Below are 115,343 nucleotides of genomic sequence, written 5' to 3' on the forward strand. Positions count from 1 at the left end.
AATAGTGAATTTATCTGTCGGGCGAAATAATGGATACCAACCCTCCAGTTCGTTATAGCTATGTTTGAATTGATCCATTTTCCCTGTGTTATAAGCATTCGTTAACATCAGGCCGGAACCATTATCAAAGTTATACCCACCGCGCAGGATAACTTCATGCAGCTCAGAGGCCGTATTATATGCTGCCCGGGTTTCAACATAAGCTCGACCGGCAAAGGCACTGGCAGAGCAAACCAACGAGGTAATCAAGATAATTGAATTATATTTATTCATGACAAATCCCTATTGATAACAATAAATGAAGGTTTATTATTTTTCTTACATCATGAAAAATGACAAATAGTTATCATGGCTATTCCTCTGCCATAAATAACCGGTAGAGGAATAACACAATCAAAATAACAACACGCCAGTTTTTAACGTCACATTACTCTATATTTAATAGCATTTCTTATTACTACTAAAAAATAGAAATCACCCCGGCGTAGCCATTTTACGTAAATTCAATTCAGCAATAATTTTAACAAAGCGCTGCTCATTGAGCTTATAAAATAGCCCCATGGTTATGGCTGCAATCATTGCCAGAGTGCAAGGGTAAATAAAAATCAATTGGCGTAACCCCTCCAATACTGACGCCGATTGGGCAACATTGGGAATATAACCAATCTGAGTGAGCATGATACCGGGCAGAAATCCAGCCAGTGCGGCAGAAATTTTTCGCGAGAAGGTATAGCCGGTATACACCGACCCTTCTGCGCGAATACCTGTTTTCCATTCACCATAATCCACCGTATCGGAGACTAATGCCCAGTTCAGGCTGTTGACAAATGCAGTACCGAAAAAGGCCATACAGGAGAATGCAACAAAGCTGACCGAACTGGTGCCCCAGATATAATTCAGTACATCCCCCATGCCCCATAACATTAAGCCACTAAGGTAGACGGTTTTCTTGCCGAAATACTTCACCGCCGTGGGGACCAGCAATACGCCAATCAAAATACAGCCCATACTGAAAAAACCCATATAGGACAGTAAATGAATATCCTGCAATACGTACTGAGTGTAATAAACCTGAATCGCCAGTTTGATATTGAATGCTGCCAACGTGCACAGATTGGCAATACATAACACTAATAGCGGCGGGTTCTTAAAGATGGCGCAGAATGATTTAAAAATACCCGGTTTATGGTGTACCGATACCGGTTCCACATAGCGTTCTTTGACACCGGAATAACACCACCACATGCAGACCAGGCCGAACGTGACAAATATTAGCGCTGCAACCAGATAACCTATCTCAGGCGAGGACGTAAACAGCAGTTGAATTGGCATAAAAGCGACCGTGCACAGTAATAGCCCTACCGTCGCCCCACCCTGTCGCCAGGCTGCCAGGTGTGCGCGCTCATTTGGGTTTTTGGTCATTGCCGGGACCATCGCACCATAAGAGCAATTCATCAGACTGTAGAATAAACCGAATAACATAAACAGCACTGTTGCCAATACCGTTTTGATATTTAGACTAAAGCCAGTATTGAGAAAGTTCGCGACAGCCAACAACGCCACAGGTAATGAGGCATACAGAATAAATGGCCGGAACTTCCCTTTCACACCAATGTGACGGCGAGAATCTAATAGCACGCCGGTAAACATATCGGTAAAGGCGGTAAAGAACTTGGCAATCAAAAAAATCACGCCACCGTAAATAGCCGGGAGCCCCAGAATATCGGTATAAAACTTCAGTAAATAAAGTGTCCCGATGCACAGCATCAGGTTAGAACCAAAATCGCCCATCCCATAAGCTATTTTTTCCCGCAGCGGTAATCGAAGTGTTACCGGGTCCTGGTAAGTTGAATTCGGCATCTGACAGGTCCTTTTTATTTTTTAACCCGCTTACCTCCGGTTAAATCTCACTCGCACCGGATCCTGCCATAAGCGGGTTGTAGGGTTTTGGTGGTGTTAATTCATCTGATTAAACAGATCAAGGCTAGATTGCCGGACTGACATCGCGTTTGCGCTCTTCCAGCTCGCTGACAATCTTGATGTAATTTTTCTCGGTCAGATGGTAGAACAACCCCATAGTCAGTGCGGTAAGTATCGCCAACCCGCATGGGTACAAGAAGATAAGCTGCGTTAGCCCCTCCAGCGTTCTTTCTCCCTGTGCCACGTTAGGCACATAGCCGATATACGCCAGCATGACACCGGGGAAGAAACCTGCTAACCCTTGGGAAATCTTACGGAAGAAGGTGAAACCGGTGTATACCGTCCCCTCTGAACGCACGCCGGTTTTCCACTCACCATATTCCACCGTGTCAGAAACCAGCGCCCAGTTCAGGCTGTTCACAAAAGCGGTGCCGAAGAAAGCCAGGCAAGAGAACAGAACAAATAAAGTCGAGGTGCTGCCCCACATGTAGTTCATGGCATCCCCCAGAATCCACAAGCTCAGTCCCCCCAGATAGACGTTTTTCTTACCAAAGCGTTTCACCACCGTCGGTACCAGCAGCACCCCCAGCAAGATGCATCCCATACTGAAGAAGCCCATGTATGACAGTAACGTGACATCGTTGAGTACGTATTGGGTGTAATAGATCTGAATCGCCAGTTTGATATTGAAACCAGCCAAGGTGCACAGATTAGCAATACAGAGTACAAACAACGGCTTATTGCCAGTAATGGCTTTGAATGATTGCAACAGACCAGGTTTGGCTGCTCCCGGCTTTGGCAGTTCGACATAACGTTCTTTGACGCCGGAATAACACCACCACATGCACAACATGCCGACAAAAGCGAAGATGGATGCAGCCACCAGATAACCGGTCTGCGCCTGCCCTTCAAATAGCGACAAAATGGGCACAAAACCGACGGTACACAATAGTAGTCCGACGGTTGCCCCCCCCTGACGCCATGCGGCAAGCTGAGCTCGCTCTTGTGGGTTTTTGGTCATGGCGGGAACCATTGCACCGTATGAGCAGTTCATCATGCTAAAAAACAGGCCAAAGCTCATAAAGATCAACGTAGCCGTGATGGTTTTACCGGTAATACTAAATGAGGTACCAATAAAGTTAGCCACCACCAGCAAGGCCACCGGCATCGATGCATAGAGGATAAAGGGGCGGAACTTACCCTTTGGCCCGATATTGCGGCGGTTATCCAGCATGACACCGGTACCAATATCGGTGAATGCAGTAAAGAAACGCGAGATTAGAAAGATTAATCCTCCCCAGGCGGCGGGGATTTCCAACACATCCGTATAAAACTTAAGCAAGTACAATGTACCCACACACAACAGTAAGTTTGAACCCACATCGCCAATCCCGTAGGAGAATTTCTCGCGCAGCGGCAGTGTCAATTTTACTGGATCTTGATGTATTTCACTCATGTCACTCTCCTGAGAGGCCCACCACCCGCGGGCCTCTGCCTGTGTTATAACGCCCGTAATGATGCAAACAATTCAGCCCATTCACTGCTCGCCCGGTAGAACACCGGCGGTTGTCCCATTGGTGCCGCGACAGTTACATCAGCCCCGCCACAGTGTGATTCACCGGTCCACAGATTGATCCAGTTGTCTGATGGCAAATAGAGTGTCCAATCGGTGCGCCCCTCTTCATATACCGGTGCAACTAACAGATCACGGCCAAACAGATACTGGTATTTCAGGCCATAGGTGTGAGCATCATTCTCGTAATGCAGGAACAGTGGGCGCATTACCGGCAAGCCAGATTGTGAGTTAAGCGCCACGGCTTGTTTGATATACGGCTTCAGCGTGGTAAAGACTTGGGTCATCCGGGCAAACTGACGGATAGTCTCGACATCGCTATCAAACTGCCAGTTATCATCCGGGCGGTTACCTTCATGAGTACGCATCAGGGGGGTAAAGGCGCAGAATTCACACCAGCGCATCAACAACTCTTTACTGCGTTTCATCTCAAATAACGTGGTGTAACCACCAATATCGCTGTGATGCAAACCATGACCGGTCATTGCCAGTGATAACGCCGCAGGTATAACAGATGCCAACCCATCATCCAGACTCCAATCTACGTTCTGGTCACCAGCCCACATCATCACCGAGTATTTTTGGCTACCGGTATAACCGGCCCGCATAAAGAACAAGATTTCGCCTAATTTGCCGGTTTCGGCCAGGGCGTCGTAGTTACATTTGGCCCACAGCGCGGGCCAGGCGTTATGCATGATTTCAGCATCGACACCATTGTCCATCACGGTGTCGGTCGGCAAGTATTCGCCAAAGTCGGCCATCCAGCCATCAAGGCCAAACGCGATCAGATTCTTTTTAATCACTTCCTTATACCAGTCGTAGGCCGCCGGTTTGGTCAGATCAACCACCCCGGCATAGAATTCACCAAACTCCACCTGGTAGTCATTGCCGCTGTAGTCTTTGGTCAAATAGCCCTTCTCTGCCGCTTCGGCATACAGCTCTTTTTCAATCGCCACATAGGGATTGATATAGCCGAGGAAGCGCACACCTTCTTTCTTCCATTGCACAATACGTTTATCCAGCTCAGGATAGAGGTCGCTGTCCCAGCGCCAGTTCCACATCAGGCGTTTACCAAAAGATGTTATGCGACGGCCCTCCCAGTCCTGCGCCCAAATACCGCTGACTTTCACCCCATGCTCACGCATCATCTCCAGCTTTTGCTGGCACACCTCGGTCCCGCCCTGAATCCCCAGAATCACGCCGTCATATACCCAATCCGGTAACTCAGGCTGGCGGCCCAATAATGCGGTCAATTGCTCCAACAGACCGATATAGCTGTCAGCACACTCAAACCGTAGCACCGCTACGTCTTGCCAAATCGCCAATTCGTGATAGTCAGGGGCTGAAAAATCGAAATTCATATAGCAACTGTTATCAACGTGACAGTAGTATTTTTGGCTGCTAACAAAAGTGGGCTGCGGGAAGAAGGTCCAGTAATAGTCACCGCCCGCGTTCTCTTTACAGTCGGCCTGCCAGGTAACATAACTTTGCTTGTTGCGCCCCACCCCCTGCTCGCTGGTCCACAGTGGGAACGGCTTGCCACGGAGATCGAAATAGGAGAACTGTTCACCACCGCCGTAGATATGGTCCTCCGGTTGCGCGGCGAGCCGTAGCCACATTCGGTTATTCTCTTTATCACCATTGCGCAGGGACATCTCCAACCGCCCGGCCGCGTCGTAGGTAATATGTAATGTGGCTTGGGCTACCTCTCCCCGGCTAAATTGAATCTCCCACCCCTGCTGTTGTGGGGTGATAACCGCATCGGTCAATGCCAGTTTTTCACTCAAGCAATCTTTGATACTGAAATTGCCACGGAACATATCAATGTCCGCTTTACCCCGACCAATCCACAGGCACGGTGTTTGTGCGCTGTGTTGCAGTAACAAACGTTGTTGGAATGAAAGAGTGAAACCGCCATCGTGCTCAACCAATACCACTCCCGGCAGGTTGCCCGCTTGATAAGTCATAATAAAAATCCCCAAAAAGTATAAATACTGTTGATTTAGTTAGGGTTCTTAACTTTCATCAGAACCCCTATTATCAGAATGGTTGCCCTATCAGGTCAGCTCAATCACCTCAAGGTTGAGTAAACGAGCCACCTTGCGCAGCAGCGGGCGATGCTCGCCATAGACCAGCGAGGTATGATGTTCCATACCGGCATCCAGTAGCCGTTGACGATAGCTATCAGCATCGATATCCAGTTTTGCCGTCCCGGCAGTGCCAGAGAACGCCAGCGGAGCTTTGATCATCTCGCCGCCTGCCAGCATCAGACGCAACTTGCCTTCACCCTGCGTAATACGGCATAGGGTGATGCGGCCCGGTTTAAGGGCAAACTCGGATAGCAGGGGTAACTTGCGGTTGGAGTGGATGGTGGCTTGCACCGGCCCGTCGCGATCAGCCATTTCAATCGGTGCCTGACCACAATGCCAGAACACCACACTGTTGCTCACCGGGTCGATATCGACCAAGTCGGTATTGAACGCGGCACTACCAGAAGCCCACTGCGCCATTAATGACGAGAGCACGCCGAACATGTCAGCCTCGCAGCCACACGGAACGAGGTCTTCATTCATCAGCGCCAATGCGCCACAGGCAGCACAACCATAATCGGTGAAGAAGTCTGGCCAGCAGCGCACCGCAATACCGGAGTAACCCTGCTGTTGCGCTTTCTCACGCAACGCTGAGTAGACTTTCAGCGTTTTACAGGTCGCACTTTGGTCCATTTCCGCCAAATTCGGGAAATCTTTAGCGCGGCGCTGATAGGGTGCATCGGCGGCACTGTCCGGTAGCGCTTTTACTTCATCGATAAATTCCAACACGGGTTGGCGATCAACGCTGACACCAAAGTGTTGTGTCAGTTGTTGTTGGTTGTAGTTACAAGCATCGAACCCCAGTGGATGTTCGCCTATTACCATCACTTTGGCGCACTTAAAACGATTGACGATCGCGGCAGCCTGCGCCAATTGTTGTAGCTCGCTGACCACATGGGCATCATCCGGCAGACCATGAACAGTCTGGACCTTGATATTTTCGCGGCTCAGTGCATGACAGGCCAAATTAACCCCGCAGAAGGAGTTGAGCCGTAAACGGCCACCGGTACGAGCCTCCGGGAAGGACCACATAGCTGTTGGGACCGGGAAGTCACGCACCACTTCACAGGTCAGCGAAGCATCGGTAAACGTCACCTGTAAAATTAGCAGTAAATCAAGGTTGGCCTGCTTCAGCGCGGGCAAGGCTTGTAACGCAGACTCGGCATCAAACTGTAATGCCGGTTCCCCAATCAACTCGATATCCATTGCTCTCAGGGTATTCCACGCCTGCGCCAGCATTTCCTGCGCATACGGCACATCAAAAGTACTACGACCCAAGGCCAACACGCCCACTTTTGCTTTTTTATTCATCATATTGCTTCCAGTGAATTTAATGACTTATCGGTTGGCGCAGCTCAAGCGACAACACTGAAACGGTGTTCGGTGTAGCTAGAATAATTTTGATTTGGTCGCAGAATGACATCGGGGAAGTGCCCCTGATGAATGCTGTCAGGGAAGGCCTGTGTCTCCAGACATATTCCTGAAAATGCCTGATAGCGATGCCCTGCTTTGCCATTCCATACCTTGTTAGAAAGCTTGAATGCGTTATAAAACTGAATACCTGGCAAGGTGGTATGAACCGCCATCACCCGACCTGAATGTGGGCAAATCAGCGTGGCCGCCGGTTGCAGAGTGGTGCGATTTTTCTGCGATAAATCGTTTTTTTTCAGCACATAGTTGATGTCAAAATCCTGCGCTGGCCGCTGTTGCATCGCATCACCCAAGCGGCGGGCATTACGAAAGTCAAATGCAGTGCCTGCAACACGGACAATCTCGCCGGTCGGTAGCATGCTGCTTTCATCCACTGGCGTGATAAAGTCAGCGTCAATTTTCAGTTGCTGGTCGTGAATTAAATGAGTGTGACCGCGCAGATTGTAATGGCTGTGATTCACCAGATTGACGATGGTTGCCTTATCGGTTTGCGCCTCGAAACTGAAGGTCATGACATTGTCATCCGTCAGGCCGATACGGTGGCGCACCTGTAAATTCCCCGGATATCCCTCTTCGCCATCGGGCGACGTGCGGCTAAAAATAAGACCATCGCCCTCTTCCTGCGCCTGCCAGACATACTTATCAAAACCGCGCAGGCCACCGTGCAAATGCTGCCCGGTCGGCAGTTCATTGGTTGCCAGCAGATACTCTTGCCCGTCAATGTTAAAGCGCCCACCCGCAATGCGATTGGCACAGCGACCGGCAATGGCACCAAAGAACGGATGACCGGCCTGATAGGAGGTCAAATCATCAAACCCCATCACCACATCCTCCAGTTGCCCGTGGCGGTCCGGCACCCAAAGTTGGGTGATGATACAACCGTAGTCGGTCACGCAGAGCCGCATACCATTGCGGTTAGTTAGTGTAAACAGCGAAACTTCCTGCCCCTGATGCTCGCCAAATTGCTGGCGTTGAATTGTCGTCATACACTCAACCTCGTATTTCGTACGGCTTTAGTCGCCAGCCCGTTCAGATGCAAAACGCCATGCCGTACGATAGATAGAAAGGATTAGCCAGCAAAAGCAGCGGCTTTCCCTTGGCTGCCAAACAAGCGGATTTTTTCAATCACTTTTTGTTTCATCACATCACGCCCGTGGCCCAGAGAAACCGCCAAGACATACTCCTCTGGTGATTGATGCAATACTTCGCTAACCCCTTGGGTAAAGGCCTGACGCAGCTCGGTATCGACATTGACCTTGGCAACCCCCAAGGTAATCGCGCGGCGAATTTGCTCATCCGGCACCCCAGAGCCGCCATGCAATACGATAGGTTTCTTGACGATTTCGCGGATTTCTTGCAGGCGCTCAAATGCCAGTTTCGGCTCTTGCTTATACATTCCGTGAGCGGTACCAATTGATACCGCCAGATAATCAATGGTGGTCAGTTCGGCGAACTGTAGCGCTTCATCGCAACCGGTGATCAGGGCATCTTTTTCGTCAACTGAGATATCATCTTCAGTACCACCGATTTTACCAATTTCACCCTCAACGCCGATATTCAAGGCATGAGCGACATCTGCCACCGCGCGGGTAATACGCACATTTTCATCGAATGGCAGGTGAGAGCCATCGAACATCACCGACTGGAAACCGGCCTGAACCGCCGCCATGGTCTGCTCAAAACTACGGCTGTGATCCAGATGGATACAGACCGGTACCCTAATGTCGTGCATAAAGGCATCAACCATCTCTTTCATGGGTTTTAACCCCATGACGCTAATCACTTTCTGCCCAATTTGCAGCATGATGGGCGCCTGCTCCTCTTCGGCAGCCAGCAAGATCGCGCGGATTGTTTCCGCATTGTGGGCACTAAAAGCGCCGATGGCATAGCCATGCTGCCATGCGTGTTGAATCAAGGTATTACCGGATACATAAGACATTTTCTCTCCCTCTGCGTGCTGATAACAGCCGCTTTAAAAACAATCAATTAATCGGAAATCATTCGGTTGTTGGCAGACCAGACTGACTGCGAACCTGTTGTAAAATGGCACTCCAATCCTGGCGCCCGCGCCCGCAGGCTCTGGCCTGACTGTAAACCTCGCGGGAAGCAGCCCCCATCGGCATGGTGACGTGCAATTGGTTAGCCACATCAAGAGCGATACCTAAATCTTTATGTGCTAAATCAATCATGAACGCTGGCGTTAAATCCCCCTTCAGCACCTTATTTGGCCACGTAGTAGTGAAATGCCCTTTACCCGCCGGAGTGCCACTCATCACTTGCAGTGCGACATCGAAAGACAGTCCCAGTGCTTCGCATAGCACGGCGGCCTCCGCCGACAACGCATTGAGCGCAATACTCATGTAGTTGTTGATAAGCTTCACGCGGATCCCCATCCCCGGCCCGCCCGCATTGATAAGTTCAGATCCCATTGCCATCAGCAATGGCGTTGCCCGCTCAACCTGCGCTTGCGTTCCCCCCGCCAGTATCAATAAGGTGCCGGCCTGTGCATGGTCAGAGGTACGCCCCACCGGCGCATCCATAAAACCATACCCTTTGGCCTGCATCTGTTGCGCCAAACGGTCAGTCTGTAATGGATGGATAGTGGACATATCAATCACCAGTGCATCTGGTGACAAGCGGCTACAAACGCCGTCGTTGCCGAACAGCACGTCATGCACCAGTTCTCCGTTAGGGAGCATGGTGATAACAAACTCTGCTCCTTTGGCGGCCTGCCCTGCGTTACCACATGGCGTGGCACCCAGCGCAGCCAACACCGCTACCGCGCCGGGGTTGGTATCGAAAACATGCAGTTGATGCCCGTGTTTAATGAGGTTACGCGCCATGGGCGATCCCATTTGCCCTAACCCGATGAATGCTACCTGTGCCATTATTCTCTCCTGTCACCTGATGTCATTTTTCGTCACTTGATTGGAATATTTTGTCTGTTTTTGATCGTATTTGTAATTTATGGTCAAAAAATTGACATTCGTCACTCTTTTAACATTTGAACGAATTAAAATGGTCACATCGTGATCAACAGCCCTTTTTTGGCTAACCAAGGAACTGAAACCATGACCCGGATTGCATGTGTAGGAATTGCGGTGCAGGACCGCCTCTATTACCTGGCAAAACTGCCCGATAGCGGCGGTAAATATGTGGCGGATGATTATCGTGAGATTGGTGGAGGGCCTGCGGCAACAGCAGCGGTAGCGGCGGCTCGACTGGGCGCGCAAGTCGATTTTATTGGCCGGGTAGGTGATGATGCCACGGGCAATACTCTGCTCGATGAGCTGGAACACTATGGGGTAAATACCGCCCTTAGCCGCCGCTACGCCAATGCCCGTTCATCGCAGTCGGCGGTCTTGGTCGACCATCATGGGGAGCGCATCATCATTAACCATCCCAGTCCTGACCTGCCAGAAGATGCCCAATGGCTGACGGGGATAGATTTCAGCCACTATGATGTCGTGTTGGCGGATGTCCGTTGGCATCAGGGGGCGCTAACCGCATTTACACTGGCCCGCCAAGCCGGTATCACCACCCTGCTTGATGCCGATGTCACGCCGCAAGATATCCGCCCGTTGGTCGCTCTTGCGGACCACGCGGTCTTCTCCGAGCCGGGTTTACAGCGAATGACGGGCAAAAATGACACTGACGCTGCGCTCTTATTAGCCGCCAGTGACACAAACGGACAGGTGTATGTCACCCGAGGTAAAAAGGGTTGTTATTGGCTGGAGAATGGCGAACAGCAACATCAGGCGGGATTTGAGGTAGTCGTGGTCGATACCACCGGTGCGGGGGATGTTTTTCATGGTGCATTGGCGGTAACGCTGGGCCGACAACACACAATTACTGCGGCAGTGCGCTATGCTAATGCCGTGGCGGCATTAAAATGTACCCGCCCCGGTGGGCGGGCCGGAATACCTGATTGTGATCAAACTGACTCTTTCCTGACGCATTTTGTATAAAATAAACAATAGTATGATGAATGAGAGAGAGCAAAGCATGAGTCTGACCGAACTAACCGGTAACCCACGCCACGATCAACTGATTCAACTGATCGCCAGTCGTGGCTATATGAATATTGATGAATTGGCACAATTGCTGGATGTTTCGACTCAAACCGTGCGTCGCGATATCCGTAAGCTTAGCGAACAAGGGCTGATTACCCGTCATCACGGGGGAGCCGGGCGAGCGTCTAGCGTCGTGAATACCGCGTTTGAACAGCGAGAGCTTTCATATACTAAAGAGAAAATGGCCATTGCTGAGGCGATTGCTGATTACATTCCCGATCGTTCAACGGTGTTTATCACTATTGGTACCACTGTTGAACATATCGCCCGCGCATTGATAAATCACAGCCACCTGCGGATTATTACTAATAGCCTGAGGGTGGCACACATTTTATATAAAAATACCGATTTTGAAGTGATGGTGCCAGGCGGTACGCTACGACCAAACAATGGTGGCATTATTGGCCCCAGTGCGGTCTCTTTCGTTGAAGGTTTCCGCGCCGACTATCTGATTACCAGCATGGGAGCAATTGATAGCGACGGCAGCCTGCTGGAGTTTGATGTTAATGAGGCGACAGTGGTGAAAGCGATGATGGCACATTCCCGCCACATCTTATTGGCAGCCGATCATACCAAGTTCCACGCCTCCGCCGCCGTCGAAATTGGTAATGTTGCCAAAGCTACAGCGCTGTTTACCAATGTTTCTCCCCCGTCACAACTGGCCGCACTGTTGCAGCAACAACAGGTGGAACTGGTGATCACACAGTTAGGTAATCAGGAACCCACTATCTAAATTTTACGCAAAAAAAAGCAGGCGACACGGCCTGCTTTTTCAGGATTTAACGCGCTAAGAACAGGTCAGTTAATGGTGCTATCACCATGACCAACCACAAGAGTAACGCACTGAACATAGCGCGCTGTAGCAATTTACGAGCGCCCTGCCAGCGAGAGTCCAGGCTGCGCCCGCTGATAGGCTTGCTACGCCATACATGTTGTAACGCCGCATCAAAATCCTCAGTTTGCGCTGAGTTGGCATACAGCAAGGCAAATAACCGCTCATCAAGCCATAAGCGCCAACAGTAATAATGGGTGATACCCGCGAGCATCAAGAGCAACGTAGCGACCGGACTATCCGCGCCCCATAAGGCAAAGACTATCGGTGGTACCGTCAGTGCGGCCAGATAACGCCAACTGGCAAGATGAATAGTCAGAACCTGACCCGCTATTGGCCGGTTGAGCATGATGTTTCCTTTTGTTGCCATACTGCCAACGCCCGTAAGTGCTGTGGCTGTAACACCACTTGCGGCCGGGCCTGTCGTAATAATTCAGCGGCCGCCAATGGCGTCGCAACCCGCCCCTGATCAAGCAACCATGCAGCAATCACCAGTGCGCTGCGAGACATGCCCAGAGCACAATGAACCAGCACCGTGCCATGTTGCTGATGCAGTTGATTAAGTAACGTAACCGCCTGCATTAATTGCCGTTGCTCGGGCACCACTAAATCCATCAATGGGCAGCATCTATAAGGTTTACCCTGGCTGTAACGACTGCGGCTAAACTCCGCCGTCACATCCAATACGCTTGCTGGCAATATGTCGGATCGCGGATAACTACCAATAAACACCCCATCAGCCACCGCAATTACCGAGGGAAGCTGGCGAGTGAACCCATACATCGACAATCTGGCCCCTAGCCGATAAGGCCATAATAGCAGCCGGGCTGAGGGTGAGATCCGGCCATCAGCGCGCTTTTGGCATACATCAGCCCCCCAGCCGCAATAGCCCACAGCCACAGCCAGCAGTGACAGCACCGGCCACCACAGTAAACTCCATCCGCCGCCCAGCCACCCTGCCAGCCCAGTTGCCAATAAGGCACCGCCACCATAGTAAAAAGCCAGTTTCAGCGATGAACGACAAGGCGGTAGCCAACGCCAGCCACCCGTTATCGGGACCAGATAACTGACAACCACACCTGCCGCCAGCCCTGTAACAAGATCAATCACATGATGCTGCCAGGTCGTGAGCACCGAGACTGCAATCAATGCAAACCAACCACTCATCAACCAACGGAATACCCCTTTGCAGTGCGGCCAGAATCGTAGCCACAGCAACCATGCCAGCATAATATGTAGCGATGGTGCCTGGTTGTAGGGTAAATCAAACATTTCCAATTGCTGGAATAGCCAACCGAACGGCCCGTCGGTTACTGGGCGAATAAAGCTGAATTTTAGTGGGAACAGCAGAAAACCCAGGCACGCCACCAGTGATGCCATTACCAACCGCAGCGCGTGACGCGTCTGCTCTTGCTGTGAAGTGCAAATAAACAGCGACAAACCATACAACAGATCAATGCTCCAATAGGGCACGATGGTCCATGGCAGAAAAGGGATCTGCTGCTCCCAATCATATACCACACTGCCAACCCCAATACGGCTGGCCGTAAAGTGGTTGGTCTGACCGTAGCTAATAAAAAATAGCGGGGCCAGCAACAGCAGCCATAATGCGCCACGCCACCACAGTGACTTGCGTGGCGAGCGAATATCAGATTCAGTCATCGGCACGGCGAACCGCCAGCGATACGGTAAAAATACCCCATTCATCAATCAGTTGATGACATTTATCAAAACCGGCCTGTTCAACCAGCGCATCCATCTCGCCCTGACTGCGCACCCGCATCACCCAAGGCTGACCACCTTGATGGCTGGTCAATGCGCGGGCAATCATGTTAAGTTGCGGATGCCACGGCTGGCCGGTATAAACCAATATACCGCCGACAGGAATTGCCGCGGCCAACCCGGCCAATGATGCCTGAATCATGTCGTTGTGCGGGAAGAGTTCGTATAAACCGGAAACGATCGCCAGCGTCGGATTTGGGGCCAGATTGGCTAACGAGTCACGATCAAACGCATCTCCTTTCTCGAAACGCGCCACCTCGGCCAGATTGCGCTCTACAATCATCTGCTGCCCTTTCTCCACGTTCAGGTCGCTGTAGTCACGCAGTAGGATTTGCTCAACATCAGGTTGGTTCGTCAGCGCATCCAACACATAACGGCCATGACCGGCCGCGATATCAACAATTCGCAGCGCCATGCCTTTATCTCGTAACTGCTGGAGTGCTTGTTGAATCGTCTGTTGTAAATGTACTTTACGCCTACGAATACCGCGCCAGCCAATACTATTGAGGTATTGCTGGTCAATGTAGCGCCCTAGCTTGTTAGTGCCTTGCGGCTGATTGCGATAGACGTAATCTAGCGTACTGCCAGAGTCAAAACCGGTTTCAAACCCTAAACGCACCCCAGTTGCACTGCGGCCCAACGTTTGCATACCGTAACGCAAAGCAGAGTAGTAGATTCCCTCCGCGGAGTACGGTTTCAGGGGCACTTGCAGTGCACGGTAGCTGTCCGCACTGGCACTCCAGCGGTCTTCGTAGCGGTAATTGTGCGTTGGCAATTGTGCGGTATACAGGCTTTCAATAAAGCACCGCATTTTATCGAATGCCAAATGCCGCTCTTTCTCGCCCAAGGTGTCGTGATAAAAACCGGGTAGGATATGTTGTTCTTTGACCGGGCTACTTAAGCGCTGATAAAACTTCAGTTGCGGTGCCCGATGAACCACAAAATCATCACCGGAAATCAGCAGTTGCGTTGGCAATGTAATGGCCGCGGCATCTTGCACAATCCGCTCAGCCGCACGGTAAAGATCTAACAGAATATTCACCGCAATAGGTCGGCTGACCAGCGGGTCGCTATCAAAACTGGTAACCCGTGATGCATCGTGGCTGAGAAACTTACCTTTGACGTAGGATTTAACATAGAACAAACCCCGTAAGCGGTGCATTAGCGCCAATCCTGGGCGGGCAAATGGCACATACAGTTTCACTTTAAACGCTGGCGATGCCAAAATCATGCCCCGTATTTTCGGTGCGTAATCATGAACCCAAGTTGAAACCAACACCGCGCCAACACTTTGTGCCACCACCACAATGTCCTGCAACGGCACACCACTATCCACGGCGGCGAAACGGACAAACTCATCAACATCTTGCACCGAACGGGCCAGACTTGGGCTATAACCACGATCACCCGGTGATTGACCATGGCCACGCGCATCCCAGGCATAAAAAGTCACATCCGGCAGCATCAATTCATCGACAATATGCTGTAGACGCCCCGAGTGTTCATGACCACGATGAAACAGCACCATCACCCGCTTGGCAACGCCGCTCTCAGCAGGCCAACAACGGTAGAATAACGGAACATTATCACTGGTGCTAAACGTCAGTTCCTGCGCGAGACGGTTTCCTTGAGTCACGGTATTTTCCTTGTGGCAAGTTGTTGCAAAATGATAAAGCGCTGCTGCAATTCTGTGCGAAACACCTGTTTATCATCATGATAATAGAAAGGTTTATCCACATAGATATCAATAAAAAATGGCACCGGAATGTGTTGCCCTTTGCCCATCGCCCGCCCCAGCCCATGCATATAAATCGGCGTTATCGGGACGCTGGGGAACTGACGGCTTAAATACCACAATCCCGATTTAAACGCTGAAAACTGCTCCGGCTCGCCACGTGTCCCTTCGGGGAACAGAATAACAATTTTGTTGTTTGATAACGCCTCGATGCAACCCGCTAAGGGATCATTGCCCTTGGTCGAACCACCGCGCACCACCGGGATAATGCCGATTACCTTGGTCGCGAACCATGCCATGGCACGATTACGGAGGAAATAGTCAGCGGCAGCCACCGGATGCACTTGCGATAGCGTTGACAGCGGAAAAAGGGTAAATAGCGTCAGGATATCCAAATGGCTATTATGATTCGCCACCACAATTGCCGGGCCGTTCAGCGGCAACTGCTTGCGCTGCCAAACGGAAACCCCCAGCCATACCAGCACCACCGGATACGCCACACAAAGTGTAAAACACCAGCGCAAAAGTCGGTTCACAGTGTAGCCTCAGTAATAAAAGTAGCGGATAAAATGGAAGAACAGCGGCGCGGTATAAATAAGCGAATCCAGCCGGTCAAGAATACCGCCGTGGCCGGGTAATAATTTGCCTGAATCTTTCACCCCAAGATCTCGCTTAACCGCAGACATCACCACATCACCGCAGAAACCAGTCAAACCAATAAGTAATCCGGCCAACAGAGAGAAATAGATATTCATCGGCGTTAGAATCGGCCCCAGAATGGCCGCCAGCAACATGGTGGTTGCCACACCCCCCAACAAACCGGCCAATGTCTTATTCGGGCTAACGCTGGGGGTGACTTTGATGCGGCCCAGTGATTTCCCCCACAGGTATTGAGCAATGTCATTCAGTTCGGTCAACGCAACCAGGAATACCACCAGCAGTGCCCCCTGCGTGCCAATAGGGCCAGGCAGTACCATCAGGAATGCCACATGGCTCAAGGCAAATACGGTGGTCATCAATCCCCAATGCATATTTGATGCTGCGTGCAGGAACCCTTTGGTGTCACCAATCAGCACCATCCTGACGGGCAGGAACAAGAATGCATAAATTGGAATGAAAATGACGAACATGCCGTACCACCCTATGCCGACCCACAGATAATGAATTGGGATAGCCAAATACATCCATAACAGTGGGATATTATCGGAGCGGCGGGTTGATATCAGTGTTAGAAACTCTTTTAGCGCCAGAAAACTGATGAAACCGAAGATAACCAGTGACAGCCATTTCGGGCTAACCATCGCTACAGTGAAAACGATAATAATCAACCACCAACTGGTGATGCGCTGACGTAACTCCAACCACTCTTTTTGCGGGTAACGCAGCATCAATATCACGATAATCACGCTGGCAAGCGCCAACAGACCAAAAATAACCATCAGACTGATAGCAAGTCTCGAGTCCATATTACGCCTCGCCCTTTAGCGCTGCCCGGCAGCGGTTGATACATGTCCACAGCAATAACAACGATGCTAAAGCGAACAGCCATGCGGAAAAGGTTAAAGCGACAGGCCACAAAGCAACTGCTAACCCATAAGCGCCGAACAACAGGGCGCGATCGCTTTTTCCCAATGGTCCCTGATAACCTCGCGGCTGCCCCAGCGTTTGCGCCATAATGCCGCAGAACTCCGTCAGAAAAGCCAGAAACAGTGCCAAGATAACCCACTCAGGACGCGCATAAGGCAGCAAAGCAAACGGCAGGTAGAGCGCAATATCCGAGATAACGTCGCCAATCTCATTGAGCAACGCGCCGAGGCGTGACTGCTGGTTAAACTCCCTCGCTAACATGCCATCAATCGCATTCAGCGCCATACGGAAAAAGAGAAACACGGGGAGTAGAATAAACATCATGCGTGATGGGAATAACGCCAATAAGCCGCCCACCAGCACTGAAGCAATCAGAGTAAATAATGTGACTTGATTCGCCGTAATCCCCCGCCGATACAACCAGGCCAAACACGGTCGCAACAGCGCCTGAAATCGCGGTTTAATATCATAAAGCGTCATAAATATACCTGTGTATTGACCCTGAAAAGTCAGCAATTAGCTATGCGGATGGTTAATGAAATTATTCCACACCAAATTATTATAGAAAGGTATCACTTGTGGCCGGAGAGACCAATAGGAAAAACAAAGCAGGAATGAATTGTATCCACTTGATTTGTAGGATTTTTCTTATAACCACGTTGTTTGCCTGTTTGCGGGCTATCGTTAGTCTCGCCACAGCAGTAAGGAGTAACAACGCGGGTTATTGTAGTGGCTGTTGACCTTCCACTGTCGAGCCAAAATCATCAATAATTGAGAAGAATACCGTCATATTCTTAGCCGGAATTTGATTACCGACTAGCCCACCATCGATGCTACTTTTCGGGGCGACCATATCGTCATTCCCCAACTTAACCGGGGTTCTCGCGGCACTTTTACTTTGCGCAATCTCCACAGTCTGGAATGTCACATTAAATGGCGTCGGATTGGTGACACGAAAGACCCCGCCACTGCCCTCTGGAACCCATCTGAAAGAGAGTTGGTTAAGCACCCCCTCTGAACTGGCAGGAATACCCGCCGGGCGATAGAACAGTTTGATGCGTGAGCGGAAGGCAATTTGTACTTCATTGCCGGCAGCCTGCGGTGAAGCGGTTTTCGGTGGCACTTCTAATACATTCAGCCAAAACATCGATTCGCGATCAGACGGCAGTTGACCGGCAGTACCGGTATAGTAAATGCGAACAGATTTATTGGTTTGAGGATCAAGGCGGAACACCGGAGTATCAACAACAAAGGGTACCTTTATCTGCTCAATGGATTTATCCATTTCAGCAATATTGTTATCAACCCACAGTTGCAGTAAAGCTGGGCGATTGCCCTTATTGAGGATCTGCACGCTGCCTGATTTATCATCTCCAGTAACCACCACTCGGGTCAGACCAATAGCAATACCCGCCTGCGCTGTGGTAGTGAGCAACAAGGAGGCAAGGGTCACCGCCGCAAACACGTGGTACCAATGCGTGAACCTGCGGATATACAGCATGAGCCAGTACGAAAACGTTTTCATTTATAGATCAACGTAAAAGTAAATGCGCCGTTGACGGAACCACTTTGCACGGTGCTTTCAGTTTGATAAAGCCCGGCGTTCATCGGCACGGTGTAGCTCTGCGTGCTCACTGAATTATAGCCGCTCAAGGTGTATTCGGTATTCAACACGATAGGTGTATTTGTCTGGCTACGCAATAATACCCCCACGCCTCTGGCGGTAGATCCGCTATTCAACGCTACCACACCATTTGCCGCATTCAGCACATTAGTTGCCGCGCCAAACGTATAATTAATACCCGCTAATCCACCGGGGCAGTTATTAAAATTGAGATTAAATGATTTTAACCCTTCAATATTGCCAATCCCAGTAAATTTATTGCTGGCGACATCCGGTAAATTGACAATCACATCCGGTGTGGTGCAGGTCTGTGTCATTAACTGGATATTCAGGGAATTTGGCGCAAAATCAAATAATCGGTAGCGGGTTGATTCAAGATAACTACTGGTGCCATTGTTATAGGTGCGATAGTTATAGGCATAAGCAGGGTCAAAAGCGGCAGCCCATCCACTGGTTAATGTCGTGGCAATCTTAACAAACTTGATTTGTAGTTCTATGTTCAAGTTAAAATTAGCCCCATTGTTGTAAGGAATAGGGCCTAACAGCGGTGAGGAATAAACTATATTTGCCGCGCTAAAGCCATTCATCGGCTTCCAGTCGCTGCTGAAACCTGCGCCGGTCACGCGAAAACGCAGTGCATAGCCTAAGCCAGCTTTACCGGTATAAGAAAATACACTGTGACTATTGCCATCAATGTTGATTGTCCGATCGATGCTGTACGGCGAGAACAGCCCTGCCCCAGCCTTAATACTGTCATTCATTGAGGTGGATAATATCTTGCACACCCAGCCCCCTGCGGGGAAGCTTATCCATGAACCAATCGGCGAACCAACCGCAGTGTTGGGCGGAACTCGCAGCGTGGTTGTCGGGCCATAAATATAGTAAGTACCGCTATAGTCACAATCCATGGCAGAGCCCAAGGCATTAGCATTATGGCTGATCGCTAAACCACTCATCACCAGTAACCACAGTAAAAGTTGTTTTAGTTGACGGCAGCCGTGCGCTATCGAATCACTGGCTGCACCACAGGACCTGTCCATGTAATATTGCGCTATATTCCGATAAGAACTCATTTGCATATCACCTCTAACTGCCGGAATTCACCCTTAACCAACGCGCCGCGGGGTAATTTATAATCAAAGCCGCAACTATCACCAACGCCCTCACCCCATATCACGCGCAGATGTCCATCTTGCTGGTTCACCCGCACCATGGCTTGCCCGCCCTGAGCGATATAGCCCACACTGGCACCAGTGGCATCTTTCACCTCGGCACCAAACGGCAGTGGTGTGTTATCCGCCCGATGTCCGGTCAATAACATCGAATAGCCACTAGATGTCTCAAACTTCACCAGTGCCACCGCACCGGCAGTAGGGGCAACCCGCTGACTGGTGGTTTTAAATTCCACATCCGACGATAAGCCTTTTGGATCCAGTTCGACATCATTTTGTCGGTAAGGGCTTAAGTAAGGCACCACCGCCCGGCCACTGCTATCGAGACGCATCCCCGAGTAGTTGGCCACACGGGCTCCGGCAGCATCCGGGGCCTCAACAATCCCTACCGTATCGCCCAGATAGGAGGCAAAAACCACACCACCACCGTAGGCGACGATGCCACCAGACATATTGACACTGGCCTGCTCGTAATCATTACTTTTCGAATAACTGCCGCCAATAGTCGTTTTAGGCGCCAGCCAACTGCCCGTCACGCCTACAGTGTTGTAGTTACCGTTCACGTCAGTACGGTTATTCGCCGCTGAAACACCATAGTTAAATTGATTATCGTCGCCAGCAGAACCTGAAACCCCGGTTTGAACTGAACTGCTGTCACGAGTGTGGGTGTAACTGGTGCTCAACCGCGGTGAACCCCGTTTGCTGCCCAACGGAATGGAGAAAGAGACGCTCAGTTGATTATCCCAATCCCTACTGGACATATTGCGCAGCCGATTAAGAGCCAGGTTATAACTCAGTGACTTATAACTATTATTATAACCGAGCTGGAAATTCATATCGCGACGCTGCCCGCCCCAATAATCCTGCGCATTCGCATTGGCATAAAACGAACCATAACCCTCTGGCAAACCTTGAGTAATACTGATTTGCGCCTGATTGCGGCGACGATACTTAAAACTGTCATCGTAGCGGGTATTACCATCTGGCAGGCTTGAATTGAAAATAGTGTTATTAACTTCGCCATGTTGCAAATAGTCACGCATGCGCATCGCTTCTGACGGCGTATAAAAACCGTCACTGGAATAGTGGTAACTGGCGATGGTCAGGCTGGTATCGGTTTGCGGTAATGAGTTCGCATAGGTAATGCCCATACTCTGACCGTTCTGATCACTCTCACCGGGTAACCTGGTTTGCGCTTGTGTCAAACTAAATGCCACCGCTCCGACGGGGGTATTAAACGCCAGCCCGGCAGAGGCCGATAGATACCCTTCGGCCGCAACTACTCCGCCGTTGCCGGTGATTAAATTGGATAAGCCATGGCGTAAGGTTCCCATCAAGAGAGCCGGTTTTTCCGCCATTGAATTATCACGATACTCACCGGCCATTAAAGAATAGCGCGTGGTTCCCGGCCGCAATAGCTCGGCAATTGATGCAAATGGCACGGTAAACGACTGCTCGCTACCATCAGCTTCAGTAATAGTGACAATCAGATTGCCGCCCTGGCCTGTAGGGTAGAGATCGTCGATGGTAAAAGGCCCCGGTGGCACCGTGGTTTCATAAATAGATTGGCCTTGTTGACGCACCACGACACGGGCGTTAGTACGGGCGATGCCGCGCACCACAGGTGCATAACCACGCTGAGAGTCAGCGAACATACGATCATCCGAGCTTAATTCAATGCCACGATAGCTGAGACTGTCGAATACCTGACCATCAGTATTGGAGTCACCAATCGTCATTTTGCTGTATAAGGATGGCACCGCACGCTCCGCGTAGGTGGCCAGATTTTGATAATCAAATCCCTGACTGTCACTTCGATTTAATGCGCTACGATAGTATAAACGCCAACTTTGCCAGTTGAATCCGCCTAGCAGCCCGAGATATTGATAAGTCTGGCTGCTGGCATCACTCTGATTACTGCGATAACCGGTGTAATCATATTTCAGCGTTGCCGCCGTCACACCATCATCCCAATATTTGGGATTAACATAGCCACGCGCCTGGCGGATTAAAGAAGCCTGTGGGATCTGAATATCCAACCGCTGGGTATTCTCATCAAAAATGGCATTCCCACCGTCCAGCAGAGTACTTAATGATGAGCAAACACGGGCAGTTTCCAGTTGTTTCAGTACATCAGGCGTGAGCTTAGTGGTATCAATTCCGAGTTCATCAAACAACTTTAAGTCAAAACACGGAAGGGCCACTTTAGATTCTGGCGACGGCAACTCAAAGCGTATCGCCTGACGCCCGATCCATTGCTCATTCAAATAGATATCAATGCTACGTTCACCTGGAGCAACGGGATTGCCCTCACTATAGCGACTGGCATCAACAGAAAAACGGAGGAAAGAATCACTGAACTCAACATGTTCAGGGTCTTCAGCACAGGCGGGTAAACTAAATAGCATGCCGCCCAAGCTAAAAATAACAAAGGAGAATGCCGACAAATATTTCGGGCGCTCGTTTTTTTGATAATACATGTAATAATTAAACATTATATCGAGGCCATTTAATAAATATGCACCTGGTGGATGCAGAGAAAGACTAATTAATTATATTTATGTTTTTATTGCGCCAACTTTTGAACACCCTGCGTTTCGCCACCCTGGTCATTGATAACAGAATAAAAAACTTGTGTAGTATTATTTATTGGACCGTTAACGCTAACCGGTAAGCTAAGCTCAGCAAAAGGTGCAATCATCTTATTATTTATTTTGCTCAAGTTCGCCACCGCTGGGCTCTCTTTTGATGCCCGTAACTCCAATTTTCTAAAGGTTATATAATACGGTGATGCATTTTTTATAACCAGTTGATTGCCCTTTTTAGAAAAGGTCAGATTCGTAATAGCCTGTTCTATCGGCATCGTTAATTCTGCCGGGCGATAGAACATTTTTATTCGGGTACGGAAAGCCAATTGCAATTTATTATCTTCCCCCGTGGCACCTTTAGTGGGTTTAGGTGGAATTTCTAGCAAATTAAACCAAAAAAGCGTTTCACGATCGGCTGCTAAGCCGCTGCCAGTACGGAACAGGCGAATAGTCTGATCCCGTTTAGGATCCAGACGCACTACTGGTGGCGTAACACTAAAAGGCACCTTGATAGTATCAGGACGCGCATTCGCATCACCGTTATCAATCCAGGCTTGAAGAAGAACCGGCATATTACCGGTATTGGAAACCTTAACCACGCCTTCACGCTGCTTCTCGTCATAAATAACACGCGTACCCGTGATCATTACTTCAGCACGGGTAACCGTTGCTGCAACCAGTAATGTGACAAAAGCAAAGGCCATAAAGTATGTTTTGCGCATAAGAGTTTCCAATTATAGAGCGAATGAAACAGGGAGCATTAAGCTCCCATTCGGCAACAGATAACATTAGCTATAACAATAACTTGCCATCAGCCACGCTATATCACACGCTTTGATTAATCGTAAACAATAGTATAGTCGACTTGTGTTACAACGGTACCAGCACCAACAGTGCCACTATTCGCATAATATTGTGCGTAGTAGCCCAATGTTGCATCACCAGTGGAAATATCTTCCACCACGCCGCCCTGGCTAGCGCCGCCTACCATGATTGCTGTGCTGCTTTTGTCTAACAAACGAACCTGAACACCCGTCGCTGTACCGCTATTGTTGTTCAACCGGCCAGTGCTGGTCTCAACAAAAGCACCTGGTTCGAAGTAAGCATAAGCGTTATTCAGTGTCGCCCCAGTACAACCAGACAACGAGATATTGAACGGAGTGGTACCCGCAACGGAGTTGACAGAACTCAGTGCGCTTGCAGAAATAGTCGGTAAGTTAACGGTCCCATCTTTAGTGCCGTTGTTGACAGAGACACCACAAGTCGTATCTGTAATTTGGCCGTTAATGGTAATAGTTCCATCAGCAGCAAATGCTGATTGTGCAATAAATACGCTTGCAATAGCAGCGATTAATGCATTGCTAGTTTTAATTTTCATGTTTATTTCCCCGTGCTTTAAAATAAGGTTTTAGGCCAATAATATTAATTAGGATTAATATCCTGAATCAGTGACATCCGATTTCTTACGGCTATTATTTCAGCATTTTAAATATTGTCAATCCAGCCCAAAACGTGAGGTTATAAATGCATTACCAAATAATAAGAATCACAGAATACAAACAAAAGAAGAATGGAAATTTACGGTAGGATATATCTCACTCCATGTAGGAAGTTACCTACAATCGATAGATAACATATAAAAATAAGTTATGCTCGATATTAAACACGCGAATAACTCATAAATAAAAAAACAATATAAAACAGGCTTGTGGGACTTTTCTTACGCTGATAGATGAGGACATCTTAAAAAAACACCATTCTTGGATATACCACATCAAAAAACGCTAAACATAAATTTAGCTAAAAATGATCTTTACAAATTATTTATAATATTTAAGTGAAAAATATCTATTTATCGAAGAATTAAATTAATATCAACAAATCTCATGACAAAAAGAAACAAAAATAGCCACTTTTATTATCTTATAAACAGAAATAATTATCACTTACTGTTATCTTTTTTGGCTCTGCCAATCATTGTAAGCCAGTACGTAATGCCATCTTATGGCGCGATAGCATCACCTCATCTCCACCTGGGTGCCTAATTTACGCGCTAACCCTTTGGCACCTTCTCGCATAACGCTATCATGATTCCAGCGAAATAATGGGGCAGCGATTGGCGCCAGACAGTTCATCCAGCGCGTATTGGTTCGAATATGCCAATCGTAACGAACAATGGTGTCGCTGCCATTGTAAAATAATGACCACTGCCCAATCCCTTCAACTTCACCACTCGCCTGCCCCTCTAACAAATGTAAAGGCATAATGGTTACTACATGAATATCAAAGGTTATCCGATAAGGAAGTACACCTTTCCAGGTATAACGATGTAATGCGCCGATACCCTGTAGATCACCTTTTTCTATCTCAATGATTTGCTCCAGGCTTTTCCACCAATGCGGCCACATATCCGGGTGGCATAAAATATCCCATACCGCCTGAAGTGGTGCCTTGACCTGCCAAATAGTGGAAAACCGATACTCAGCCATACCAGCGAACTCCGCATCAAGGGGTGAAAAAACGCTCAGGAAAATGCAAATTGATAATCATTGCCGCCATAATGACCGTTTCCAGTTGCTCTTCATCCACCCCATAGCTGATCACTTTGACAGGCAAATGGGATCGATTATCTAGCCAGATGTCACAACGATGCACCTTATCCACAGTGAAACCGGCCGGGCCAGTTATTGAGAGGTGCAATACCGGTTGTTGCGCGAAAACCTCCTCACCAAGAATTGCGGTCTTGCCACCTTGTTGCAGGCGCTGGATGTTGTCTAACAACCTTCCAATGTCTGATTGATCCACCCGGTGGCCATTTTTATCGCGTATTAAGATATTGGTGGGCAAAAGGCTCAGCACGGGTAGCGTGTTTACACCGAAGGGCCATAATCGAACTTTGCCACTGTCAGGGCTATAGACCAGCGCGGCGCCATTATGGGGTTCAGTAAAATCCATACGCACATATCCCGGCTTACGATAGCTATAACGAATCACCGTAGCCTCGCCCTGTGCTGACAGAGAATGAATTATGACCTGATAGGATTCAATCTGCTCAAAATGGTGTTGAGCGACCCGAATCGGGTCAGAGGTGAGGAGACTCGATATTGGCATGAACATCGGGCTGGCATCACCCGCCATCGCTGCATAGGCAACACTGCCCGGCAGCAGTAGCGCCGTCAGTATTACAATGAAACCGGTTAAGCCGCGAATAGCCTTCTCCTGCATTTGGGACTCATCAGTCAGAACTCTCTGATGTCATAATTAAATATAGGCCTAAATAGCAGCAAACAATCAACAACCCTGATCTATTATTTATCATCTTGCCACGCCAACTTAGTGTGATAGGGATCGCTGAATTTTTTTTCTATAAGTGCTTGAATAATGGCGGAGCAAGTGGGGGTTTTTCCCTCAGAAAGGTTATCTTCTCAGTCGTTTTCGGGGCAACCTCTTCAGCCGCTCCGGTATCTCTCCATGAAACGGTTGCGATCATGCACCTTTTTACGGCATGTTTATGGCAACACCTCCCTGCTTTAGATATTCGAATTATCACTTTGTGGGCAACCTGATGATTAAGTGGCTGTGGAAAGCAAATCAACCGCAAGCGGAGATGCTTGCGCAGTGGCAGGAAGCACTGAACATCCCACTGTTGGCTCCGCTGAATGAGCAGGAGCAGCAGCGGCTGGTTTCTGTTGCCAGTAATTTGCTGCAACAAAAGCGGCTGGTGCCATTGCAGGGGTTAGAACTAACACCGCTGATGCAAGCCCGCCTTTGTCTGCTATTCGCACTGCCAGTGATGGAACTCGGCGCCAAATGGTTAGATGGCTTTCATGAGGTCCTTATTTATCCTTCACCTTTTGTGGTTGATGACGACTGGCAAGATGATCTCGGCTTGGTGCACTCTGGCCAAACGGTACAATCGGGTCAAAGTTGGGAACAAGGGCCGATTGTCTTGAACTGGCAAGATATTCAAGATTCCTTTGATTTATCAGGCTTTAATCTGGTTATTCATGAGGCCGCGCATAAGCTGGATATGCGTAATGGTGGCAATTCTAACGGGGTGCCTCCTATTGCTATGCGTGATGTAGCTGCATGGGAATATGACCTGCATCAGGCGATGGACAGTATTCAAGATGAGATAGATATGGTGGGTGTCGAGGCTGCCAGTATGGATGCGTATGCCGCCAGTGATCCGGCCGAATGTTTTGCGGTATTATCAGAGTATTTCTTCAGTGCGCCTGAACTATTAGAAAGTCGTTTTCCTGTTGTTTATCAGCATTTCTGCGCATTCTATCGTCAGGACCCACTCGCCCGATTAAAACGTTGGGAAAATGGGTTAGCGGATAATCAAAACACCGATAATATGCAGCCACTAAGTTAATTACCTATACCTTCGTTGAAGCAGTAAAGAGTCGATAGTTAATAATAAATCGCGGACTGGCCTTATTTAGCCGCTATCTCCCCCCTCTTTGCTCAGATGCTGAGCAGTCAATCGCAATGTACTAATTTAGCGTTGACAGTATCGGGCATGCTAGATATCATGCGCCCCGTTCACACGATTCCTCTGTAGTTCAGTCGGTAGAACGGCGGACTGTTAATCCGTATGTCACTGGTTCGAGTCCAGTCAGAGGAGCCAAATTAGAAAAGCTCGCTTAGGCAACTAAGCGGGCTTTTTGCTTTTGTTTTTTGATCGTTTTTGTGTGTTACTGGCCGAAGCCTCTTTTCTAAGCTGCCTGTACGGCAGTGAACAGTTATAAAATACACATAACTTGCTGATGGTAAAAGAACAATAGACTGCGAGGGTAAAAAAGGCTTTTTTAATACTCTCGGCCAACCCTGTATAAAATCAATACGTTAGTATTGGCCGAAAAAAGAGGGTTAAAAATAGAGAATGGTGGCGATGATGCTGCAACCATAAACGCTAAACCTTCCTGTAATCAGAATTTTCTGCAACTCACCTTGCTCAACAAATAACAAGAAGTGTAGTGTACTAAACTGGCTTTTTAGTCGTAAAAAAAGCAGATTACACCACTGCTAATGGCGGTTTGGAATACGTTATTTTGCTTCGTTTTCCGTTATCCACCGGCCTATATTTGGATTGATCCTGTGCGGCTATTATCGTACCAGGCCGACATTTTGATATGTTAATTGTTAGATATCCTGGAAATTACAACGTTGTGTGCAACGGAGACATCCGTACAAAAGTGCGAGATGGGTATTAGTCGACGCGAAGGAATATGAATATGGCTGAGTTTCAGAATCCGTTTTTCACCAGCACGTCAGAAGACGTGGAAGCCGAATACGTTTGTGGTGTTGAAGCCTTACGGGCAGGCGATTGTAACGCTGCAAGCAGACACTTAGGCAATGCTGCTCGGGGAGGTCACGTTTCGGCATTATTCAATCTTTCTCTTCTTTGGGGGTCAGGCAGTGTGACGCCCTATGATTTCGATCTGGCGGCAGACTGTTGGTATAAAGCAGCGGAAGCCGGTCATCCTCGAGCCAAAGCTATTCTCTGGCAGTTGGAGGCAGCGGATCGAGGTGGATTTGGGGCAAATAATCTCGCTAAATTTGCCAAAGACGCGAATTCTGGGGATAGCCTGATATATTCGATAATGGTTTGTGCCGCCCGCTTTTATGATGTGATTTGCCGAAAATACGGCGCTACGGTGGACGTTATCGCTTATGAATTGGATGCAGCCACAATGAGCAATTTTGATTTCGTTCATTCATTCGTCAAGCGAACTGGCATAAACAAGGACTTCTACGAAGGGGGGTTGAACCGGTTAAAACCCGATTCAGCCGCGGATCAAATCGTTGATGGCCTAAATCAGTTACATGCTGCGATGAGATCGTCAGGTGTAAGCGAAAAGCTCGCTGCCATGGCCCGTTGCTCTATCGTGGGACATATCATTGCAAAATCACCCTACGGAGAGCATTCTCAGCCGCTTCGCGGTATAGATACGTTCTTTATTGAGGATGCCGGATTATTAGCTGAATCGGACGAGAGTCATGCCAACGAAATGGACTTATCTACCAGAAAGCGGGAGTCTCAGGTCGAGCAAGCTCAGAGACAAATCGCAGTTAATCTTGAGCAGATGGGGGCATCGGTCCTCCTCATAACGCAATCAGGGAAAGTCGTTATGATGGCAGACAGCTTGCAAGACCGACCACGCAATTGGTTTGGTGGGAAGGTCATGGAGGTCATGATAAGCCGCCCAGGCTTAGCCCCGTATTTCATCTATTATGAGAACGACGAGTACTACTACAACATGTCTGGGCCTGCTCAGCAGTCCTTTTCCAACGCTCAAGGCTACAACAACTATCGCAGTAACGTATCGCAAGCCCTATGCATGTATTTGGTGGTACACCTGATAGCAACACAGGGTAACGATATAAGTCATCCTGAGATGTCATTCAGTCACAACAGAATACACACTAATGTCATCGCCTACGTTGATAAGCTGAATAACTGGTACCCCATTCAACACAACTCGGCAGAATCAGACTCAGCGACAGAACGCAAGGTCGCACAGGTTAATAGGGGCGAGATCGACATTACTGATGTTATTGCCGTTCATCATACATCTCCCTCATAGATTAACCGCGGTTGCGGGGAGTAACCTTTATCGGCAATTCCCCGAACTGATCCAGACGTGCGCGGCTATCTTCCAGGATTACTGTCCGATGGGTTGATACCCTGCCACTCCGGTTTATTCGGCATGTCCGCGTCGTCTAACACTCTATAAAATGAACTTCATAAAACTATACATAAAAGGCTGATTATTATAATGAAGCCACTTTAGGCATTGGTTTTGCGTTCAAATACCTAAGACCATCCTGCGTCACTGTTATAAATTGCACTCTTTGTGTCGTGGTTTACGCAGATTGAAGTGACTATCCTTGGTGGGCAACTGGCAATTAATACACGCAGCAGCACAATGTCGCCGCGTATCGATTAATGTCGAATGGCTATTCGGTTATCCCCTCTTTTGCAGATGATTCAGGCTGCCATACAACGTCAGCAAATGTGCGTATTCAGTCGTATCATAAAAATTACAGGTACCTCGTCCATATTCTTTGGCCACTTCAACGGCGAATTTTACCACCAATGCAATATCCACTTCGTGGCTGGCCCCGGTACCACATCCCGGTACAACCGACTCGGTGCAGATTGCGACGCCGACCACCGGCGCAGTTGTGGCGGTAGAGGGCTGGAGAATACTGTTGATATGATGCACACCATTACCATACGGTGTGATGTCTTGCGTCGTGATAGGGAATGTTACTGCCGGGCGACCACTGGTCATCTCCATGATGCGTAAAAGATCTTCCGCCACCCGCAAAATATAGCCTTCCTTCACCGTCGGTGAAAGTGCGTAGCCTTTGTGATTGAGTATACGGTTGCCTTTGGTCGTGTCGATCGACAAAATGGCATCGGCTTGCGTGATCATCTCATTATTATTCATCGTCACGTCATCAATCGGCGAATCCATAAAATCAACGGGATCGTGCGAGCGAGTTGGTGCATTTGGACAAATGTGGGTGGTGACTATCACATCTCCCGGTAATACATCTCCGTTATGTTGCATCTGTGCCAGTTTCAGCGCGCTGGCAATTACCGCAATGGCACCATCACCGTCGGAAACCAGCCCGATACGTGTTGGCCGCGCACCAACCCCACCGAGGCGGCCAATAATACCCAATGTAGGTGCCTTGCCGCCCAGGGTCTTGCCTTCACTGCCCACAATTTCAATGCGCATAAAATCAGTTGCCCCCTTCTCGCCATCGACGCGATGGGTCGTGGCTTTTACCGCCGGGTATTGGGCAAACAACGCGACAATCTCTTGTCCGTTAACATATGCACTATCAATTAATTCATAGGCTTGTATTGTTTGTTTCAAACTCATTTTTATACCTCAATCATGTTGCCGGGTGAATCAATGCATCCTGCATCAGCCGCTACTGGTTATTTCCCTTTACTGGAAAAAATGGAGTTAAAGAAGTTATACAGTGCATCGCCGGCAATAAAGCCTGCCGCCATAATTTCCATCGGCGTGCGGCCTTTATCACCCCAGCGTTTAATAATTAGGATACGCAGTGCGATACCCACCACTACCGCCCACCCTGCCATCGCGTTGTTAATTAGCAATCCAGTGGCCAGCAGCACCCCAAGCTGGCGCTTCGGCCCACCAATGAATTGCACGATAGCGCCGGGAATAGCCCAGATAAGCAGATTCAATGCAATGCCCGGCTGTGCACCGGCCTCGATAGTCTTGGCATATACCCGCGCCACTGGTGGAACCAAGCCCTGTAGGAAATAACTGGTGTAAGAGAAATAAACTACCGGAATGGCAATCACAAAAGCGATAAGTGCAGCGATCAGTTGAATGCGGCGCCCCCACAACTCTTGCTGCAAGTCTTTACCATAACCTCGCAGGATAAAACCGGCTTTCAGATCAAATCCCATATCGGCAAATGCCGGCCCGGTTGCCGCAGTGAAGCCTGTCAGAATGCATAATGCTAGCGGGGGGAAACCAATTAAAATACCTATAATCAGGGTAATCAGCGCGACGGCAAAGGCAGGGAACCAACCAGAGTGCATCGCTGCGATACCCACGATCAATTCATGTACAAAGGCAGCAAAAGCTGCATAAATCACAAACAGTAACAGCATGACCAATGACATTTCACTGTATAGACCACCGGCCAAAGCCAGCAGTGCAGCAATAATGATATACCCAACCGCGCCCAGTCCCAGTGCCTTACGCACCTCGCTGTCAGGTTGCGCATGAGTGGATTTGCTCTCGCCATTCTTATTGCGAATCACCTGTACAACTTGAATCAAGGCCACCAAACCGGCCCCAACCATCACCCCGTGTGGAATAAAATGTGCATTGATATCGACTCCGGTCATTGGCTGGCCGTAAGCTCTCAGCAACAAACCGACTCCAAACATGCTCAGAGCCCAAATATTGCCAATAAAAGCGGTACCAAAGGCTGCCATCGGAACTTTTAGCATTGAACCGGCGATACCCACCAGAACACCCACCACGAGCAGCCATGCTTGCTTACCACCTCGGTCACCGGCTTTGATTGCTTCCGCAGCAGCCACACCGGGAGGCCAGGCATTAGCGGCCGGAAAGACTTTGGTATCAAATAATCGATACAATAGATAAGCATCCAGCAACATCGCTGCCGCAACACCACATAGCATCGGTAGGATCAATTGCGGTTGGCCCATGACATAGGGCACAGCAATCGGCATCAACAAACTATTAGCAGCACCGAAGGTGGCTGAAGAAATAACGGTTTGCGCCAGATTCTGGGTATGTATCGAACGATAGCGCTGAAACATCTGTAATGGAATGCGCGCAAGCAGCATGGCAATAAGCGCACCGATAATCGAGGTATTAGGCGTCACGCCCAAGGTTGTTATCAGTTGTACGCCGATAATTGCCCCCATAACGGATAACAGCACCATAACCAGCAGCGTGCTGATATCTTTCAACGGATTTATCGCTTTTTCTGGTTTCATAAGCCCCTGTCTATCTTTGGTATTTGGCAAAATAATATTTCAGGCATAGGATGCCGTCGCAGTTCCAATATTTGGAACCAACAATGAAATTTATTATTTATAGCCTGACTTAGCTTATTTAATTGCACCGTGCTTATTCACAGTGCAATTAAATAATCGGTAAGATGCCCTGGTGTTGGCATACTGATTTATTAATCAAAAACAAAACTCTATTCGCGGTGAGTTATTTGATCTGTTGCCAATATTCATCACCGAGTTTTTTCGCTAATTGCCGGGAAACCGTTATCAATGCCGCCAAAACCTGAGGTGGATAAGGCTGATCATCGGACTGAGAGGGGAAAGATAAGCATAACCCCACCGTTTCACTACGGTGTTTATTGGTTACCGCCGTCGCGAGTGAGCTGATCCCAGGCAGGGTTTCGTTACGCGCCAAAGACCACCCCTGCCCCCTGATTTGCGCCAGTTTTGGCAGCAATGTATCGAGCATTTGTCCAGAATCCGGCAGGGCACCTTGATAGCCAGCGATAAAGCGTTGCCGAACATCATCATCACTTTCTCGTGCCAATATGGCCCGGCCTACCGAGGTTTCCGCGGCGGGTGAACATCCGCCAACCGGCGTGACCACATGTAAGAAATGACGGCCAGGGAAGGTTCGCATAACCCTGATATCTCGCCCCTCCAGTACCGATATATAACCGGTACAAAAAGTCAGTTGGCCTAAATGCGCCATAGCGACTGCCGCATTGTCCACCAATGGCGTTGATAAATAGTGGCTAGCAACGGAAAGCAGTAAATGACCAATTTTATACAAGCGAGTCTGAGGATCTCGCTCCAGCAACCCTTGGTTTTCCATCGTTTGTAATAGGCGCGAAACTGTGCTTTTCGGTAAACTCAGTTGTTCAACCACATCGCTGAATGAAATACCCGGCTGACCGTGCGTTATGCATCGATGAGAAAATAACTTCAATACCGCAGTGGCATTTTCTAATGTCGTCATCTCACACCTGTTCCATTATATGGAACCAAGTTCTTAAATGGTATTTCGAAATTAGAACCCGTCAAACTTATTGTCAATAAGTTTATTTTTTTATGTGAAGTGAAATTGAAAATAATGATAATGTTATAAAAACACTCCAGCATCTAGTACAAGAGCAGTAGCTGCTTAATTTGTATTTATTCTATTTTAAAGGGAAACACTAGCATAAGATGCTAGTAAATAGCGTCATATAGGGAATATAAACAATCGTCCAGAGATCACGGATTTTTCCACTGTCCGATTTTAAAAGTGTATGAAATAAAACAATTCATTTTACATTGAGAAACAAAACAAGAAATATCTGATAAATATGCGTATCATCGGTAAACGTAATCAAGTAAAACTTAACAAACCGCTTGATGTTATTTTCTATCTAGTTGGTCTGACTATAATTATCAAAAAAAAACCATTATTTGGTCACATTCACTTTAAATAAATTAGTTTGGAGTGAAAAATCATTATTTCTTGTTATAACTTTAATTAAGATAAAAATACATTCATAATTAGTCGTATTTTTTTGGCAGCGTAAACTATAACTTTTATACTTCCAGAAAAGGATAACACTATGGTTTTTTGGCAATGCTACTTAAATGGATGGCAACGCACCTTTGATTTTAAAGGCGTTTCATCGAGGCAAGAGTTCTGGATATTTTTCTTAACCAATTCTTTACTTAAAATTCTATTAATTATAATAATTGCCACATTGTCAGTAACAAAAATAATCGATTCAGTAGACTATCTCTTGACCATAAATATATTTATTAACATTGTAGTGCCATTACCACTGCTTGCTGTTGGCATTAGAAGAATGCATGATATTGATTTATCTGGCTGGTTTTTTGGTATGCTTTACATCTTTATTTTCTTGTTTTATTTTTTGAACCGATTTATTTGGGCTTTTGAACTCGCTAGCCCACGGAATTTATATTACATAAGAATATTCTTGTTAATTACCCTTTGCTGGGTACCTATGCTGATCGTCGGCATACTATGTTGTATTAAAAATGAATAAATACCTTTCACACAAAGAGTCCTTGTCGATGAGCCATAACTCACTAGTGTTGATACTTTATGTTCTCGTGTATTGAAATGATTTAATTCTTTATATTAACTCTCACACATCAAATTTTATTTATATTTTTTTGGATAATGTTAATACAAATGGAGTGTTTTGAAAAATGAAAGTTTTAAAATATACAGGATTTATCGTCCTTTTCTTTATTGCCGTTTACATTTCTGCCATCACGCCTTACCAACGGTTTTTTTATCTTTTTGAAAGTGAAGTGTCTGAAGGCAACATTAGAAATGCAAAATCAGGTGAACAGTATGAGGGGAAAAAAGCCGGAGATACTATTCCAACCATTAAAACGTTAGCAGATATCAGAGTGGGTAGTTACTTCACTATAGAAACCGAGTCTCTCGAACCAACCGAATTATATGGTATTGTTGATATTCAACGTGGTGGATTTATTACTTCAGGGTCTGGGCGGAAAAAAAAGACCAAATTCATTCCTTATTGGACACAAAGTAAAATAAAAACACTTATTAATGAACTAGACTACGCCAGATTCTATATTGCAAAGTTACCCGATGGAAACAACGTTATTGTTCTTATTGATGATACATTGCTCAGTACCAGCAATGGAGATAAGATTCGTTTACCCATTGGTTCAAAAGCAGTGCCATTTCATGTAACAAAACAAAGATCAGGAACGTTTGCACAATATTTTCATGAGAATGCTGAAAAGTACTCTTTAAACAATCAAACCAATGGATATATTAATATGGCGAGTAAGTCATTCAATGACACTTACCGACTGACAGTTCTTATTTTAAGAATAATAGGTACCGTGGTTATATTCACTATATTGTATATGGTTGCTAATAGAATACTTTCCATATTTAATAAAAAAACAGAACGTAATCAGTCAAATGATAGGGATAACTTGATTAGTAAATAATACCCCCCCTCCAAGTGTCAGTTTTCCCAACATTTGGAGGGCAGCTCGTATAGATCTATCCGTTACAGCTGCATAACTTTATGATGTAACAAGAAATAGTTATGCTTATGAGGTGGATTTGATTACCTGGTTCTAAATTCACAACCCAAAAAAATCATTAAACAACATGGGCAATAGGTGAAAGTCAGGATACAGATTCACCGTTAACTGCAGGAGGGATTTTAGGGGGGATGATGAGGATGATTTTTACTGAGTGAAGTAGAGCTTGTCATTGTCGGAGCCCATGACGCTTAGCAATAATCGACAACTGAATAATAGACTTCGCATTGAACTTTTCATGCAATTTTCTTTTATATGCACTAATTGTCTTTCGACTAACATTGATGTTATTGGCTATATCATTAATCGTCAAACCCTGGCTAATCCCTTGCATAACAGCAATTTCATTAGGCGATAGACTTTTTATTATAAGATATTCATTTCTTTGTTCATCATTATCATCATTTTTAAAACTAATAATAAGCTTTGGAAAATAACAATAACCCGACATAACCGCTTTAATGGCACTTTCCAAATTATCAATGCTATCGGTTTTAGAGACATAACCATAAACACCACAGTCCATACATTTTATAGCATAATCATTAAATACCATCGCAGTGAAAATTATTATTTTTGAATCAGGTGAAACTCTTAATATTTGTTCAATCAGGCCAAGACCTGAATATTCATTTGTAAGAATATCAAGAATAATCAAATCTGGTTTATGCATATGGGCTATCCTAACCGATTCTGTTCGACAATTACTTTCTAAAACCTCACCTCCTTTACACTCTATAATACGTTTTATAACACTTCTAATTATAGGATGTTCATCAACAACAAGCACTGTCATGTCAAGCATCATATCTCCTTAATAAAGTACCCGTAACCTTTATAGGGCGTAATCCATCAAATAGACACCTAAGAAAATTCATTATTATTCAGATGCACCATAGTATTAATGCACAATAACACCCTCCATTTCAAATCGATAAAAATGGAAAATTCTCACTGTATTGGAATATCTAACCTTACTTTACTTAGGTCGAATTAAAAGAGCAGGGAACCATTAATATCTCCTACAATTCTCACAGAAAGAACACTCATAAAAATCGCCGATTACTGTACGCTAAACTCGCCTGAAAACTCACAATTTAATTGCGGTAACGAGGTTTCTGCGGAGCTAGATGGCTGTTTAACATAAACACCAAAATAAAGTGCCGGTGTTGAGAACGTTGAAATAGTATCACCAAAACCAGACAAGGAGATTGTCTGAGTATGTGTATAACCTGAAGCTGTCCCGGCAAGCGTATTTTTATAAACTCCGCAAGCTACCTGAGTATTACTGCCGGTGGCGGCCCCTTCGCTCGGAGTGACGACAAAGTCGACCGCTTTGGTATTAGCCGTTGGGCTCCAATTAACACAGTTCATAGATACATCAATAGGATTAATGGCTTGTGATAAGCGCGTCCCATTACTATCATGCACATATATATGTGGCCCACTTAGGGTCGCTGAACGTTGTGACAAACTACTCGCCTCACATACAACATCAATATTGGCTGTTTTAAGGTTAAAGTTATATGTACCTAGTAGAGCAGATGAAAATGTATAACATGAGGTACCCGCCGCATTACAGGGTTTTCCCTCAGCTCCAGTTATCATTGCAAAATTCCCCGATGTACCGGATATCGAAACCAGTGCTGAGCGTGATATCACTATGTGATAAGAAAGTATTACCCCGTGAGATTGTGCGATCGCTAGTGCTTCGTCCATTGTTGAAGCAGCTAACAATTGTTGGTCATATGTGCCATCCCCTCGTAAATCAAACGCGCCAGTGTATAAGTCAACCCCTAGACCTCCGGAGGTAACTGCTCTGACTTTATATGTTAGTAAACAACGTTCTAATGTAGTATGGCTAACATTTTGTGGCCGACAATAATTAACATACGCAGAACCACCAGGCTGGAATACCACATCCATACTCATTTCTGACAAACTTGTTTGCAGGTTTTTTATGATAAATTCCGCATAAACAGTGCCAGGAAACACTGTCATCAGCAGAATAAACACCAGTAGATTTAATAATCTCATCTTAATCTATTTCCATAATATCAGTCCACTAACGCAATATCGGAACAGTAATAACTAAAGGAAAGCGTTTTATACTAAATAACGTTTACAATAATTTATCGAAACCGAAATAATGATACTTAAGCTAAAGGGCTTCTATTTAATTAGATGCCCTTTAGCTTTCCTCTTTTCCCTGCCGCCTACTAATACATACTTCTGTCTATTCCTGCTAATGTCCTCAATGCGTCAAGAACCTAACGCTGCCACCATAAAGTGTCATCAGCTACAGCACGGTTATCCCCCCATGGTTAAGGTCAATCTGATCTCAAAAGGTACAGCAACAAATGTCATCACAACCATTGCGCTACTGGTATTATCCAGTGTTGCGGTCACCGCGCTGTTACCAATTGTTGAACTTTTCAGTGTTATAACAAAAGTCCCATCGGCACCGCTGGTACCATTACTATTACTGCTGATAATTGCGCCATTATCCGCAACAACGGTTATATTCTGGCCTGGCAATGGATTATTGTTGGCATCTGTTACCGTCACTTTTATTGCAGCATCTGCCACCCCATCAGCAGGTTGATTGTCTAGGCTCTTTTCCAAAATCACTTTCGCGCTATTAACATCGGCAATAAAGAGCACGTCTATCTTTTTGGTGTCATTACTGACCCCGATAAGGGTGGCAATCACCGCGATCTCCCCGGCTCGGATACTGGTTAATGCCGCCGGGATATACCCGTCACTGTCAGTCATCATCACCGATGGCATCAGCGTGGCACCATTACCGACGGTAAAAATCACTACCTGATTGACCAGCGGGTTGTCGTTCGCATCGGTGACCTGCGCCCGCACACTATGGATCTCATTGCCGTCCGCCACGATGCCACTGTTTAGCGCGGTGGTTTCAGTCAGGGTGGCGATTTTTGCGGTAGTGACATCAGCAATAAAGGTCACTTCCACCTCTTTACTGCTGCCCCCACTCAGGCTGGCGCTCACGGTGATGGCCCCGGCCCGGATACTGGACAGTGCCGTCGGGATATACCCATCACTGTCGGTCATCACCACCGACGGCACCAACGTGGCACCACTGCTGGCGACAAAGGTCACCGTCTGATTGGCCAGCGGGTTACCGTTCGCATCGGTGACCTGCGCCCGCACACTGTGAGTCTGGCTGCCGTCCGCCACAATGCCACTGTTTGGCGCGGTGATTTCGCTCAGGGTGACTATCTGTGCGGTAGTAACATCAGCAATAAAGATGATTTGCACCGTCATATTGTTACCACTGCCCCCAGTCAGGGTTGCGGTAACATTAACAGCCCCAGCCCGGGTATTGGTCAGATTTGTCCTGATATACCCATCACTGTCAGTGGCCGTCTGACTTACCAGGGTGGCGCCGTTATCAGCGGTAAAAATCACCGTCTGATTGGCCAGCGGGTTACCCTTAGCATCGGTGACCAGCGCCTGCACGCTATGGAGATCGTTGCCGTCCGCCACAATGCCGCTGTTTGGCGCGGTGGTTTCGCTCAGGGCGACTATCTGTGCGGTAGTGACATCAGCAATAAAGATCACTTCCACCTCTTTACTGCTGCCCCCGCTCAGGCTGGCGGTCACATTGACTGGCCCGGCCCGGATACTGGTCAGTGCCATTGGGATATACCCGTCACTGTCAGTCACTGTCACCGCCTGATTCACCAGCGTGGCACCGTTATCGGCGGCAAAGGTTACTGTCTGATTGGCCAGCGGGTTACCGTTCACATCGGTGACCTGCGCCCGCACGGTATGGATCTCGTTGCCGTCCGCCACGATGCCACTGTTTAGCGCGGTGGTTTCAGTCAGGGTGGCGATTTGTGCGGTAGTGACATCAGCAATAAAGATCACGTCCACCGTTTTGTCGTTACTTCCACTGAGGCTGGCGGTCACGGTGATGGTCCCGGCCTGGATACTGGTCAGTGCCGCCGGGATATACCCGTCACTGTCGGTCACCGTCACCGATGGCACCAGCGTGGCACCACTGCTGGCGACAAAGGTCACCGTCTGATTGGCCAGCGGATTACCGTTTGCATCGGTGACCTGCGCCCGTACGCTATGGGTCTGGCTGCCGTCGGCCACAATGCCACTGTTTGGCGCGGTGGTTTCAGTCAGGGTGGCGATTTGTGCGGTAGTGACATCAGCAATAAAGATCACTTGCACCTCTTTACTGTTGCCCCCGCCCAGGCTGGCGGTCACATTGACTGCCCCGGCCCGGAGATTGGTCAGTGCCATCGGGATATACCCGTCACTGTCGGTGACCGTCACCGACGGTACCAGCGTGGCGCCATTACTGGCGGCAAAGGTTACCGTCTGATTGGCCAGCGGGTTGCCGTTTGCATCGGTAACCTGCGCCCGCACACTGTGAGTCTGGCTGCCGTCCGCCACGATGCCACTGTTTGGCGCTGTGGTTTCGCTCAGGGTGACTATCTGTGCGGTAGTGACATCAGCAATAAAGATCACTTCCACCTCTTTACTGTTGCCCCCGCTCAGGCTGGCGGTCACATTGACTGCCCCGGCCCGGATACTGGTCAGCGCCATTGGGATATACCCGTCACTGTCGGTCACCGTCACCGACGGTACCAGCGTGACGCCATTACTGGCGGCAAAGGTTACCGTCTGATTAATCAGTGGGTTACCGTTAGCATCGGCGACCTGCGCCCGCACACTGTGGGTCTGGCTGCCGTCCGCCACAATGCCACTGTTTGGCGCGGTGGTTTCGCTCAGGGTGACTATCTGTGCGGTAGTGACATCAGCAATAAAGATCACTTCCACCTCTTTACTGTTGCCCCCGCTCAGGCTGGCTGTCACATTGACTGCCCCGGCCCGGATGCTGGTCAGCGCCATCGGGATATACCCGTCACTGTCCGTCATCACCACCGACGGCACCAGCGTGGCACCATTACCGGCGCTAAAGGTCACGGTCTGATTAGCCAGCGGGTTACCGTTCGCATCGCTGACCTGGGCCCGTACGGTATGGGTCTGGCTGCCGTCCGCCACAATGCCGCTGTTTGGCGCGGTGGTTTCGTTCAGGGCGACTATCTGTGCGGTAGTGGCATCGGCAATAAAGATCACTTGTACCTCTTTACTGTTACCCCCGCTCAGGCTGGCAGTCACATTGACTGCCCCGGCCCGGATATTGGTCAGTGCCGCCGGGATATACCCGTCACTGTCGGTCACCGTCATCGCCTGATTCACCAGCGTGGCGCCATTACTGGCGGCAAAGGTTACCGTCTGATTGGCCAGCGGGTTGCCGTTCGCATCGGTAACCTGCGCCCGCACACTGTGGGTCTGGCTGCCGTCCGCCACAATGCCGCTGTTTGGCGCGGTGGTTTCGCTCAGGGCGACTATCTGTGCGGTAGTGACATCAGCAATAAAGATCACGTCCACCTCTTTACTGTTGCCCCCGCTCAGGCTGGCGCTCACGGTGATGGCCCCGGCCCGAATACTGGTCAGTGCCGCCGGGATATACCCGTCACTGTCGGTGACTGTCACCGTCTGATTCACCAGGGTGGCACCGTTACCGGCGCTAAAGGTCACCGTCTGGTTGGCCAGCGGATTGCCCTGTGCATCCGTCACTCGCGCCCGTACGCTATGGGTCTGGCTGCCGTCCGCCACAATGCCATTGTTTGCCGCCGTGGTTTCAGTCAGCGTCGCGATGCGTGCACTGCTGGTATCAGCAGTAAAGGTTACGTCTACTGTTTTGCTATTGCTTCCGCTGAGGCTGGCGGTCACGGTGATGACCCCGGCCCGGATACTGGTCAGTGCCATCGGGATATACCCGTCACTGTCGGTTACCGTCACCGACGGTACCAGCGTGGCGCCATTACTGGCGGTAAAAGTCACCGTCTGATTGGCCAGTGGGTTACCGTTCGCATCGCTGACCCGCGCCCGCACACTGTGGGTCTGGCTGCCGTCCGCCATAATGCCGCTGTTTGGCGCGGTGGTTTCGCTCAGAGTGACTATCTGTGCGGTAGTAGCATCAGCAATAAAGGTGACGTCCACCACTTTGCTATTGCTTCCGCTGAGGCTGGCGGTCACGGTGATGGTCCCTGCCCGGATACTGGTCAGTGCCGCCGGGATATACCCGTCACTGTCGGTCACCGTCACCGTCTGATTCGCCAGAGTAGCGCCACTGCTGGCGACAAAGGTCACCGTCTGATTAATCAGTGGGTTACCCTGCGCATCGGTGACCTGCGCCCGCACACTGTGGGTCTGGCTACCGTCCGCCACAATGCCACTGTTTAGCCCTGTGGTTTCGCTCAGGGTGACTATCTGTGCGGTAGTGACATCAGCAATAAAGGTGACAACCACCGTTTTGTCGTTACTTCCGCTGAGGCTGGCGGTCACGGTGACCGCCCCGGCCCGGATACTGGTCAGTGCCATTGGGATATACCCGTCACTGTCGGTCACCGTCACCGCCTGATTCACCAGCGTGGCACCGTTATCGGCGCTAAAGGTCACGGTCTGATTAATCAGTGGGTTGCCGTTTGCATCGGTAACCCGAGCCTGTACGGTATGGGTCTGGCTGCCGTCCGCCACAATGCCGCTGTTTGGCCCGGTGATTTCGCTCAGAGTGACTATCTGTGCGGTAGTGACATCAGCAATAAAGATCACTTGCACCTCTTTACTGTTGCCCCCGCTGAGACTGGCGGTCACGGTGATGGCCCCGGCCCGGATACTGGTCAGCGCCATTGGGATATACCCGTCACTGTCGGTGACTGTCACCGTCTGACTCACCAGCGTGGCACCATTACCGGCGCTAAAGGCCACCGTCTGATTAATCAGTGGGTTACCCTGCGCATCGGTCACCCGTGCCTGCACCCTGTGGGTCTGGCTGCCGTCCGCCACAATGCCACTGTTTGACGCCGTGATTTCAGTCAGGGTGGCGATTTGTGCGGTAGTGACATCAGCAATAAAGATCACGTCCACCGTTTTGTCGTTACTTCCGCTCAGGCGGGCAGTCACGGTGATGGCTCCGGCCCGGATACTGGTCAGCGCCATTGGGATATACCCGTCACTGTCGGTGACTGTCACCGTCTGATTCACCAGGGTAGCACCGCTGCTGGCGACAAAGGTCACCGTCTGATTAATCAGTGGGTTACCCTGTGCATCGGTCACCCGTGCCTGCACGCGATGGGTCTGGCTGCCGTCCGCCACAATGCCATTGTTTGCCGCCGTGATTTCAGTCAGCGTCGTGATGCGCGCACTGCTGGTATCGGCAATAAAGGCCACAGCCACCGTTTTGCTATTGCTTCCGCTCAGGCTGGCGGTCACGGTGATGGCTCCAGCCCGGATACTGGTCAGTGCCATTGGGATATACCCGTCACTGTCGGTCACCGTCACCGTCTGATTCACCAGGGTAGCGCCGCTACTGGCGGCAAAGGTCACCGTCTGATTGGCCAGCGGGTTACCCTGCGCATCGGTGACCTGCGCTCGCACGCTATGGGTCTGGCTACCATCGGCCACAATGCCACTGTTCGCCGCCGTGATTTCAGTCAGCGTCTCAAGCCGCGCACTGCTGGTATCCGCAATAAAGGCCACATCCACTGTTTTACTGTTACCACTGCCCCCACGGAGGGTGGCGGTCACGGTGATCACCCCGGCCCGGAGACTGGTCAGTGCCATCGGGATATACCCGTCACTGTCGGTGACTGTCACCACCGACGACACCAGTGTAGCGCCGCTGCTGGCGGCAAAGGTCACGGTCTGATTGACCAGCGGGTTACCCTGCGCATCGGTCACCCGTGCCTGTACCCTGTGGGTCTGGCTGCCGTTCGCCACAATGCCACTGTTTAGTGCGGTGACTTCCGTTAGCGTCTGGATTTGCGCAGTACTCACATCGGCAATAAAGGTCACGTCCACCGTTTGAGCACTACCATTAATAGTTGCCGTCACGGTAACAACACCGGCTTTGATACTAGTAAGCATTACCGTTACCGAACCATCTGGGCCCGTCGTGCCCTGAGTGGCGATCGTGGCACCGCTTCCGTTGGCAACACTGAAACTGACCACTTGATTTGATACTGGTGCATTGTGTCCATCAGTAACAATGGCTTTCACACTGTTAGTTTTCGTACCATTCGCAACAGCGCCGTCAGTAACGACTTTCAAGTTACCACTGGCAATGTTGGCGGGGGTAACAAATGTCACATTGACACTTTGGCTACTGCCATTGACGCTAGCGGTTACAGTAACAACAGTACTGATGGTATTGGTGAGTGTCATGATCACACTACCATCAGCATCAGTAATGCCACTGCTGGCAATAACAGCATTATTATTGGCGTAGAAACTGACCGCCTGATCGGATACTGGATTGCCGTTAGCATCCTTGATAATGGCCTTCACACTGTTAGTCGCGACGCCGTTGGCAATCGCCTTGTCACGAACGACAGTCAGGTCACCATTAATAATTCTTACCGTGCTACTGTCTGCCGTGAACCTGACCGGTTTTGTATCATGGTTGCCGTTCATCAAGGAGGCAGAAACTGTCCCACTCCCTGAACGAGTACTGGTTGTGACAATACCACTAACCTTTCCGTTACTGTCGGTTGCCGCAGTTTGCGGAGTGATTGTTCCCAGGGTAGAACTGAGCGTAACGGCCATACCCGTTATCGGTTGGTTAGCATTATTCTCGGTATTAATCACTGTGGCTTCAAAAGCCACCGTAGATAAACCATCGGCCAGCGTTGTGTGATTACCAACATGTTTAAGGGTAATATTATGTAGAGAGCGCTCAACCAGCAGGGTTGTGGTAGCCGTATTGGATTTATTACCCCGGACATCATATGCCGTGGCGCTAACTTGATAATTATTCAGGCTAACGGATGGTTGATAGGCCGGGAGAGTGATTAACACTGTTCCCACACTTGACATCGTTATACTGCCACCGGCTGCAAGCAATGCAGGGGCATGCCATACGATATTTTTCACCCCGTATTTCGAGGCCACTTTTGCCGTTAGTGAGATATCTTCCATAGCATATGCGGTAATCTGCTCAGGCAAACTCAGATGAATTAAGTCCTGCTTTTGATATTGCATAACAATATCGTAATTACGGTCAATAATATCGTAACGGCTACCCGCCACACTACGCATTAAACCAACGGTCTGTTTGCTAATTTGATCAATCCACGGTACGCCAAAACGGTAATTTAAATTGATCCCTAGCTGAAAATCATTATCGACATTGCGCCCTTTCTTATGGGAAGCATCGAAAGTTACCAATGGAATAGGCGTATAATTAACCCCAACGGTAATGGCAGAGGGTGAATGACCTAAATCATCAGGGCTGGTATTTCCACTGCCTAATGCAACGCCTTTACCAAAATACTTTTCATAGACTAGCCGTCCACCCAATTGGGGATGAGAGGGTAAATAGGCCTCTGCCCGCACATCAAACCCGTTAGCCGGGCGTTCGTTATAATCCTCCATATCGGACAATACCGACTGATGCCAGTCGGTTATTCGGAAATAACCATTTGTGGAGAATTTGAGATAATCTGTCCAAGCTTCACCCCCGACCCCCAAACGGCTATTTTTACCGGTCATGTCATAGTCATAAAAGGTATTTACACCGAAGGTCCAGTCATCGGTAAATCCACGTACGCCAATGCCGCTATTATTTGTTGCGCGTTGTCCATTATGACGGACCCCTAGCTGAGCAAATAACAGTGCACTTTCTGATTCTGCTAGTGGCAGCAATACATCGGCATTACCGGTACCTGATGAGTTCAATTGCACTCTGGCATTACCGTATTGCCCCAACCAATCTGAAGCCATTTGTGAGGCCAGACCTGAGGAGACGCCTTTTATTGCATTTTCGCCAGCTTTGCCAGGCTCACTACTGCTCATCACACTGCCAAAATTGGAAAACGCACTCGCCACGTTATTTTCCGTGATCTCATATTTATTATTAGTACGGATGTCGCCAACTTCATGTTTATCTGAGCCTAAATCTGGTAACCCATTTTGCTGTGATGCAATCAAGGGCTCTGCGGGCTCATTTAGAGGTGAAGATGGCGAAAAAATAGGAGGATTTACTGTCTCTTGCGGTGGATTCTTAGATCGACTTGAATCAATAGTCACTGCTGCCGAAGTGTGTTCATTCAAGATATCTGATGCTCTCATATTTATCATTGCATCATCTAAGCTATCGGCATGCGCGGACAGTGAAATAATAGGTGTGATGGTAGCGGTAAGAAGTAAGCATATTTGAACCACTAAAGTGATAAATGCCACTCCCCGCATAAACACGCAGTTAGAATTAAATTGATTCATGTGAGTAAAAATTCCATTTTGAGAGCAAGCAACTAGCACTCGAATACGCTATATGCACGACATAAATGATGATGAAGATATTAGATAATTATCCCCAGTAATTTTAAATTAACGTCACCGCCACTTAATTAACTTAAAATTAACAAGCACACTTTAAAATAACGTCAATAATATAAATTATATTCTTTGTATAACCCTCAATTAAAAATGAGTGATTTAGCATGCCAAACCACCCTACAATAGACATCTTAATTAGCTTTACTAAAAAATGAGCATCAAAATAAAATCAACACCACCCTGTCAATTATTAAGAATAATTAAACATTACTATTTTAATCACAATTATAACTTAGCGATTACATTTACTTTTCTTTGAACCTCGTTAAAAGTAGTATGCCTAACTCTGGCACACACCATTTTTAGTTTAGAATTCAACTCCAGAGAAATAAGTTGTTTTGGGTCATCATCAAGAATATTTCTATTCTGATCCAGGAAAGCATACATGTGATTAATCTGCTCAAACTGTCCTCTAAAAACGCCAAACTCATCAGTGTTCAATTTTTTCAGAACTGAAAAATCGTTTACACACTGATTGCTTGTATTGTTCTTAATAATGGTAGCCGTTTGCTTTTCTGATTCGGTTTTATCTTTTGTCGCGCATCCTCCTAAAAATGTACTGACCATCAATATCACTATTGCTACTGATTTCATAAAATTCCCTTATAAAAAATCACTGATTATCTGTTCACTAATTATTATTTTATGCCACTGCATTTCAACCCTGAGCATCAATAAATTAAATTGATGACGACGTTATACTGCTGATATGTATCATCGACAAATTATAAAATAGATCTAAAGGATTGAATTTTTTCATCAAAACGAATAAATTCACTCTAAGCATATTTAAAGTCCCATCAATAATATAGAAAATGAGACATTTAATCGGACATTTTCCTAAAACAAATAATGAAATATATACAAAACCCTGATTGGTAAAATAAAAAACGAACATAAGATACTGAAATTAAAGAGTAAAAATAAAGAATCAGAAAATAAATCAAGAATTTTGTAACTTTAAACTATAATAATCAATTTAACAGGATTAAGTGCTACTTGTGGTATCTTTAATTCAGTTTACGGATATTTAACTCCAAGTGGCTTTAATTAAACTCATTTAAGTCCGATATATATGAATAAATTTCATTTTATAGCCCACTAAAATATAAACCCATCACAAATGTTAAAAATAATGTCACCAATTGTTTTATTGAGTTTGAAATGTCTTTATAAATTATAGGCGCTTATTTTATTTTTCTGTCTGAGGTCGTTAATGGGCGTATAAACACAACACCATTGTCTTCAGGCACTGCCGAAATTCTGCTTAATCTTTCTTACATCAAGTTTAAATTGTCACCATGTTCATAAAGCTCGTGTTCGTAAGACACAGAGTGGAAAAACACCTTATGCCGTGTTAAAACTAAACGGCATCTTTAAGATAAAATATCAGCCTGAATTACGAGTGTTACATAAAGTTAGAGACAGTAGCGGATAACAGTCCCAGCACGGTAACGTGCTCAATTAAAAAAGGATATGTATATGGAATTGTGTGTGGCGAGTGTTACTGATATTGAACAAGTCATGGCATTACTAAAAAAATACCATGTAGCAACGATTAATGAAGATGATAAAAAAGAGGGTTTTGTTACCACACAGATGACACAACAACAGATGTTATCACTGGTGACGGAGGAACAAGGATTATTTATCGCCAAGAAAGAGGGGAATGTGGTGGCTTTTGTTATGGCTGCATCCTGGCAATTCTGGTCTCCCTGGCCATTGTTCGAACATATGATAAATAAATTAGATGAGAATACCTTTGCTGGACAAACATTGTCTGTCGAAAACTCCTATCAGTATGGTCCCATTTGTATAGACCAATCCATGCGCGGTAGCGGTGTACTTCAGCAGCTTTTTGCTTTCTCTTTGGAAAAAATGTCTACACGCTTTCCTATTCTGATAACCTTTATTAATGAAATAAATCATCGCTCATACGTTGCGCATTCACGTAAGTTGGGATTACAGGTACTGAGTAAGTTTGAATTTAATAATAATCACTATTACTGGATGGCCTGCTCAACCCAGGTACCAAATACCGCAACACCATAAGCAAAAGCTTGCTACAGACCTAACTCGTGTTCTGCAATATCTTCATTTTCTTGCCAGGAAAATAACGGAATTGGCTATTGGTACATTGAAATAGTTGACTCACCCCGTCAGTGGGGCAGAAATAAGAATGCGATTAGCCCCGACAAACAGAACAGGGCTATATCGCAGTCGTCCTCTAGCCTAACTCAATGATAAGGGGCTTCCAGATGTAAATTTTGGGTAGAAAGCAGGGCCTGTTCTATGCGTTCCCATGCCAGCGAAAAGGGTAATCGTGCTGCAATATGCGGAGCAATAACGACGCCCTTAGCAATCTTTTTCACCTGTTCATCATTATGCTTGAATCCCAAATCTTCTAACGTCAACGGGCAGCCAAAACGATGTAATAACGACAATAACTCATCACGATCAGCCTCTTGCTCGTGCTCGATAAACGACTGTACCACCAGCCCGAAGCCGACTTTCTCACCGTGTAGCCAATGGTGAAGCTCTGGCAGACGGGTCATGCTGTTATGGATCGCGTGAGCAATTCCGATTCGTGGAATATCATCAGCCATGCTATTAGCTAAGCCTGCCAGTGCGATAACTGCATCGATCACTTTACGCAGTGCAACACTGACTTCCTGGCGTTGATTAGCTGCGATAGCCTGCTGTCCATAGGTATTAAAGGTATCCAGTGCCTGTTTCGCGACCTGTGACTTTAGTATCAGTGCCAATCCATCATCACCCTTTCGCAGATAAGGAAGAAACTCATACCATTTAGCCAATGCATCGACGATACCTGCATTCAGGTAGCGTGGCGCTGTTCTGGCAATCGTCTGGCTATCGACCAATACCCAGACCGGTAACCGCGTTAAGGATAAAGGGCCGATATGAGCCCCAGCCTCATCATAAATAACGCTAATAGGTGACCATGCGGCACAGGTCGCCGCAATTGTCGGTAGTGTGATTACCGGCAATTGCCCCAATGTCTCCCCTACCGCTTTCGCACTGTCTAATACCCGACCACCGCCTACCCCCAGAATAAGTTCTGAGCCTAGTTGCTGTGCTTGTACAACCAATGCATCAATAGCTGTACGGGTACAATCTCCTGGCAAATAGCTGATATGAAACGAGATATGATGCCGTTGCAGGCTCGTTATCACACTTACTCCCACCGACTGCCAGGCGCGTGGGCTGGTCACGATAAGCACCTTCTGAGCCAATGGCGCAATAAACTGCCCCACTTTCTCAGTCACGCCATCTTGATTCAGGTAATTTTGTGGGGTTTTAATTGCCAGCATGGTTAACTCCTGTAAATAGTATTAGCGCTGCATACCCCAGCGCTTGACGGTCAGTCTCTCTATAGTGGCGAAAATAAGCCCTTCGACCAGTAAACCAATGACGATTACGGTCGCCAGACCGGCAAATACCCTATCGGTATACAGTTCATTGCGATTTTGGAAGATATACCAGCCAAGCCCGCCTTGACCGCTAGACGCACCAAAAACCAGCTCTGCGGCAATGAGCGTGCGCCATGCAAAGGCCCAGCCGATTTTAAGTCCTGACAAAATAGAAGGCAGTGCTGCCGGGATAAGAATATGAGCCACATAGCGCCCACCGCGTAGCCCATAGTTACGACCGGCCATCCGTAATGTGTCCGAAACACCGAGAAAACCGGCGTAGGTATTCAACGCCATCGGCCACATCACCGAATGGATTAGCACAAAAACCAGACTCTTTTCTCCCAGCCCAAACCACAGCAACGCCAGAGGCAGTAGTGCAATAGCAGGCAACGGATTAAACATCGACGTTAGAATATTAAGCAGATCCCGACCAAAACGGGTCGACACCGCTAAAGCACTTAGCCCTAATGCAAACACGCTACCTATGGCATACCCTTTAAGAAGAGTGCTGAGCGAGATAGCAACCTTAGCGGGCAACTCGCCGCTGGCCATATCCTGGGTAAATGCCCGCAGTGTTTGCATAAATCCCGGAAACATTAGGTCATTATCCTGCAAACGTGCAGCCAGTTCCCACAGCGCCAGTAATACCAGTAATACCGTCAACTGGCGTAGCCACTGCTGGTTCCAACAGCGGGTAATGATGGGCAATGGCTGGGTCAACACCACTTCTGGTAGTGGGGCCAGTTCACGCTGATATTCGCAGCGGATCGGGGGTTGAGTGCTCATATGGTTTACCTTGCAGTGGGATCGACGGAGCAGCTTGTGCTTGCTCAGTGGGGAACAGCAGATGATGGATACGCTGTGCGGCGAATTGAAACTCATCGCTACCGTAGTCAGCTAGAGAAAACTGATGGCTGTTCACCTCGGCACAAACCCGCCAGGATGTGGTGACAGCAGTAATATTCGGCTGCCAACCACCAGCGCTTCCTCAATAGAATGAGTCACAAATAGCAACGTAAAACGTATTTCCTCCCACAGCACCAGTAACTCCTCTTGCATTTTACGGCGCGTCAGTGCATCAAGCGCAGCAAAAGGCTCATCCATCAGTAATACCTTGGGCTGCATCGCTAACGCGCGAGCAATGGCTACCCGCTGCTTCATACCGCCCGATAACATATGCGGATAAGCATCGGCAAATCCGGCAAGCCCCATTTTATCCAGGTAGTGTAATGCCCGATCTCGTGCTTGCTTATGGGTAGCCTGACGACTGGCAACCAGCGGGAACAGCGTATTTTCCAGCACCGTTTTCCACGGGGGCAATTGATCAAACTCCTGAAATACCATCATGCGGTCCGGCCCCGGCTCCACAATGACCTCACCGTCAAGGCGTATCTCTCCGTCAACCGGCGGCAGAAAACCGCCAATCGATTTAAGCAGGCTGGATTTACCACAACCCGATGGCCCCAGCAGAACAAAACGATCGGCAGGATAGACATCAAAACTGACGTCATGTGTTGCACGAACGCGTTTCTGACGGGTTCGATACTCCAAACCCACACCCGCGGCCTGTAATAACGGCTGCGGTGATATTTCATTAATGATGCGGCTCATGCCCCCTCCGGCGTAATTGGGAAAAAGACCGTCTGTTTAGCGTTTTCCAAAGAAACTAACAACTCAGCTACCGGCCCCGTTATGAGCTTCGGCGAAGAAATAGTCCTGCCACGAGTCGGCTTTATTCTTGAGGATACCTAATTGCTGCAACTGGTCAGCGTACACATAGGTGCGCTGTGGTGTGATAGTGAAATCAATTTCTGGGTCTTCAACGATTTTCTTCACCAATTCAGGTGATAAACGCGACTTTTCTACCCGAATATAGGTTTCAGCCGCCGCGGCTTTGTTGGCTTTAACTATCTGAGAAGCTTCAGCCAGCGCATCATAGAAAGCCCGATAGGTTTTAGGATTTTCATCATGAAATTTTTGCGTGGTGTACAGCACATTAAATGTTGCCGGCCCTCCCAGAACGTCATAGGAGCTAAGAATCTTATGTACGTTGCCGTGCTCTAGCGCCTGATATTGGAACGGCGGGCTGGAAAAATGAGCAGAAATTTCAGAGCCACCGGCAATCAACGCGGCATTGGCATCAGGATGGGGCAAGCTTACCGTGATGGTATCAAAGCGTTTATAATCGCTATTGCCATACAGTTTAGCGGTTTCAATTTGTAGGGTACGGGACTGGAAACCCACACCGGCAGCCGGTACCGCGATACGGTCTTTTTCACTAAGATCTGCTATCTTTTTTACTGCTGGATTGTTGCTTAGCAGGTAATTCGGCATCGAACCCAGTGACGCTATCGCCTTCACATTCTGACGCCCACGGGTACGATCCCACACTGTAAGCATCGGGGGTACACCCGCAGCCGCAACATCAAGAGCACCAGAAAGCAGTGCTTCATTCATTCCTGTTGCTCCCGAGATAGTGCGCCAGTCAACGTTAATATCCAGCCCTTGCTGTTTACCATGCTTTTCTATCAGTTGTTGATCACGCACCACATCAAGAATCAGATAACCAATACCAAACTGCTGTGCAATGCTAATAGACCCTTCTGCATGTGCACCAAAGGTACTTAGAGCAAGACAAGTGAACGCAAATATACCTGTAACTTTTTTTATCCGTTTTTCTGTTAGTGACTTATTCATTTCCCTGCCTCTTATATGTCCGAATTAAAATTTTAATCATCCTAGGGGGTAAATGACGCCATTTATAAATTATTTTTTGGAATAAGGTAGATGTGATATTTAATAAAAAGCACAGAGCGATGATAAAAATTAATATCACATTAACATTTAAAGTTTGTAGCTTATTTTAAGCTAACGATAGCTATATATTATATATGTATCGAACATTGAAAGCGTTATAGTTCCCGATATTCCATTATTATTTTCGGAGCTAGAAATGCCCGTTTTCAGTCATCATTTTCTTCGGCAATATCTGCATGATCGATTGGTCGATATTTCAGTAGACTCAGGCATCGCCGCTAACGTGGCTGATAATTTGGTGGAGTCCAGTCTCAAAGGCCATGACTCCCACGGTGTTAGTATGTTGCCCCGCTATATCGCGGCAATTCATGAGGGAGGATTAAATCCTGCAGCAAAGGTTAAAATCACCACAGATTTTGGAGCGTTGATTTCATTTGACGGGCAGCATGGCTTCGGCCAGGTTATTGGAAAACAAGTGATTGAACTGGGTATTGAACGCGCCCGACAGCACGGAGTCACGGTTTTGAGTCTGGCAAATGCACACCACTTAGGCCGCATCGGTGCCTGGGCTGAACAAGCTGCCGCGGCGGGGTTAGTCTCATTGCATTTTGCGAATGTAAACAATCGCGCCAATGTCATCCCCTGGCAAGGGCAATCAGCCCGACTAGGAACCAATCCCTTCTGCGCAGGCGTTCCCTTGTTATCCGGCGAGCCAATCATTCTGGACTTTGCCACTAGCGTTATTGCGGGTAATAAAGCACGTATTGCGTGGAATGAGGGGCGACAATTAGAGCCTGGTTGCGCGGTAGACCACCAAGGCATGCCCACGGTCGACCCACGTTATTTGATGGAAGAACCCTTTGGCGCTCTGCGGGCATTCGGCGAACATAAAGGTTCGGGGCTGGCACTCATCTGTTCTTTGCTGGGAGCGGCATTAACCGGGGGCAACACCGAACGAAATACGCAGCCGGGGCAGCAGAGAATCATCAATAATATGCTGACAATATTAATTGACCCTGAGCGTTTGGGCGGAGCACAGCGTTACCAGCAGGAAATACCAGCTCTGTTAGACTGGGTACGCAGTTCCCATTCCGATAATAATCTGACATTACCTGGAGAATGGGAACAAAGAAATCATCAACAACGTTTGACTCATGGCATATTTATTGATGATGTCAGTTGGCAGCAATTATCCAATTTGCAATCCATTCCAGAAAATTTAAAATAGTTATTTACTACAACATCCCCTTAATGCGCCGAAATTAATCATTTAAATCGCCCTATTTAAAAAGGGCGCTATTGTATGTGAAAACTATTAGCCGATTGCGAATGTTGCCATAACGTCACACAATGCTGAGCTAAGGCATATGCAGGGTCAATACTCAAAGCCAGTAGTGGCGATTCAATAGCGTTAAACGCGAGCGGAATTTCAGTACAAGCCAACACTAATTTTTCGGCACCACGCCCTACCAATTCTGTAGCCAACTGTTGCAAGAGTTGGCCCCCAAGAGCTACCTCACCACGCTTTACCGCATAACATCCTGGGACAAACAAGGTTTTTAATGCCTGTTCGGTCGGTAAAATGACGCTGATCCCTAATGCCGCCAATCGCTGTTGATACCACTGCGCTTGCAGTGTTGCCTCGGTTGCGATCACCCCGACCCGTTGTGGTCGGGGGTGCAAACTAGCTATGTGGGCTACGGCAATATCGACAATATGCAGGATAGGTGCCCGGCTAGCATTGGCCAGTTGTGGATACCAGTGATGTGCCGTATTACAGGGTATAGCAATATGACTGACATCTAACTGATTCAGTTGCTGTATTGCATGTAACAACTGTGGCAACGGTGATTCCCCACATCCCGCCAATGCTTTTTGTCGATCAGGTATTTGCGGGACATTCCATGTCACTACCGGTAAATGGTCCTGATCCCGACTAACTGGCGTTACTTCAATAATTTTGTGCAATAGATCCAGTGTCGCAAGGGGTCCCATCCCACCCAGCACACCAAATAAAAGAGGTTTAGTCATCCTTGCCTACCTGCTCTAATACCTGGCGGTAACCGAACAGCCCGGCAGAACCGCCGGTATGGATAAAGACAACATTATCGTCTGGTGAAAAATATCCCTGGCGCACTAAATCGATCAACCCCGCCATTCCTTTTCCCGAATAGACAGGATCAAGCAGAATCCCTTCTAATTGTGCCACCAACGTCAGCGCTTCAAGCATGCCATCAGTCGGTAAACCATAACCCGCACCGACATAATCGCTATTAACGATCACGCTTTCCCGAGGGAATTCCCCCTTTAGCCCCAGCAGTTCCCCAGTCCGTTGTGCCAAAGAGTAAACATTTTGCTCCTGTTTATCTTGTGGTGCGCGAACACTGATGCCCAGTACCGGAATACCACTATTACTGGCAACCAGCCCTGTAACCAACCCGGCTTGTGTTCCCGTACTGCCTGTTGCGTGTACAATATGATCAATTCGTAGCTGCTGCTGGCTAGACTGATAAAGTAACTCTTGCGCGCAAGCAACATAACCTAAAGCACCGATCGGATTCGACCCACCACCCGGGATGATATATGGCTTTTTCCCTTGTGCCCGCAATGTCTCTGCCAAATGCTCCATCGCCTGCTGCATATCCGTCCCCGCTGGCAAGTGAGCCGCTATCGTTCCCCCTAATAAATTATCCAACAAGATATTGCCCGAAAACTGGTAATCATCGCCAAAATCACTGACTCGTTTCTCCAGCAAAATTTGTGCTTCCAAACCCAATTTTGCCGCCGCAGCAATCGTCTGACGGACATGATTTGACTGGGTAGCCCCTTGCGTAATCACCACATCGGCCCCTTGTTGCAGCGCATCCGCCAGCAGAAATTCTAATTTACGCGTCTTGTTGCCACCGGTCGCCAGCCCCGTGCAATCATCACGTTTAATATAAATATTAGGACCACCTAAATAACGTGATAACGCGGGCAATGCCTCTAATGGCGTAGGGAAATGGCCCAATGAAAGGCGAGGAAACCGAGCGAGATGCATAGTAATTCCTTAATAATATTATATTAGTTATTGAAATGACGGCGGGCTTCACTACGAACTCGATGCAATATCCGCTGTTTAATTTCGCTATAACCCTCAGCCTGAGCCAACGTTTCTATGTCACGCTGACGGCCAAAAGGCAGTCTTATTTCATCTACGATACAACCGGGGTGTGCTGACATGATAAGGATCCGGTCGGCCAGAAACAGAGCCTCCTCAACATCATGTGTCACAAACAAAATCGTGGTGCCGGTTTGCTGCCAGGCTGATAACAACAATTCCTGCATCATGAGACGGGTTTGCGCGTCCAACGCACCAAAAGGTTCATCCATCAGCAATATGTCGGGGTTGGGTAACCAGGCTCTGGCCATCGCGACCCGTTGTTTCATGCCACCGGATAATTGCCATGGATAGTGATCTTCAAACCCTTGCAAACCCACCAGTTTCAGGAATGCCTGTGTTTCCGGTAGGATTTCCGCAGGCGTCGCCCCCTGCATCCGTGGGCCGAAAGAGACGTTATCGCGCACCGTTAACCATGGGAATAGATTTGCCTGCTGAAATACCATCCCTCGATCCGGTCCAGGTGCTGACACCACATCTCCCTGGCATTGAATATTGCCACTGTCGGGGTGCTCAAAGCCGGCTATCAAATTAAGAATGGTTGACTTACCACAGCCCGACGGCCCGAGCAGTACCACAAATTCACCCGGCTCGATGCTCAAAGAGATATCTTCCAGCACCTGCTGCCGCCCCTGCTTAGTGGCAAAACCCAAATTGACCCGATTAACCGTAATAGATGCCGATGGTTCCTTTCGCATTACTCTCTCCCTGCCCATGGCACCAATAATCGCTGTAAACCTACAATCAGCAGATCAAGCAGATAACCAATACCACCCAGTAACAGTATTCCCAGCATCACAATGTCAGTACGTAAATACGAGCTGGCATTGATCACCATCCAGCCTAGCCCTGATGTCGCAGCAACCATTTCAGCAGCAATCAGCGACGTCCAACCAATACCAATGGATAAGCGCACACTGGTAAACAATTCTGGTAGCGTTTCAGGTAGTACTACACGAAAAAAAATCTGCCGACGGCTAGCACCTAATGTTTGGGCGACACGAATTCTGGCTCGTCCAATACGTTCAACCGCAGCGCAAGCCCCAACCACCACACTGAGAAATGTAGCAATAAAAATCAGGAAAAACTTGGATGACTCACCGATACCCAGCCAGACAACCGCTAAGGGGATCAATGCTATCTTGGGTAATGGCCGTAAAAACTGCACAAATGGGTTAAGCAGCGCTGCAATAGGTTGCGACAGGCCCATAACCAATCCCAATGGCACACCAACCAAGATAGCGACGGCGAATGCACTCAATGCCCGGGCAACACTGACAGCAATGTGTTGCCACAATGGCACTTGCCGGTATCCCTCTTGCAGCAACTCGCCGGCGGTGAGGGCAATATCCGATAATGGCGGTAACAGCAATGGATCGATCCACTGCTCAGCCCCCACCACCTGCCACAATAAGAAGAATGAAATAACCGCCCCAACGCTTAACCCAACCTGCTGCACTCGATTCATAAATACCCTATTGCTGTACTTGTGCGGCGATCGCATCCTTTAAATAACTGACATTAATTCCCTTTTCAAACGAGCTGGGAATGTCACGTTTACGCACTTCACCAATGCTTTCCAAGAACCCAGCAGTTTTATGCACCGCCTGCCCAATACCACTGTTATCAGTATCGGAACCGTTGCCTAACCACTGCGCCGTTTCCTGCTGTTTAAGTGTTGGATATTCCAAACCAGATAAGGTATTCGTTGCCGTAGTCACCGGTGCGCCAACATCTTTCGCCACGATAGCCGCCGCTTTTATTGGATCACGCTTAAATTCATCAACTTTTTGCTGATGTACTTGCAAGAATTGGCTCAATAACTCGGGATGCGCTTTAGCAAACGCAGTTCTGACCACATAATTGTTATAAATGAGATAACCGTCCTGCTGAAGCTGTTTGGTCTCGAATACGGGATGCCCGCCAGAGACTTCGAGCTCTTGCGCAAAAGGAGCCCAAACATAGCCCGCGTCAATATCTCCCCGTTTCCACGCAGCAACCATTTCTGCGGGTCGCAATGGAATTAATGTCACCTTATTACGGTCAATATGATTGACCACTATCGCGGCATCTAATGCATATTGAGCGGTTGAATTAGGCGGATAAGCGACACGTTTACCTTCAATATCCTTCAAAGAGGTAATCGTATCTTTAGCAATAAGGCGTTCAGACGTAGCTATCACACCTGATATACCAAATATTTCTATTGGCAGTTTTCGCACCAAACCCGCGACCGCAGGGCTTGAACCTATATTGGCAATATCAATCGCATCGCTGGCAAAATAACCTAATGCATCAGCACCGGTGGCAAATTGTACCCATTTCACCTTGGTATTGAGTGCTTTTTCCAACGAACCATCGACTTTCGCCAGAACCAGAACCTGTGAGCTACCACCGTAGGCCACGCGAACTTCATCGGGTAATGGTTCATCTGCCTGAGCATGAAAAGTGAGTAGGGATAAACTTGTTAATCCCAAAGAAAATGCGATAGGTTTCAACATGATACTGTCCTTGATTAATAATAATCGTAAAGTAATAATAAATAAAAACAGCCTTTAGCTATAATCACCCTGTACTTTTTCCTTAATCACCATTAGGAATAAAGTATATTTATTCGACACTATCGTCTTAATAGGAATATTAGGTTATTCCGTTTGGTTATTTATAATAATATATTTAAATATCAAGTTTTAATTTTGACGTAAAAATAACCCTCACATCCACTGTGCGATTAGTTTACTGTATGAATATAATTCACTATATAAGTAGAGTTTTATAGTCAGGAATAGGAATAATGCTCACACTACCTCCTTGTACTGTTAATGAATGAAAATATTATTATGCATAAGTGACTTGCGATAATATTATTATTTTATACTGCCAAAAGTTCATGCTATGCAAACAACATAAATATCTATCGTTATCTATTAACGTCATATAGAGGCATACGCGATAGTAACCTACTCTTTTTCTGAGTACCCAGGTTCTGTTTCAGGATGGAAACATGCGCGAATGGCATCAAATCGCCTTAATAACTTTATGCCGAAGTGGTTAATAAAAGTCACTACTGTTAAGCGTCAGCCAGCACATTGAGATGGTTTTACAACTACCAAATTAAAAAAGCCCACTTAAGCAACCTCAAGTGAACTTTTTGCTATTTAATCTGCTAATAAACCCTACAATTCCAGGCTTACACGACCCTCCCCTATTTACGATTAAGGATACGGAGAAAATCCTGTTTATTTGAGATTAATGAGAGCGCATTGGCAATAATTTCATCACTAAAAATCGAGGCTACATCTTTTAACACATCAATATGCTCTTTTTCTTTAGCAATAACCCCAATGGCAATAAACATAACATTACTTCTATCCCAGATGACACCATCAGGGAATTGAAAAATCTCAACACCGGTTTTAACAATGATATTTGTGGCTGATTTAGGCAGATGAGGTAAGGTAATACCATTCCCCAAGAATGTAGAGACTTGTTGTTCTCTTTCATTAAGAAAAGAGATACAGTCTTGGTTAATATAACCTTTTAATTTAAACTCTTTTCCTATCATTGCTAAAACTTCAGCTTTATTTTTTGCATGACATCCTAAGTGTAGGTTATCAACGGTAATATTATCTATCATTATCTGTCCCTTTTGCGATATGATCTTTTTTATCTCATATAAAAATTATGTTATTAATTACCGGCAGACAGTTCTTCTTCAAGTTGTTCTAATGATTTATTGGATGTTTCTGGTAAGGCGGTAATCACAAAGATAATCGCCAGATAGTTGATAAGAGCAAAAATCAAGAAGACCGGACCCAAGCCAAGTTTCGCCTGAAGCACGGGGAACAAATAACTCACAATAGCATTCATGATCCACATGAAAAATACTGAGATCCCCATAGATAGGCCACGAATCTTTAATGGGAACAGTTCTGCTAATACGACCCAAGTCAGAAAGCCCATCGTACCCTGCATGACCCCGACAAACAGTGCACCCAGCAACCAAATAACAGTGGCCTTTATTTCACCAACCAGATAATAATCCGCGCCAGCAATAATCAAGTGCAGCGTTGCCATCAGGGCAAAACCATACACAATCAGTGTTTTTCGTTTAAAACGATCAACCAGGAACATAACCCCAATAACCATCCCCCCGACAGAAAAAACGCCATTTAACACGTTACAGATTAGCGACATTCTTTCCGAGAATCCGGCAGTTTTTAATATTTCCGTACCATAATACATAATGACGTTAACACCGGTAGTTTGCTGTAAAGCTGCCCAGGCAATACCCACCAAAATTAATTTTAAGATCCACGGTGTTTGAAAAATAATAGCCAAATCATTTTTAGCATACAATTTCTTTTCTTTTTCGATATCAATCAACGTTACGATATCATTAAACTCTTTAATAGCCCGTGGCTCAGGGCGAATTTGTTTTAAAATTGTTAATGCCTCTTCCCGCCTATTTTTACTGATCAACCAACGGGGGCTTTCTGGCGAACGCCACATTCCCACTAACAGGCAAATAGCAGGGATAGTTTGAACCAATAGCATATAACGCCAGACCTCAGGCAGATGGCCCCAGGCAATACCAATTACCGCATTTACTGCAAATGCTGCTAATTGTCCAATAACAATGGCAACTTCATTCAACCCGGTAAGTTTGCCCCGCATTTCTGTCGGCGCAACCTCGGATATAAATGTAGGTGCAGTAACCGATGCCCCGCCTACCGCGTAACCAAGTAAAAATCTGGCAATTAAAAGAGTGGTGATATTAGGCGATAATGCACACAATAACGCACCAAAGAAAAAAACGAAGGAGAGATAGAGCAGGTATTTTCTTCGACCAAAAAAGTCAGCCAATTTTCCGCCAAAAACACTACCAATGGCGGCACCGACCAACAGTACACTCATTACCAGGCCCACAGTCGTCGGCGTCAGGGCCATATTTTCTTTCAATGAAGAAAATGCACCATTAATAACACCGGTATCATAACCAAAGAGCAAGCCACCAAATGTAGCGACTAATGTTATTTGATGTAATCGTTTTCTCTGTTGTGCATTGAGATTCATCATTAACGACATATCATTACCTTTTTATTTGATTATCCATTTAATGTCAAAAAGGGTTTCAAAAAACAAAAGTAACTCCTTCTCCACCTTAAAACATGGAGGTGATGAAGAACTTTTTGACACTCTGATTTATTAATAAGATAAATGCAGTTATTGAAGACAAATAAGTTTTATTCCAGAGTGCGATATTATATGATTCTTGCTACGGTTTTTATTTTGCATGATCCTTTTGCGCTCCCAATTTTTAAAATGTACCGATTACCGTGGTGGTACTGGTAATACGTTATATTTTGCTAACCCGCCTCAACCGAAGTCCCAGCCCCTCATTCTGCTGACAGCACAAACAAAGGTTGCGGCCTGAAACCAACCGACGGCATGACTGCAATAACCACCACCAATCAATCCAACACTGACTTCTTTCATCTATATCCTCCTGACGAGACAAAAATAGACTATCAATGAATGCTCGCTAGCGGTTTCTGGCGATCCTCAACTGGCGTTATCACTGATAAGTATGTTAACTCACTGTGACACAACATATCATTTGAATTGAAATTAAAATTCTATATCGATCACAATATGGCATTCTAATTTCATTTTTGGCGGGGAAAATTTCAGGTAAAACAGGTGGGCCATCATCAAACATATCATTATCGCACTGATATATAAGTACTATTATTCTTAGAACAGATGACGGTACTGATGAGTTATTCACGCTATAATTACAAAAAAATTTACAACTTTGTGACTTAGATAACTATATTGTTTCAAAAACAACTATCAATAGAATAAAATATTCCATTGGTTTTTGACGGCTCTAAGTATCAATTTTGGGTGTGATGTTTGTCTGAGTCTGGATTTGTGGCGGGGTTGCGGGCGTCAAAAAAGAAAAGTGATCAAGATAATTGATGAGAAAGCCCCACATAGTTAAGTTTGGGCGGGGCTCTCGCTATTTGATAGTCTGTTCTGTGAGCCGTTTTCTTTCACAGTGCATAAAAAATCAATACGGCAATACCACCGAATAATATCCATTTAATCAAATAATAGATCCTACGATTCCAGGCTTTCAACCGTTTCCCCACCTTGCGCACTGCATAGATGTATTTAAACATACGATTGACACCACCGGTACGATCCCCCTCTTCGTTGGGGGCAGTGGCTGCACTCATTAAATTGCGCCCCAACCAGTGGTTAATCCATTGCGCCCAGCGGTAACGCATTGGCCGCTCAATATCACAAAACAGGATCAGCCTATTCTGCCCACTCTGATTCTCGGCATAATGAATATAAGTTTCATCAAATAAAATGCCTTCACCGTCACGCCAACTGTAAGTGGTGCCATCAACATCAATAAAACAGCGGTCATCATTCGGGGTGATTAAACCAAGGTGATAACGTAAAGAACCGGCATAAGGATCACGATGCCGAGGCAGGCGGCTACCGTGCGGTAATTCAGCAAACATCGCTGCCTTTACCGAAGGTAATCCGCGTAATAACGAGGTGGTATAAGGGCAAAGTGTCATCGCCGAAGGATGGCTGTCTTCATACCATTTCAGATAAAAACGTTTCCAGCCAGTTTTAAAAAACGAATTAAAACCCGCATCATTATATTTATCCGATGCTTTGATTTGCTGGATTTCCATCAGCGCCTTACCTTCATCCCTGATTTGCTGCCAGTTTTCACGCAGCACGGTCAATTCAGGGAAAAGATCCTGCTTTAAATAGGGTGTGGTGGGTACCCGTGAAAACAGATACATAAACACATTGATGGGTGAAACAAATGTCGAATGATCTGAGAGCTGACGCCAGAACTTGTAGCGAACTTTGCCACGAAAATGCACATAGACTACACATAAGATAAAAACGAATAGCACTATATATTTCATGATGTCCTATCAAATAAATATGGTTGATAGTCAAATATTTAGTCTATATCGATTGAAATTTCCAACTTAAAAAAATAAAAAGTTATTACAACAAGTGACTAGTACCAACTTAGTAAGCAATAAATGTTTGAATATCACTGTCATTAACAGTGAAACATCCCGTAAAAATGCGGCCTGCTGGGAAGTCACTGCTGAGATCCCGTAATAGCTGCAACTCAAAACGCCCTGATGCCATGGAATAACTCAGGAAACGGGCCTCCAGGAAGTCAAAATAACGCCCTAGCTGTGGATACACTGCTTTAAATAGACTCTCTTTGGCTGAAAAAGCCAATGTCAGTAACTGGTTGAATACTAATGGGCCCTCCTGAAGGTCGCGGTACTCCTGCTCACTAAGGATTCCGGGCCATAGATCATTCGCCCTTTCAACGGCAATCAGGCTTTCAATATCTAGCCCAACACCGTGGACATGAGCACTTTCATCAGAATACTCTGTAGCCGGCGTTATAATTTGCGCAGTGCACAGAGCACGTTGGTTGTTATGACTGATGCTGCCAATCAAACCGGCGGGCCATAGTGGCGCGCGATCTAGCCCATTCGCCAACGGATAATTGCGTACTTCTAGCATATTCAGCACTTGTCGGGCGACAAAACGGCCCGCCAGGTATTCGGCACGCCGTTTTGCCACTGCTTTTTGTAAACTGCCGGGAAACGCAATGCCATAAACAGCAAACAGCTCATCCCGGTATTCATTGACATCAAAATCACATTTTGCCAACAGGCCGTGAAACAATGGCTGGCCATTTAAACCGCTGGCTGGCAGTGCGGCAAAGGTAAAGTTACGAATAAATACCGACGTCACGCGTTATCCTAATCATCTGGATTCATAGGCCTTTATAATAGTAGTTAACCCACAGCACCACAATATCCGAACCTATCCCGGTGGCTAAAACACATCAGTGAAAGCAAGTTGCTGCCAAAAGCCAAAACACCAATCCCATCAACAAATAACCCAATATGACTTAATTCATTATGAAATGTCACTTCACAATTATTGAAACGCAGTTCCTGACGTTTCTTTTTCTGTGACAATGGTCAATTTAAAAGAAAATGTAAACAGCTAGGTTAATTACCAGAGGGATAAAGGAATAACCTTTTTTTATATATTGATATATCCGTCAGGTTACAGGTTACAGATGCGCACCTGCTGCTTGAATTCTATTGGGTATATACCTATCCCATTATTAAAAATAATCCATTTTATCTTTTGTATAGCGACTTCTGGAGAACACTGAATGAAATTCCCAAAGCCTTTGCCCACACTGTGCCTGGCTATTTCTGCCATATTATTTAGTCAAATGGCCTCTGCTCAACAAATTAAAGCTGCCGATGTTCATCCCAAAGATTATCCTAATGTTGTTGCTGTTAAAAATATGGGCGACAAACTAAAGACCGCAACGGATGGTCGCCTGGAAATTAAAACATTCCCGGGTGGTGTCTTAGGTGATGAAAAGCAAATGATAGAACAGGCTCAAATGGGAGCAATTGATATTATTCGTGTTTCTATGACCCCTGTTGCCTCTATTCTGCCGGAGATCAGTGTCTTTACCCTGCCCTATATGTTCCGCGACGAAGACCATTTACATAAAGTTATTGATGGTCAAATCGGCCAAGAAATCGGTGATAAAATCACTAACAATAAGAACTCAAAATTGGTATTTCTCGGCTGGATGGATGCGGGTACCCGTAATCTGATTACCAAAGAACCGGTGGTTAAACCAGAAGATCTCAAAGGTATGAAAATCCGCGTTCAGGGCAGCCCGATTGCACTGGCTACCCTTAAAGCCATGGGTGCCAACTCACTCAGTATGGGCGTAAGCGAGGTATTCAGCGGGATGCAAACCGGGGTGATTGATGGTACCGAAAATAACGAACCGACCTTTATCGCCCATAATTATCTGCCGGTTGTCAAAAACTATACCCTGAGCGGCCATTTTATTATTCCTGAGCTGTTCCTTTATTCCAAAACCAAATGGGATAAATTATCTGCTGAAGATCAACAAACCATTCTGAAATTGGCCAAAGAAGCACAGGCTGAGCAGCGCGTATTATGGCAAGCCTATGTGCAGCAATCCCATGACAAAATGAAAACCGGTGGCGTGCAATATCATGAAATGGATCATGACTATTATTATAAAGCCACTCAACCTGTTCGTGATGAATTCGGTAAGGATCATCAAGAACTGATCAAGCAGATTGCAGCCGTGCAATAACATCTTTCCGACAGTATTAAATTTTTTAATACTACTGATATTTACCCAAGGTCATGGGTGTTGCAGCCAATGACCCTGGGTACACTGAGGTCTCCGCTATGGCTCGCTATTATCTATCAACGATGGATGCGTTATATCGCCTGTCGATCTGGGTCGCTGGTATTGCCTTAATCATTATGGTTGTAGTTATCCCTATGGGGATATTTGCCCGTTATGTCCAAAACGATGGCTTATCCTGGCCAGAACCCGTCGCCATATTATGTATGGTGACATTTACTTTTATTGGTGCTGCCGCCAGTTATCGATCTGGTTCACATATTGCCGTCAGTATGGTCACTGATCGGCTCTCTGAGACCGGTAAAAAAGTATGCCTGTTATTGGTTGATTTGCTGATGGTGCTGATAAGCCTGTTTATTTTGGTCTATAGCTACATTCTGTGTAGCGAGCTTTGGTCACAACCAGTGGCTGAGTTCCCATTACTGACAGCCGGACAAAGCTATATTCCTCTGCCAATCGGCTCCGCGATAACGCTGATGTTTATCATCGAGCGGCTATTTTTTGGCCCGCAGACCCACCGCCCGGTAGTGATGATCGGCAATTCATAATTTGGGGAACTTTGCCTTATGGACGCATTTATTTTAGTTTTTACGCTGGCAATCTTGCTGGCGATTGGTGTCCCGGTGGCTTATGCCGTCGGTTTAAGTGCCATCGCCGGGGCATTTTGGATTGATTTACCGTTGGAAGCGGTGATGATTCAAATCACCAGTGGCGTCAATAAATTCTCATTACTGGCCATTCCGTTCTTTATTCTGGCGGGGGCCATTATGGCCGAAGGTGGCATCGCACGGCGGCTGGTGAGTTTCGCCTATATTTTCGTTGGTTTCATCCGTGGTGGTTTGTCGCTAGTTAACATTGTCGCTTCAACATTTTTCGGTGCCATTTCAGGATCATCAGTGGCAGATACCGCCTCCATTGGCTCGGTAATGATCCCGGAAATGGATAAAAAAGGCTATCCGCGTGATTTTGCCGCCGCAGTCACCGCCAGTGGTTCAGTGCAGGCGATATTGACCCCACCCAGCCATAATTCGGTGATTTACTCACTGGCAACCGGCGGCACCGTATCCATCGCGGCGCTGTTTATTGCCGGGATTTTACCGGGCTTGCTGCTCAGTTTTACCCTGATGCTAATGTGTGTCGGCTTTGCCTATAAGCGAGGTTACCCTAAAGGTGAACGAGTGCCGTTCCGTCAGGCGCTTAAAATCTTTGTCGATACATTATGGGGGTTGATGACCGTGGTCATCATCATGGGAGGAATTCTTTCCGGGGTATTTACCGCCACAGAATCTGCCGCGATTGCCTGTTTGTGGTCATTCTTCGTCACTATGTTTATCTATCGCGACTATAAATGGTCCGAATTGCCTAAACTGATGTATCGCACAGTAAAAACTGTCACTATCGTGATGATTTTAATCGGTTTTGCCGCCAGTTTCGGCGCTATCATGACCTACATGCAGTTGCCTGAACGTATCACTGAATTCTTTACCTCGGTTTCTGATAACAAATACGTGATTCTGATGTGTATCAATATCATGCTGCTGCTGATTGGCACCTTAATGGATATGGCACCGCTGATTCTGATCCTAACACCGGTACTGATGCCAGTGACCAATTCATTAGGTATTGATCCGGTCCATTTCGGTATGATTATGTTGATCAATTTGGGGATTGGTCTGATCACCCCCCCGGTGGGGTCGGTGCTGTTTGTCGCCAGTGCGGTGAGTAAACAGAAGATTGAACAAGTGGTAAAAGCGATGTTGCCGTTCTACGGCGCACTGTTCCTGGTGCTGATGTTGGTCACTTATATTCCTGAAATATCCCTGTGGCTACCAAGGGTATTTGGCGTGTACACCGGCTGATAAAACGATAATCATGAGTCGGGCCGCTGACCGGCCCTTCTCACGGTTACTTTGTCATCAATACCACAGGCTCATGATTGGCCAGCCCACCAGTAGCAACATTGAGATGTAGAACACCCCCATGATGCCACCCAGCCGCCAGTAATCTTTCGATTTCACATAACCACAGCCATAGATAATCACACCAGGGCCAGTCGCATACGGCGTCAGGACACCCATGATCCCAATGGATAACACCAGCAGCATGGATAAATGCTCCATCGGCACACCACTTAAACCTTTACCGACTGCCAAAATAACCGGCAGCATGGTTGCCGTGTGGGCAGACAAGCTGGCAAACAGATAATGAGAGAAATAGAACACCAATACTAGCGCCACCACCGTCATATTCGGCGAGAAACCATCCAAATGGGTACTCATGGTATTGGCGAACCAATCAATGAAGCCCGACCGCGTTAAGCCATTGGCCATCACCACCAGTGTGGCCAGATTGACCAGCGTGTTCCAGGCACTTGAGTATTTAGTAATGTCTTTCCACGACACCACATGCAGTGCCAACATCAGGGATACTGCCAGCAACCCTACCGCCGTCGCATCGATGAATTTACCGCCAAACACCCATAAGCACAGGCTCAGCAGCACCAAACCAATCAGAATTGCTTCCTTGCGCGTTAACGCCCCCATCTCAGTCAGTGCTGTTTGCGCCCAAGCCGCTACCTCATCGCTTTTGGTCACGCCGGGTTTATACAACACATAAGAGAGCCAGGGTGCCACGATCAGTAAAATTAACCCAACGGGCAGGAACGCCAGGAACCACTGCATCCAGCCAATATGAACACCGGCAATTTTATTGACAAACTCAATACCCAGCACGTTAGGTGCCGCGCCAGTGACAAACATGGAGGAGCTGATACTGGTCCCGATCACCATCATCCACATTAGGTACCCACCGATACGCCGTGACGACGGATCATTGGGGAATGAGTCAAACAGGGGTGGCAGATTTTTTACTACCGGGAACACTGTCCCCCCGGTACGGGCAGTATTGGATGGTGTAAAGGGTGCCAACAGAATATCTATAATAACAATGGCATAACCCAACGTCAGGGTTCGTTTGCCCATGAATTTCACCATGAACAGGGCGATACGGCGGCCAAGTCCGGTGGCTTCATAACCCAGCGCAAAGATAAATGCCCCAAACACCAGCCAGACGGTGGTACTGGAGAACCCGGCCAGTCCCCATTTTAAAGACTCTTTACCGCCGTTAAAGCTGGCATCAGCCACTTCAGCCGCACTAAATAGCACCCAATCTGAACTCAGTACACATATCGTCACGGCGATAAAGCTTATCGCCGTGGCGGGGATCGGTTCTAAAATCATCCCAACAATCATGGCGACAAAAATCGCAAAATAGCGCCAGGCTTGAGGTGGCATTCCTTCCGGGGTGGGAATCAACAGCAGAACAGCCAGCACCACAAAAGGCGCGAGCGCTTTCCATAATTTCTCTTGCGACTTCAACATAGAGATACTCCTATAGCTGTTACTGGTTCAATAACAACGCTATTATTTTTGTGAGGGAGATGATGAGGGAACTGCGCCAGAAACCAGGTTAGGATCAGCAGGTCAGCACTGCCGCCGGGACTAAGGTTGCGAGCGATACATTGGGTATCAAACATTCGCACCCGCCTCAGGCTGAGAGGAGAACCCATCCCTGCCGATGCGAGTGAGGCCAGAATCTCTGTCGCCTGCTGTTGCAGCCATTGCAGCCCGGCCATACCACCACGGGACACCACATTGGTATCGCGGTTGACGGACATCAAAATCAGCAAGGTGTGCAATAAGGCATGGTCGGATTCCGCCCCGTTAACTAATAAGCGTTGGTAAGCGGGCAAGGCATAATTCAACACTGTAGCGAAGCCAGATTCGGCCTCGCCGCGTGCGCCGGTCAGGCCATAATGATAGAACAGCCGTTGGCCCGCCGTTTGTTGTGGATTGGATTGACGCAACTCACGCTCTGTCAGCCCAGAACACAGGCGCGCCGCCTCCTGGCAAATAGCATTAGCGCTAATCCATTCACCTCGCGCTTTCAGCCGCCCCAACGCACAGCAAATTAATCCCAGCGAAAAAACGCTACCTTTATGGGTATTCACCCCCCCGGTGGCGTGGAACATACTGTTTTCACACGCCAGTCCTAGCGGTCGCAGGCTGTTCAGTGCTGCCTGCCCACCAAGCTGAGCATGGTTGATACCCTGTTCTATAAAGCGCGGGAGCCACGGCGCAATAGCATCAGCACTGTGATAAAAATCGATCAGCGCCATATCCTTATGTGCACCACAATTGAAGCGATCCACCAGGCCCGGTTTCGGTGTCAGATTCACCTCTGCCAGCATGGCGTGATACGCCAGTGCACCATATTTTTTGGCAAAGTCAGAGGAGGCGGCAGGTGATTGAGCCGCCCTGTTGTCAGTGCGTTGCAGTTGTGGCATTGAGCATCAACTCCATCTGAACCAATAGTTGGTCAATACTGTGGGTTTGCGCGCGGGCACAGACATTGGCTGGACGGTGACAAAGCAGACAGCGGCGCGGCGCTAACCCCACATCACGGCGCGATAAGATTTGCCCCGATGCATCAAGCACATCGATATCCCATAACCGGCCCTGCGGGTGTTTTAGCTCAAGTAACAACGCGGCGTCCTTCACCTGTTCCGCAGGTAAATCCACCGCCATCAAACCTTCACAGCCGGTCGGCAGTGGAAAAATCTCTTGCTGCAACACTGGCCAACACTGCCGTTGACTTAGCGAGGTGATCGCCTGCCATGCCAATGCAAATAATTTGCGCGTCAATGGGTTATCTTTCACCGCACCGGGTGCCACCAACGTCAGTGAAATCAACGTCACCTGATGGCGAGCCAGCCACGCCTGTTGTCTGCTCTGACGGGACTCACGGCTGGTAAGCAACTCCGGTAAGCTGATGGGCCGATTGGCCGCTAACGCAGGAGAGAGTGTGTTCATCGCCTACTCCTGTATTTGATGCACAACGTCAATCACTGAGCCGTCGCGATAGCGCACCACCGCTACCACGCGATCAGTAAATGCAATAGGTTGTGGCACGCCAGTCAGTAGTAACGCGCGCTGATGCAGCCATTCGATGGTGACTACGGCTAAACCGGCTTGCTGTAAGCGTTCCGCCAATTCGGGCCGGGCTGGATTAACCGCAATACCATGATCGGTCACTAAAATATCGACACTGGAGCCGGGCGTCACACAGGTGGTGACGTCATTGACCAGCGTCGGGATCCGGCCACGAACCAAGGGAGCGACGATAATAGAGAGTCGGGCGGCGACCGCAGTATCGCAATGGCCGCCAGAGGCTCCGCGTAACACGCCATCCGAGCCGGTCAGTACATTGACGTTAAAACGGGTATCAATCTCCAGAGCACTGAGCACCACCACATCCAGTCGATCGACTGACGCACCTTTCGAACTAAAATTGGCGTATTGATTGGCACTGATTTCGATGTGACGTGGGTTACGGGCCAGTGAGGAGGCAGCCTGCCGGTCAAAGCTTTGCACATCCAACAACTTGGTAATCAGCCCTTTTTCGTGCAGTTCTACCATCGTTGAAGTAATGCCACCGAGGGCAAAAGCGGCAGTAATGTTGCGCCGCAGCATTTTATCCTCAAGGAAGCGCGTCACTGCCAGTGATGCCCCGCCAGTCCCGGTTTGCAAAGAAAATCCATCGACAAAATAGCCGGAACCGGCAATCACCTCGGCAGCTCGGCGGGCAATCAGTAACTCACGAGGATTGGAGGTCATTCGGGTGGTATCAGCACCGATCTTGTCGGCATCACCGACCTTTTCAACCTGTACAATCAGGTCAACTTGATCTTGGGTAATACTGGCCGGATGATGGGGATAGGTCACCACCGCTTCTGTCAGCAACACCACACAGTGTGCATAGTCTGCATCGACTTTGGCATAGCCCAACGAGCCACAACAGGCATTGCCGCTAAAGCCATTGGCGTTACCAAATTCATCACAGGCCGGTACGCCGATAAAGGCAATATCGATAGTCAGTTCGCCGGATTCAATCAGATTAACCCGGCCACCGTGGGAGTGAATCTGTACGGGTTTAGCCAGTAACCCGCGAGAGATTTCCTCTGCCAACGGCCCGCGCAGACCAGAGGTATAGATCTCACTGACCACCCCATTGCGGATATGATCCACCAGCGGTGAATGGCAGTCGCTCAGCGAACTGGAGGCCAGACGCAGATTTTTGAATCCCATGGCGGCAATGGTATCCATCACCAGATTCAGGGTTAAATCACCAGCACGAAAAGCATGGTGAAAGGAGATAGTCATGCCATCTTGCAACCCGCAACGGCGGATAACTGTCTCCAGTGAGTCGCATATTTTGATATCACGGGGTTTCTGCGCCTGTAAATTCGCTTTCGAGGTGTTTTGATACAGGTGGTACGCCGGGCCGTTATCCTGAGTGCGACTTAAACTTTCTACTCGTTGTTGCCTATTCATCTTTTATTCCTCACGCAGGCCACTGACCGCACGTTGCAAAACCAACCGTGCCCGTTCAATCACCGGGCTATCTACCATCTTGCCGTTCAGGGAGACCACCCCACGTCCTTCGGCTTCCGCCGCCGCCGCCGCATCGACCACTCGTTGTGCGTGCTGGACTTCCTTCTCGGTCGGGGCGTAGAGGTTATGTAGCAGTTCGATTTGCCGTGGGTTAATCAGCGATTTGCCATCAAAGCCCAGTTGTTTGATCAATGCGGCTTCCTGCAAAAAACCGGCCTCGTTGTTGGCATCGGAATAGACGGTATCGAAAGCCTGAATTCCAACAGCGCGGGCCGCCTGCAAAATTGAACAGCGCGCAAACAGCAGCTCAATACCTTCTGGTGAGCGCTCGGTACGCAAGTTACGCACATAGTCCTCTGCACCTAATGCAATCCCCATCAGGCGCGGAGATGCCTGTGCAATAGCCAGTGCCTGAGTAATCCCTTGTGCTGACTCAATCGCGGCCAGCAGACCTGTACTGCCAACGTCGCGGCCGCATTCCGACTCGATACGGCTGATCTCGCGCGCCATATCGGTCACATCTTGCGCACAGTCAGTTTTGGGCAGACGTACAATATCGGCCCCCCCTCGAACCACCGCTTCCAAATCGGCCAGTCCGTAGGCTGAGTCCAACGCATTGACTCGCACAATGGTTTCCACATCTTGATAAAGCGGGTGTTGCAAGGCGTGATAGACCAAACGTCGGGCGGCATCTTTTTCGCGCAGAATAACCGAGTCTTCCAGATCGAACATCAATGCATCAGCCTGATAAATAAAGGCATTACTTACCATTGCAGCATTAGCGCCGGGAACAAATAACATGCTGCGACGCATTCTGTTTTTCATTTCAGGTTTCATCACGATGCTCTCCATGGCAGAATTTTTTCGTCACTTGCCCTGAGTAGCGCGGTTTCCAACCGTGCCTGCAATACGCAATCCAGTGCGCCTTTATCGTCAATAATCAGTTGCACTCCGTTTACCCGATACTGTTCCAACAGCGCCAAAACGCTGTAACGAATAGCTTCACCAAACTGCTTATCCACACTGCTATGTATTTGCAGATCTATTTCGGGTGGATTTAATGGCGCAATGCGCACCATCACGTCGCTCGACTCCAGTGTTCCGGCGACGGCCTCTCTGATAATTTTCATTTTTCACCTGATTAACTTGTCTTCAAATTCGAGGTTGCTGATCTACGTATCTGCACCTATCTTTGCGCCCTGTTTTATTCGGCTAAAACAGGGCTGGATCCTTTGCTGAAGCTACCTTTTTTGCCCGCTGCGCCAGTAGGCGTTGTAGATAGTGGCAGGTGGCAGGGGGGACCAATTTACGAATGGTTTCGCCATCCCCCTGAGCCAGTAATTTGCGTACCCAAGAGGCAGAAATAGCGGTGTTGTGATATTTAAGGCGCTCAATTTCTACCAGTGAGATGGGGGGATAGACTAATAACGGGGTTTCCAGCCAGTAGCTCATGTCATGGTTATATTTGGCGGTCACGGTACAAAACGGTTCGGTACCAACAAAGCGGTGAGTGACACCCAATGCCGGGGCCAAATATTGACGGAATATCTTCAGATCGATTTCGGTATAGCAGTCATCGGCCACACCTTGATCTTTAATGAAATAACATGGGAAAGTGGCACGAGAGATCATATATTCCGAGCCAGGATGCACGGTAAGATTGGTAATATCCTCGGTGCCACTGAGCACTAATTGCAGGCGGTCTTCATAAGGGAAACGCGAGTTATCTTCTTTCACCAAAAACAGGTGCAACCAATCACACTGTGCCGCGGCCTGGCGGACTAAATATTGATGCCCACGGGTAAACGGATTGGCATTCATTACGATGCTGCCAATTTTTTGTCCCGGTTGGCGTAACTGGCTTAATTGTTTGGCATAACGCTGCAAGCGGCAGGCGCTATTTTCCATCAACACCACAATACCGGGGACACTGGCTATCGGATAAAAGCCACAGGCTTTAAATAAGTCTTCATTCTTGGTCTTGGTATAAATAAACAGATGGCTATGGTGACATTCATAGGCCAAATTGACCAGTTCGGTCGCCAGGGTCAGCGCCAATCCTTCCCCCCTAACCTGCTCACTGATTGCCACGCATTTGATAATATTGCCGGCAATCCCGCCACAGGCCACGAGTTGTTCATTACGGCTTACGGTAATAAATACGTCAACAGTGGTATCTATATTCAGATCGTTAGCACGCAAGAAACGTGTTATTTCTGCAATTTGCTGATGCTCTGAACGATTAATTTGACTAAATACCGTATCCATAATTCACTCTCTAGCATAACGTTTATATAACAAATAAAACACAAGTTAAACTCCCGATAATCAGGCAAGTCAAAGCGTGCGATTTAAATTAAAAATTCACATAAAAACAACAATATAAAATAACCATTTAAAAACTGATTTTTAATTTCAATTAATTTACGACCACATGCTAAACATAAAAATAGCGTGGTTAATTGACCTATTTCACATATAAGAGAGTAAATATAAGTTATTTAATGGTTTTAATTTCTTTAATTATTAATATTATTTTTTATTTCTCTTAGCTATTTAATTATTGCTTAAATTCACTTATGTTAATGCCTGTGCTAATGGTCCATATGTTAATTAAGGTGAGTAGCATGCCCAGTTCCTCTTCAGGTTCTTCCCCATTACGCAAATTAAAATGGCACGGTCTGAAATGGAGTCGCTTGAAGAATATTGCCTTCCCACTGCGTATATTTTTGCTGCTATTAACCGTCTCGATCATTTTGGTTGGTACACTTGATCGTTTTCTGAGCCACAGTTTTGAACAATATTTACTGGATCAGGTCAGTAAAACCGCGATGAATCAGGCCAAGATTATCGCCGCGATGGATTCGGTGGTGGATGCAGTAAAACGCCGCGATAAAGCTCAGTTAGCACAAATTGTGGGGCGGTTAGGTGATACCTCAGATCTTGATTATCTGGTGATTGGCGATACTCAGTCGATTCGTCTGTATCACCCTAATCCGCAAATGATTGGTTATCCGATGCAATGGACGAAACCCGGTGCGCTGGAACGAGGTGAAAGTTATATCATTTTCGGTAAAGGCTCGATGGGGGAAGCGATGCGGGCTAAAACCCCGATCCGCGACGAACACGGACAAATCATCGGGGTCGTTTCTCTGGGCTACCTCATCAGCAAGATTGACCACTGGCGACTCATTTATCTGCTGCCACTCACTCACTCGTTTATCATGGTGCTGATTGTATTGCTATTGCTGTCATGGCTGTTTGCACACCACATCCGCCGCCAAATGATGGGAATGGAGCCGAAAGAGATAGCGCGAGTATTACGCCAACAAGAAGCCTTGTTTGGTGCCGTATTTGAAGGGCTGCTGGCGGTTGATCCTGAGGGAAGGATCACTGCAATCAATCAAAATGCGCGTAAAATGCTGCACATCTCCGCCACACCACAACAGTTAATAGGTTGCAACGTCAGTGAAGTGGTCTCACCTGACCATTTCTTCCTCGATCAAACCGGTGATAACCGTCAGGATGAGCTATGTACCTTTAATGGCTTGAATACTATCGCCAATCGGGCGGGTATTTGGTCTGAAGAGGGGGTGTTTCAAGGCTGGGTGGTGAGCTTTCGTAGCCAGGATGATATTCATACTCTTAGCGTCCAACTGAGCCAGATTAAGCAATATGTCGAGAATCTACGCACGGTGCGCCATGAACACTTGAACTGGATGTCAACCATCAGTGGGTTATTGCAGATGAAAGAGTTTGATCGGGCACTTGAGATGGTAAAAACCGAGTCTTCATCCCATCAGGCTCTGATTGATATGTTACGCACCGCGTTCAGTAACCGGCAAATTGCCGCTTTACTCTTCGGTAAATACCACCGGGCCAAAGAGTTAGGGCTGAGCTTGAACTTTATTCCCGGTTGCCAGTTGGGCATACTGCCGCCCACCATCGGGGAGAACGAATTGGCTGCTATCATGGGGAATTTACTGGATAACGCTTTTGAGGCTAGCTTGAAGAACCCGGAATGCGATAAACAGGTTGAAATTTACCTTTCTGATGAAGGGGATAACTTGATTTTGGAGGTTGCCGACCACGGTTGCGGTATCGATCCGCAACTGCAAGATAGCTTATTCGAACGCGGTATCAGCTCTAAAAATTCAGACGAACACGGGATCGGCCTGTACCTGGTAGCCACCTATGTTCAGCAAAGTGGCGGCACCATTACGATAGAAGAAAATCCGCCGCGCGGCACCTTATTTACGGTCTTTATTCCGAAGACGCGTTGATCTCAAAGATGAGGAGATCCCATGGAATGGCTTAATATTTTAGTGGTAGAAGACGAAACACCGCTGGCAGAGATGCATGCAGAATTTATCAAACAAAGCAGCTATTGCCACGAAGTTTGGCTCGCGGGTAATTTGCAACAAGCCCGCAGCATGGTGATGCGTTTCAAGCCTGATTTAATTTTGCTGGATAACTATCTGCCCGATGGTAGTGGCCTGGAATTACTGCGTGAGATGACCTTACAGGGTTTCTCTGGTGGCATTATTTTCGTCACTGCGGCCAGCGATAGTGAGACGGTATCTGAAGCAATCCGTTATGGGGTTTTTGATTACCTGATTAAACCGGTAGCCTATGAGCGGTTGGAGCAGTCATTAGCCCGTTACAGCCACCGCCATCAGGTATTACAAGATGGTACCAAGGTTAATCAGCGCCAGATCGATGAAATGTATAATACCTATGCCCGTGGTGAACAGAAAGTGACGCTACCATTAGGCATAGACCAGATGACATTGGACAAAATCCAAACCCTATTCAGTGATAACATGGCGGAGTACACCGCAGAAACTGTCGCCCAGGTTCTGGGATTAAGCCGTACCACGGCACGCCGTTATCTGGAGTTCTGTGCCACTAATCAGGCCCTACAGGCAGAAATTATTTATGGCAAGGTGGGTCGGCCACAGCGGATTTATCGCAGTAAAAAATCAGCGTAGTTGACACAGCTCCCCACTCGACAGCAAAGGCGTTCCACCGTCAATCACGTGGAGCGCTTCATTTCTCAGATAATAATTGCCTAGTTAATAATCAGATTTTTCCTGCATCTGTTAAGCCTCTAACATTTTTGATAACAATTATTGCTACAACAAAGATTGATGAGCATCATGCAGGCTAGGTTCCGTAATACAGAAAAATCATGATTAATGTTGCATTGATAGATGACCATATTGTCGTCCGCTCTGGGTTTGCCCAACTGCTCTCGCTGGAAAAAGATATTCGCATTATTGGTGAATATGGTTCGGCAGCGCAGGCGTGGGCCGAACTACCGAATATCGATGTGCATGTTACCGTTATGGATATTTCGATGCCGGATGAAAGCGGGCTAAGTCTGCTCAAACGTCTGCGTCAAACCATGCCTCATTTTCGCGCAATTATTCTGAGTATTTATGACACCACCGCCTTTGTGCAAAGTGCGATGGATGCGGGTGCCAGCGGCTATCTGACTAAACGCTGTGGCCCGGATGAATTGGTTCAGGCGCTGCGGACGGTCAATGGCGGCGGCCTCTATCTGTGTGCTGACGCACTGCGAGCACTGCGTTATATACCACAACATCCGCCACAACTGGCAATATTAACGCCACGCGAGAAAGAGGTTTTCCAATTGTTAATCAATGGAATCAGTGTTAAATCCATTGCCGAGCAATTGTCACTCAGCCACAAAACCGTCCACGTCCATCGAGCCAATATTCTGGGCAAACTCAACTGTGAAACCACTGTCGAACTGGTGCATTTTGCCCTACAGCATCAGTTGTTGGCAGGTAATTAAGTATGTTACAGCTACGGTCGGTGGGGCTATCGCTGTTTCTGACCATCTTCTACTCTCTGAGTTGGCTCGCCCTGTGGACCATCAGTTTTTATCTCAGTAATGACGGCTTACACGCCGTTTTACTGCTGCCGCAAGGGCTACGGCTGGCCTTAATGATTCTGCTACCCCGCCGTTATTGGCCGGTACTGCTGCTGGCCGAATCTGGGATGTTGTGGTGGTTGTATAGCGAAAAGTTGCAAGTTACTGCCTTAATTGTGCTTTCATCGGCGCTGAGTTTATTGCCCGCCTGGCTGAGTCAACGTTTCTGGCATCACTACACCCTTTATTGGCAACGGCTGTTACTTTTACTCACTGCGGTGACGGGCAACAGCTTACTGCACGGCTTCGTACTGGGTTTTTGGCTGCCTTTATCGTTAACGCAGACCCTGCTTGCCACCTTTACCGGCGGTATTTTGCTAGTCCCCTTTACCTATCTTATCTATGAATATTTAAAGCAGCAGCACATCCGTAACCTGTTTTCCCAACAGATGCCCGATCCGCCGCTGCGTACCTCGCTACTGATTTGGTGCTCGCTTATTTTTGCCATTGGCGTGTGTATACAGGTTGCTATTACGCCGAATATGGAGCGCCTGTTGCTGATTTTTGTTTTTCTACCCAATGTGTTTATGGCTTACAAATTCGGTTGGCAAGGGGGGGTATTGGCTGCGGTATTAGGCAGCCTGATGATAACAGTCACCCGTCAGGCCAGTGGCGCTTTTCATGACCTGTCGGAACTGGAGCTGTTCCTCTCGACCCAGGCCTTACTGGGAATGACATTAGGTATCGCCATCAGCCGCCAACAGCAACTGACCCAACATCTGCACCGTTACCGCAATCAGTTAGAACAAGAACTGCAAACCCGCCGTAAGCTGATGGAACGGTTGGTGCATACCGAGGAGGATGTGCGCAAAGAGATCGCACGCGAATTGCATGATGAAATTGGCCAGAATATCACCGCAATTCAAATCCAGGCGATGTTAGTCAACCGCAGCGCCCCCTCTGCGGCAGCGCAATCCGCAGCAAATCAGATAAGTACCCTGTCGCAACGTATTCATCAAACCACGCGCCAACTGTTACGCCAGTTACGTCCGCCAGTTCTGGATGAAATGCCGCTGGATCAAGCACTGCACCATCTGGCTGAAGAATTTGCTTTTGCCGAGCAAGGTATCAACTTCCAACTGGATTATGCGCTGCCACCCGACCCTGGTGAAGATGCGGTGATATTCACCCTGTATCGACTGGTGCAGGAGTTATTGAACAATATTAATAAGCATGCCAAGGCTCGCAATATTCATGTCAGCCTGCGCATCGGTAACAATATCATCACGCTGGACGTGCGCGATGATGGCATGGGTATTCCGGTGCAACCGCCAGGAGGTGGTTTTGGCCTGCGTGGCATTGAAGAACGGGTGCGCGCACTGGGGGGAGACTGGTTACTGCAACGCCGGTTAGGTACCCGGGTGGTGGTCAATCTACCCACTCACGTCCGCAGTAATGACACTGTGAACCTGCCCACAAAATTGAATCAAAAGTCTTCATAAATAAGCATTATTCCTAGCCGCCTAAAACCTTGTCTCATCTCTTTCACTTTCACCTTCCCTACACTCAACTCACTTACTGGAGGAATCCATGCCTGCATCGCACACGTCGTCGAAGACTTTACCCCCCGAGCCTTTGACGCCGGAACAGGTGAATGCGCGTTATCGCTATTGGCGGCCGCGCCTGATGGCCGCCATGGTGATGGGTTACGCCGCTTTTTATTTAACGCGTAAAAGTGTCAATTACGCGATGCCAGTGATGCAACTGGAACTGGGGTTGGACAAAGGGGATATCGGCTTACTCGGCACCCTGTTTTACCTGGCTTACGGCGGTTCTAAATTTGTCTCCGGTATCGTCAGCGACCGGACTCAAGCCCGCTGGATTATGGGTATCGGCCTGATGATGACCGGGGTGCTGAATGTGGTGTTCACCCTATGCCACACCCTACCCGCACTGTTAATTGTGTGGACCTTGAATGGCTTCTTTCAAGGATGGGGCTGGCCGCCATGCGCCAAATTGCTCAGCACATGGTATTCACGCAGTGAACGCGGTAGCTGGTGGGGATGCTGGAATACCTCTATCAGCATCGGGGGGGCAGCAGTGCCTCTGCTGTCTGCCTTTCTGGCCTCGCACTATGGCTGGCAAGCCGCACTACTGGTACCGGGTGCGATAGGCATCGTATTAGGGATTTGGCTGTGCTGGCAGTTGTGCGATAAGCCGCAACAGCAAGGTTTGCCGACTATCGGCCAATGGCGGCGCGATCCACAGGATCAATGGCAGGAGCAACAAAGCCCGCCGATGCCGATGGGGCGTATTTTACGTGATGCCATTTTAGGTAATCGCACCATCTGGTTGCTGGGGGTCTCTTATGTGCTGGTCTATTTGATCCGCATTGCTCTCAACGACTGGGGCAATATCTGGCTGGCGGAGAGCCATGGAGTCAATTTGCTCAGTGCCAATGCCACGTTATCGCTATTTGAGTTAGGTGGATTATTTGGCGCGCTGTTTGCTGGCTGGGGATCAGATCTGTTATTTCGTGGTCAGCGGGCACCGATGATTTTGTTATTCGCGCTGGGGTTATTTCTGACTATGACCGCGCTGTGGTTGGCACCGGTACATAACTATCCGCTGCTGTCAGTGACGTTTTTCAGTATCGGTTTTTTTGTTTTCGGGCCGCAAATGCTGATTGGATTGGCGGCAACGGAATATACCCATAAAGACGCCGCCGGTACGGTCACGGGATTTCTCGGATTATTTGCCTACCTCGGTGCAGCACTCGCGGGATGGCCACTGGCGCAAGTATTGCAACATTATGGCTGGCAAGGTTTTTTTGCCTTACTGACGCTGGCATCAGCCGGAGTTGGGTTGCTATTAATGCCGCTATTAATGACCGGTATGAATTTGTCGGGGTTGGAACCCGCGCAAAAGAGATTCGCCCCACAAGATAAAGATAATCTTTAGCCCGCAATGGAGCGCAGGTGAGTAGTACCTAAAAAAGAAAATAAAACAGTACGTTACGTGAAGTCAGCACGATCTCGCCCCTACAACATCAGCCCGACCTGTCACCCCGTATCGGCGACAAAAAGGGATAAAAGGATAATGTTATGAAACTCGCACCACTCTCAGTTCTGATTGCCGCCGGCCTCACCCTGAGCGCCTTGACTACTGTCGCCAAAGCCGAAGGCCGTCTGGTGATTTATTGCAGTGCCACCAATGCGATGTGTGAAGAAGAAGCCAAAGCCTTTGGGGCAAAATACGATGTAAAAACCAGCTTTATTCGTAATGGTTCCGGCAGCACGCTGGCCAAAGTGGATGCTGAGAAAAAGAACCCGCAGGCCGATGTTTGGTATGGCGGTACTCTGGATCCACAATCTCAAGCGGGTGAAATGGACCTGCTCTATCCTTACCAGTCACCTAATCTGGCGCAAATCATGCCGCAGTTCCGTGATCCGGCCAAACGCAAAGGTAACTACTCTTCAGCGGTTTACATCGGCATTTTAGGCATGGGCGTGAATACCGACCGCTTGAAAGAAAAAGGTCTGCCAGAGCCAAAATGTTGGAAAGACCTGACCAACCCAGTTTACAAAGGTGAAATTCAAATTGCTGATCCGCAAAGCTCCGGTACCGCCTACACCGCGTTGGCAACTTTTTCACAATTATGGGGTGAAGATGCCGCCTTCGATTACCTGAAAAAACTGAATGCCAACGTGTCGCAATACACCAAATCCGGTATTGCCCCGGCCCGGAATGCTGCCCGTGGCGAAACCACAATTGGTATTGGCTTCCTGCACGACTACTCACTGGAAAAAGAGAAAGGCGCACCGTTGAAATTGATCTCGCCATGTGAGGGTTCCGGCTATGAAATCGGCGGAGTCAGTATCCTAAAGGGTGCTCGTAATCTGGATAATGCCAAGTTATTTGTTGATTGGGTGTTGTCAAAAGAGGCACAAGAACTGGCATGGCAGAAGGGCCAGTCCTACCAGATTCTGACCAATACCACGGCGGCAACCTCACCTAACTCGCTCAAGTTGGATGATCTGAAGCTGATTAACTACGACATGGACACTTATGGTGCCACAGAAATGCGCAAGAAGCTGATCACCAAGTGGGTCAACGACGTCAAGATGGGCCAATAAAAGCCCACAAAGGACTCCGACTCATATAAATAATTTATTTCTATAACCGAGTCATTGGCGTTACAGCAAGTGAATAACAGATCGGTCGGGGACCGGTTTGAATAGCATTCATGCCGGTTCGCAAGGTAAGCGAACATTGCTGTAACGCCAGGGACAAAGGGTATCTGGGGAACACCATGACACATGCACATGCTCTGCGGCTCCCGCAGACACGGGATGCCATTTTCTATTGGCTGGCTTTCGCCGTGGCTGCTTTTGCCCTATTGCCCACGTTTAGCCTGGATTACGGCCTGCTTGAGGCCAGTCGTTCGGAGCTACTGGCCTCTTATGGTTGGTCTGGCCTTAATATCAGTACGCTGTGGTTTGGCCTGCCGTTACTGCTGCTTTTCAGGCCATTGTCACCCGTTGGTCGCGAACATCGCTACCGCCATCTGTTTGATGCAGGCTATGCCTTATTCTGCGCACTGCTGGTGGTGGTAAGCTCAGCCTGGCTCGGGCGCGGGTTAGGATTTGCCACTATCGGGCTGTTTATCGCTCTGGGGGCAATCATTACTCTGGCGCTGGCGCGCCTTGAATGGCTGGGTGGTGACCGTTTTGTACTCGGATCACTGGTGACTATCATTGCCCTGATCACCGTTTTTATTCTGTTCCCCAGTATTGCCATTTTTATCCCGATCTTTACCGATGAGAGTGGCGCTTTTGCACCGTGGCAGTTTATGGCAATCCTCGGTCAAGCGCATATCCTGCAAGTTATCTGGAATTCGTTCCTGCTGTCGGTGGCGGTTGGCATAGGTTGTACCTTTTTCGGTATGGTGCTGGCTATCTATACCACGCGTATTGCCAAACGCTCCGCTTTGCTGGGGCGCATCTTCTCAATTCTGCCTATTGTTACCCCACCCTTTGTCGTCGGGCTGGGTGTAACCTTGATGATGGGCCGCTCCGGCTATGTGACAGAGTTGATGGTCACTTGGTTCGGACTGACCAATACTAACTGGTTATATGGCTTCACCGGCATCTGGCTGGCACAAGTTTTAGCCTTTACGCCGATGTCATTTATGATCCTCGATGGCGCAATCAAAACTATCCACCCGTCGCTGGAGGAAGCCTCTTATACCTTGCGGGCCAGCCGTTGGCAGACCTTTATGCAGGTGTTTTTACCCTTGCTAAAACCGGCGCTGGCCAACTCATTCCTAATCGTTATTGTGCAATCACTGGCTGATTTCAGTAACCCATTAGTGTTGGGTGGTAACTTTGACGTGCTGGCTACCCAAATCTACTTCTATATCACGGGTGCACAACTTGACTATCCAGCCGCCTCCACGCTGGGGGTTATCTTACTGATGTTTTCACTGTTTATCTTCTGCATTCAGTATATGTGGATAGGTAAACGCTCTTACGTCACCATTTCTGGTAAGTCTTCTCGGGGCGATGTCCAACCATTACCGGTATCACTGGTGTGGGGCACCACCGCCATGCTGTATGTGTGGATTGCCTTTAACGTCTTACTGTATGGCAGCATTTTCTACGGCAGTTTCACCGTCAACTGGGGGGTCGATTACACCCTGACGCTGAATAACTTTAATCAGCTATTTGGTCAAGGTTTCAGTGACGGCGCATGGCCTTCTCTGCTCGATACGCTGCTCTATGCGGGTATTGCTGCCCCTATCACCGCCGCCTTTGGTCTGCTGATTGCCTATATCGTGGTGCGCCAACAGTTCCGTGGTAAAAAAACCATCGAATTCAGCACCATGTTGTGCTTCGCGGTACCGGGTACGGTCGCGGGGGTGTCCTATATTCTGGCCTTTAACAGTGCCCCGGTGTACCTGACCGGTACTGCCGCCATCGTTATTATCTCTATGGTGATGCGTAATGTGCCGGTAGGGATACGCGCGGGGATTGCCGGGCTGGGACAACTGGATAAATCATTGGATGAGGCATCACTTAGTCTGCGGGCGGGTTCGCTGCGTACTGTGATTTATATTCTACTGCCGTTGCTACGCCCGGCGATTCTATCGGCGCTGATTTACAGTTTTGTGCGCGCCATGACTACCGTCAGTGCCATCGTCTTCCTGGTAACACCTGATACACGGGTCGCCACCTCTTACATCCTTAACCGGGTAGAAGATGGCGAATACGGTATTGCCATCGCTTATGGTTCGATTCTGATTGTGGTCATGCTCGCCATCATCTTCCTGTTTGATTATCTGGTTGGCGAAGCGCGTACTGCCCGCTCGAAAGCCAGTAATGCTGAATAATGACGTACTGATAAGGCTGAATGCTATGTCTACTATAAATACAGTATCTACTCAAAAAAATCTGTCAGAGCAAAAGACAGTCACTCGCGATAAGAAACATTTCGTCGAGCTAAAACACGTCACCAAGCGTTTTGGTAGCAATATCGTGATTGACAGTCTCAATCTGGCTATCCCTAAAGGGGAAATGGTCACCCTGCTGGGGCCATCGGGTTGTGGTAAAACCACGGTATTACGGCTGGTTGCCGGGCTAGAAAAACCGTCCGGCGGACAAATCTTTATCGATGGTGAAGATGTGACTGACCGATCTATCCAGCAGCGGGATATCTGCATGGTATTCCAGTCCTATGCCTTGTTCCCGCACATGTCACTGGGCGAAAACATTGGCTATGGTCTGAAAATGCTGGGCCGGCCGAAAGATGAGATTCGAGGTCGTGTACAAGAAGCCTTAGTGTTAGTAGATTTAGACGGCTTTGCCGATCGCTTCGTGGATCAAATATCCGGTGGGCAGCAACAACGTGTTGCGCTGGCCAGGGCACTAATCCTCAAACCTAAAGTGCTGCTTTTTGATGAACCGCTCAGTAATCTGGATGCTAATTTGCGCCGCAGCATGCGTGATAAAATTCGAGAATTGCAACAGCAGTTTACTATTACCTCGCTGTATGTTACCCACGACCAAAGTGAAGCCTTTGCCGTGTCTGATACCGTGCTGGTGATGAATAAAGGTAAAATAATGCAAATTGGTGCGCCACAAGAACTGTATCGCCACCCCGCCTCGCATTTTATGGCCAGTTTCATGGGCGACGCTAACGTCTTTCCAGCCACTATTCACAGCAGTAGCGTTGAAATCTTCGGTTATCACATCCCTAAACCACAGGGATTTGCCGCCCAACGGCAACAGTCCACCGTGGGTGTACGACCAGAGGCTATCACGCTAAGTCAGCAAGGTGAGCCAAGCCAGCGGTGTACTATTAATAAAGTGGCTTATATGGGGCCGCAATATGAGGTACTGGTGGATTGGCAAGGTCAATCTTTGCTATTGCAAGTAAATGCCACACAACTGCAACCCGCCCCCGGTGACAGTTATTATCTGCAAATCCATCCCTATGGCATGTTTGTTCTGGCTGATACACCCCAGTAGACTTGTTGGCGAGCAGCGTAACAATACGTTGCTCGCTCTTTCGTTAAACAATCGGCCGCTTTTTGCGCAAGGATTGAGCTAAAAGTCAAAATTCTCAATAAGTTGCGCAAACTGTAAGCAAACAATCCAAATTTACTGTTTCCCCTTTGACATGTTCCTCATACCCCGCTATTATTCGCCCCGTTCAGACAATTCCTCTGTAGTTCAGTCGGTAGAACGGCGGACTGTTAATCCGTATGTCACTGGTTCGAGTCCAGTCAGAGGAGCCAAATTAGAGAAGCCCGCTTAGGCAACTAAGCGGGCTTTTTGTTTTAATCCTGTAGATTCACGCTCCGCCGCAGTTTTGCGACAGTTAATGTATTATCATTAATTGCATTAGGTTACCATCCGCAAACCATTATCAGATAGGACCTATCTCCCTGATATTCATACTAGAATAACCCACACAATAGATTATAGAAGTTTCCTACACCCTACTCTGAAAAGTCGTATATATTTACATTTGGAATTATAAATTAACTATTTCTTCTCTGTTTTTCTGAATAATCTATTTTAAATTTAATAAAAAAATTCCTAATTCGTTTATAATCAATTCACTAGGCAGAATAAGGTTGCGGTGATGAGTTGGCTTCAGCGGGCTATACATGAGTAAGAATCTTTTCTTGATAATCTATAATTAGAGATTAGAATCACCGAAATAGTACTTTGGGCATCGGCAGCGTGGTTCTTGTTTATCTCGTCTTGGGTAATCATTTGGAGTCGATCGGTGCGAGTGAGGAGCAGTGAATTAACTCTGCGAATCCCAAGATATAACGATTTACGGAGAGAACATGACAAAATCAGTGATGATAGTTGATGACCACCCGGCTATTCGTGTCGCCATTCGTGCATTACTATCACAAAGTAACGAATTTTCAACCATTTACGAATCGGTTGATGGCAGTGAAGCCTTAGAGATTTTAAAAAACAACCCTGTTGATCTGGTTATTATCGATATTGAGTTACCTAACTTCGATGGTTTCTCGTTGTTGAAAAAACTACAGCAACGTGGATTTACAGGCAAATCATTATTCTTGTCCGCCAAGAATGAGCAAGTTTTTGCGGTACGGGCATTACAGGCCGGTGCCAACGGTTTCATCAGTAAAAATAAAGATATTAGCGAAATTCTTTTTGCTGCACAGAACGTATTACGTGGGTATTCTTTCTTCCCCTCTGAAACGTTGACCCAATTAGCCGGGCAACCTTCCAGCCATGATCCTGTCAATCGGGCGCGGTTGTTGTCAGAACGAGAAATTAATGTTTTACGTTATCTGGTGAATGGTTTGTCAAATAAACAGATTGCCGACGAAATGTTTATCAGTAACAAAACTGTCAGTACCTATAAAACCCGCATCTTGACCAAGTTAGGGCTAAGTTCCGTAATTGAACTGGCAGATTATGCACATACCCATAATTTGGTATAATTCAGGCGGCTCTGGTTTACCACGGGCAACCTTATCTTTACCGAGTAGGTTCTCTTTGCGAATTCTTCTTTACTGTTTGCTGTTGCTTAGCGGGCAGCTTAATGCCGCAATGATGACCGGTCGTCAGGGGTGCGATACTGGGCAGCCATTGACGATACACAGTATCGCTAATAGCTACAGTGAAGATCTATTACTGACACCTTCCACGGACACTCGCCAATCAAGCCGGCGCACGGTGAAAGTGGGGGTGGTCATGGATGCCAATACTCCTTTTGTCGTTAACCGTGATGATAATGCCATTGAAGGTATTGTTGCGGATTACCTGAAAATAATCAGTGATGCCAGCCAATTATCTTTCCAGATGATCGGTTATTGCGATTACGGGTTAGTTTTGAATGCATTGGAAAATGGCCAGATTGACTTAATGGCCGGGACACCTATGCCCCCTCAGCCGGGGCTGATAGCTTCCCATGCCTTCTTTACCAACCGGCATGTCGAAGTTCGCAGCAAAAATTGGGACCCGACCAAACGTACCCACCCAGAAACGGTGGCTATCGTTAATAACGAGCCACTCTCCCCTGAGTTTTTATTTAATTATCATGCCGATAAAATTGTTGCCTACCCCAACCAATTGCAGGGGTTGTTGGCTGTCGCCTATGGTAATGCCGATGTCTTTGTCGCGAATGCCACAACAGCTAACTATCTGATTGATCAGTTACAATTGCTGACGTTGCAAATTCGTAACTTTACCCCTTATCACCCTGCCCCTTACACATTCCTGGCGAGGGAAAGTAATCAAAAGCTGATTGACTACATTAATCAGATTTTAGAATTATTACCTACCCGCGCGACCGGTGATATTCAGCAACGCTGGTTTGGTAGCAAACATCATTACAATATTGATGCCAAATTACTGTTGACCGAACAAGAGGTGAGCTGGATTCAGCACCATCCGGTGGTGAGTTATGTCGCCCCACTTGATCTGGCACCACTGATATTCCGCGATCGTCAAACCGGACAAATAGCCGGTTTCTCAGTCGATCTTATCGATATTATCGCGCGCCGAACCGGGATTAAATTTGAACCGGTCTATACCAAAGATACCGGTGAAGGGGTACGTGATTTTATCGCCGGTAAAACCGATTTACTGCCGATTGTAGCCGTTCGCAACGGTATGTATGGTAACAACCTTTACTCCTCACCAGTAGCTCAATCCTTATGGGGTATATTGACGCGCGAAGATCGCCTGGATATCAACAATGTGGCAGATCTGGCAGGAAAGCGCGTGGGGATACAAGCCGGTAGTGCTTCTGGCGGGATTATTGGTAACCCCCTGTTAGCCCAAAAGATTACCTTTGTCCAAGCCCCGGATACCATGACGCTGGTGCGTTGGTTGCAGCAAGGTAAAGTGGATGCTGTCGTTAAGAATATGATGACCGCTAACTACCTGTCAGCTCAGAATTTTAGCCCGAATATAAAAACGGTCGCGGTTGCAGGTGAAGAACCACTGATGATGGCATTTGCCATCCGCCCAGACCTGCCCGAATTAAAGGCCATTATTGATAAAGTAATTGAATCTATTCCACCAGAAGAGTTAGACAACTTAATTAGCGAATGGAGTACCTTCAAGCCTAAGCCAATAAGTTTTGATGAAGACTCATCAGATAATGAATGGCTGATGATGGCGTTGAAAATAAGTTCAGGGCTATTGTTGGTCTTCGGTTTATACCTGTGCTATCTGGTGTTCAATAAGCGCCGCCAGGCCAAGTTGCTACATGCCCGTTTGCTACAACAAGAATCGATTATCAATGCATTGCCCTTTGCAGTCTTTATTCGTACAACCAATGCCGAGTTAGCCGTTTATAACAGCCACTTTGCTGCGGCTCACCAAGATAAGCTTCACGATTTGCTCAATCAGGATATTGAACAAGCCAACTGGCCGATGACCAGTCCGCTTGATCGCGAGATAGATAAATACTGTCGTTATGTATTACAGGACAGAAAACCACAAATGGTGGATTTATCTCTTGAAATCAATGGTGAGCTACGGGATATCTTCCTGTGGATTATTCCACTGGACAATGCCGAACGCAGTTTACTGGGCGGCTGGCTGGACATTAGCCAACGTAAAACCGTTGAGCGTGAGTTAGAAGCGGCCCGTGTCGAAGCCGAAAGCGCCAACCGGACCAAGAGTACGTTCCTTGCCACAATCAGTCATGAACTGCGAACGCCAATGTACGCCATCATGGGCTTATTGGAGCTGGAGATCCGCAGCTCCCAGCCGGTTGATAAAGATACACTGGTTACCGTGTCCAAATCAGCTCAATCGTTGATGTTACTGCTTGATGACATCATCGACTCTGCCAAAATTGAAGCAGGCCAACTGAGTGTTCACCCTGCGGTGGTAGATTTCCGCCAGGAAATGGAACGGATGCTGACTATCTATCAACCCATCGCCGATGAGCGTGGGCTTCGATTCTCGGGTTGGCTGGATGACCAAATCCCTCACCTGCTGATGGCAGATATGCTCAGAGTGCGACAAGTGATGGGTAATCTGTTAGGTAACGCGTTGAAATTTACCGAACAAGGTAGTGTTTCAGTGGATGTGACTTGGGAGCCGACAGATGATAAACATGGCGTAATGAATATCGATATTACCGATACCGGTATTGGTATTTCTCCAGCGGCACAGGCAACGCTGTTCCAACCCTTTAGCCAGGCGAACGAAGGTAAATCACCCCGTTTTGGCGGCTCAGGGCTAGGGCTTTGGATCTGCCATCAATTGATTCATAAAATGGGCGGACAAATCAGCTTGGAAAGCCAGCTCGGCAAAGGCACCAGTTTGTTTATTACGTTACCACTGGAGATTGCCACTGCTGATGATTTACCGCCAGATGCGACTATTCTGCATGCCGATGAAAAGCAGTTGGACCAGTTGAAAAATCTGCGTGTTCTGGTGGTGGATGACCTTCCAGCCAACCGCCAGTTACTTCAGCAGCAATTGGCCTTTATCGGCATCGAACAGGTGATGAGCGCAGAAAATGGCGCAGAAGCCTGGAAAATATTGCAACATTACAGTTTTGATATCGTCATCACCGATTACAACATGCCGCTGATGAATGGCTATGAACTTGCCGCCCATATCCGCAATAGTCCGGCAATGAAGGAGATGATAATCATTGGCTGTACCGCAGATGCGCGGGAAGAGAGCATAACTCGCTGTTCTGATGCTGGTATGAATGATTGCATGGTTAAACCGGTGACTATTGACACCTTACGCACTGTTTTGCTGCATCAACAGATTGTCGGTAAAGATGTCGAGGCGAATTATCATCACACTACCGGCGACGATGGCATCAATGCGATGGAGATGAGCCATCAGGAAAATAGGGACTCAGCCGCGGACAACAGTGAGTCCCCAAAAACGCAACAGCCCCCTATTGTCGCAGCACAAGATAAATTGACATCGCTCTCGGGTGGCAGAGCTGAGGTAGAGTTGCAGTTATTACAATCGTTGCTGGAAAGCAATGTGCAGGATACTGCCGCGCTAACGAAACTGTTTGACCATCTGATAACGGATGATAGCAGTACGAATGCTAACGATATTTATAACGAAATGGCAACGTTGGTGCACCGGATCAAAGGTGCGGTACAACTGATTGATGCGCAAGATCTGGTAGATTGTTGTATCAGATTCGAATCCCTGTTACTCGCTCATGATAGGCCAGCCGTCATTTCACTTGGAGCAGACTATCTGAAACAGTTAAGGGAGACTAATCAGTTATTAGTTAAGCTGGTTGCCTCATACGCCGAAATAGATAGCGATACCCCCGATTAAATAAATATTTAAATAGTGCTTTCATCTAAAGCCCGCCAGACATACTTGGTGGGCTTTTTTATTTATCAAGTAATCATCCCTGCACGATAGCAAAAATATAATTTCATATTTAATCAAAATAAATCACATAAGATATTGAAATTAAAGTAATTTATAATTTTTTCTTTTTTAATCGACTAAGTTCCTACACCTTTTGTGGGAAATTTCACATATAAAACAAGGACGCCTCTCATTTTACCCGTCTCTATTTCCCCCTACACTAGCCTCGGCCCGGATACCAAATAGCACAACTCAATCACGGCTGACTTTATTCAACTTAATGATCGCTCATTGTGATGAATGCTAGAGGTCTCCGTACAACTAAATATAAATTATAAAATTAAGTAGGAATTAAATGGGAAAGACTCTAATGACGTTGGTGCTACTTACCCTGCCGGGTATGGCGTTAGCTGCAACCTCAAATAACACTATCAAGTTTCAGGGAGAGGTAGCCGAACAAACTTGCATGGTGGATATCAATGGCACAGCTAACACCCCGGTAGTTTTGTTACCAACAGTTTCGACCAGCAACCTGAATCAAGTTAATGCAGTTGCAGGTAAAACCAATTTTACGATTAACCTAACCGGCTGCAATATTGCCATTCAAGACACCAAGATTAGTTCGGTTTTTCAGGGGATGAACGTCACTTCGGCGGGTAATTTGGGCAATGTGGGTACAGCTCAAAATGTTGCTATTCAGTTACTTGATACTAATGGTGCCCCAATTCGCATGTCTGGTGGCAGTGTTGAAGTACCGGGAATCACCTTGGTCGCCGGTGCAACCTCAGCATCACAGGATCTGGCGGCTCAATATATTACGGAAGAAGGTCGTGCGACCGCCGGGAGCGTTATTGCTTCCGCACAATACGCGATCACCTATCCCTGACTATTCATGAGATCCAAGCCATATCATGAATACGTTGCCAATCGGTAACGAAGTCGAAACAAACCAGAAGTATCAAGGATAAGTAATTGCTATGACACTGATTGCCCACAGAATGATCGCCTGCTCGTTGTTGCTGCTCAGCGGCGTACCCTTATGGACGCAAGCCAGTGTTGTCATGACCGGTACTCGTATTATTTATCCCGAAGGTACGCGGGAAAAAGTAATACAGCTCAGTAACAAAGATGACCATCCGAATTTAGTCCAATTATGGATGGACGACGGTAATAACCAGTCTTCGCCATCAAAAAGTGATGTCCCTTTCACACTGACACCACAGATATTCCGTATGGAAGCCCAAAGTGGGCAAGTGGTACGGTTGTCATATGTTGAGCGCCATTTACCTAAAGATCGTGAATCAGTTTTCTATCTTAACTTCTTGCAGATCCCCGCGTTAAAAGCAGATAAGCAGACCGAAAACAAACTGGTTTTGATCGTTAATAACCGAATGAAAGTTTTTTACCGCCCTGCGGCATTAAAAGAAAATGTCGATACATTAGGTGAAAAGATACGCGTTACTCTGGATGGCACTAGCGGTGATAAAATCAAGATAAGTAACCCGACGGGTTATTATATCAGCCTGCGTGATGCCAAATTGGTCAGTGATGGGAAAACGATTTCGTTCGCCACCAGTGAGATGTTCTCGCCCAATTCGACCACTGATTTAGCCTTACCCGCTGGGGTTAAGGCCAAAAAGGGCGAAGTGCTGACGCTGAACGTGGTTAATGATTATGGCACCAACATTTCCACGAATTATCATTTGTAGTCCAGCCGTGATGATAATCCAGACTGTGCCCAGTTATAGAGATAACCAGTGAGGTTTGCTCCCTGGTTATCCTATTTGCTAACGCACGGTTTACTGGCGAGCCATTTCGTGTCAGCAGCAGAGCAGAGTAATCAAGACGAATATGTATTTGAGGATGCGTTAGTCCGCGGCTCAGCGCTCGGCTTAGGCTCCATCTCCCGCTTTAATAAAAAAGACACCTATCAAGAAGGCAAATATCAGGTTGATCTCTATATGAACAACAATTTTGTTGATCGTATAGAAATGATATTTATTGCAAAAAATGATGCGGTTATTCCCTGTTTGTCAGTCGCACTACTGCAACAAGCCGGCGTCACTGAGGAGGCGCTGAAAAACAGCGACCCAAAAGATGACTGTTTGGATTTTAAAACCACCTTGCCGGCCAGTGACTATCGCTTTGATTACGCCAAGTTGCGCTTCGACTTGTCAGTACCACAGCTGTTCGTTAAAAAAGTGCCGCGTGGCTATGTTGACCCCCATAATTTAACCTCGGGGGATACCATTGGTTTCAGCAATTACAACTTGAACCAATATCACGTGGGCTATAACAAAGATGGAATTAAGCGTTCAACCAACTCAACTTATCTCAGCCTAACCAATGGTATCAATGCTGGCATGTGGCGTTTGCGTCAACAGGGTTCATTGCGCTATGACCCTACCCGAGGAGCCAACTGGACCTCTAACCGGCTATACAGCCAACGCGCGCTGCCCGCCATAGGCAGTGAAGTGACCTTGGGCCAAACGTTCAGCGCGGGTCAGTTTTTCTCCAGTCTGGGCTTTAACGGCATCGCATTGGCCACTGATGACCGCATGTTGCCTGAATCGCAACGCGGCTATGCCCCTATTGTGCGAGGGATTGCCAGAACCAATGCCAAAGTCACGGTTTATCAAAACAATCGGTCTATTTACCAAACCACTGTGTCACCAGGACCGTTTGAATTTAATGATTTATCAGCCACCAATTTCGGCGGTGACCTGACGGTAGAAATTCAGGAAGCGGATGGCAGCGTAAGCACCTTTCAGGTGCCATTCTCTTCCGTGCCGGAGTCGTTGCGCCCCGGTTATTCCCGCTATAGCTTCGCCGCTGGGCAAGTGCGGGATCTGAGCAGTAGTGAAGTGTTCAGTGAACTGACTTATCAACGAGGGGTCAGTAACGCCATTACCGCCAATACCGGGCTACGCGTGGCGTCAGGTTATCAGGCCATCATGCTGGGGGGCGTCTTTACCCACTATATTGGTGCCTTAGGGCTGGATGCTACCTATTCGAATGCCAGCCTAGCGGATGACAACAGTTATGGTGATGAACGGCAGCAGGGCTGGATGGCGCGAGCCTCCTTCAGCCGCACGTTCGAAGCTACCAATACCACATTATCCGTGGCGGGTTACCGCTATTCTACCGAGGGTTATCGCGATTTAAGTGATGTTTTGGGGGTACGTGCAGCCCGTAATGGCAAAGTCTGGAATTCAGATACTTACCGGCAACGCAGCCGGGCAGAAATATCGATGAATCAGAGTTTTAACAGCTACGGTTCTCTGTATTTGACCGCGTCTTCACAGGATTATCGCAATGACCGCAAGCGGGATACACAGTTGCAATTAGGCTATGCCAATACTCTGTGGCGCGATACCAGTTTCAATATTGCGGTCTCACGACAAAAAACCGGAGGCGGCAGCAACGAAACCTACTTTGTCGACCCCGGTAGCGGCATGCCAGCGGCCAATGGCGCAAATATTCTTGGCATCAGCGAGACTGTGGTGCAGATGTCGGTCTCATTCCCATTAGGTGGTAGTGCGCATGCGCCGTATATCTCCGCCGGTGCTGTCAACAGTAAGCTCAGTGGCGCCAGCTATCAGACCTCATTATCCGGTGTGATGGGCGAGGACCAATCCGCCAGTTACAGTATGGATTTTGCCCGCAGTGAACAAACGAAAGAAAACACCTTTAGTGGCAGTTTACAAAAACGGCTTCCTGTCACTAGTCTGAGCGGCAGTGCGTCCAGCAGCCCTGGTTATTGGCAAGGTTCAGCCAGCGCCCGTGGGGCGGTGGCCTTCCATAGTGGCGGTGTGACACTGGGACCTTATCTGAGTGATACTTTTGCCCTGATCGAGGCCAAAGGCGCCAGTGGTGCCAAAGTGATGTATGGCCAAGGTTCAAGTATTGACAGATTTGGCTATGCACTGGTGCCAACACTCACCCCGTATCGCTACAACACCATTACGCTCAATCCTGATGGCATGGATTTCAATACAGAGCTTCAGGATGGTGAGCGGCAAGTTGCTCCCTTTGCCGGCTCAGCAGTGAAAGTCACTTTCCGCACCCTCAGCGGTTACCCGGTACTCATTACCGTCCGGCTGGCTGATGGGAGTCAGTTACCTATGGGCACCGTGGTATACAGCACGACGGCCGACGGCGACAACAGTGCTCCGCAGCAAAAGAACGAGGTTGGTATGGTTGGTCAGGCCAGCCAGGCTTATGTTCGGGCTGAAGGAACCCGAGGCACACTCATTTTGGTATGGGGCGATGCCGCCGATGAACGCTGCCAGTTAAATTACGACTTAGGCACACCCAATAACGATAAACAGTTATATAAACTCGATGCCTTGTGTGTCGTTACCCAGCATTGAATCAGAGAAACAGTATGAATCCTATAACGACTCACTACGCCAGGTTATACCGATACAAGCCCCTATTCTCACACTATATGGGGTTATTCTTTTCACTCGCATTATTGAGCATCAGCTTACCCAGTTATGCACAATGTGTTTGGAAAGGCGCCAATATCGGTGGTGATAACTACGGTGCGTCCTTGCAATTAGGCAACATCAATATAACCAGTAATTACATTCAGCCTGTCGATTCAATCCTGGCCTCCAGCATTATCAGCTTGGTACCCGCCCGTTTCTGGTCAGACCCGGAAGCGGTTATCTATGAATGTGATGTGGCCGATAAAGACAGTTTATTTGAAGTTTTTGCGACTAATGGCGACAGTAATGTCGGCGGCTACAGCAATATGGGTGATAACTATTTTCAGACTTTCTTCCCCTATACCGCATTGAAACTGACTCATGTTGATACTGGCGTCGAATTTACTCGTATCTGGCAGCAGGTCCCGTTGAGAAAGTACGACGTAGTCGGGAATAAAATTCAAATTAAGGGTAAACATTTCAGCCAAATCCGTGCTGAGCTAAAAAAAGTAGGTTCAGTAGACCGCACGCCCGGCCCTTCCAGTTGGGGATGTTCTGGCCCTGCGGCTGATAACTATTCGGGTAGCTATTCCTGCAATCAACCCAACGGTTACGTGGTATTCAAAGGGCCCGGCATGCCAGTACCGGAAACCGGCTATGACTCAGCAACCAATTACCAAACATGGGGAAGTGGCCGCTATATGGCATTTGGTATGAATACCTCTCCGGTCTCTGTCCTGACACGCAAAAATACCTGCGTAGTACGTAACGTCACACCTTATGTGGTTTTCCCTATTATCACCGTGAACGAACTTAATGATAATCAATCACGCAGCGCGGATATCACTGTCGATATCGAATGCCAGTCGGGTACGGAATCTGGCATTAATAGTGGGCAAACTGCGCTGGGCATCCAAACTTCATTACCCGGTTATCTGAAAGCACAAGGACTCGGGTTAGTAAACGCAGCCGGCGGCGTGAGTTATCTTTTATCAGACCACTATGGTACTGACAAAAATATAGCCACCGGCGTGGGAATCAGCCTGAGTGACAGCAGCGGCGCGGCAATGAATTTTGTTGGTTGGGGAGGATGTGTCAGTAATTGCAATGCCAATACCAACGCGGGTTGGTACCCGGTACTCACGGGTGCCAGTGCTAATGGCAGCAATGGTGCTGGTTATGATAACTATTCACATCACTTTGTCGCCACCTTGAAAAAATTACCTAACGGCACGCCTACTGCTGGCAAAGTCGATGCGACCGCTTACGTTTTGGTGAAGATACAATGAGACTCCTCTGCCTATTTTTACTGATGTTGAGCATCAGCCAACACACCATGGCCGGTTTAGTGGCCGGTTCAACCCGCATGATTTATCAGCCTGAATCACGTGAGCGCACCCTGATGTTGGCTAATACCAATGATTATCCGGTCGTGGTGCAGACCTGGATTGATGATGGCGATGTGGACAGCACTCCCGATCAGAGCAAAGCGCCTTTCATTGTCTTACCTGCTGTTTTCAAAATGCAGGCAGGAGCGGCTCAAGGGCTGCGCATTATCAATAAAGGTGACAATCTGCCGACAGATCGAGAGTCTGTTTATTGGCTCAATCTGTATGAAATTCCGCCTAAATCCCGGCGTAACACCGATGCTCAGGCCCAGGTTGCTATGGCGATGAATACCCAAATGAAAATATTCTATCGGCCTGATGGGCTAACGCCGAAACCGGCTGAGGCAATGAAAAAAGTCAGTTTTACCCTTAAGAAGAAAAACAAAGAATATATTCTCACCGCCCATAACCCCACACCATACCATGTCTCTTTTGGTCAGATTCAGCTAGAAAACCAACAACAACGCTTTCTGATAGCACAAGAGATGGACATGATGGTCACACCCTTTGCTGAGCGCCAATATCATTTTGAACAGCAGCCTACCTCACTCAATGGTGAAGTAACCTTGAACTATGTTTATTTTGATGATGCTGGCAATCAGCTAAAAAACAGCCAGTTAATAAAAGTGACATTGTAACAAATTACTGTTTTCACGGTTAATCGCAGAGGAATTGCAGCTCATGTAATTCCTCTGACAATTCTGGCTACCCGCCACGAAATTATTACCCTATTGAATTTAGGGGATATTTTACACATGTCCCACTTATGTTGCTTATGTCACTAAAACACACGGCTAAAAGTGTCTTTCCTACTGATTAGCGGGTTTAAATACATAACCTCGGCGTGTAATGGGCGCTTTTCGGTCACTACCGAGCCAATCACCTTCCCCAATACAAACGCGCCTCTCAGCCTTATTAAAAATAACCTCATTTGGCGGGATAACTCACGAGAAAATAAACAAGTTTGCTGAAAAACAAGCCAATAAGCTCATTCTCTCAGCAAACGCACATTTTTAGTGTTTTTCTACTTTGACAAACGTCACCACCCTCGCTATTATTCGCCTCGTTCACACGATTCCTCTGTAGTTCAGTCGGTAGAACGGCGGACTGTTAATCCGTATGTCACTGGTTCGAGTCCAGTCAGAGGAGCCAAATTCTTATTTTCATGCCGCTTATTGAATCCTTATGTGATTGAGATTCAATAAGTTAGCGTGAAAAGTGTTCCCGATGCATTTTCACTTTTCCCTACGCATCGGGAGAATTTGGTGGTCAGATTTGGGGTCAAGTTGGTTCGATTATGGAGTGACCCCATATGTCTCTCAACGACACTAAAATCCGCAGTCTCAAACCTTCTGATAAACCCTTCAAAGTTTCCGACTCACACGGCCTGTACCTCTTAGTAAATCCAGGCGGTTCACGTCTCTGGTATCTCAAATATCGTATCAATGGTAAAGAATCCCGCATTGCGCTGGGAGCCTATCCTGCTGTCTCCCTCTCTGATGCCCGTCAACAGCGCGAAGGTATCCGTAAGATGCTGGCACTGAACATTAATCCGGCGCAGCAACGTGCTGCTGAACGCATTTCATACACGCCGGAGATAATGTTTAAGGCCGTGGCACTAGCATGGCATAAGAGTAATAAAAAATGGTCGCAGAACACCGCTGACCGTCTGCTTGCTAGCATGAGTAACCATATCTTTCCGGTCATCGGGCATCTGTCAGTTACAGAGCTTAAACCGCGTCATTTCATTGGCCTGCTGAAAGGGATTGAGGAAAAAGGCATGCTGGAAGTCGCGTCCCGTACGCGACAGCATCTCAGTAACATTATGCGCCACGCCGTCCATCAGGGATTAATCGACAGCAACCCGGCAGCCAACCTTGACGGGGTGACAACACCGTCTATCAGACGCCACTATCCCGCCCTGCCACTGGAGCGTCTTCCTGAACTGCTTGAACGGATTGGCGGTTATCACCGGGGACGTGAACTTACCCGGCTTGCAGTTCTCCTGATGCTGCATGTGTTTATCCGTTCCAGTGAGCTGCGTTTTGCATGCTGGTCAGAGATTGATCTCAGAAACAGAATCTGGACGATCCCTGCTACCCGTGAAGCCATTGCAGGCGTGCGTTATTCCGGTCGCGGTGCCAAAATGCGCACGCCGCATATCGTGCCCCTCTCAGGACAGTCCATCGCCATTCTGAAACAGATTAAGAATATCGCCGGTAATAATGAACTGGTGTTCCCCGGCGACCATAACCCGTATAAACCGATGTGCGAAAACACGGTAAATAAGGCACTGCGCCTAATGGGATACGACACGAAACTGGATATCTGCGGGCACGGCTTCCGGACAATGGCATGTAGTGCCCTAATGGAATCTGGCTTATGGCCGCAGGATGCCGTGGAGCGACAGATGAGCCACCAAGAGCGGAACACCGTGCGTCTGGCCTATATCCATAAAGCGGAGCATCTCGAAGCCCGTAAGGCAATGATGCAGTGGTGGTCGGATTATCTGGATACGAGCCGCGAATGTTTTGTACCTCCCTATATTCTGGGCAGAGGAAAAAAGGGTAAGTCCATCTGATCTGTAAATGACCAAGTCAGAAACCTCAACGCCGTATCAGTCTGCCCTGGTACGGCTTTTCATCATAACCGGCAACACAAAGGATTATTGCAAGTGACTCCGGGCAACAGGCAGGTATTTTAAAGTTCCGTTATGTCATTCCGCCCGTTGTTGTTTTACGTTAGACGCAGTATGGCTCGGTGCTCGCCTTGCTTCACTCCTGCAACAACCGTGTTTCGGGTGCCTTTACCTGATGTGTTAAAAATCCGCACAGTCAATGCCAGGGAAAAATGGCGGAGGTAGTCATCAGAATATCGGCCAACATGTAACACGTACTGCCACACCAGCCTACCAGAAAAGGCAAACAGGGCCGCGCTTCTGGCATCATTATCTCCCCAGATGTTACGGTAAATGCCCCGGACGAAATCAGCCTCCGATAATCAAAGTAGATTTGTTGTTGCTGATTTCTGTCCGGGCTTTGAGTATACGAAACTGTATCCCCTCATGGGGCCGTTGCTGCAATGGCGTTCTTAATAAGGCCATTACCCTGAGAAATCCGCTTGAGCCATCAGTATTTATAGTGCCAGGATCATCAGGTAGCTGGCATAAGCTGACTTAGTGGATGACGTTTGCACAGTACATTTGAGGTTCTATGTTTGACTGGGAAGATTTACGTTATTTTTCAATGGTTGCCAGAACCGGGTCGCTTGCCTCAGCGGCAAAAAACTGGGCGTGGATCATGCCACGGTTGCCCGGCGAATAGCTTCGCTTGAAGCCTCCGTTAACCTCAGGCTGATCGCTGAGCAGGACGGTGTTTCGTTATAAACCAGATACGCAACGTGATGAACCGGTGATTCAGGCACTCACTGAAGCGGACGAACGCTATCCTCGCTACGATTTTAAAAAGCTTTTTCAGCTGCTTCGCAGGCAGGGGTACGTCTGGAACCACAAGCGCATACACCGGATTTACTGCCTGTTAAAACTGAATTTTCGTCGCAGGGGAAAATAACGCATACCGGTGCGTACCCCCCCTGGTAACGCCAGAGGCACTCAACCAGAGCTGGTCCATCGATTTTATGCACGATGCACTGGTTTGTGGTCGACAGTTCCGGACCTTCAACGTGGTGGATAACTTTAACCGCGAAGCGCTGGCGATAGAAATTGACCTGAATATCCCGGCACAACATGTTGTCCGGGTCTTGGACAGGATCGTAGCAAACCGTGGATATCCACTGAAGATACGGATGGATAATGGCCCGGAGCTTGTATCACTGGCTCTGGCACAGTGGGCTGAAGAGCATGGGGTGATGCTGGAATTTATTAAACCGGGCAAGCCAACACAGAATGCCTTTATCGAGCGTTTTAACCGGACGTACCGAACAGAAATACTGGACTTTTACCTGTTCAGAACGCTGAACGAAGTAAGGGAAATCACAGAGCGCTGGCTGACGGAATACAACCGAAAGCGGCCTAATGAACCCCTGAATAACCTGATGTCGGAAGAGTACCGGCTGATGGCTGAAAAACCGGAAATCTCAAAAAGTGTGTGGAACTAAAACGTGTGTGCTTACAAGCATTCCAAGTTCAAATGATCGGATTGTACTCATCAATTCAGAACGAGAACCTTTTTGTTGCAGGCGGCGGAACCATGGGTCATCCAGACGCATCCCTGAAAGTGGGATTGGACGATATCAATACCCACAACTCTGAAGTGTCTGTTAAACCCGTGGCGATTCATTCTGCGCTGGCTATCAGCACACCGCCATTGTTTTAGCTAAGTATGTACGTGTAACATCACTTTCAATCAGTAACGAAATAACGTAGATCTTCATTTAAATAGGCAGAAAACCGATTATGGATTACCTCGATGATTTGCCTAAGCGCGATCAAAATCATGTACACGATACAATGGCTAAGACTGCGTTTGAGGCGTTTATCGCTTCGTCGGGCGTGGTTCTTAAACAGAGTTCAGATGCTAGTGATTACGGCAGTGACTATCAGCTCGAAGTAATGCATGATGGAATGGCTACCAATGTCCGAATCCAAGTGCAGTTAAAAGGTACTGCTGCAGATTTGAATGCCGATAGATCTGTGAGTATTTCAGTTAAACGTTCAAACCTAAATTATCTCCTTATGAGCCCGGGCTCCCTTTATGTTTGTCTTCATATTCCGACAAATACGCTGAAAGTTACCTCTGCTCAGAGTGTTCTTGCACAATACCAAAATATGGACGAAAGCTGGCAGTCTCAGAAATCCGTCACCGTCAATTTTGCTGAAGATTTGACAGAGCATCGCCTTATCAAGGCTACCTCACTGGTCCGCCTTAGCGCACTTGACGCGCGCAACCGACGTGTAGCTCATAGAAAAATGAGTGACAATGAGATGGTGGTCCATGTTAGGAATTTGCTAACCGTTTATGAAGTCGCAGATAATACTTCCTCTGCAGTTCATCAACTTATGAATCTTTACCATAGTAACCAGAATGAAGTTATCAGTGCCGCATATGAGCGATTCAAAATAGTATTAGGCGAAGAACATCCGGCAATGATGTTTTGCTATATGGCCGAGATTGATCTTGCAAGTGCTAATGAGGCTTTTGACCGCCAGCGCGTTGAGTTAGGTATTCTGAAAATGCAGGCTTATTCGATTGCAGATGATGCGGATCGTGCAGGACTGCATTACTCCATTGGCAATGGATTTGCTGCGCTCAATGATTTCAACGGAGCGCTGGAAGAATATAAAATAGCATGTGAGCTTAACAAGAAGCACGCCGATGATGAGCTGATGGCAATGATTTTCAAAAATATGGGAGGCAGCTATGCAGCTCTCGAAAATGAAAAACAGGCTGTCGAGTGTTACCTGCAGGCATTGAAACATAATCCTCATCTGGCTGAAGCCCATTATTCTCTTGGTCTTTATTATCACAACACGGGCCAGTTCGAAAAGGCTTTGGAACAACTGGATAAAACTGTATTTTCTAGTGACACGCAAGGAAAACTAATTGATCTTCAGGGCTGGCGTATATCGGCTCTCTTCAATGTTGGTGAAAGCAGGTCTGCGTTTAGAGAGATTAACGCCCTACTGAGCCAGGCAGATAAGGCGCAGTGGATATGGCCATGGTGTTTAAAAATCGTCGCTCAGTTTGGCCGTGAATCAATCGAGAATGCGAAGCTTGGCCTTACCTTCTGGGAATCAGCTTTGCGCCATTGTCCTGAAAGCTCTGTAGCTCAACGTGAATTACTGTTGGCTATAATCTACCTGCGAAATCGCAACATAAATGTTCATAAAACTTATCTCCAGTTTAAAGATGATCTTGAGGCCTGCGCAAATAAAATAGGGGCAGATGCAGCAAGTCTACTTTGGGATCTTCTGGGCCATTGGGCAGAGGATGAAGAACTGGGAGATGAAGCTATATTTTGTTTTGAAAAAGCCTATTTTCTTCAGAAAGGCGATTACGGGTTATGCCTTTCAATCGCACTGAATAACCAACACCGTTTTGAAGAAAGTAAAACATTGATGAAAGCCTATACGTTAGCTTTCCCGAATGATGATCAGGGATGGTACCGATTGGCGAGCGCCTATGATTTGATGGGGCAACTGGAAGAATGCATTGAGCCTTATAGCCAAAGCTTGTCGCTTAATGTCGATAACGATCATGCATGGTTTAACCTAGGTGGCGCTTTCTTCAATATGGGTAATTACACGGAAGCTCGGCGAGTCTGGAAAGAAGCAATAAGTAGATTCCCGGACCATCAATTAACTGCAAAAATCAAAGCTGATATCCCCTTCATACTTACCGATGAACCATCATAATAAAAGTCAACGCGAATCGCCATGGCTAAAAGAATATTAATATGGTTATGCGCAACGAGATAGTCACTTCCGCTATTCGCTCAAAGCAGCTCTTGACCTTTGCCTTGGGCTGCTTCGTGCCAGAAGCGGAACTACGAAAATTTACTATAGGATTATTTTATTGCGAATAAATTAGGTCTTTAACGCTGAGCGGCCTATTTTTTGTGAAGGGATATAGTTGACTAGGTGCAAAACATCTACGAATCAGATGTTAGAATAGTAGTCGTTTTCTTGTCAGTAAAAATTACATCTGCGTCATTATAAAGATTCCAATAGCCGTTATTTTGACCTCCGGAAAATGAACCTGATGGGGTATTAAAGGTTAATGTTTCTGCAATAAGGTAAGCATATGAATCTAATTTTGAATCATAGAGACCATCTTTTCCAACAGGATATCTTTTAAATCTTTCTTTATTGTATTCTGGCTGTAAAAGGCTGACAAAAGCTTTTTCCGCATCTGCAACAATTTTTTTATGACCGTAGCCAAAATTTAAATCGACATCACTATTATCACCAAAGCTAGATATAAACAATGGTTCTAGCCTGAACATAAAAATAAAAATCTCTTCACTTACTCTGGCACCAGTGGAACGCTGTTTCTCATTGGAAAGAATATCTGTCCTAGCATGATGCCCATTTTTTATTAATCTATCATAGGTATCACCTACTTTTGCTATTCCTGTATATAACAGATCATATACCATCAAATCGCGATAATTATCAAAGCCGCGAATACCTTCTGTTTGTCTTGAACGAAACCAAAGAATACTTTCCGGCGTTAGTCTATTGATGTAAAAATAGGCTTCATTTTCATCAGGATATGATGTTGTGGCTATTTCCTTAGGCCCAATCATCACTCGCTTGGACATATTCTCTAACTCTTCCGGGCACTTTAATGCATTGAAATCTATTGTGCCTGCCGTTACTATTTTATCATCGGAACATATTTCCACATATATTTCATGAGTGGAAATGAGTTCAGGATTGCAAAAAGAAGTTTCTGCTTTACCTGCAATCATATAAAAGTCACTTTCTTTCATGAATCTCTCATGAGGTCCCTTCTTGAAAGTAACAGCTTCTTGATTTGAGATTGGGGGGAATGTAAGCTCTAAGTAAGTTATTTTAAATCTATTTGAGTCTTTCATTAATATGGCCAGTATACGTTCTCATTTGGAAACGCTATACATGAGAGCATTTAGCTTCAGCGCTGCCTCTAATTGGTTGTACGTAGATCAGCCTAACACATTATGGCTTTAACGTCATTATTATCGATATGCATAGTTTCATTTCAGTTATCATCTTTCTATCGGCAACTTTTAGTTTAATTGGACAATACCAACGTCACCTTTTCGCTGTGAGTTCAACCGATGGATGCAACACACTGATTGAACCGCTCTGGCTGCGTTCCGCCTCAATCATGTACCTACAGCGTTTCTGTCTAAACCTGGACCTGATGAAAAAAAACATTCCTATGCGACTCTTTCTTGCTCAGATTTCATCCACCAAATAGCGATGCGCTTTGGATGCGGCACTGGCGGCCTTGAAAATATAGCGTTTGTCGTTCTTCAGTGCTTTCAGCCAGGAAGCAATATAACTTTCATGCTGAACCTCTCCAGCGATACCCAGATCCGCCATCAGGAACGCGCTTCCCAGCTCGGCGATCAACTCCTCAAAAGCATAATCCTCACTGCCAAACTTCCCTTTCATTTCACGGTTCAGGCGGCTTTTTGCCCCGCTCCAGTGAACCAGCTCATGCAATCCGGTGGCGTAGAAATTGGCCGCATCGGCAAAAAGATACCGGTCCGGTAAGCGGATTTCATCGCTTGACGGTGCGAAAAAGGCGTTTTGTCCCTTCTCAATGATGGTTGCACCACTGTTACGGAAAAGCGCTTGCGTACGCGGTAACAACTCAAAGGTCTCTGTCGGTAAAATTGCTTCGTCACTCAGAGGCAAACCATCAATTTGCTCAACATTAAACACGGCGAACGTCTTCAGCATCGGGAGATAGTCAGTTTCTCCGTCGTCATTTTCCTTTTCCAGCGTGGTATAGAAAATGGCGGTAGTGCCGTGTTCTTCCTTGCGTACCTGCCCGCCTTCCGCTTTTGCCTGTTTGTAGGTCATCCAGCGCGAATCACTGAATCCTTGTTTTGAGGCACTGCACCACAGCAACATAATATTCATTCCACTATAAGCCATGCCAGTTGCGTAATTGGATGGTAAACCAGACATACCGAGGGCACGCTGCCACGGACACGCCCAGGGTTTAACACCGGCTTCCAGTGCCGCAATGATGCTGTCAGTGACGGTCTGATAAATATCAGTTTTGGTTTTGGAAAATTTCGTTTTTGAGGAACCTGACGGGTCCAGCGGGGATACGCTGGTCGCCGCTGCGGTGTTAGGGGGCGCTAGTCTGGGTATGCAGTGAAATCGTCATGGTTTTTCTCCGTCAGTGGTATGATTTTCGTCTTCGTATCGCCTGACGGTTCGCTTTCACGGCATCGTTCCGGCCCGCAAGGGCGCAGCATGCGTGCCATTTACCCTTGCGGGACGGGTTGTGATGGGAAACGATTAACCGGAAGCTAATACGGGAACGGAAAACACACGGGAGAAAAAACTGCCCCTGCATAGCCGGGCGTAGCGCCCCTTGGTTCGCAGCGGTGAAATGGGTTGAAGGTTGGGGTTTAGAAGTTGAATAGCTGTATGAGTTTAGACCTGAGATAGCAGTGTTCTGAGGTAGAACACACCCAAATCTGATATTCTGCTTTGAGCGAAAAACGGACGTTCTGGATCAATGTATAAAAGGCTGTGTGATTCAAAATCATTCCTAAAATTTTTGTCTACCCAAAAGAAGTTCGTCGCTTAATTGAGGCTTCCTCAATAGTAGGCAGCAAACACTGAGGTCTATTTCCTTTCATAACATTCCTATGATGCCCCAATGAACATCATATTTAGTACTAAGGTCTGACATCAGACAGGCCTTAGTGCCAAAGCAGTGTTAGCTTTTTTTATCAAGCATTACGCCGAAAATTAAGCTCCTCCTTCAACTAGCACAAAAGTTCCGGTCGCAGCACCTGCACGTATTGCTCTGGCTGCCTGATATCCAGGACTCTCGTAAAAACGCTTGGCCTCGGCAAAAGATGCAAACTCAAAAACGACGTGCCGTTCATGTGATTCTCCCTCAAGGTTTTCATACTGCCCAGACCAGGCAATAACCTTAGGACTGAACGCCTGCATTGCTTCTCCGGCAGCCTTCGCATATTCGGCGTAGGCAACAGCGTCCGATACGGTGACATGCGCGATCAAATAACCTTTATTCATTTCTTTATCTCTTTTGTTAGACGTGGTTTATTTCAGCGCAATGCAGTTCTACTGGCAAACATGCAAGCAGCGGGATATGGGTTTTTACAACGTTTTAATCACATTCAGTTTCTGAGGGCTGGAGGATGCCTGGCGGCGAGCGGCGTCCTGATGCTCAATCATCCATCCCGGATAATAAGGAGGCAGAGCGCTTACCGCATCCAGTCGCACCAATTCCTCTGCTGTCAGAATGATATCTGCTGCGCCGAGGTTGTCGTCGAGCTGATCGATACGCTTGACACCGATAATGACGCTTGTGACATATGGCCTGGCCAGTAACCAGGCAAGCGCTATGCGGCCGACAGATACGCCGTGTCTTTCTGCAATGACACGCATTTCGGCAACGCATTGCCAGGCCCGATCGAGGTCGACGGGTGGGAAATCGAATTTGCTACGGCGGCTATCGCCATCCGCTGATGAACCGGGTCCGTATTTTCCTGAAAGTAAGCCTCCGGCAAGTGGTGACCAGACAAGGAGGCCCATCTTTTCCTCCCGGACTAAGGGTACCAATTCCCGCTCCACGTCACGTCCGGCAATAGAGTAATAAGCCTGAAGGGTCTCAACACGTGATGTATTAAGTGCCTTACTCAGGCCAAGCGCTTTACCGAGCTTACCTGCGGCCCAGTTCGACACACCAACATAACGAACCAGCCCTTGCCGTGTGAGATCGTCAAGCGCGCGCAGCGTTTCCTCAACGGGCGTGACAGGATCGCTTGCATGAATCTGGTACAAATCAATATGATCGACTTGAAGTCTTTCTAGGCTCCTCTGCACCGAATCCATAATATGCCCACGTGATGCTCCCTGCGCGTTGGGCCCGGAGCCCATAACCCCGCCTGTTTTCGTGGCAAGAATAATGTCGCTGCGTGCAACACCGAGCTCTTTTAGCGCGATCCCTGTAATACGCTCAGACTGGCCGAAGGAATAAATATCGGCGGTATCGATAAAGTTAACCCCGCCGGCGAACGCTCGCGCGAAAAGCTGATTTGCTTCGTCCTGTTCTACTGCGCCTATGGAGGACCACATGCCAGCATCCGTGTTGCCGCCCAACGTCATTGTGCCGAGACACAATTCTGAAACAAACAAGCCTGTACGCCCAAGTTGCTTATATTTCATTTGATTTCCCTTTCCTCCTCACCCGTGACGCCGTGTGCTGATTCAGGATCTGCACATGAGGTAGTTCAATGACGCTATGGATTCATTGGGTGAAACTGTGCGGCAATATTTGCAACACGTGCGCTATAAAGGCGTGCTGTTTCAAGATCGCCTGATGACATTTCTTCAGGCGAAGCATCGGCGGGAGTTTGTGCCATTGGACCAATATTTGAGCCCATCCGATTCAGATCATCACGCAATGAGGCCTTTGTATTCGAGGACTTAATATCCATGTTGACCCAGATACCGCCGTGCTGACCGGCCAGCAAAAAGAAATAGGCCAGCGTATTCAGCTTGTCACCATTAATGCTCGCGCTGTTAGTAAAGCCACCGAAAATCTTGTTAACCCATTTGCCCTCAAACCAGGGTTTTGACGAAGCGTCGGCAAATTTTTTGAACTGCCAGCTCGGCCCACCCATGTAGGTTGGCGAACCGAACAGAATCACGTCTGCCGCGTTGAGCTTTGCCCATTCGTCAGCAGCAATGTTTCCTTCGGAGTCGATAGCCACGAGCGTGGCGCTGGCACCTTCAGCGACAATGGCCGCCATCCGTTCTGTATGCCCATAGCCAAAGTGATAGACGACTACAGATTTAATCATTGAAAGGGTTTGAGTCATGATAATTGCCTTCAGCAAGTGTCTGCGCTGGATAACGCGGTGTGAAGACAGTCTATTAAGTATTACAGTAGGCATAAACAACCTAAAAATTAACACACTGTTATCTTAAAGAGGAACAATGAAAAATCTTGAGGCACTGATCATTTTCGCGCGCGTGGCAGAAATGAAGAGCTTTACCCAGGCAGCTGAAAGCCTTGGTATTCAGAAAGGACGTGCTTCAATGGTGGTGCGCAAGCTCGAGCATGACGTAGGCGCTACGCTTTTGCACCGCACCACGCGGAGTGTGCAGTTGACCGAAGATGGCCGCATTTTTTATTCGCGTGCACGAGATCTGCTGGCGGAAGCAGACGAACTACAGTCAATGTTCTCATCTGGCGGAATGTCACTGCGAGGGCGTTTACGTGTTGATATGCCGACTATTCTGGCACAAAGCGTTGTTATTCCCGCATTACCACAACTACTGGATGCTCACCCGGAATTCGAACTTGAGCTTTCAAGTACTGACCGCCGTGTTGATCTGGTTCTGGAAGGATTTGATTGCGTAATTCGTCTGGGACCCATTGTTGATGAGACCCTGATTGCCCGGCCGCTGAGAAAATTACGGATGATCAATGCGGCGAGTCCAGGCTATCTGAAACGCTTCGGTGTGCCACAGACGGTTGATGATCTTCTTAATCAGGGACACAGGATGGTTCATTACATGCGGAATTTTGGCGCGAAACCTGACGGATGGGAATATCCGTCAGGTGATGGCTACAATTCGCTGATGTTACCCGGCACGATGACGGTCAACAGCGTACCGGCCTACCACGAAGCAGGACTGGCGGGTTTGGGGTTAATTCAGGGAGGTTATTCCGCACTCTTACCCCATATCAAAAGTGGAACATTGGTTGAAGTCCTTCCGAATCTGCGGCCCAAGCCGCTAAATGCATCTTTCGTCGTCGCGCACCGGCGCAATCTGTCGCAACGAGTGAGGGCTTTTATGAATTGGACTGAAGAAGTGTTGAAACCTTATTTTGACTAATGTCTGAGTGAATTAGGAAACCTAAGGATTGGATCCGTCTGATGAATGAACTGATTCCTTTTGCTGATGAAGAAATACAATCCAGTACGTGAAAGGATCTTGAGCGTGAAGCTGACATTCCTCCAATATATAAAACGTGACATGAGGTATAGCATATTCACGGCAAAATTCTCAGGCTTACTCACCTTGCGTCTGAATTATATGTTGGCCCGTTTTCATTGATAATTGGCTTAATGCCTACTCACATACCCACTATGTCGTTCCTTATACTGTCATCTTGACAGGTGCTGGTTCATCTGATAGATAAGACTTCCCTCAGCTATCATTACTCAGCCTACTTTGTGCGTGTTACGACGCTTCCTCAGACAATAGGAAAGTCGGAGTCTGGCACTCCCCGTAAGCTGATTTTCGTATCTATATGTGTCGGGGCTAACTATGCCATTTTTGAAATATGAGAGCGGCATTTTTACTAAAAACGAATCACGTAAAATCCTGTATATGTCAATGACATTATCGGTGATGTTGTGTATTTCTGTTACGGTGTTTAATATTGTAGGATTTACTACAAAACAAAATGAGGGCTCCTGGATACAAAATTCTGGCTGGATATTTGATGGCATCCAATTGCTGATACTTAACTTTATCTTATGGAACTTTAATCGGTTATTATTGAAAACGAATCTTCGTCGATGGATAAACGCGGGGCTGATCTTCTGGATTGTGTCTGCAGCATTTGATCTGATGGATGAAATTATTCGTCAGCCGATGTGGGTCGGGTATTATATCGAGGACATCAGTAAGCTGGCAGGTATGGTCTGCGTCTCGGTAGGCATCTATTTCATAGTGCGCTATGTGAATGATAAATATTCGGATATGAGCATTAATTCGTTTCGTGATGAGCTTACGCGTTTGCCAAATCGTCGTTATTTTAGAAATGCCCTTATGGACTTAGACAATGTAAGTGTTTACGTTTTTTTAATCGATATCGACTTCTTCAAAAATATAAATGACAAATACGGCCACTACATTGGCGATGACGTCCTAAGAGCCTTTAGCCTGATGCTCGGTGAACTCTTTAAAAAGAACGTCATCGCCGCCCGAGTCGGCGGAGAAGAATTTGCCGTGATCGTGCAAACGTCAGTATTTGAAGAAGCACGATTAATGGCCGAAAAAATATTAGATTGTGTCAGAGAACTAGTGATTAATGATGAAATTCGCTTCACCGTCAGCATCGGTGCCGGAATAAAAAAAGAAAATGAAAGCCAGGAAGGCTTGTTCAGACGTATAGATATCGCGTTGTACCAGGCGAAGCGCTCGGGAAGAAATCGTGTCGAATGGGCAGAGGAGTAAGATAGGAGACGATCGAGTATATCCCTATTTTTCACAGGCTGTATTTCCTTGTGACCTGAGGCCAAAATCAACCAAAAATGCGCTGATAAATTCTGAATGCGTAAATAGCGATGCATCCGAAGCTGTGTAAAAAAAAGCTGAGTCAGGCGAAATAAAAATATAAAACCTACGACCGGTAACCACCCGTGATGACAGAGTGGCAGTTTATCTAAGCGGCCGTTGACGTCCGTTAGTAGCAGGCATGGACAGGAATAACGCGCCAAAATGTGCATATCCCCAGTGGCCTTACCTATCCAACATATTTCCTACATTATACATTGACCAATTTCCATTGGTAATTGGCTGACAGCCTACTCACGCAATCATGACAGCGCTCCTTATACTGACACCTTCACAGGCTGCTGGCTCTTCTAATAAACAAGATCGACCGATTTTCCCCATCAGCCATCATCACTCAGCCTGTTTTCTGCGCGTTGCGACGCTTTCTCAGGCAGTAAGAGATGCGGAGTCTGGCACTAGCCTTATGCTGATTTTCGTATCTTCAGGAGCTTCACCAAAATGAGAAATATGCATCGGCAGGTCCTGATACTTGCAGGCTCTCAGGCCATCTTTCAATCAATATCGGTCCTGATAATGACCATCGGTGGGCTGGCCGGCGCGCTGTTGACGCCCAATCCCTCGCTGATCACCGTTCCGCTCTCAATGGCGAGCCTCGGAACGGTGTTAGTGATGTTTCCCGCGTCTTTATGGATGAGTCGTATAGGCAGAAAAACAGGCTTTATAACTGGCGCGCTGAGCGGAATGGTTTCGGCAGTCATTTCCATGGTAGCAATGATCCATCATTCATTCATGCTGCTGTGCCTTGGGATGTTCTTTTTAGGTATTTTCCAGGCATTTGCGCAGTTTTATCGTTTTGCTGCGGGCGAAGTGGCACTTCCGGCATTTCGTACTAAAGCTATTTCACTGGTCCTGGCCGGCGGCGTCGTTGCAGCTCTTTTAGGCCCGTTTCTCGCCAACTGCGGAAGTGATTTGTTCAGTGTGCCCTATGTGGGTTCATTCCTCTTTATGGGAATAATGGCCTCGCTGGGTCTGTTGTTATTGTCACGCTTGCAGATGCCGGCGCAGCCAGGTGATTCTTCAGGGCTAGTGGTGGCGCGGCCATGGAAAAAAGTGGTTTCACAGCCTGCATACCTTGTCGCCCTTTTTTCCGGCGCATCAGGGTTTGGAATTATGGTACTGGGCCTGACGGCGACACCTATCGCAATGAAGCATTACGGTTTTGACCTGTCACACATCGCTGCCGTGATCCAACTCCACATACTGGGCCGATTCGTACCGTCATTTTTCACGGGAAAACTGATCGATCGGTTTGGCGTCATTAAAATTAAGCTGACAGGCGTTCTTCTCATGTTTGCCTACATTGCTCTGGCTGTTTCGGGTGTCACGTGGGAGATATTTGCCATTGCATTAGTCCTGATGGGAATAGGCTGGAATTTTCTCTACATCGGCGGAACCAGCCTGCTGGCAACCACCTACACCACGGGTGAAAGAGGGATAGCACAAGCGGTAAATGATATGAGCGTCTTTATCTTCAGTCTTCTTTGTTCACTGGGTGCCGGTCCGCTGCTCAATGCTTATGGCTGGAAAACTATGCATCTCATCTTACTGCCCTGGGTTCTGTGCCTTGCGGTGCCAATGCTGTGGCTGGCTTTGCGGAAAAAACGTCAATAAATATCAGAGGAAGAAGTCACTTTGCCATTGCCGTAGAACGAAATACCGGCTCGGATGATTTTAATATTGACCCGATCCCATCGAAATTTGACTTTATGGCCCCTCACGGAGGGGCTATTTAGCTGTTAGCTTTTAAGGTAACTCTGTGAACCTTCCAATAAATAAAACCCAAGGACTGAACATGAAAAATGCCCTGATCGTAATCGATATTCAGAATGACTATTTCCCGGGCGGATCCTTTCCGCTTGAAGCGCCTGAAATAGCCTGTAAAGCCGCAATTAACACGATTGAAAAAGCGCGTGAGGAAGCCTGGCTTATCGTCGGTATTCAGCATATCGCAACAACCGATGCACCATTCTTCAAACCTGACAGTGAAGGGGCGAACATCCATCCAGATGTTGCCGCGGCACTGGGCGATGCGCCGGTTATTATTAAGAAAGAGGCCGACAGCTTCTTTGAAACCAACCTTGAGCAACTGCTGCGCGACAACGGCATCACTGATATCTACCTTACCGGCATGATGACGCAGCATTGTGTTACGCATACAGCGCTTTCCCCGCAGGGACAGGGCATGAAGATGCACATTATTGCTGAAGGATGCGCTGCGCCAACTAAAGCGCTGAGTGACCTTGCCCTGTTCGGACTGAGTGCGCGCTGCAGCGTAAAATAACCCTTGGGTTTGTAAAAATCGCAGGCCTTTATGCGGGCTATGTTGCTATCCGATAGCGTAGCCTGCGCTTTGATAAATCTCCCAACTTTATCGCTGCGAATCACTGTGTACGACCTCTTCATCACATAATCAGCCTAATTTCTTAAGGGAAGAATGCTCATCGCTTTGTACAGCCTACTGCCTATTTTCCTGGCTTTTGCGGGCGGACTTAATCTGAAAAAAGTCGTTAAAAATAGTCACCCTTCCACCTTTGATAAAATCTCAGGCCTGTCACTGTATTTGCTTCTGTTATTTATGGGGGCAACGGTTGGCGGGATCCCTGATATTAAGGAGAAACTCGTCGTCGCAGGCTTTAATGCGCTGGTTATTGCGTCAGGCACGTCAGTGATCACCTTTATTGCCCTGGTCGCTGTGGATAAAATGAGTGCAAAAAAACCACCTCTCCATCCCGCTCCTGACCTGCGGAATAGTCATTCAGATCTGCTGTCAATTTTAATCCCCACGCTCACTCAGATAATCACGGTGATGACCGGTTTTATACTGGGGTTCAACGGGTTAATGCCCGACCTGAACGCAAACTTGATTATCTCTTTGCTTTTGTATCTGTTGATTTTTGCCGTCGCGGTAAAATTATCGTATTCAAATATCAGCATCAAACGCGTGCTGTTGAATAAAGCCAACCTCCTGCTGACGTTGGTTACCATATTGTCATCCTTTGCGGGGGCCGCGCTGGCATCATTGTTTATCAAAATGCAGCTCCGTGAGGTTCTGGCGGTGGGTTCCGGGTTTGGCTGGTATACCCTTTCGGGAACGCTGCTCACCAAAATGGGCAATCCGCTGTTAGGAACCGTGGCCTTCTTAAGCGATCTGTTTCGTGGGATATCGGCCCTGCTGCTCATCCCGCTGATTTCGAGGTTCGGTTACATTAATGCTGCCATCGGCATATCGGGCTCGACGGCTCTTGATGTAACGCTGCCGGTTATTGAGAAGTACTGCGGTGCGGCTTATATCCCTTTTGCTCTGCTGATGGGAGGGGTAACGACGCTGGCCGTTCCCTTTATGATCCCTTTCTTCTATTACCTTTGAACATGCCGTTTAGCAGCAGCGACATGCCAGTATAAACCTGAGCCACTACTATTGGCCTGATTTCATCGAACACTGACCTGAGAACGTATCACGGCCTGTCCCTTTCACCTCTTATAGTAAACCCACTAGCAGCCACCCTGTCAGACAACAGAAAACACGGTGGATGAGCCTCAAAACCTGATGAATTACTGGAGCAATCAATGAGATTAACGCAAATTCGCAATGCCACGCTCGTGCTGGAATATGCCGGTAAAAAATTCCTTATCGACCCGATGCTGGCAGAAAAAGAAGCCTGGGATGGTTTTGCCGGGAATGCACGCCCGCACCTGCGTAATCCCATGGTTGCGTTACCTGTGGCCGTAGAGGATTTACTGGCCGTTGATGCCGTTATCCTGACCCACACCCATACCGATCACTGGGATGAGGCGGCCCAGCAGGCTGTTCCTAAAAATATGCTGATCTACACGCAGGATGAAAAAGACGCAGCGCTGATCCGTTCTCAGGGCTTTTTCAACATTCGCGTTCTGAAAGAGGAAAATCATTTCGTTGATGGCCTGACGATTTATAAAACTGACGGCCAGCACGGCAGTAATGAATTGTACGCAGATGCTGAATGGGGTGATTTACTGGGTGATGCATGTGGTCTGGTCTTCACACATCATGATGAAAAAACGCTCTATATAGCGGGTGATACCGTCTGGGTTAAGCCTTATGCAAGAAACCTGCAGCGCTTCAAGCCGGAGATTGTTGTGCTTAACACAGGTTATGCTGTCAACGACCTTTACGGTCCGATTATCATGGGCAAAGAGGACACGCTGCGCACACTTAAAATGTTGCCGACGGCGACCATCGTGGCTTCTCACATGGAGTCGATTAATCACTGCCTTCTCACCCGCGCGGAGCTGAGGGAATTCTGCTTTGAGCACGGCATTGAAGATAACGTTCTTATACCTGCAGACGGTGAGACCATGGCTTTCTGATACACACTTCGCCTGATTGAGGGGAAGAATGCCATTCCGACTATCACTTAGTGATTAAAAATTAATAAATTAACCGTCGGCGAACCGGTGGTTATCATTTACGGTAGGGTTAACGTTATGTCTGCACTGACGGTCGCCGTGATTGCCACGGACGGATTCAGCCCGTTTCACTTTTCTGTGCCCTGTATTATTTTCGGACAATCTATGCCGCAGTCGGACTTATTCCGCGTGGAGATATGTGCTGAAAAACCGGGCGTTATACTGTCTGATATTGGCCTGTCCATTAATGTGGAGCATGGTCTTGAGCTGCTTGATGTCGCAGACATTGTTATCGTGCCCTACTGGAACCATCCAGAAGAGAGACCTTCTCAGGCGCTCCTGGACACGCTTATAGGCGCATGGCAGCGCGGCGCAGAGGTGGTAGGGCTTTGTCTCGGCGCCTACGTGCTGGCTTATTCCGGCTTGCTGGATAAACACCGGGCTGCAACGCACTGGGAGTATGAACAGGACTTCATTGAACGATTCCCCGCCGTTCATCTGGACAGCAACTCGCTGTATACCAGTGATGAACATCTTATTACCTCTGCCGGCTCCGCCGCCAGCATTGACTGCTGTCTCAATATTATCCGTGACCATTACGGTACTACAGTTGCTAACCGGGTGGCACGAAGAATGGTTGTTCCTCCTTATCGGGAAGGCGGTCAGGCACAGTTTATTGAACGTCCGGTCCCGGTATCTTCGCGGGACCGAAAAATGAACGAACTGATGGACTACCTGCGTCGCAATCTGGACAAGCCGCACGATCTCGACTCACTGGCCGGGTTTGTCAGCATGAGCCGGCGGACGCTGACGCGTCATTTTTTCAAGGCTACCGGAACGACGCTGGGAGAATGGCTAAACGCGGAGCGTCTCCAAAGAAGCCAGGAGCTGCTGGAAACCACGGACAGTAGTATTGAAAGCGTGTCAGACATGGCTGGGTTTCAGTCACCGATTTCTTTCCGCCAGAGTTTTAAGACGAGATTCAGCGTTAGCCCAAGCGAATGGCGTCGGGCATTTCGTGGTCCTGCGCCTGTTGATCAGAAAAAGGCCTGAGCGAAAGGCAGGAGGAATGGGCGTTAAAAAGAGCCTTCTCCTTTTACAGCGAAGCCGTCTGCCTTTGCGCGATCCGCATCATACCGTCCTGATACTGTCAGATTTGGTCAAACATCATTCCTGCCGATATCTCTTTCTGGCAAGCATCTCGGCGGTATTAGACCAGACCCCATTAAATCGATATTCCGTGATGTGAGGAGTGGCAACACTTACAGTTGTAGTGGCAATCCAGATATCTGCGCGACTATATCAAAGAAACTTCATGGGCCCGCCCCAGATACTGGTTCCGACAGAGAGTGAGTGAGCCCTACGCATTTGAAATTTGAAAAGGAGTACGAAAAATGGCCCAAATGAATACAAGTATCAAAATCCATTGGAATGGTGCGATGCAAGGTGCTGGCCGGATCGAAGGCACTGAGCTTGGTGTCGCTATCGCCATTCCCGCCAGTTTCGGTGGCAGCGGCGCAGGCACCGATCCCAAATCGTTGTTAGTGTCGGCTGCGGCCTCTTGCTATGCCATGACGCTGATTGCCATGCTAGAAGCGAAAAAGTTGCCTGTCGCTGGACTGGCGATGCACTGTAACGCATCCGAATCCAAGGATGCAGGCGTAAGCATCGACTACGATGTACGCTTGTTGCTGTCTTCCGATGCGACTCAGGCTCAGCTTGATGCAACCAGACCGCTTATTCAGGCTGCAGATACG

The 115,343-nt window shown here is 47.6% G+C and carries 89 protein-coding genes, 3 tRNA genes and 4 pseudogenes (2 of these 96 running past the window's edge); 42 read left to right on the forward strand and 54 right to left on the reverse strand.

The window, feature by feature from the left end; genetic code table 11:
* The 8 genes from ompL to yihU form a co-directional block, all read right to left on the reverse strand.
* A protein-coding gene (gene ompL, locus V1956_RS15990) for a porin OmpL (protein ID WP_372558648.1) crosses the window boundary here: on the reverse strand, positions 1-273 show its 5' end (the start). 423 nt of this gene lie to the left of the window's left edge; 273 of the gene's 696 nt are visible here — the first part of the coding sequence; it begins with the start codon at positions 271-273; the stop codon falls past the left edge of the window.
* 201 nt (positions 274-474) lie between these two features.
* Complete coding sequence (locus tag V1956_RS15995) at positions 475-1,860, reverse strand: MFS transporter (protein WP_372558647.1); 1,386 nt, start codon at positions 1,858-1,860, stop codon at positions 475-477.
* Between the two features lie 124 nt (positions 1,861-1,984).
* Positions 1,985-3,376 (reverse strand): MFS transporter, encoded by a 1,392-nt coding sequence (locus tag V1956_RS16000; protein WP_372558646.1) that lies wholly within the window; start codon positions 3,374-3,376, stop codon positions 1,985-1,987.
* A 44-nt stretch (positions 3,377-3,420) separates the two neighbouring features.
* The gene (locus V1956_RS16005) at positions 3,421-5,460 is read right to left on the reverse strand and encodes an alpha-glucosidase (RefSeq protein ID WP_442825337.1); all 2,040 of its coding nucleotides are present in this window, start codon (positions 5,458-5,460) and stop codon (positions 3,421-3,423) included.
* Positions 5,461-5,550: 90 nt separating this feature from the next.
* A complete protein-coding gene (locus tag V1956_RS16010) occupies positions 5,551-6,897 on the reverse strand; it encodes an L-fucose/L-arabinose isomerase family protein (protein WP_227746540.1) in 1,347 nt (448 codons plus the stop codon).
* A 41-nt stretch (positions 6,898-6,938) separates the two neighbouring features.
* A complete protein-coding gene (locus V1956_RS16015) occupies positions 6,939-8,000 on the reverse strand; it encodes an aldose epimerase family protein (protein WP_442825338.1) in 1,062 nt (353 codons plus the stop codon).
* A gap of 83 nt (positions 8,001-8,083) precedes the next feature.
* Positions 8,084-8,953 (reverse strand): class II fructose-bisphosphate aldolase, encoded by an 870-nt coding sequence (locus V1956_RS16020; RefSeq protein WP_420071289.1) that lies wholly within the window; start codon positions 8,951-8,953, stop codon positions 8,084-8,086.
* 58 nt (positions 8,954-9,011) lie between these two features.
* Complete coding sequence (yihU, locus tag V1956_RS16025) at positions 9,012-9,902, reverse strand: sulfolactaldehyde 3-reductase (RefSeq protein ID WP_372558641.1); 891 nt, start codon at positions 9,900-9,902, stop codon at positions 9,012-9,014.
* Between the two features lie 183 nt (positions 9,903-10,085).
* Here yihU and V1956_RS16030 point away from each other — a divergent pair, with 183 nt between their 5' ends.
* Entirely contained in the window at positions 10,086-10,982 is an 897-nt protein-coding gene (locus V1956_RS16030; protein ID WP_372558640.1) for a sugar kinase, read from the forward strand.
* A gap of 37 nt (positions 10,983-11,019) precedes the next feature.
* The gene (locus tag V1956_RS16035) at positions 11,020-11,820 is read left to right on the forward strand and encodes a DeoR/GlpR family DNA-binding transcription regulator (protein WP_372558639.1); all 801 of its coding nucleotides are present in this window, start codon (positions 11,020-11,022) and stop codon (positions 11,818-11,820) included.
* Between the two features lie 46 nt (positions 11,821-11,866).
* Here V1956_RS16035 and V1956_RS16040 read toward each other — a convergent pair whose 3' ends face one another.
* The 13 genes from V1956_RS16040 to V1956_RS16100 all read right to left on the reverse strand — a co-directional run bounded on the left by V1956_RS16040 (position 11,867) and on the right by V1956_RS16100 (position 25,632).
* Positions 11,867-12,268: a hypothetical protein gene (locus V1956_RS16040; protein WP_372558638.1), complete on the reverse strand. Its 402-nt coding sequence runs from the start codon at positions 12,266-12,268 to the stop codon at positions 11,867-11,869.
* Positions 12,250-13,581 carry a phosphatase PAP2/dual specificity phosphatase family protein gene (locus tag V1956_RS16045; RefSeq protein ID WP_420074669.1) on the reverse strand — a complete coding sequence of 444 codons (1,332 nt, stop codon included), beginning with the start codon at positions 13,579-13,581 and terminating at the stop codon, positions 12,250-12,252. The genes V1956_RS16040 and V1956_RS16045 overlap by 19 nt, the downstream gene beginning before the upstream one ends.
* The gene (locus V1956_RS16050; protein WP_420074670.1) at positions 13,574-15,337 is read right to left on the reverse strand and encodes a bifunctional alpha/beta hydrolase/class I SAM-dependent methyltransferase; all 1,764 of its coding nucleotides are present in this window, start codon (positions 15,335-15,337) and stop codon (positions 13,574-13,576) included. The genes V1956_RS16045 and V1956_RS16050 overlap by 8 nt, the downstream gene beginning before the upstream one ends.
* On the reverse strand, positions 15,334-15,972 hold the full coding sequence (locus tag V1956_RS16055; protein ID WP_372558635.1) for a lysophospholipid acyltransferase family protein: 639 nt from the start codon (positions 15,970-15,972) through the stop codon (positions 15,334-15,336). Before V1956_RS16055 ends, V1956_RS16050 begins: the two co-directional genes overlap by 4 nt.
* Positions 15,973-15,981: 9 nt before the next feature.
* The gene (locus tag V1956_RS16060) at positions 15,982-16,902 is read right to left on the reverse strand and encodes a phosphatidate cytidylyltransferase (RefSeq protein ID WP_372558634.1); all 921 of its coding nucleotides are present in this window, start codon (positions 16,900-16,902) and stop codon (positions 15,982-15,984) included.
* Position 16,903: 1 nt separating this feature from the next.
* The gene (locus V1956_RS16065; RefSeq protein WP_372558633.1) at positions 16,904-17,503 is read right to left on the reverse strand and encodes a CDP-alcohol phosphatidyltransferase family protein; all 600 of its coding nucleotides are present in this window, start codon (positions 17,501-17,503) and stop codon (positions 16,904-16,906) included.
* A gap of 241 nt (positions 17,504-17,744) precedes the next feature.
* On the reverse strand, positions 17,745-18,548 hold the full coding sequence (locus V1956_RS16070; RefSeq protein WP_420074671.1) for a fimbrial biogenesis chaperone: 804 nt from the start codon (positions 18,546-18,548) through the stop codon (positions 17,745-17,747).
* A complete protein-coding gene (locus V1956_RS16075; protein WP_420074672.1) occupies positions 18,545-19,720 on the reverse strand; it encodes a fimbrial protein in 1,176 nt (391 codons plus the stop codon). Before V1956_RS16075 ends, V1956_RS16070 begins: the two co-directional genes overlap by 4 nt.
* Entirely contained in the window at positions 19,717-22,299 is a 2,583-nt protein-coding gene (locus V1956_RS16080) for a fimbria/pilus outer membrane usher protein (protein ID WP_442825339.1), read from the reverse strand. The genes V1956_RS16075 and V1956_RS16080 overlap by 4 nt, the downstream gene beginning before the upstream one ends.
* Before the next feature lie 86 nt (positions 22,300-22,385).
* Positions 22,386-23,129: a fimbrial biogenesis chaperone gene (locus V1956_RS16085; RefSeq protein WP_420072537.1), complete on the reverse strand. Its 744-nt coding sequence runs from the start codon at positions 23,127-23,129 to the stop codon at positions 22,386-22,388.
* A 116-nt stretch (positions 23,130-23,245) separates the two neighbouring features.
* Positions 23,246-23,785, reverse strand: a complete 540-nt coding sequence (locus V1956_RS16090) for a fimbrial protein (protein ID WP_083159201.1) — start codon at positions 23,783-23,785, stop codon at positions 23,246-23,248.
* Between the two features lie 640 nt (positions 23,786-24,425).
* The gene (locus V1956_RS16095; RefSeq protein ID WP_372558627.1) at positions 24,426-24,896 is read right to left on the reverse strand and encodes an SRPBCC family protein; all 471 of its coding nucleotides are present in this window, start codon (positions 24,894-24,896) and stop codon (positions 24,426-24,428) included.
* 16 nt (positions 24,897-24,912) lie between these two features.
* Positions 24,913-25,632, reverse strand: a complete 720-nt coding sequence (locus tag V1956_RS16100; RefSeq protein WP_372558626.1) for a DUF1571 domain-containing protein — start codon at positions 25,630-25,632, stop codon at positions 24,913-24,915.
* 340 nt (positions 25,633-25,972) lie between these two features.
* Here V1956_RS16100 and mtfA point away from each other — a divergent pair, with 340 nt between their 5' ends.
* Positions 25,973-26,785 (forward strand): DgsA anti-repressor MtfA, encoded by an 813-nt coding sequence (gene mtfA, locus V1956_RS16105; protein ID WP_083159203.1) that lies wholly within the window; start codon positions 25,973-25,975, stop codon positions 26,783-26,785.
* A 179-nt stretch (positions 26,786-26,964) separates the two neighbouring features.
* Positions 26,965-27,040: transfer RNA gene (locus V1956_RS16110), tRNA-Asn, on the forward strand.
* A 242-nt stretch (positions 27,041-27,282) separates the two neighbouring features.
* Here the strand turns inward: V1956_RS16110 and V1956_RS16115 are convergent.
* Positions 27,283-27,426 (reverse strand): type I-F CRISPR-associated endoribonuclease Cas6/Csy4, encoded by a 144-nt coding sequence (locus V1956_RS16115; RefSeq protein WP_127891223.1) that lies wholly within the window; start codon positions 27,424-27,426, stop codon positions 27,283-27,285.
* Between the two features lie 221 nt (positions 27,427-27,647).
* Between V1956_RS16115 and V1956_RS16120 the strand changes: the two genes are divergently transcribed.
* Complete coding sequence (locus V1956_RS16120) at positions 27,648-29,000, forward strand: hypothetical protein (protein ID WP_442825340.1); 1,353 nt, start codon at positions 27,648-27,650, stop codon at positions 28,998-29,000.
* Positions 29,001-29,381: 381 nt separating this feature from the next.
* On the opposite strand, the gene V1956_RS16125 is transcribed toward V1956_RS16120, so the two are convergent.
* From V1956_RS16125 to V1956_RS16135, 3 genes are all read right to left on the reverse strand, one after another.
* A complete protein-coding gene (locus tag V1956_RS16125) occupies positions 29,382-30,311 on the reverse strand; it encodes a DUF1177 domain-containing protein (RefSeq protein WP_442825341.1) in 930 nt (309 codons plus the stop codon).
* A 59-nt stretch (positions 30,312-30,370) separates the two neighbouring features.
* Positions 30,371-31,939, reverse strand: coding sequence for an OPT/YSL family transporter (locus tag V1956_RS16130; RefSeq protein ID WP_372568996.1), 1,569 nt, complete (start codon positions 31,937-31,939; stop codon positions 30,371-30,373).
* A gap of 223 nt (positions 31,940-32,162) precedes the next feature.
* A complete protein-coding gene (locus tag V1956_RS16135) occupies positions 32,163-32,936 on the reverse strand; it encodes an IclR family transcriptional regulator (RefSeq protein ID WP_372558593.1) in 774 nt (257 codons plus the stop codon).
* A gap of 604 nt (positions 32,937-33,540) precedes the next feature.
* On the opposite strand from V1956_RS16135, the gene V1956_RS16140 reads away from it, so the two are divergent.
* Positions 33,541-33,987, forward strand: a complete 447-nt coding sequence (locus V1956_RS16140; protein ID WP_442825342.1) for a DUF805 domain-containing protein — start codon at positions 33,541-33,543, stop codon at positions 33,985-33,987.
* Between the two features lie 166 nt (positions 33,988-34,153).
* Positions 34,154-34,936: a hypothetical protein gene (locus V1956_RS16145; protein WP_372558591.1), complete on the forward strand. Its 783-nt coding sequence runs from the start codon at positions 34,154-34,156 to the stop codon at positions 34,934-34,936.
* A 268-nt stretch (positions 34,937-35,204) separates the two neighbouring features.
* On the opposite strand, the gene V1956_RS16150 is transcribed toward V1956_RS16145, so the two are convergent.
* The 4 genes from V1956_RS16150 to V1956_RS16165 form a co-directional block, all read right to left on the reverse strand.
* Positions 35,205-35,840 (reverse strand): response regulator, encoded by a 636-nt coding sequence (locus V1956_RS16150; RefSeq protein WP_442825343.1) that lies wholly within the window; start codon positions 35,838-35,840, stop codon positions 35,205-35,207.
* 257 nt (positions 35,841-36,097) lie between these two features.
* Positions 36,098-37,072 carry a heme utilization protein gene (locus V1956_RS16155; protein ID WP_420072090.1) on the reverse strand — a complete coding sequence of 325 codons (975 nt, stop codon included), beginning with the start codon at positions 37,070-37,072 and terminating at the stop codon, positions 36,098-36,100.
* A 273-nt stretch (positions 37,073-37,345) separates the two neighbouring features.
* Positions 37,346-44,974: an Ig-like domain-containing protein gene (locus V1956_RS16160; RefSeq protein WP_442825344.1), complete on the reverse strand. Its 7,629-nt coding sequence runs from the start codon at positions 44,972-44,974 to the stop codon at positions 37,346-37,348.
* Positions 44,975-45,709: 735 nt separating this feature from the next.
* On the reverse strand, positions 45,710-46,078 hold the full coding sequence (locus V1956_RS16165) for a hypothetical protein (protein ID WP_372558585.1): 369 nt from the start codon (positions 46,076-46,078) through the stop codon (positions 45,710-45,712).
* 888 nt (positions 46,079-46,966) lie between these two features.
* Here V1956_RS16165 and V1956_RS16170 point away from each other — a divergent pair.
* Positions 46,967-47,536, forward strand: a complete 570-nt coding sequence (locus V1956_RS16170; protein WP_372558584.1) for a GNAT family acetyltransferase — start codon at positions 46,967-46,969, stop codon at positions 47,534-47,536.
* 185 nt (positions 47,537-47,721) lie between these two features.
* Here the strand turns inward: V1956_RS16170 and V1956_RS16175 are convergent, their stop codons facing one another.
* The 4 genes and pseudogenes from V1956_RS16175 to V1956_RS16190 form a co-directional block, all read right to left on the reverse strand.
* Complete coding sequence (locus V1956_RS16175; RefSeq protein WP_420072339.1) at positions 47,722-48,816, reverse strand: iron-containing alcohol dehydrogenase family protein; 1,095 nt, start codon at positions 48,814-48,816, stop codon at positions 47,722-47,724.
* A gap of 21 nt (positions 48,817-48,837) precedes the next feature.
* The gene (locus tag V1956_RS16180; RefSeq protein ID WP_420072338.1) at positions 48,838-49,704 is read right to left on the reverse strand and encodes an ABC transporter permease; all 867 of its coding nucleotides are present in this window, start codon (positions 49,702-49,704) and stop codon (positions 48,838-48,840) included.
* Positions 49,664-50,529: pseudogene (locus tag V1956_RS16185) on the reverse strand (ABC transporter ATP-binding protein). Before V1956_RS16185 ends, V1956_RS16180 begins: the two are co-directional and overlap by 41 nt.
* Before the next feature lie 63 nt (positions 50,530-50,592).
* Positions 50,593-51,615 (reverse strand): ABC transporter substrate-binding protein, encoded by a 1,023-nt coding sequence (locus V1956_RS16190; RefSeq protein WP_372558580.1) that lies wholly within the window; start codon positions 51,613-51,615, stop codon positions 50,593-50,595.
* 256 nt (positions 51,616-51,871) lie between these two features.
* On the opposite strand from V1956_RS16190, the gene V1956_RS16195 reads away from it, so the two are divergent.
* On the forward strand, positions 51,872-52,903 hold the full coding sequence (locus tag V1956_RS16195) for a malate/lactate/ureidoglycolate dehydrogenase (RefSeq protein ID WP_442825345.1): 1,032 nt from the start codon (positions 51,872-51,874) through the stop codon (positions 52,901-52,903).
* A gap of 68 nt (positions 52,904-52,971) precedes the next feature.
* Here the strand turns inward: V1956_RS16195 and V1956_RS16200 are convergent, their stop codons facing one another.
* From V1956_RS16200 to V1956_RS16240, 9 genes are all read right to left on the reverse strand, one after another.
* Positions 52,972-53,706 (reverse strand): aspartate/glutamate racemase family protein, encoded by a 735-nt coding sequence (locus V1956_RS16200; RefSeq protein ID WP_372558578.1) that lies wholly within the window; start codon positions 53,704-53,706, stop codon positions 52,972-52,974.
* On the reverse strand, positions 53,699-54,715 hold the full coding sequence (locus tag V1956_RS16205) for a D-cysteine desulfhydrase (RefSeq protein WP_372558577.1): 1,017 nt from the start codon (positions 54,713-54,715) through the stop codon (positions 53,699-53,701). Before V1956_RS16205 ends, V1956_RS16200 begins: the two co-directional genes overlap by 8 nt.
* Positions 54,716-54,738: 23 nt before the next feature.
* Complete coding sequence (locus tag V1956_RS16210) at positions 54,739-55,533, reverse strand: ABC transporter ATP-binding protein (protein ID WP_442825346.1); 795 nt, start codon at positions 55,531-55,533, stop codon at positions 54,739-54,741.
* Positions 55,533-56,303, reverse strand: a complete 771-nt coding sequence (locus V1956_RS16215; RefSeq protein ID WP_372558575.1) for an ABC transporter permease — start codon at positions 56,301-56,303, stop codon at positions 55,533-55,535. Before V1956_RS16215 ends, V1956_RS16210 begins: the two co-directional genes overlap by 1 nt.
* Before the next feature lie 7 nt (positions 56,304-56,310).
* Positions 56,311-57,333, reverse strand: a complete 1,023-nt coding sequence (locus tag V1956_RS16220; RefSeq protein ID WP_372559872.1) for a taurine ABC transporter substrate-binding protein — start codon at positions 57,331-57,333, stop codon at positions 56,311-56,313.
* Between the two features lie 707 nt (positions 57,334-58,040).
* Positions 58,041-58,472 (reverse strand): PTS sugar transporter subunit IIA, encoded by a 432-nt coding sequence (locus V1956_RS16225; RefSeq protein WP_372558574.1) that lies wholly within the window; start codon positions 58,470-58,472, stop codon positions 58,041-58,043.
* A gap of 53 nt (positions 58,473-58,525) precedes the next feature.
* Complete coding sequence (locus tag V1956_RS16230) at positions 58,526-59,923, reverse strand: sugar porter family MFS transporter (protein WP_372558573.1); 1,398 nt, start codon at positions 59,921-59,923, stop codon at positions 58,526-58,528.
* Between the two features lie 971 nt (positions 59,924-60,894).
* Positions 60,895-61,797 (reverse strand): lipid A hydroxylase LpxO, encoded by a 903-nt coding sequence (gene lpxO, locus V1956_RS16235; RefSeq protein WP_372558572.1) that lies wholly within the window; start codon positions 61,795-61,797, stop codon positions 60,895-60,897.
* 109 nt (positions 61,798-61,906) lie between these two features.
* Positions 61,907-62,656 carry a 4'-phosphopantetheinyl transferase family protein gene (locus V1956_RS16240; RefSeq protein WP_372558571.1) on the reverse strand — a complete coding sequence of 250 codons (750 nt, stop codon included), beginning with the start codon at positions 62,654-62,656 and terminating at the stop codon, positions 61,907-61,909.
* A 433-nt stretch (positions 62,657-63,089) separates the two neighbouring features.
* On the opposite strand from V1956_RS16240, the gene V1956_RS16245 reads away from it, so the two are divergent.
* From V1956_RS16245 to V1956_RS16255, 3 genes are all read left to right on the forward strand, one after another.
* A complete protein-coding gene (locus tag V1956_RS16245) occupies positions 63,090-64,067 on the forward strand; it encodes a TRAP transporter substrate-binding protein (RefSeq protein ID WP_442825347.1) in 978 nt (325 codons plus the stop codon).
* A gap of 98 nt (positions 64,068-64,165) precedes the next feature.
* Positions 64,166-64,672: a TRAP transporter small permease gene (locus tag V1956_RS16250; protein WP_083159210.1), complete on the forward strand. Its 507-nt coding sequence runs from the start codon at positions 64,166-64,168 to the stop codon at positions 64,670-64,672.
* Positions 64,673-64,690: 18 nt separating this feature from the next.
* On the forward strand, positions 64,691-65,983 hold the full coding sequence (locus V1956_RS16255; protein WP_019080904.1) for a TRAP transporter large permease: 1,293 nt from the start codon (positions 64,691-64,693) through the stop codon (positions 65,981-65,983).
* Between the two features lie 57 nt (positions 65,984-66,040).
* On the opposite strand, the gene V1956_RS16260 is transcribed toward V1956_RS16255, so the two are convergent.
* The 7 genes from V1956_RS16260 to citC form a co-directional block, all read right to left on the reverse strand.
* Positions 66,041-67,504, reverse strand: coding sequence for an anion permease (locus V1956_RS16260; protein WP_083159211.1), 1,464 nt, complete (start codon positions 67,502-67,504; stop codon positions 66,041-66,043).
* On the reverse strand, positions 67,498-68,469 hold the full coding sequence (citG, locus tag V1956_RS16265) for a triphosphoribosyl-dephospho-CoA synthase CitG (RefSeq protein ID WP_442825348.1): 972 nt from the start codon (positions 68,467-68,469) through the stop codon (positions 67,498-67,500). Before citG ends, V1956_RS16260 begins: the two co-directional genes overlap by 7 nt.
* Positions 68,447-68,995, reverse strand: a complete 549-nt coding sequence (gene citX / locus V1956_RS16270; protein ID WP_372558567.1) for a citrate lyase holo-[acyl-carrier protein] synthase — start codon at positions 68,993-68,995, stop codon at positions 68,447-68,449. Before citX ends, citG begins: the two co-directional genes overlap by 23 nt.
* 3 nt (positions 68,996-68,998) lie before the next feature.
* Positions 68,999-70,516 (reverse strand): citrate lyase subunit alpha, encoded by a 1,518-nt coding sequence (gene citF, locus V1956_RS16275; protein ID WP_372558566.1) that lies wholly within the window; start codon positions 70,514-70,516, stop codon positions 68,999-69,001.
* A gap of 3 nt (positions 70,517-70,519) precedes the next feature.
* On the reverse strand, positions 70,520-71,413 hold the full coding sequence (gene citE / locus V1956_RS16280) for a citrate (pro-3S)-lyase subunit beta (RefSeq protein WP_372559871.1): 894 nt from the start codon (positions 71,411-71,413) through the stop codon (positions 70,520-70,522).
* Positions 71,413-71,706 (reverse strand): citrate lyase acyl carrier protein, encoded by a 294-nt coding sequence (gene citD / locus V1956_RS16285; RefSeq protein WP_420071985.1) that lies wholly within the window; start codon positions 71,704-71,706, stop codon positions 71,413-71,415. The genes citE and citD overlap by 1 nt, the downstream gene beginning before the upstream one ends.
* An 82-nt stretch (positions 71,707-71,788) precedes the next feature.
* Complete coding sequence (gene citC, locus V1956_RS16290) at positions 71,789-72,844, reverse strand: [citrate (pro-3S)-lyase] ligase (RefSeq protein ID WP_420075154.1); 1,056 nt, start codon at positions 72,842-72,844, stop codon at positions 71,789-71,791.
* 338 nt (positions 72,845-73,182) lie between these two features.
* Here citC and dpiB point away from each other — a divergent pair, with 338 nt between their 5' ends.
* The 22 genes and pseudogenes from dpiB (at position 73,183) to V1956_RS16400 (ending at position 101,538) form a co-directional block, all read left to right on the forward strand.
* Positions 73,183-74,859, forward strand: coding sequence for a sensor histidine kinase DpiB (dpiB, locus tag V1956_RS16295; RefSeq protein ID WP_372558563.1), 1,677 nt, complete (start codon positions 73,183-73,185; stop codon positions 74,857-74,859).
* A gap of 21 nt (positions 74,860-74,880) precedes the next feature.
* Positions 74,881-75,567 (forward strand): two-component response regulator DpiA, encoded by a 687-nt coding sequence (gene dpiA, locus V1956_RS16300; protein WP_420075110.1) that lies wholly within the window; start codon positions 74,881-74,883, stop codon positions 75,565-75,567.
* Between the two features lie 200 nt (positions 75,568-75,767).
* Positions 75,768-76,397, forward strand: a complete 630-nt coding sequence (locus V1956_RS16305) for a response regulator (RefSeq protein ID WP_083159218.1) — start codon at positions 75,768-75,770, stop codon at positions 76,395-76,397.
* A gap of 2 nt (positions 76,398-76,399) precedes the next feature.
* A complete protein-coding gene (locus V1956_RS16310; protein WP_372558561.1) occupies positions 76,400-77,977 on the forward strand; it encodes an MASE1 domain-containing sensor histidine kinase in 1,578 nt (525 codons plus the stop codon).
* Positions 77,978-78,065: 88 nt separating this feature from the next.
* Positions 78,066-79,436: an MFS transporter family glucose-6-phosphate receptor UhpC gene (gene uhpC / locus V1956_RS16315; protein ID WP_420072055.1), complete on the forward strand. Its 1,371-nt coding sequence runs from the start codon at positions 78,066-78,068 to the stop codon at positions 79,434-79,436.
* Between the two features lie 143 nt (positions 79,437-79,579).
* Positions 79,580-80,611, forward strand: coding sequence for an ABC transporter substrate-binding protein (locus tag V1956_RS16320; RefSeq protein ID WP_372558559.1), 1,032 nt, complete (start codon positions 79,580-79,582; stop codon positions 80,609-80,611).
* Positions 80,612-80,787: 176 nt separating this feature from the next.
* Positions 80,788-82,866 carry an ABC transporter permease gene (locus tag V1956_RS16325; RefSeq protein ID WP_372558558.1) on the forward strand — a complete coding sequence of 693 codons (2,079 nt, stop codon included), beginning with the start codon at positions 80,788-80,790 and terminating at the stop codon, positions 82,864-82,866.
* A 25-nt stretch (positions 82,867-82,891) separates the two neighbouring features.
* The gene (gene fbpC / locus V1956_RS16330) at positions 82,892-84,004 is read left to right on the forward strand and encodes a ferric ABC transporter ATP-binding protein (protein ID WP_442825349.1); all 1,113 of its coding nucleotides are present in this window, start codon (positions 82,892-82,894) and stop codon (positions 84,002-84,004) included.
* A gap of 193 nt (positions 84,005-84,197) precedes the next feature.
* Positions 84,198-84,273, forward strand: a tRNA-Asn gene (locus V1956_RS16335).
* A 561-nt stretch (positions 84,274-84,834) separates the two neighbouring features.
* The gene (locus tag V1956_RS16340) at positions 84,835-85,467 is read left to right on the forward strand and encodes a response regulator (RefSeq protein WP_004705218.1); all 633 of its coding nucleotides are present in this window, start codon (positions 84,835-84,837) and stop codon (positions 85,465-85,467) included.
* Positions 85,468-85,546: 79 nt separating this feature from the next.
* Positions 85,547-89,305, forward strand: coding sequence for an ATP-binding protein (locus V1956_RS16345; RefSeq protein WP_442825821.1), 3,759 nt, complete (start codon positions 85,547-85,549; stop codon positions 89,303-89,305).
* 394 nt (positions 89,306-89,699) lie between these two features.
* On the forward strand, positions 89,700-90,230 hold the full coding sequence (locus tag V1956_RS16350; RefSeq protein WP_372558556.1) for a fimbrial protein: 531 nt from the start codon (positions 89,700-89,702) through the stop codon (positions 90,228-90,230).
* Positions 90,231-90,321: 91 nt separating this feature from the next.
* Complete coding sequence (locus V1956_RS16355; RefSeq protein WP_420070766.1) at positions 90,322-91,053, forward strand: fimbrial biogenesis chaperone; 732 nt, start codon at positions 90,322-90,324, stop codon at positions 91,051-91,053.
* 48 nt (positions 91,054-91,101) lie between these two features.
* On the forward strand, positions 91,102-93,717 hold the full coding sequence (locus tag V1956_RS16360) for a fimbria/pilus outer membrane usher protein (RefSeq protein ID WP_372558554.1): 2,616 nt from the start codon (positions 91,102-91,104) through the stop codon (positions 93,715-93,717).
* Positions 93,718-93,731: 14 nt separating this feature from the next.
* Positions 93,732-95,066 (forward strand): fimbrial protein, encoded by a 1,335-nt coding sequence (locus tag V1956_RS16365; RefSeq protein WP_372558553.1) that lies wholly within the window; start codon positions 93,732-93,734, stop codon positions 95,064-95,066.
* Positions 95,063-95,803, forward strand: coding sequence for a fimbrial biogenesis chaperone (locus V1956_RS16370; RefSeq protein WP_372558552.1), 741 nt, complete (start codon positions 95,063-95,065; stop codon positions 95,801-95,803). Before V1956_RS16365 ends, V1956_RS16370 begins: the two co-directional genes overlap by 4 nt.
* Before the next feature lie 438 nt (positions 95,804-96,241).
* Positions 96,242-96,317 (forward strand) — tRNA-Asn (locus V1956_RS16375).
* Between the two features lie 160 nt (positions 96,318-96,477).
* Positions 96,478-97,746 carry a tyrosine-type recombinase/integrase gene (locus V1956_RS16380; protein ID WP_140474638.1) on the forward strand — a complete coding sequence of 423 codons (1,269 nt, stop codon included), beginning with the start codon at positions 96,478-96,480 and terminating at the stop codon, positions 97,744-97,746.
* A 631-nt stretch (positions 97,747-98,377) separates the two neighbouring features.
* A pseudogene (locus tag V1956_RS16385) lies at positions 98,378-98,523 on the forward strand (helix-turn-helix domain-containing protein); the annotation flags it as partial.
* A 1-nt stretch (position 98,524) separates the two neighbouring features.
* A pseudogene (locus V1956_RS16390) lies at positions 98,525-99,281 on the forward strand (IS3 family transposase); the annotation flags it as partial.
* Between the two features lie 92 nt (positions 99,282-99,373).
* Entirely contained in the window at positions 99,374-99,499 is a 126-nt protein-coding gene (locus tag V1956_RS16395; RefSeq protein ID WP_277752573.1) for a hypothetical protein, read from the forward strand.
* Positions 99,500-99,579: 80 nt separating this feature from the next.
* Positions 99,580-101,538: a tetratricopeptide repeat protein gene (locus V1956_RS16400; protein WP_140474637.1), complete on the forward strand. Its 1,959-nt coding sequence runs from the start codon at positions 99,580-99,582 to the stop codon at positions 101,536-101,538.
* Between the two features lie 236 nt (positions 101,539-101,774).
* Here the strand turns inward: V1956_RS16400 and V1956_RS16405 are convergent, their stop codons facing one another.
* The 5 genes and pseudogenes from V1956_RS16405 to V1956_RS16425 form a co-directional block, all read right to left on the reverse strand.
* Positions 101,775-102,722 carry a hypothetical protein gene (locus V1956_RS16405; RefSeq protein ID WP_442825350.1) on the reverse strand — a complete coding sequence of 316 codons (948 nt, stop codon included), beginning with the start codon at positions 102,720-102,722 and terminating at the stop codon, positions 101,775-101,777.
* A 343-nt stretch (positions 102,723-103,065) separates the two neighbouring features.
* Positions 103,066-104,011: pseudogene (locus V1956_RS16410) on the reverse strand (ArdC family protein).
* Between the two features lie 593 nt (positions 104,012-104,604).
* The gene (locus V1956_RS16415; RefSeq protein WP_140474635.1) at positions 104,605-104,895 is read right to left on the reverse strand and encodes a DUF1330 domain-containing protein; all 291 of its coding nucleotides are present in this window, start codon (positions 104,893-104,895) and stop codon (positions 104,605-104,607) included.
* 84 nt (positions 104,896-104,979) lie between these two features.
* Complete coding sequence (locus V1956_RS16420) at positions 104,980-106,050, reverse strand: aldo/keto reductase (RefSeq protein WP_140474634.1); 1,071 nt, start codon at positions 106,048-106,050, stop codon at positions 104,980-104,982.
* A 74-nt stretch (positions 106,051-106,124) separates the two neighbouring features.
* Entirely contained in the window at positions 106,125-106,688 is a 564-nt protein-coding gene (locus V1956_RS16425; protein ID WP_206664899.1) for a flavodoxin family protein, read from the reverse strand.
* 136 nt (positions 106,689-106,824) lie between these two features.
* Here V1956_RS16425 and V1956_RS16430 point away from each other — a divergent pair, with 136 nt between their 5' ends.
* The 8 genes from V1956_RS16430 to V1956_RS16465 all read left to right on the forward strand — a co-directional run.
* Entirely contained in the window at positions 106,825-107,730 is a 906-nt protein-coding gene (locus tag V1956_RS16430; protein WP_140474632.1) for a LysR family transcriptional regulator, read from the forward strand.
* A gap of 435 nt (positions 107,731-108,165) precedes the next feature.
* On the forward strand, positions 108,166-109,080 hold the full coding sequence (locus V1956_RS16435; RefSeq protein WP_140474631.1) for a GGDEF domain-containing protein: 915 nt from the start codon (positions 108,166-108,168) through the stop codon (positions 109,078-109,080).
* 558 nt (positions 109,081-109,638) lie between these two features.
* The gene (locus V1956_RS16440; RefSeq protein WP_140474630.1) at positions 109,639-110,811 is read left to right on the forward strand and encodes an MFS transporter; all 1,173 of its coding nucleotides are present in this window, start codon (positions 109,639-109,641) and stop codon (positions 110,809-110,811) included.
* A 181-nt stretch (positions 110,812-110,992) separates the two neighbouring features.
* On the forward strand, positions 110,993-111,481 hold the full coding sequence (locus V1956_RS16445; protein WP_140474629.1) for an isochorismatase family protein: 489 nt from the start codon (positions 110,993-110,995) through the stop codon (positions 111,479-111,481).
* Between the two features lie 153 nt (positions 111,482-111,634).
* Positions 111,635-112,567, forward strand: a complete 933-nt coding sequence (locus tag V1956_RS16450) for a lysine exporter LysO family protein (RefSeq protein WP_140474628.1) — start codon at positions 111,635-111,637, stop codon at positions 112,565-112,567.
* 200 nt (positions 112,568-112,767) lie between these two features.
* On the forward strand, positions 112,768-113,547 hold the full coding sequence (locus V1956_RS16455) for an MBL fold metallo-hydrolase (RefSeq protein ID WP_140474627.1): 780 nt from the start codon (positions 112,768-112,770) through the stop codon (positions 113,545-113,547).
* A gap of 117 nt (positions 113,548-113,664) precedes the next feature.
* Positions 113,665-114,639: a GlxA family transcriptional regulator gene (locus V1956_RS16460; RefSeq protein ID WP_140474626.1), complete on the forward strand. Its 975-nt coding sequence runs from the start codon at positions 113,665-113,667 to the stop codon at positions 114,637-114,639.
* Positions 114,640-114,980: 341 nt separating this feature from the next.
* Positions 114,981-115,343 carry the 5' portion of an OsmC family protein gene (locus V1956_RS16465; RefSeq protein WP_140474625.1) on the forward strand. Its footprint extends 93 nt past the window's final position, so 363 of the gene's 456 nt are visible here — the first part of the coding sequence; it begins with the start codon at positions 114,981-114,983; the stop codon falls past the right edge of the window.

Source organism: Yersinia sp. 2540 StPb PI (assembly GCF_052217165.1).
Taxonomy (GTDB): domain Bacteria; phylum Pseudomonadota; class Gammaproteobacteria; order Enterobacterales; family Enterobacteriaceae; genus Yersinia; species Yersinia enterocolitica_E.

Coding starts and splice junctions, on each gene's coding strand:
- V1956_RS15995 (WP_372558647.1), bottom strand. CDS start 1,860: ATGCCGAATTCAACTTACCAGGACCCGGTAACACTTCGATTACCGCTG.
- V1956_RS16000 (WP_372558646.1), bottom strand. CDS start 3,376: ATGAGTGAAATACATCAAGATCCAGTAAAATTGACACTGCCGCTGCGC.
- V1956_RS16005 (WP_442825337.1), bottom strand. CDS start 5,460: ATGACTTATCAAGCGGGCAACCTGCCGGGAGTGGTATTGGTTGAGCAC.
- V1956_RS16010 (WP_227746540.1), bottom strand. CDS start 6,897: ATGATGAATAAAAAAGCAAAAGTGGGCGTGTTGGCCTTGGGTCGTAGT.
- V1956_RS16015 (WP_442825338.1), bottom strand. CDS start 8,000: ATGACGACAATTCAACGCCAGCAATTTGGCGAGCATCAGGGGCAGGAA.
- V1956_RS16020 (WP_420071289.1), bottom strand. CDS start 8,953: ATGTCTTATGTATCCGGTAATACCTTGATTCAACACGCATGGCAGCAT.
- yihU (WP_372558641.1), bottom strand. CDS start 9,902: ATGGCACAGGTAGCATTCATCGGGTTAGGGCAAATGGGATCGCCCATG.
- V1956_RS16030 (WP_372558640.1), top strand. CDS start 10,086: ATGACCCGGATTGCATGTGTAGGAATTGCGGTGCAGGACCGCCTCTAT.
- V1956_RS16035 (WP_372558639.1), top strand. CDS start 11,020: ATGAGTCTGACCGAACTAACCGGTAACCCACGCCACGATCAACTGATT.
- V1956_RS16040 (WP_372558638.1), bottom strand. CDS start 12,268: ATGCTCAACCGGCCAATAGCGGGTCAGGTTCTGACTATTCATCTTGCC.
- V1956_RS16045 (WP_420074669.1), bottom strand. CDS start 13,581: ATGACTGAATCTGATATTCGCTCGCCACGCAAGTCACTGTGGTGGCGT.
- V1956_RS16060 (WP_372558634.1), bottom strand. CDS start 16,902: ATGGACTCGAGACTTGCTATCAGTCTGATGGTTATTTTTGGTCTGTTG.
- V1956_RS16065 (WP_372558633.1), bottom strand. CDS start 17,503: ATGACGCTTTATGATATTAAACCGCGATTTCAGGCGCTGTTGCGACCG.
- V1956_RS16070 (WP_420074671.1), bottom strand. CDS start 18,548: ATGAAAACGTTTTCGTACTGGCTCATGCTGTATATCCGCAGGTTCACG.
- V1956_RS16075 (WP_420074672.1), bottom strand. CDS start 19,720: ATGAGTTCTTATCGGAATATAGCGCAATATTACATGGACAGGTCCTGT.
- V1956_RS16080 (WP_442825339.1), bottom strand. CDS start 22,299: ATGTATTATCAAAAAAACGAGCGCCCGAAATATTTGTCGGCATTCTCC.
- V1956_RS16085 (WP_420072537.1), bottom strand. CDS start 23,129: ATGCGCAAAACATACTTTATGGCCTTTGCTTTTGTCACATTACTGGTT.
- V1956_RS16090 (WP_083159201.1), bottom strand. CDS start 23,785: ATGAAAATTAAAACTAGCAATGCATTAATCGCTGCTATTGCAAGCGTA.
- V1956_RS16095 (WP_372558627.1), bottom strand. CDS start 24,896: ATGGCTGAGTATCGGTTTTCCACTATTTGGCAGGTCAAGGCACCACTT.
- V1956_RS16100 (WP_372558626.1), bottom strand. CDS start 25,632: ATGCAGGAGAAGGCTATTCGCGGCTTAACCGGTTTCATTGTAATACTG.
- mtfA (WP_083159203.1), top strand. CDS start 25,973: ATGATTAAGTGGCTGTGGAAAGCAAATCAACCGCAAGCGGAGATGCTT.
- V1956_RS16120 (WP_442825340.1), top strand. CDS start 27,648: ATGGCTGAGTTTCAGAATCCGTTTTTCACCAGCACGTCAGAAGACGTG.
- V1956_RS16125 (WP_442825341.1), bottom strand. CDS start 30,311: ATGAGTTTGAAACAAACAATACAAGCCTATGAATTAATTGATAGTGCA.
- V1956_RS16130 (WP_372568996.1), bottom strand. CDS start 31,939: ATGAAACCAGAAAAAGCGATAAATCCGTTGAAAGATATCAGCACGCTG.
- V1956_RS16135 (WP_372558593.1), bottom strand. CDS start 32,936: ATGACGACATTAGAAAATGCCACTGCGGTATTGAAGTTATTTTCTCAT.
- V1956_RS16140 (WP_442825342.1), top strand. CDS start 33,541: ATGGTTTTTTGGCAATGCTACTTAAATGGATGGCAACGCACCTTTGAT.
- V1956_RS16145 (WP_372558591.1), top strand. CDS start 34,154: ATGAAAGTTTTAAAATATACAGGATTTATCGTCCTTTTCTTTATTGCC.
- V1956_RS16150 (WP_442825343.1), bottom strand. CDS start 35,840: ATGCTTGACATGACAGTGCTTGTTGTTGATGAACATCCTATAATTAGA.
- V1956_RS16155 (WP_420072090.1), bottom strand. CDS start 37,072: ATGAGATTATTAAATCTACTGGTGTTTATTCTGCTGATGACAGTGTTT.
- V1956_RS16165 (WP_372558585.1), bottom strand. CDS start 46,078: ATGAAATCAGTAGCAATAGTGATATTGATGGTCAGTACATTTTTAGGA.
- V1956_RS16170 (WP_372558584.1), top strand. CDS start 46,967: ATGGAATTGTGTGTGGCGAGTGTTACTGATATTGAACAAGTCATGGCA.
- V1956_RS16175 (WP_420072339.1), bottom strand. CDS start 48,816: ATGCTGGCAATTAAAACCCCACAAAATTACCTGAATCAAGATGGCGTG.
- V1956_RS16180 (WP_420072338.1), bottom strand. CDS start 49,704: ATGAGCACTCAACCCCCGATCCGCTGCGAATATCAGCGTGAACTGGCC.
- V1956_RS16190 (WP_372558580.1), bottom strand. CDS start 51,615: ATGAATAAGTCACTAACAGAAAAACGGATAAAAAAAGTTACAGGTATA.
- V1956_RS16195 (WP_442825345.1), top strand. CDS start 51,872: ATGCCCGTTTTCAGTCATCATTTTCTTCGGCAATATCTGCATGATCGA.
- V1956_RS16200 (WP_372558578.1), bottom strand. CDS start 53,706: ATGACTAAACCTCTTTTATTTGGTGTGCTGGGTGGGATGGGACCCCTT.
- V1956_RS16205 (WP_372558577.1), bottom strand. CDS start 54,715: ATGCATCTCGCTCGGTTTCCTCGCCTTTCATTGGGCCATTTCCCTACG.
- V1956_RS16210 (WP_442825346.1), bottom strand. CDS start 55,533: ATGCGAAAGGAACCATCGGCATCTATTACGGTTAATCGGGTCAATTTG.
- V1956_RS16215 (WP_372558575.1), bottom strand. CDS start 56,303: ATGAATCGAGTGCAGCAGGTTGGGTTAAGCGTTGGGGCGGTTATTTCA.
- V1956_RS16225 (WP_372558574.1), bottom strand. CDS start 58,472: ATGATAGATAATATTACCGTTGATAACCTACACTTAGGATGTCATGCA.
- V1956_RS16230 (WP_372558573.1), bottom strand. CDS start 59,923: ATGTCGTTAATGATGAATCTCAATGCACAACAGAGAAAACGATTACAT.
- lpxO (WP_372558572.1), bottom strand. CDS start 61,797: ATGAAATATATAGTGCTATTCGTTTTTATCTTATGTGTAGTCTATGTG.
- V1956_RS16245 (WP_442825347.1), top strand. CDS start 63,090: ATGAAATTCCCAAAGCCTTTGCCCACACTGTGCCTGGCTATTTCTGCC.
- V1956_RS16250 (WP_083159210.1), top strand. CDS start 64,166: ATGGCTCGCTATTATCTATCAACGATGGATGCGTTATATCGCCTGTCG.
- V1956_RS16255 (WP_019080904.1), top strand. CDS start 64,691: ATGGACGCATTTATTTTAGTTTTTACGCTGGCAATCTTGCTGGCGATT.
- V1956_RS16260 (WP_083159211.1), bottom strand. CDS start 67,504: ATGTTGAAGTCGCAAGAGAAATTATGGAAAGCGCTCGCGCCTTTTGTG.
- citG (WP_442825348.1), bottom strand. CDS start 68,469: ATGCCACAACTGCAACGCACTGACAACAGGGCGGCTCAATCACCTGCC.
- citX (WP_372558567.1), bottom strand. CDS start 68,995: ATGAACACACTCTCTCCTGCGTTAGCGGCCAATCGGCCCATCAGCTTA.
- citF (WP_372558566.1), bottom strand. CDS start 70,516: ATGAATAGGCAACAACGAGTAGAAAGTTTAAGTCGCACTCAGGATAAC.
- citE (WP_372559871.1), bottom strand. CDS start 71,413: ATGAAACCTGAAATGAAAAACAGAATGCGTCGCAGCATGTTATTTGTT.
- citD (WP_420071985.1), bottom strand. CDS start 71,706: ATGAAAATTATCAGAGAGGCCGTCGCCGGAACACTGGAGTCGAGCGAC.
- citC (WP_420075154.1), bottom strand. CDS start 72,844: ATGGATACGGTATTTAGTCAAATTAATCGTTCAGAGCATCAGCAAATT.
- dpiB (WP_372558563.1), top strand. CDS start 73,183: ATGTTAATTAAGGTGAGTAGCATGCCCAGTTCCTCTTCAGGTTCTTCC.
- dpiA (WP_420075110.1), top strand. CDS start 74,881: ATGGAATGGCTTAATATTTTAGTGGTAGAAGACGAAACACCGCTGGCA.
- V1956_RS16305 (WP_083159218.1), top strand. CDS start 75,768: ATGATTAATGTTGCATTGATAGATGACCATATTGTCGTCCGCTCTGGG.
- V1956_RS16310 (WP_372558561.1), top strand. CDS start 76,400: ATGTTACAGCTACGGTCGGTGGGGCTATCGCTGTTTCTGACCATCTTC.
- uhpC (WP_420072055.1), top strand. CDS start 78,066: ATGCCTGCATCGCACACGTCGTCGAAGACTTTACCCCCCGAGCCTTTG.
- V1956_RS16320 (WP_372558559.1), top strand. CDS start 79,580: ATGAAACTCGCACCACTCTCAGTTCTGATTGCCGCCGGCCTCACCCTG.
- V1956_RS16325 (WP_372558558.1), top strand. CDS start 80,788: ATGACACATGCACATGCTCTGCGGCTCCCGCAGACACGGGATGCCATT.
- fbpC (WP_442825349.1), top strand. CDS start 82,892: ATGTCTACTATAAATACAGTATCTACTCAAAAAAATCTGTCAGAGCAA.
- V1956_RS16340 (WP_004705218.1), top strand. CDS start 84,835: ATGACAAAATCAGTGATGATAGTTGATGACCACCCGGCTATTCGTGTC.
- V1956_RS16350 (WP_372558556.1), top strand. CDS start 89,700: ATGGGAAAGACTCTAATGACGTTGGTGCTACTTACCCTGCCGGGTATG.
- V1956_RS16355 (WP_420070766.1), top strand. CDS start 90,322: ATGACACTGATTGCCCACAGAATGATCGCCTGCTCGTTGTTGCTGCTC.
- V1956_RS16365 (WP_372558553.1), top strand. CDS start 93,732: ATGAATCCTATAACGACTCACTACGCCAGGTTATACCGATACAAGCCC.
- V1956_RS16370 (WP_372558552.1), top strand. CDS start 95,063: ATGAGACTCCTCTGCCTATTTTTACTGATGTTGAGCATCAGCCAACAC.
- V1956_RS16380 (WP_140474638.1), top strand. CDS start 96,478: ATGTCTCTCAACGACACTAAAATCCGCAGTCTCAAACCTTCTGATAAA.
- V1956_RS16395 (WP_277752573.1), top strand. CDS start 99,374: ATGGGTCATCCAGACGCATCCCTGAAAGTGGGATTGGACGATATCAAT.
- V1956_RS16400 (WP_140474637.1), top strand. CDS start 99,580: ATGGATTACCTCGATGATTTGCCTAAGCGCGATCAAAATCATGTACAC.
- V1956_RS16405 (WP_442825350.1), bottom strand. CDS start 102,722: ATGAAAGACTCAAATAGATTTAAAATAACTTACTTAGAGCTTACATTC.
- V1956_RS16415 (WP_140474635.1), bottom strand. CDS start 104,895: ATGAATAAAGGTTATTTGATCGCGCATGTCACCGTATCGGACGCTGTT.
- V1956_RS16420 (WP_140474634.1), bottom strand. CDS start 106,050: ATGAAATATAAGCAACTTGGGCGTACAGGCTTGTTTGTTTCAGAATTG.
- V1956_RS16425 (WP_206664899.1), bottom strand. CDS start 106,688: ATGATTAAATCTGTAGTCGTCTATCACTTTGGCTATGGGCATACAGAA.
- V1956_RS16430 (WP_140474632.1), top strand. CDS start 106,825: ATGAAAAATCTTGAGGCACTGATCATTTTCGCGCGCGTGGCAGAAATG.
- V1956_RS16435 (WP_140474631.1), top strand. CDS start 108,166: ATGCCATTTTTGAAATATGAGAGCGGCATTTTTACTAAAAACGAATCA.
- V1956_RS16440 (WP_140474630.1), top strand. CDS start 109,639: ATGAGAAATATGCATCGGCAGGTCCTGATACTTGCAGGCTCTCAGGCC.
- V1956_RS16445 (WP_140474629.1), top strand. CDS start 110,993: ATGAAAAATGCCCTGATCGTAATCGATATTCAGAATGACTATTTCCCG.
- V1956_RS16450 (WP_140474628.1), top strand. CDS start 111,635: ATGCTCATCGCTTTGTACAGCCTACTGCCTATTTTCCTGGCTTTTGCG.
- V1956_RS16455 (WP_140474627.1), top strand. CDS start 112,768: ATGAGATTAACGCAAATTCGCAATGCCACGCTCGTGCTGGAATATGCC.
- V1956_RS16460 (WP_140474626.1), top strand. CDS start 113,665: ATGTCTGCACTGACGGTCGCCGTGATTGCCACGGACGGATTCAGCCCG.